96 protein-coding genes, 5 tRNA genes and 4 pseudogenes (2 of these 105 running past the window's edge) are annotated in these 115343 nt (G+C 36.4%); 67 read left to right on the forward strand and 38 right to left on the reverse strand.

Annotated features, from left to right (window positions below):
- From ACFILO_RS01740 to ACFILO_RS01760, 5 genes are all read left to right on the forward strand, one after another.
- Positions 1 to 239 carry the end of an ABC transporter substrate-binding protein gene (locus tag ACFILO_RS01740; protein ID WP_375632502.1) on the forward strand. 1378 nt of this gene lie to the left of the window's left edge, so only the last 239 of its 1617 coding nucleotides appear in the window; its start codon lies beyond the left edge, outside the window; its stop codon occupies positions 237 to 239.
- Positions 240 to 349: 110 nt separating this feature from the next.
- The gene (locus ACFILO_RS01745; protein WP_375613823.1) at positions 350 to 1423 is read left to right on the forward strand and encodes an ABC transporter permease; all 1074 of its coding nucleotides are present in this window, start codon (positions 350 to 352) and stop codon (positions 1421 to 1423) included.
- Positions 1424 to 1425: 2 nt separating this feature from the next.
- Positions 1426 to 2355, forward strand: a complete 930-nt coding sequence (locus ACFILO_RS01750) for an ABC transporter permease (RefSeq protein ID WP_375632501.1) — start codon at positions 1426 to 1428, stop codon at positions 2353 to 2355.
- A complete protein-coding gene (locus ACFILO_RS01755; protein WP_273790733.1) occupies positions 2348 to 3232 on the forward strand; it encodes an ABC transporter ATP-binding protein in 885 nt (294 codons plus the stop codon). The genes ACFILO_RS01750 and ACFILO_RS01755 overlap by 8 nt, the downstream gene beginning before the upstream one ends.
- Positions 3219 to 4001: an ABC transporter ATP-binding protein gene (locus ACFILO_RS01760; RefSeq protein ID WP_375652957.1), complete on the forward strand. Its 783-nt coding sequence runs from the start codon at positions 3219 to 3221 to the stop codon at positions 3999 to 4001. The genes ACFILO_RS01755 and ACFILO_RS01760 overlap by 14 nt, the downstream gene beginning before the upstream one ends.
- Positions 4002 to 4659: 658 nt before the next feature.
- Here the strand turns inward: ACFILO_RS01760 and ACFILO_RS01765 are convergent.
- The 3 genes from ACFILO_RS01765 to ACFILO_RS01775 all read right to left on the reverse strand — a co-directional run bounded on the left by ACFILO_RS01765 (position 4660) and on the right by ACFILO_RS01775 (position 9200).
- The gene (locus ACFILO_RS01765) at positions 4660 to 4824 is read right to left on the reverse strand and encodes a hypothetical protein (RefSeq protein ID WP_375655423.1); all 165 of its coding nucleotides are present in this window, start codon (positions 4822 to 4824) and stop codon (positions 4660 to 4662) included.
- Positions 4802 to 5389 carry an autotransporter outer membrane beta-barrel domain-containing protein gene (locus tag ACFILO_RS01770; protein WP_375677744.1) on the reverse strand — a complete coding sequence of 196 codons (588 nt, stop codon included), beginning with the start codon at positions 5387 to 5389 and terminating at the stop codon, positions 4802 to 4804. Before ACFILO_RS01770 ends, ACFILO_RS01765 begins: the two co-directional genes overlap by 23 nt.
- 124 nt (positions 5390 to 5513) lie before the next feature.
- A complete protein-coding gene (locus ACFILO_RS01775; RefSeq protein ID WP_375677745.1) occupies positions 5514 to 9200 on the reverse strand; it encodes a right-handed parallel beta-helix repeat-containing protein in 3687 nt (1228 codons plus the stop codon).
- Positions 9201 to 9990: 790 nt separating this feature from the next.
- Here ACFILO_RS01775 and ACFILO_RS01780 point away from each other — a divergent pair.
- From ACFILO_RS01780 to ACFILO_RS01805, 6 genes are all read left to right on the forward strand, one after another.
- Positions 9991 to 10152: a hypothetical protein gene (locus ACFILO_RS01780; RefSeq protein WP_375677746.1), complete on the forward strand. Its 162-nt coding sequence runs from the start codon at positions 9991 to 9993 to the stop codon at positions 10150 to 10152.
- 90 nt (positions 10153 to 10242) lie between these two features.
- On the forward strand, positions 10243 to 10713 hold the full coding sequence (locus ACFILO_RS01785; RefSeq protein WP_375677747.1) for a hypothetical protein: 471 nt from the start codon (positions 10243 to 10245) through the stop codon (positions 10711 to 10713).
- Between the two features lie 13 nt (positions 10714 to 10726).
- On the forward strand, positions 10727 to 11188 hold the full coding sequence (locus ACFILO_RS01790; protein WP_375677748.1) for a phage tail protein: 462 nt from the start codon (positions 10727 to 10729) through the stop codon (positions 11186 to 11188).
- Positions 11185 to 11439, forward strand: a complete 255-nt coding sequence (locus tag ACFILO_RS01795) for a tail protein X (RefSeq protein ID WP_375677749.1) — start codon at positions 11185 to 11187, stop codon at positions 11437 to 11439. The genes ACFILO_RS01790 and ACFILO_RS01795 overlap by 4 nt, the downstream gene beginning before the upstream one ends.
- Positions 11439 to 12461, forward strand: a complete 1023-nt coding sequence (locus ACFILO_RS01800) for a phage late control D family protein (protein ID WP_375677771.1) — start codon at positions 11439 to 11441, stop codon at positions 12459 to 12461. Before ACFILO_RS01795 ends, ACFILO_RS01800 begins: the two co-directional genes overlap by 1 nt.
- A complete protein-coding gene (locus ACFILO_RS01805; RefSeq protein ID WP_375677750.1) occupies positions 12418 to 13881 on the forward strand; it encodes a replicative DNA helicase in 1464 nt (487 codons plus the stop codon). Before ACFILO_RS01800 ends, ACFILO_RS01805 begins: the two co-directional genes overlap by 44 nt.
- A 238-nt stretch (positions 13882 to 14119) precedes the next feature.
- Here ACFILO_RS01805 and ACFILO_RS01810 read toward each other — a convergent pair.
- The 5 genes from ACFILO_RS01810 to ACFILO_RS01830 form a co-directional block, all read right to left on the reverse strand.
- Positions 14120 to 14209, reverse strand: a tRNA-Ser gene (locus ACFILO_RS01810).
- A gap of 849 nt (positions 14210 to 15058) precedes the next feature.
- Positions 15059 to 15134, reverse strand: a tRNA-Thr gene (locus ACFILO_RS01815).
- A 196-nt stretch (positions 15135 to 15330) separates the two neighbouring features.
- On the reverse strand, positions 15331 to 16689 hold the full coding sequence (gene accC / locus ACFILO_RS01820; protein WP_375613402.1) for an acetyl-CoA carboxylase biotin carboxylase subunit: 1359 nt from the start codon (positions 16687 to 16689) through the stop codon (positions 15331 to 15333).
- A 14-nt stretch (positions 16690 to 16703) separates the two neighbouring features.
- Positions 16704 to 17201 carry an acetyl-CoA carboxylase biotin carboxyl carrier protein gene (gene accB, locus ACFILO_RS01825; protein WP_375613403.1) on the reverse strand — a complete coding sequence of 166 codons (498 nt, stop codon included), beginning with the start codon at positions 17199 to 17201 and terminating at the stop codon, positions 16704 to 16706.
- Between the two features lie 242 nt (positions 17202 to 17443).
- On the reverse strand, positions 17444 to 18316 hold the full coding sequence (locus tag ACFILO_RS01830; RefSeq protein WP_375632206.1) for a DsbA family protein: 873 nt from the start codon (positions 18314 to 18316) through the stop codon (positions 17444 to 17446).
- Positions 18317 to 18661: 345 nt separating this feature from the next.
- Here ACFILO_RS01830 and glpD point away from each other — a divergent pair, with 345 nt between their 5' ends.
- From glpD to cobT, 3 genes are all read left to right on the forward strand, one after another.
- Entirely contained in the window at positions 18662 to 20191 is a 1530-nt protein-coding gene (glpD, locus tag ACFILO_RS01835) for a glycerol-3-phosphate dehydrogenase (protein WP_375621286.1), read from the forward strand.
- Positions 20192 to 20889: 698 nt separating this feature from the next.
- A complete protein-coding gene (gene dusA / locus ACFILO_RS01840; protein WP_375632207.1) occupies positions 20890 to 21870 on the forward strand; it encodes a tRNA dihydrouridine(20/20a) synthase DusA in 981 nt (326 codons plus the stop codon).
- A gap of 399 nt (positions 21871 to 22269) precedes the next feature.
- A complete protein-coding gene (gene cobT, locus ACFILO_RS01845) occupies positions 22270 to 23277 on the forward strand; it encodes a nicotinate-nucleotide--dimethylbenzimidazole phosphoribosyltransferase (RefSeq protein WP_375652653.1) in 1008 nt (335 codons plus the stop codon).
- Between the two features lie 26 nt (positions 23278 to 23303).
- Here the strand turns inward: cobT and ACFILO_RS01850 are convergent, their stop codons facing one another.
- The 7 genes from ACFILO_RS01850 to topA all read right to left on the reverse strand — a co-directional run bounded on the left by ACFILO_RS01850 (position 23304) and on the right by topA (position 31926).
- Positions 23304 to 23795, reverse strand: a complete 492-nt coding sequence (locus tag ACFILO_RS01850) for an Lrp/AsnC family transcriptional regulator (RefSeq protein WP_015856433.1) — start codon at positions 23793 to 23795, stop codon at positions 23304 to 23306.
- Positions 23796 to 23816: 21 nt separating this feature from the next.
- Positions 23817 to 24446 (reverse strand): uracil-DNA glycosylase family protein, encoded by a 630-nt coding sequence (locus tag ACFILO_RS01855; protein WP_375613408.1) that lies wholly within the window; start codon positions 24444 to 24446, stop codon positions 23817 to 23819.
- Positions 24447 to 24473: 27 nt separating this feature from the next.
- The gene (locus tag ACFILO_RS01860) at positions 24474 to 25037 is read right to left on the reverse strand and encodes a thermonuclease family protein (RefSeq protein WP_375628149.1); all 564 of its coding nucleotides are present in this window, start codon (positions 25035 to 25037) and stop codon (positions 24474 to 24476) included.
- A 327-nt stretch (positions 25038 to 25364) separates the two neighbouring features.
- On the reverse strand, positions 25365 to 25532 hold the full coding sequence (gene rpmG / locus ACFILO_RS01865) for a 50S ribosomal protein L33 (protein WP_004864083.1): 168 nt from the start codon (positions 25530 to 25532) through the stop codon (positions 25365 to 25367).
- A 102-nt stretch (positions 25533 to 25634) separates the two neighbouring features.
- A complete protein-coding gene (locus tag ACFILO_RS01870) occupies positions 25635 to 26807 on the reverse strand; it encodes an MFS transporter (protein ID WP_375628148.1) in 1173 nt (390 codons plus the stop codon).
- Positions 26808 to 27072: 265 nt separating this feature from the next.
- Complete coding sequence (rnr, locus tag ACFILO_RS01875; RefSeq protein WP_375652646.1) at positions 27073 to 29349, reverse strand: ribonuclease R; 2277 nt, start codon at positions 29347 to 29349, stop codon at positions 27073 to 27075.
- A gap of 3 nt (positions 29350 to 29352) precedes the next feature.
- Positions 29353 to 31926 carry a type I DNA topoisomerase gene (topA, locus tag ACFILO_RS01880; protein ID WP_375677751.1) on the reverse strand — a complete coding sequence of 858 codons (2574 nt, stop codon included), beginning with the start codon at positions 31924 to 31926 and terminating at the stop codon, positions 29353 to 29355.
- 264 nt (positions 31927 to 32190) lie between these two features.
- On the opposite strand from topA, the gene ACFILO_RS01885 reads away from it, so the two are divergent.
- A complete protein-coding gene (locus ACFILO_RS01885) occupies positions 32191 to 32397 on the forward strand; it encodes a hypothetical protein (RefSeq protein ID WP_005773510.1) in 207 nt (68 codons plus the stop codon).
- Here the strand turns inward: ACFILO_RS01885 and dprA are convergent.
- The 4 genes from dprA to ACFILO_RS01905 are packed head-to-tail and all read right to left on the reverse strand — an operon-like array spanning position 32327 to position 36423.
- Positions 32327 to 33559: a DNA-processing protein DprA gene (gene dprA / locus ACFILO_RS01890; protein ID WP_375621280.1), complete on the reverse strand. Its 1233-nt coding sequence runs from the start codon at positions 33557 to 33559 to the stop codon at positions 32327 to 32329. The genes ACFILO_RS01885 and dprA overlap by 71 nt on opposite strands.
- Complete coding sequence (gene plsY, locus ACFILO_RS01895; protein WP_273791019.1) at positions 33516 to 34148, reverse strand: glycerol-3-phosphate 1-O-acyltransferase PlsY; 633 nt, start codon at positions 34146 to 34148, stop codon at positions 33516 to 33518. Before plsY ends, dprA begins: the two co-directional genes overlap by 44 nt.
- Before the next feature lie 11 nt (positions 34149 to 34159).
- Complete coding sequence (locus tag ACFILO_RS01900; RefSeq protein WP_375632215.1) at positions 34160 to 35461, reverse strand: dihydroorotase; 1302 nt, start codon at positions 35459 to 35461, stop codon at positions 34160 to 34162.
- Entirely contained in the window at positions 35458 to 36423 is a 966-nt protein-coding gene (locus tag ACFILO_RS01905; RefSeq protein ID WP_375632216.1) for an aspartate carbamoyltransferase catalytic subunit, read from the reverse strand. Before ACFILO_RS01905 ends, ACFILO_RS01900 begins: the two co-directional genes overlap by 4 nt.
- Before the next feature lie 125 nt (positions 36424 to 36548).
- Here ACFILO_RS01905 and ACFILO_RS01910 point away from each other — a divergent pair, with 125 nt between their 5' ends.
- The gene (locus tag ACFILO_RS01910) at positions 36549 to 38168 is read left to right on the forward strand and encodes an acyl-CoA dehydrogenase family protein (protein ID WP_375632217.1); all 1620 of its coding nucleotides are present in this window, start codon (positions 36549 to 36551) and stop codon (positions 38166 to 38168) included.
- Here ACFILO_RS01910 and ruvX read toward each other — a convergent pair.
- Positions 38153 to 38632: a Holliday junction resolvase RuvX gene (gene ruvX / locus ACFILO_RS01915; RefSeq protein WP_375611932.1), complete on the reverse strand. Its 480-nt coding sequence runs from the start codon at positions 38630 to 38632 to the stop codon at positions 38153 to 38155. The two genes, ACFILO_RS01910 and ruvX, sit on opposite strands and share 16 nt — an antisense overlap.
- Positions 38633 to 38780: 148 nt before the next feature.
- On the opposite strand from ruvX, the gene gatC reads away from it, so the two are divergent.
- Positions 38781 to 39068: an Asp-tRNA(Asn)/Glu-tRNA(Gln) amidotransferase subunit GatC gene (gene gatC / locus ACFILO_RS01920; protein ID WP_375606898.1), complete on the forward strand. Its 288-nt coding sequence runs from the start codon at positions 38781 to 38783 to the stop codon at positions 39066 to 39068.
- A 31-nt stretch (positions 39069 to 39099) separates the two neighbouring features.
- Positions 39100 to 40584: an Asp-tRNA(Asn)/Glu-tRNA(Gln) amidotransferase subunit GatA gene (gatA, locus tag ACFILO_RS01925; protein ID WP_375677752.1), complete on the forward strand. Its 1485-nt coding sequence runs from the start codon at positions 39100 to 39102 to the stop codon at positions 40582 to 40584.
- Between the two features lie 96 nt (positions 40585 to 40680).
- Here gatA and ACFILO_RS01930 read toward each other — a convergent pair whose 3' ends face one another.
- The 5 genes from ACFILO_RS01930 to ACFILO_RS01950 all read right to left on the reverse strand — a co-directional run bounded on the left by ACFILO_RS01930 (position 40681) and on the right by ACFILO_RS01950 (position 45537).
- Complete coding sequence (locus ACFILO_RS01930; protein ID WP_375677753.1) at positions 40681 to 41391, reverse strand: ABC transporter ATP-binding protein; 711 nt, start codon at positions 41389 to 41391, stop codon at positions 40681 to 40683.
- Entirely contained in the window at positions 41378 to 42160 is a 783-nt protein-coding gene (locus tag ACFILO_RS01935) for an ABC transporter ATP-binding protein (RefSeq protein ID WP_375611930.1), read from the reverse strand. Before ACFILO_RS01935 ends, ACFILO_RS01930 begins: the two co-directional genes overlap by 14 nt.
- Positions 42157 to 43215: a branched-chain amino acid ABC transporter permease gene (locus ACFILO_RS01940; protein ID WP_375677754.1), complete on the reverse strand. Its 1059-nt coding sequence runs from the start codon at positions 43213 to 43215 to the stop codon at positions 42157 to 42159. The genes ACFILO_RS01935 and ACFILO_RS01940 overlap by 4 nt, the downstream gene beginning before the upstream one ends.
- Positions 43215 to 44291 carry a branched-chain amino acid ABC transporter permease gene (locus tag ACFILO_RS01945; RefSeq protein ID WP_375611928.1) on the reverse strand — a complete coding sequence of 359 codons (1077 nt, stop codon included), beginning with the start codon at positions 44289 to 44291 and terminating at the stop codon, positions 43215 to 43217. The genes ACFILO_RS01940 and ACFILO_RS01945 overlap by 1 nt, the downstream gene beginning before the upstream one ends.
- A 112-nt stretch (positions 44292 to 44403) precedes the next feature.
- A complete protein-coding gene (locus ACFILO_RS01950) occupies positions 44404 to 45537 on the reverse strand; it encodes an ABC transporter substrate-binding protein (RefSeq protein ID WP_273791030.1) in 1134 nt (377 codons plus the stop codon).
- Between the two features lie 323 nt (positions 45538 to 45860).
- On the opposite strand from ACFILO_RS01950, the gene ACFILO_RS01955 reads away from it, so the two are divergent.
- The 4 genes from ACFILO_RS01955 (at position 45861) to ACFILO_RS01970 (ending at position 48802) form a co-directional block, all read left to right on the forward strand.
- Positions 45861 to 46436 (forward strand): cold-shock protein, encoded by a 576-nt coding sequence (locus ACFILO_RS01955; protein ID WP_273791031.1) that lies wholly within the window; start codon positions 45861 to 45863, stop codon positions 46434 to 46436.
- A gap of 250 nt (positions 46437 to 46686) precedes the next feature.
- Entirely contained in the window at positions 46687 to 47199 is a 513-nt protein-coding gene (locus tag ACFILO_RS01960) for a DUF192 domain-containing protein (RefSeq protein ID WP_375613417.1), read from the forward strand.
- Positions 47196 to 47969, forward strand: a complete 774-nt coding sequence (locus ACFILO_RS01965; RefSeq protein ID WP_375613418.1) for an alpha/beta fold hydrolase — start codon at positions 47196 to 47198, stop codon at positions 47967 to 47969. Before ACFILO_RS01960 ends, ACFILO_RS01965 begins: the two co-directional genes overlap by 4 nt.
- Positions 47970 to 48589: 620 nt before the next feature.
- The gene (locus ACFILO_RS01970) at positions 48590 to 48802 is read left to right on the forward strand and encodes a DUF3126 family protein (protein ID WP_375638411.1); all 213 of its coding nucleotides are present in this window, start codon (positions 48590 to 48592) and stop codon (positions 48800 to 48802) included.
- A gap of 44 nt (positions 48803 to 48846) precedes the next feature.
- Here ACFILO_RS01970 and radC read toward each other — a convergent pair whose 3' ends face one another.
- From radC to sfsA, 3 genes are read right to left on the reverse strand one after another with little or no spacing between them, the layout of a single operon-like run.
- Positions 48847 to 49641: a DNA repair protein RadC gene (gene radC / locus ACFILO_RS01975; protein ID WP_375613419.1), complete on the reverse strand. Its 795-nt coding sequence runs from the start codon at positions 49639 to 49641 to the stop codon at positions 48847 to 48849.
- 17 nt (positions 49642 to 49658) lie between these two features.
- Positions 49659 to 50489 (reverse strand): type I methionyl aminopeptidase, encoded by an 831-nt coding sequence (gene map / locus ACFILO_RS01980; RefSeq protein WP_375611923.1) that lies wholly within the window; start codon positions 50487 to 50489, stop codon positions 49659 to 49661.
- On the reverse strand, positions 50482 to 51198 hold the full coding sequence (gene sfsA / locus ACFILO_RS01985; protein ID WP_375611922.1) for a DNA/RNA nuclease SfsA: 717 nt from the start codon (positions 51196 to 51198) through the stop codon (positions 50482 to 50484). Before sfsA ends, map begins: the two co-directional genes overlap by 8 nt.
- A 302-nt stretch (positions 51199 to 51500) precedes the next feature.
- On the opposite strand from sfsA, the gene ACFILO_RS01990 reads away from it, so the two are divergent.
- The 4 genes from ACFILO_RS01990 to ttcA all read left to right on the forward strand — a co-directional run bounded on the left by ACFILO_RS01990 (position 51501) and on the right by ttcA (position 55089).
- Entirely contained in the window at positions 51501 to 52331 is an 831-nt protein-coding gene (locus ACFILO_RS01990; RefSeq protein WP_375632222.1) for an RNA methyltransferase, read from the forward strand.
- Positions 52331 to 53158 (forward strand): glutamate racemase, encoded by an 828-nt coding sequence (gene murI / locus ACFILO_RS01995; RefSeq protein WP_375611921.1) that lies wholly within the window; start codon positions 52331 to 52333, stop codon positions 53156 to 53158. Before ACFILO_RS01990 ends, murI begins: the two co-directional genes overlap by 1 nt.
- A gap of 170 nt (positions 53159 to 53328) precedes the next feature.
- The gene (gene rpsD, locus ACFILO_RS02000; protein ID WP_273722651.1) at positions 53329 to 53946 is read left to right on the forward strand and encodes a 30S ribosomal protein S4; all 618 of its coding nucleotides are present in this window, start codon (positions 53329 to 53331) and stop codon (positions 53944 to 53946) included.
- 267 nt (positions 53947 to 54213) lie between these two features.
- On the forward strand, positions 54214 to 55089 hold the full coding sequence (ttcA, locus tag ACFILO_RS02005) for a tRNA 2-thiocytidine(32) synthetase TtcA (protein ID WP_375628128.1): 876 nt from the start codon (positions 54214 to 54216) through the stop codon (positions 55087 to 55089).
- Between the two features lie 534 nt (positions 55090 to 55623).
- On the opposite strand, the gene rimO is transcribed toward ttcA, so the two are convergent.
- Positions 55624 to 56937: a 30S ribosomal protein S12 methylthiotransferase RimO gene (rimO, locus tag ACFILO_RS02010; protein ID WP_375629851.1), complete on the reverse strand. Its 1314-nt coding sequence runs from the start codon at positions 56935 to 56937 to the stop codon at positions 55624 to 55626.
- 460 nt (positions 56938 to 57397) lie between these two features.
- Positions 57398 to 58102 (reverse strand): transcriptional repressor LexA, encoded by a 705-nt coding sequence (gene lexA / locus ACFILO_RS02015; RefSeq protein WP_375634102.1) that lies wholly within the window; start codon positions 58100 to 58102, stop codon positions 57398 to 57400.
- A 1211-nt stretch (positions 58103 to 59313) separates the two neighbouring features.
- Here lexA and ACFILO_RS02020 point away from each other — a divergent pair.
- Both ACFILO_RS02020 and ACFILO_RS02025 read left to right on the forward strand, forming a co-directional pair.
- A tRNA-Lys gene (locus ACFILO_RS02020) sits at positions 59314 to 59389 on the forward strand.
- A 540-nt stretch (positions 59390 to 59929) separates the two neighbouring features.
- Positions 59930 to 60829, forward strand: coding sequence for a septal ring lytic transglycosylase RlpA family protein (locus tag ACFILO_RS02025; RefSeq protein ID WP_375610370.1), 900 nt, complete (start codon positions 59930 to 59932; stop codon positions 60827 to 60829).
- 533 nt (positions 60830 to 61362) lie between these two features.
- Here the strand turns inward: ACFILO_RS02025 and ACFILO_RS02030 are convergent.
- Complete coding sequence (locus tag ACFILO_RS02030) at positions 61363 to 61524, reverse strand: DUF4102 domain-containing protein (protein WP_375668367.1); 162 nt, start codon at positions 61522 to 61524, stop codon at positions 61363 to 61365.
- An 871-nt stretch (positions 61525 to 62395) separates the two neighbouring features.
- Between ACFILO_RS02030 and ACFILO_RS02035 the strand changes: the two genes are divergently transcribed.
- From ACFILO_RS02035 to ACFILO_RS02050, 4 genes are read left to right on the forward strand one after another with little or no spacing between them, the layout of a single operon-like run.
- Positions 62396 to 63574: a radical SAM protein gene (locus ACFILO_RS02035; protein WP_375677755.1), complete on the forward strand. Its 1179-nt coding sequence runs from the start codon at positions 62396 to 62398 to the stop codon at positions 63572 to 63574.
- On the forward strand, positions 63567 to 65351 hold the full coding sequence (locus tag ACFILO_RS02040; protein WP_375677756.1) for an MFS transporter: 1785 nt from the start codon (positions 63567 to 63569) through the stop codon (positions 65349 to 65351). The genes ACFILO_RS02035 and ACFILO_RS02040 overlap by 8 nt, the downstream gene beginning before the upstream one ends.
- Positions 65341 to 65913, forward strand: a complete 573-nt coding sequence (locus tag ACFILO_RS02045; RefSeq protein WP_375677757.1) for a hypothetical protein — start codon at positions 65341 to 65343, stop codon at positions 65911 to 65913. Before ACFILO_RS02040 ends, ACFILO_RS02045 begins: the two co-directional genes overlap by 11 nt.
- Positions 65882 to 66781: a hypothetical protein gene (locus tag ACFILO_RS02050; protein WP_375677758.1), complete on the forward strand. Its 900-nt coding sequence runs from the start codon at positions 65882 to 65884 to the stop codon at positions 66779 to 66781. The genes ACFILO_RS02045 and ACFILO_RS02050 overlap by 32 nt, the downstream gene beginning before the upstream one ends.
- Positions 66782 to 67822: 1041 nt before the next feature.
- Here the strand turns inward: ACFILO_RS02050 and ACFILO_RS02055 are convergent.
- Positions 67823 to 68599 (reverse strand): annotated as a pseudogene (locus ACFILO_RS02055) (DUF3987 domain-containing protein); the annotation flags it as partial.
- 11 nt (positions 68600 to 68610) lie between these two features.
- Between ACFILO_RS02055 and ACFILO_RS02060 the strand changes: the two are divergent.
- From ACFILO_RS02060 to ACFILO_RS02070, 3 genes and pseudogenes are all read left to right on the forward strand, one after another.
- The gene (locus ACFILO_RS02060) at positions 68611 to 68865 is read left to right on the forward strand and encodes a hypothetical protein (protein ID WP_375668365.1); all 255 of its coding nucleotides are present in this window, start codon (positions 68611 to 68613) and stop codon (positions 68863 to 68865) included.
- A gap of 132 nt (positions 68866 to 68997) precedes the next feature.
- Positions 68998 to 69327 (forward strand): hypothetical protein, encoded by a 330-nt coding sequence (locus ACFILO_RS02065; protein ID WP_375677759.1) that lies wholly within the window; start codon positions 68998 to 69000, stop codon positions 69325 to 69327.
- Positions 69328 to 69390: 63 nt separating this feature from the next.
- Positions 69391 to 69543 (forward strand): annotated as a pseudogene (locus tag ACFILO_RS02070) (lysozyme); the annotation flags it as partial.
- Here ACFILO_RS02070 and ACFILO_RS02075 read toward each other — a convergent pair.
- A complete protein-coding gene (locus tag ACFILO_RS02075) occupies positions 69513 to 70331 on the reverse strand; it encodes an ATP-binding protein (protein WP_375677760.1) in 819 nt (272 codons plus the stop codon). The pseudogene ACFILO_RS02070 and the gene ACFILO_RS02075 sit on opposite strands and share 31 nt — an antisense overlap.
- 216 nt (positions 70332 to 70547) lie before the next feature.
- Between ACFILO_RS02075 and ACFILO_RS02080 the strand changes: the two are divergent.
- Positions 70548 to 70950: pseudogene (locus ACFILO_RS02080) on the forward strand (helix-turn-helix domain-containing protein).
- 99 nt (positions 70951 to 71049) lie between these two features.
- Here the strand turns inward: ACFILO_RS02080 and ACFILO_RS02085 are convergent.
- Positions 71050 to 71125: transfer RNA gene (locus ACFILO_RS02085), tRNA-Val, on the reverse strand.
- Between the two features lie 173 nt (positions 71126 to 71298).
- Here ACFILO_RS02085 and ACFILO_RS02090 point away from each other — a divergent pair.
- The 24 genes and pseudogenes from ACFILO_RS02090 (at position 71299) to ACFILO_RS02205 (ending at position 99450) form a co-directional block, all read left to right on the forward strand.
- Positions 71299 to 71375: transfer RNA gene (locus tag ACFILO_RS02090), tRNA-Asp, on the forward strand.
- Between the two features lie 297 nt (positions 71376 to 71672).
- Complete coding sequence (locus tag ACFILO_RS02095; protein ID WP_005773599.1) at positions 71673 to 72038, forward strand: NADH-quinone oxidoreductase subunit A; 366 nt, start codon at positions 71673 to 71675, stop codon at positions 72036 to 72038.
- The gene (locus tag ACFILO_RS02100) at positions 72029 to 72610 is read left to right on the forward strand and encodes a NuoB/complex I 20 kDa subunit family protein (RefSeq protein ID WP_375606831.1); all 582 of its coding nucleotides are present in this window, start codon (positions 72029 to 72031) and stop codon (positions 72608 to 72610) included. Before ACFILO_RS02095 ends, ACFILO_RS02100 begins: the two co-directional genes overlap by 10 nt.
- A 14-nt stretch (positions 72611 to 72624) precedes the next feature.
- The gene (locus ACFILO_RS02105) at positions 72625 to 73236 is read left to right on the forward strand and encodes an NADH-quinone oxidoreductase subunit C (RefSeq protein WP_375613458.1); all 612 of its coding nucleotides are present in this window, start codon (positions 72625 to 72627) and stop codon (positions 73234 to 73236) included.
- A 121-nt stretch (positions 73237 to 73357) separates the two neighbouring features.
- Positions 73358 to 74548 (forward strand): NADH-quinone oxidoreductase subunit D, encoded by a 1191-nt coding sequence (locus tag ACFILO_RS02110; RefSeq protein WP_375613457.1) that lies wholly within the window; start codon positions 73358 to 73360, stop codon positions 74546 to 74548.
- Positions 74548 to 75238: pseudogene (gene nuoE / locus ACFILO_RS02115) on the forward strand (NADH-quinone oxidoreductase subunit NuoE). Before ACFILO_RS02110 ends, nuoE begins: the two are co-directional and overlap by 1 nt.
- 129 nt (positions 75239 to 75367) lie before the next feature.
- A complete protein-coding gene (gene nuoF, locus ACFILO_RS02120) occupies positions 75368 to 76672 on the forward strand; it encodes an NADH-quinone oxidoreductase subunit NuoF (protein WP_375632252.1) in 1305 nt (434 codons plus the stop codon).
- A gap of 68 nt (positions 76673 to 76740) precedes the next feature.
- Positions 76741 to 78810: an NADH-quinone oxidoreductase subunit NuoG gene (gene nuoG / locus ACFILO_RS02125; RefSeq protein ID WP_375677761.1), complete on the forward strand. Its 2070-nt coding sequence runs from the start codon at positions 76741 to 76743 to the stop codon at positions 78808 to 78810.
- Positions 78811 to 78832: 22 nt separating this feature from the next.
- Positions 78833 to 79879, forward strand: a complete 1047-nt coding sequence (gene nuoH, locus ACFILO_RS02130; protein ID WP_375632259.1) for an NADH-quinone oxidoreductase subunit NuoH — start codon at positions 78833 to 78835, stop codon at positions 79877 to 79879.
- Between the two features lie 14 nt (positions 79880 to 79893).
- Complete coding sequence (nuoI, locus tag ACFILO_RS02135; protein ID WP_273723184.1) at positions 79894 to 80385, forward strand: NADH-quinone oxidoreductase subunit NuoI; 492 nt, start codon at positions 79894 to 79896, stop codon at positions 80383 to 80385.
- A gap of 94 nt (positions 80386 to 80479) precedes the next feature.
- Positions 80480 to 81100 carry an NADH-quinone oxidoreductase subunit J gene (locus ACFILO_RS02140; protein WP_375677762.1) on the forward strand — a complete coding sequence of 207 codons (621 nt, stop codon included), beginning with the start codon at positions 80480 to 80482 and terminating at the stop codon, positions 81098 to 81100.
- 14 nt (positions 81101 to 81114) lie between these two features.
- The gene (gene nuoK / locus ACFILO_RS02145) at positions 81115 to 81423 is read left to right on the forward strand and encodes an NADH-quinone oxidoreductase subunit NuoK (protein WP_273791275.1); all 309 of its coding nucleotides are present in this window, start codon (positions 81115 to 81117) and stop codon (positions 81421 to 81423) included.
- 6 nt (positions 81424 to 81429) lie between these two features.
- The gene (gene nuoL, locus ACFILO_RS02150; protein ID WP_375677763.1) at positions 81430 to 83394 is read left to right on the forward strand and encodes an NADH-quinone oxidoreductase subunit L; all 1965 of its coding nucleotides are present in this window, start codon (positions 81430 to 81432) and stop codon (positions 83392 to 83394) included.
- Positions 83394 to 84863: an NADH-quinone oxidoreductase subunit M gene (locus ACFILO_RS02155; RefSeq protein WP_273791287.1), complete on the forward strand. Its 1470-nt coding sequence runs from the start codon at positions 83394 to 83396 to the stop codon at positions 84861 to 84863. Before nuoL ends, ACFILO_RS02155 begins: the two co-directional genes overlap by 1 nt.
- 17 nt (positions 84864 to 84880) lie before the next feature.
- Entirely contained in the window at positions 84881 to 86335 is a 1455-nt protein-coding gene (gene nuoN / locus ACFILO_RS02160; RefSeq protein ID WP_375638390.1) for an NADH-quinone oxidoreductase subunit NuoN, read from the forward strand.
- Positions 86335 to 87144 carry a biotin--[acetyl-CoA-carboxylase] ligase gene (locus ACFILO_RS02165; protein ID WP_375677764.1) on the forward strand — a complete coding sequence of 270 codons (810 nt, stop codon included), beginning with the start codon at positions 86335 to 86337 and terminating at the stop codon, positions 87142 to 87144. The genes nuoN and ACFILO_RS02165 overlap by 1 nt, the downstream gene beginning before the upstream one ends.
- A gap of 45 nt (positions 87145 to 87189) precedes the next feature.
- Positions 87190 to 88866 (forward strand): ribonuclease J, encoded by a 1677-nt coding sequence (locus tag ACFILO_RS02170; RefSeq protein ID WP_375677765.1) that lies wholly within the window; start codon positions 87190 to 87192, stop codon positions 88864 to 88866.
- A 203-nt stretch (positions 88867 to 89069) separates the two neighbouring features.
- Positions 89070 to 90395 (forward strand): proline--tRNA ligase, encoded by a 1326-nt coding sequence (gene proS / locus ACFILO_RS02175; RefSeq protein WP_375613449.1) that lies wholly within the window; start codon positions 89070 to 89072, stop codon positions 90393 to 90395.
- A gap of 11 nt (positions 90396 to 90406) precedes the next feature.
- Positions 90407 to 91675 (forward strand): lipoprotein-releasing ABC transporter permease subunit, encoded by a 1269-nt coding sequence (locus tag ACFILO_RS02180; RefSeq protein WP_273791270.1) that lies wholly within the window; start codon positions 90407 to 90409, stop codon positions 91673 to 91675.
- Entirely contained in the window at positions 91675 to 92355 is a 681-nt protein-coding gene (locus ACFILO_RS02185) for an ABC transporter ATP-binding protein (protein WP_273791269.1), read from the forward strand. The genes ACFILO_RS02180 and ACFILO_RS02185 overlap by 1 nt, the downstream gene beginning before the upstream one ends.
- A gap of 65 nt (positions 92356 to 92420) precedes the next feature.
- Positions 92421 to 92708: a succinate dehydrogenase assembly factor 2 gene (locus ACFILO_RS02190; RefSeq protein WP_273791268.1), complete on the forward strand. Its 288-nt coding sequence runs from the start codon at positions 92421 to 92423 to the stop codon at positions 92706 to 92708.
- A 5-nt stretch (positions 92709 to 92713) separates the two neighbouring features.
- Entirely contained in the window at positions 92714 to 96202 is a 3489-nt protein-coding gene (gene mfd, locus ACFILO_RS02195; protein WP_375677766.1) for a transcription-repair coupling factor, read from the forward strand.
- A gap of 281 nt (positions 96203 to 96483) precedes the next feature.
- Positions 96484 to 97284 (forward strand): hypothetical protein, encoded by an 801-nt coding sequence (locus tag ACFILO_RS02200; RefSeq protein WP_375677767.1) that lies wholly within the window; start codon positions 96484 to 96486, stop codon positions 97282 to 97284.
- Between the two features lie 1554 nt (positions 97285 to 98838).
- On the forward strand, positions 98839 to 99450 hold the full coding sequence (locus ACFILO_RS02205; RefSeq protein WP_273791265.1) for an invasion associated locus B family protein: 612 nt from the start codon (positions 98839 to 98841) through the stop codon (positions 99448 to 99450).
- Between the two features lie 88 nt (positions 99451 to 99538).
- Here the strand turns inward: ACFILO_RS02205 and ACFILO_RS02210 are convergent, their stop codons facing one another.
- Positions 99539 to 102169 (reverse strand): ribonuclease E/G, encoded by a 2631-nt coding sequence (locus tag ACFILO_RS02210; RefSeq protein WP_375672024.1) that lies wholly within the window; start codon positions 102167 to 102169, stop codon positions 99539 to 99541.
- A 587-nt stretch (positions 102170 to 102756) separates the two neighbouring features.
- On the opposite strand from ACFILO_RS02210, the gene ACFILO_RS02215 reads away from it, so the two are divergent.
- The 3 genes from ACFILO_RS02215 (at position 102757) to prfB (ending at position 107919) form a co-directional block, all read left to right on the forward strand.
- Positions 102757 to 103986: an N-acetylmuramoyl-L-alanine amidase gene (locus ACFILO_RS02215; RefSeq protein ID WP_375628086.1), complete on the forward strand. Its 1230-nt coding sequence runs from the start codon at positions 102757 to 102759 to the stop codon at positions 103984 to 103986.
- Positions 103987 to 104154: 168 nt separating this feature from the next.
- The gene (locus ACFILO_RS02220) at positions 104155 to 106620 is read left to right on the forward strand and encodes a penicillin-binding protein 1A (RefSeq protein ID WP_375613444.1); all 2466 of its coding nucleotides are present in this window, start codon (positions 104155 to 104157) and stop codon (positions 106618 to 106620) included.
- Between the two features lie 170 nt (positions 106621 to 106790).
- Positions 106791 to 107919 (forward strand): peptide chain release factor 2 gene (prfB, locus tag ACFILO_RS02225; RefSeq protein WP_375652594.1). Its coding sequence is split into 2 segments (ribosomal slippage): positions 106791 to 106859 and positions 106861 to 107919, totalling 1128 coding nucleotides; the frame shifts between segments, so codons are not numbered across the junction.
- 338 nt (positions 107920 to 108257) lie between these two features.
- Here the strand turns inward: prfB and ACFILO_RS02230 are convergent.
- From ACFILO_RS02230 to ACFILO_RS02240, 3 genes are all read right to left on the reverse strand, one after another.
- Positions 108258 to 108743 (reverse strand): peroxiredoxin, encoded by a 486-nt coding sequence (locus tag ACFILO_RS02230; RefSeq protein ID WP_375628092.1) that lies wholly within the window; start codon positions 108741 to 108743, stop codon positions 108258 to 108260.
- A gap of 190 nt (positions 108744 to 108933) precedes the next feature.
- Positions 108934 to 110187, reverse strand: a complete 1254-nt coding sequence (tyrS, locus tag ACFILO_RS02235; RefSeq protein ID WP_375677768.1) for a tyrosine--tRNA ligase — start codon at positions 110185 to 110187, stop codon at positions 108934 to 108936.
- Positions 110188 to 110509: 322 nt separating this feature from the next.
- Positions 110510 to 111190: an alpha/beta hydrolase gene (locus tag ACFILO_RS02240; RefSeq protein WP_375613441.1), complete on the reverse strand. Its 681-nt coding sequence runs from the start codon at positions 111188 to 111190 to the stop codon at positions 110510 to 110512.
- A gap of 160 nt (positions 111191 to 111350) precedes the next feature.
- Between ACFILO_RS02240 and ACFILO_RS02245 the strand changes: the two genes are divergently transcribed.
- The 4 genes from ACFILO_RS02245 to sufD form a co-directional block, all read left to right on the forward strand.
- On the forward strand, positions 111351 to 112526 hold the full coding sequence (locus tag ACFILO_RS02245; RefSeq protein WP_375629814.1) for a cysteine desulfurase family protein: 1176 nt from the start codon (positions 111351 to 111353) through the stop codon (positions 112524 to 112526).
- A 139-nt stretch (positions 112527 to 112665) separates the two neighbouring features.
- Complete coding sequence (gene sufB, locus ACFILO_RS02250) at positions 112666 to 114177, forward strand: Fe-S cluster assembly protein SufB (protein ID WP_375613439.1); 1512 nt, start codon at positions 112666 to 112668, stop codon at positions 114175 to 114177.
- Positions 114178 to 114336: 159 nt separating this feature from the next.
- On the forward strand, positions 114337 to 115092 hold the full coding sequence (gene sufC / locus ACFILO_RS02255) for a Fe-S cluster assembly ATPase SufC (protein ID WP_375618156.1): 756 nt from the start codon (positions 114337 to 114339) through the stop codon (positions 115090 to 115092).
- Between the two features lie 11 nt (positions 115093 to 115103).
- On the forward strand, positions 115104 to 115343 hold the 5' portion of the coding sequence (gene sufD, locus ACFILO_RS02260; protein WP_375629817.1) for a Fe-S cluster assembly protein SufD. The gene runs 1023 nt beyond the window's last position; 240 of the gene's 1263 nt are visible here — the first part of the coding sequence; its start codon is at positions 115104 to 115106; its stop codon lies beyond the right edge, outside the window.

The raw sequence follows: 115343 nt of genomic DNA on the forward strand, positions 1-115343 counted from the left end.
ATTTAGCTTGGCGCGCTGGGTATTATGATGAAAATATTAATAACATGGTGATGGATGCTTTGTTTGAGAAAGACCCCAATAAGCGTATCATGCAATATCGTACTTTACAGCATTATGTGCTAGAGCATGGTCCTATGGTTTATTTATTTCAGACATATTATACCGTTGGTATGGGGCCTGATGTCAAAAAATGGATTTGGAACAGTTATAGACTTTATTACAATGAAGCAGAAAAATAAAAAGAAGCATGTTATAGAAAAGGATTGTAGAACATGCTTAATAAGAGATTGTTTTGTTATATAAAAAAGTATTTGCTTTATGTTTTGTCGCTACAGAGGGGATTTTTATAATGGTTTTGCCACTTTCAGAGACTGAAAGAGCTGTATCAGAAAAGCAGAAAAAATTATTTTTATGGGATTTTTTATGCAAAGGATTGAAACTTCTTATTTCAGTTTTTATCACATTGCTTGGGTTGGTGACGATCACTTTTTTTCTTGGTCATCTTCTTCCTCTAGATCCGGTTCTGTCTATTCTTGGTGATAATATCAGTCAGGAAGCTTATGATGCAATGTATTATAAGCTGGGTCTTGATAAGCCGTTGATTGTCCAATATTGGAAGTATCTTCATAATGTATTTTTGTTTGACTTTGGAGATGCTTTAACTTCTGGGCGACCTGTTCTAGCCGATATTATGCGTGTATTTCCTGCAACATTAGAGCTTGCAACCGTTGCTATTGTTATTGGCACAAGTCTTGGAATTCCATTTGGTGTTTTTGCAGCAATGTATCGCGATTCATTTATTGATTATGTTGTCCGTGTTTTTACACTTGTAAGTTATTCTACTCCAACATTTTGGCTCGGATTAATGGCGTTGTTAATATTTTACGCCAAGCTTGGCTGGGTTGGTGGCCCAGGACGACTTGATTTTCTTTATGAATATTCTTTTGAACCAAAAACAGGATTTTTCCTTTGGGATACTGCAAGCCAAGGACAATGGGAGGCTTTTGGTAATGTTTTTAGTCACGTTATTATGCCAGCTTTGATCTTGGCTTTCGGTGCTATGGCTTATATTAGCCGTATGACTCGTGGGTTTATGATTGAGCAGCTTAATCAGGAATATATCATTACTGCACGTGTAAAGGGATTATCGTGGGCGCGAACCGTTTGGGGGCATGCCTTTCGAAATGCTGCTGTTCAAATTATTACCGTTGTTGCACTTTCTTATGCTTTTTTATTAGAAGGGGCTGTTTTAACGGAGACAGTTTTTGCTTGGCCTGGTTTTGGACATTACTTGACAAATGCTCTTTTAGCCGGAGATATGAATGCAGTTGTAGGATGTACTTTACTTGTAGGATTTATCTTTGTCGCCATTAATTTATTTTCTGATTTGCTTTATCGCATTTTTGATCCAAGGACACGTTGAATATGACAGTAAGTAATCATCATAAATCGCAATCATCATCTTCTTTGGGTAGTTGGTTAAACGATCCTGTTCCAAACTCCATAATTCAAGCGAACATACAAAGAATTTATCACGCACTGGCTAAGTTTTTTCATAACTTTTCGGCTGTATTCGGTCTGCTTATTATTTGTATTATTATCATATGTGCATTTTTTGCTCCTTGGATTGCTACGCATGATTTTCTTAGCAATGATCTGGGGCATCGGTTGCAGCCACCCTCTATGGCGCATTATTTTGGAACAGATGAATTGGGACGTGATATTTTTAGTCGCCTTATTTTTGGTTCCCGTATTACTCTTTATGTTGTTTTTCTTACAACAGTTATTGTAGGTCCAATAGGGCTTATTGTTGGAACTGTATCTGGTTATATGGGCGGATGGGTTGATACTGTGCTCATGCGCATTGTCGATATTTTTCTTGCTTTTCCAGGTTTGATTTTAGCTCTTGCATTTTCAGCCGCATTGGGACCAGGGATTGAAAATGCTTCTATTGCAATTTCAATTGCAGCATGGCCACCAATTGCACGTTTAGCACGTGCTGAGACTTTGACAATACGTTCTTCTGATTATGTTTCTGTAGTTCGCCTGCAAGGGGCCTCTGCTTGGCGAATTATTTTGTTTCATGTTGCGCCCATGTGTATTCCTTCAGTGATTGTACGATTAACTTTGGATATGTCTGGAATTATTTTAACGGCTGCTGGTCTTGGTTTTTTAGGGTTGGGAGCTCAACTTCCAAGTCCTGAATGGGGTGCGATGCTTTCTTCAGGGCGGGAATTTATGATGACAAATTGGTGGTTGGCGGCAATACCAGGCTGTGCAATATTATTTGCAAGTCTTGCTTTCAACCTTTTAGGTGATGGTCTTCGTGATGTATTGGATCCACGCAATGGGTAATAAATTATTAGAAGTAGAAGATTTACGTATTTCTTTTCCTACAACGCGCGGCATTTCAGAAGTTGTGCGTGGTGTTAGTTTTTCTGTTGGAAAAGAAAAAATTGGAATTGTTGGTGAATCCGGATCTGGAAAATCGATGACTGGGCGCGCAATACTAAGGTTGAGTCCAAAAGCAGCCATTGTTAAAGCTAAAAAAATGCGCTTTGAGGATGTTGATTTATTGGCCGCAAGTGAACCTCAGATGCGAAAAATCCGTGGGAAACGTATTTCAATGATTTTACAGGATCCCAAATATTCACTTAATCCATTAATACGGATCGGGGAACAGATTATGGAGGCTTACCGTATTCATTACCGTGTTTCAAAAGCTGAAGCGAGGGAGCGCACCATATCTATGTTAGAATCTGTTCATATTCGTGATCCTGAACATGTGATGCGTCTCTTTCCTCATGAAATATCTGGGGGGATGGGGCAGCGCGTGATGATTGCAATGATGCTCATTCCAAAACCTGATTTAATTATTGCTGATGAGCCAACATCTGCACTTGATATTACGGTCAGGCGACAAGTTTTATCTGTATTAGATGAACTTGTGACAAAATCTGGAACGGGACTTATTTTCATTAGTCATGATTTAAATATGATTGCTGATTTTTGTGATCGTATTTTGGTGATGTATGCGGGCCGTGTCTTAGAAGAGTTGCCTGCTTCTGATTTGTCTCACGCTTGTCATCCTTATACAAAGGCGTTGCTCGCGAGTTTGCCACGGCTTGATAATCCAGTTGATATTTTGGCTGTTCCTGAGCGTGATCCTGATTGGTTGTATAATCCTACGATTGTTAATGGCGTTGAGGAGGTTCCTCATGACAAATTGTGAGAATATTATTGATATTTCTAATTTATCTGTAACTTTTGGGCACAGGCATAAGGCAGTAACAGTTGTTAAAAATGTTAATTTTCATATTAAGCGTGGTGAAGCTTATGGTTTGATTGGTGAATCCGGATGTGGAAAGTCAACTATTTTGAATACATTGGTGGGGCTTATTCCAGATTATAGTGGAAAATTCCTTTTTGCTGGACAAGAAGTTGAAAAGAAAAGAAGTAAGGATTTTTTACGCTGTATTCAAATGGTTTTTCAAGATCCTTATGCTTCGCTGCATCCAAGAAAAATGGTCCATACGGTTCTTTCTGAATCGCTCAAAATCCATGGAATGGATAATCAAAGAGAGCGGGTGGAGGATGCTTTAGATTCCGTTGGTTTAGATTCTTCATTTCTTTATCGTTATCCTCATGAGTTGTCTGGAGGGCAGCGTCAGCGTATTGCTCTTGCACGTGCTTTAATTATTGAGCCAGAGGTGTTGTTGCTTGATGAGCCAACGTCTGCATTGGATGTGTCGGTACAGGCTGAAATTTTAAACTTGTTGAAATCACTGCGCGTGAGAAAAAAGCTTACTTATTTAATGGTATCCCATGATCTTGCTGTTGTTGCACATATTTGTGAACGTGTTGGAATTATGCATAAAGGGATTATTCTTGAAGAGCTTAGCAATGATGAATTGCGTAATCTACATGCGCAACACGATTATACAAAGGAGTTTTTTGAAGCAAGTATAGAGCCTATTGTCCATAGAGAGCAAAGAGCATGATCAATTTTACAGAAGAGAAAATGCAATTTTATTTGTTTTGAAGTTTCTGGAGATGTTTGGCGGCATTGTTAAGAGGGAAGGGGATAATAGGATTTTTTCAGTATGAATTTTCTGGGCAGTGTTTGAGCTGTAATATTTTAAATCCTATTAGAACTTCCATTTTGAAATATATGAGTGACTTATAACATACATCCCTTTGTTTGATATTATTGCATTATTTTTTACTTATCATTTTATGTTCAAAAGTTTTATTTTGGGATTTTAAGCATTAAATTCGTGAGAAATAACAAAAGATAGTAATGTTGTATTTTCTAGAAAAGCTTCTCATTATTTTACAATATCATTTTGTTTTTGGTTGTTCTCTTTTTTACAGTTTTATTCTTTATAAAAAGAATTTTTTGTAAAAAACATCCAATGGTCAATGACTGTCTTCAAATATTTCGCTGTTCTCTATTTAAAAAAGCGCTTAAAAACAGCTTATAATAAACCAAAAAGGCAGCAATATGCTGCCTTTTTGTTAAATTGAATAGGCTATTTTTACAGTCTTGATTTAAAACTGATAGAGTATTCCTCCTGAAAAGCTTGTACCACTTATACCAGTTTTTTGAAGCTTTTGTTGATAGCTGACATCACCATGAAGGGAGAGGTTAGCGGACAATTATGCACTAATACCAAGCCCACCTTCAACGGAACTTCCCGAGGGGTCACATTTATAATACTTATCAATATGGAATGTCTGATCATCACCAAAGGTTTTGATTAAGTTTACTTTTCCATAGAAAGACATAGGACGACTGTTTTCAGTGGCAATGGTTTTTGTCAAACGTCCACCAACACGGGATTATCCATTGAGAAGGATTTTGCATCTTAATGGTCAGATTATCAGCATCTTTAATGGTATCAAACATCAAATGTTGATAGGCAAGCTGTGCCTGCGGTTCGAATGTTACGCCTTGGATACCTGTTGCAAATTGTTTGCTAACAGTTGTGGAGATCGTCAACATTTTTGCATTTTTCAATTTTGTGGTTGTACTAATGAGGGCATTGGTGATCTTTCTCTTTAGGAATCCATAGGATAAACAGCGTATCAAGATAGAAACCACTGTCACGCTGTTTACTGCCATAGGCGGTGAGTGAAATGACCATTTATTCAATATGCTCTTACTTGCTGTCTTGCATATTCTTTGGAGTGCAAAGAGAGTTGTCCATAGGTTTCTATAAGACCAAAATGTGTTGTAGATATTTTTCCCTTCTAGCGCGACAAAGTTAACACCTCCTTGTAGAGCAGCATAACGAAGATGAGCACTGCTATAACCATATCTACTAGAAGTACTACTTATCAAAAAATAAGCTTCCTGTTTTTCCATAGGTATATAAGAAAAAGCCATTCCGTTTGTCTTATTCTTTCCTTAAGACAAATGTCGCATATTGGTTAACAGTTGCATTTTGCTTAGCCATATTGGTCAATCCAGCGTACAAGAGAGCATTGGGGCTTGATCAAATAGTTTGTATTTATGGCACGATGGTTTTTACTTTTGAGTCGCTATCAAGCAGTACTGGTTGTAAGCGAAAATCCCAGAAATTTTTATTTTCTCCTAAAAGGTTTTGTTCAGCATTTGTTTTACTGTGGTTTGATTTTGGTCCATAAGCTTTCAGTATATATTTATAAGGTGAACCACTTATTGTGATATAGTCCTGTGCAAGTTTGAAAGAGTTTTGATTTACTTTCCCAAAAACTTGAATGAGTGAAAGACCACGTGCACTGGTAAGAGCAGAAGCGTCTGCTTTAATATTGTTCTTTTCTAAATGTCCAGTGATATAAACCAGTGTAGTACCTGAAACATCACCGTGAATCAGAAGATGGTCAGCTTTTTGTTTGTTTATGGCAGCACTATCACTCCATTCGACGTTGAAATGAATTTCTGCTTTTCCTGTAGCATTGTAGACTTTTTTAGTATTTGGTCTGCCAGATCCTATGTGCAACGTGTGATAATGATTTTCAGTTGGCTCTTCAAAAACAATAGAGCTGTTATTGATGTTAAGGACAGAAATATCAGAACGTGATCTTTGAGCAATATCAAGCAGTTTTTTGTTCTGGCTTTTTTTATTTGTGCTTGTTTTCAATGTCCATTTCGTATTGTTTTGCAAATCAAAGACTGTTTTGAATTTTTTTTCGGTGCTCACTTTGCCGTCTAAGATAGAGTGATCGGCATTTAGTGTAAAAGTGAAATCATTTTTTTTCGTTGAAGCTTCGGTTACTAATAAAACATTGGCACGGATTTCTGAATTTTTGAGATTGGCTTTACCAATTGATTCATTTGCATTAATTCCAGTACCATTTTTAATGTAAAGTTTTGTATTGGTTAAATTGATTTCAGATGTTTTATTGTTCTTAGATTTTTCAAATGCTATACCTCTATCTTCTGCTGTGGCAGAAACATTTGTTACATCAATATGTCCATTATTATTTACAACAAATGCACTATTTTCGGCAATTATTGTTCCTCCACTCATTTTGATTGTGCTGCCATTTTCTGAATAAAGTCCGATCTCAGCATTTTTAATCGTTGTATGGCCATATAATTCAACTAAACTGCCAACATCTTGGCTTTCCGCACCGAATCCGTTACTATCTGCGGTTATTAAAGTAACATTCGTGGCTTTAATATGTCCACCGTTTCCGGCAAATAATGCAGTAGTTTTACCTTGTACTGTTCCTCCCGTTATGGTGATGGTGGATTTTGAATCTTTTGCATAGAGCCCACTGTCATCAGATGATGTAATTTGAGCATTGTCAGTTAAAGTAATAGTGCTGCCGTTTATGGCAGATACTGCTGCACCTTTTGCGTTAAATGATCCTCCAGAAACTGTTATTTGAGAACCATTATCTGAAATTATGCTATTGATTGCTTGCGGAATGGTTACATTTTCTAAAGTAATGGCACTTCTTCTTGCAATTATTGCATTGATTAGTAGTGCATTGTCCTTACGATTTAATATCGTTACATCTTTCAGTTTGTTATTGCTCTTGTTTTTTAACAAGTGAACGCCTGCTTCGGAAGCAGTAATGGTTCCTCCGATCATTTTGATTGTGCTATCGTTTTGCGCATCAATTCCGATTTTAACGTCACTGATCGTTGTATTGCCAAGCAATTCAATCACACTGTTAGAGCCAGAGGCAGCTGCACCAGCAGCTACACCACTGCCATTATTAGTTGCTTTTAAAGCAACATTTGTAACCGTAATATGGCCACCTATGTCTGCTTCTAAGGCTGTATATTTTCCTGTCACGTTTCCTGTTGTCATTGTAATTGTGGATTTTGAGTCTCGTGCATAGAGGCCTGCTTCATCATGTGACGTAATTTGAGCATTGTCCGTTAAGGTGATACTGCTACCGTTTTGAGCACATATTGTTGCATAGCTTGAATCAAATGATCCTCCAGAGATTGTTATGTTAGAACGATTATTTGCAATTACGCTGTTGCCTGTTTGAGTCACTTTTACATTTTTTAAAGTGAGACCACTTTCTTTCTCTAGAAGAATTCCTTTGCCTGAATTTTTATCTTTACCGGTTGATATTATTACATTTTCTAGTTTACTTTCGGCGCTCTTACTGTTCACGAAGCCAACACCAGTTTTAGAAGTTGTAATAGTCCCCCCAATCATTTTAATTACGCCACCGTTACTTGCCACAAGCCCAACACCAGCATTCTTAATCGTTGTATTGCCATATAATTCAATCATACTATTAGCGCTATTGACTCCTGCGCCTATTATAGGAACATCAGTGACCTTGCCCCCATGTTCATTTGTTGTTAGAGCAACATCCGTGACCTTAATATGTCCACCGTTTTCTGCGACCAACGCTAATTCTCCGGTTACTGTTCCTCCCGTCATTGTGATGGTAGAATGTAAACCATTTGTGTAGAGTCCTTTGCTATTCGATGATGTTGATGTAACTTGAACGTTACCTTTTTTATTGCTGGTTAAAGTAATGTTGCTGCCGTTTCCAGCGTATACCCCTACGTTTTTGCCCTCAAATAATCCTCCAGAAACCGTTACTTTAGAATGATTATTTGCAACTATGCCACTTTTTGCCTGCGTAACTGTTACATTTTCTAAAGTGACGTTGCTTTCCTTGTCGGCACCTATTCCTGTGATTTTAGGCTCTTTATGGTTACTGCCCGATATTTTCACATTTTCTAGCTTGTTTCCATTGCTCTTACTATTATAGAAACCAGCGCCGGTTGCAGAAGCTGTAATGGTCCCTCCGATCATTTTAATCATTCCACTGTTTTGTGCATGAAGACCGATTACAGCATTCTTAATTGTTGTATTCCCATGCAATTCAATCACGCTGTTCGGACCGCCGGCGACAACTGTTCCGATTTTATCATTCGTCGCAGTTAACGCAACATCCATGACCTTGATATGTCCACCGTTTTCTGCAACCAACGCCATTTTTTCTGTGATTACGCTTCCTCCCGTCATTTCGATTGTGGTTTCTGAATCTGTTGCATGGAGTCCAGTGCCATGAGATGATGTAGTTTGAACATTATTGGTTAGAGTTACGCGACTGCCATTGTAAGCAGATATTGCTGCCTTTGTGGCATCAAATGATCCTCCCAATATCGTGATTTCAGATTTATTATTTGCTGTAACGCTATTCGTTGCCTTAGTCACTTTTACATTTTCTAAAGTGACTTCACTGTCTTTGTCTGCAAATATTGCAAAAGTTAGTGGAGCTTTGCCTTTGCCACTTGATATTATTATATCTTTTAGCTTGTTTTCAGCATTCTTACTATTCAAGAATTTAGCGCCAGTGTTGGAAACTGTGATAGTTCCCCCGGTCATTTTCAGTGTAGCACCATCCTTTGCTTCAAGACCGAAGAAAATGCTAGAACCAGTTCCTTTAATGGTTGTACCATCCAGTAATTCAATCGCAGTGTTAGAACCTTCAGCTGTTATAGCGTGCGCATTTGTGCCTATGTTGGTGTTTGTTTTTTTGTTTCCGATTATCGTCAAATGCTTGCCGATAATTTGACCACCTTTTTTTGCGTGAATAATTTCGTAGGTTTCGTTGGAAACTTCTTTTTTATTTTCTGAAATTTCAAGATTTTTAGCTTGTGCATTAAGATTGATACCAGAAAGTACAACTGCCACAATTGCTGTGCAGGATAGAAAAAATTTTTTAGGCATCAGTCTACTCCTTTTAAAGCCCCCAACATTCATTTTCCCGCTAACTTCGTAAGCAGAAGTGAAAATAGATATTGCTTTTATTTTAATAACAAAGCAATTTAATATTTTGTTTTGCTTTTTTTGTCAAAATTAAAGTTGTATTTATGTTTAATTATGTAATATTAAATTTATTTCATAATGTATTTTTATCTAATCATATTTTAAAAATAATTTTTTTATTATTGATATATTATTTTATATCAATATTCATTTATTTTAATATTTATTAATGTATAATTAAACAAGTACAGTTATATAAAATAAATTAAAAAATATAATATAAATAAGAATAGTAGTGTTTTTAATATTGTACAGTTTCAAAAAAAATGAGAGATTTTATATTTTTAAAGTTAATAAATAACAAATATTTTTGTGTGTAATTTACTTTATAATTTATATTTTATATTGAGTGGAAAAAGGTGAAATTAGAGTGGATATGTGATAATTGATTGTTCTTACCTACATTATGTATCGAATGAGTTTTTGACAGCAAAAATGAGAGAAGGCTTTAATAGAGCGTTGAGGGTTCTTTGAGTGCTCAGTGTCTTCTTTGAACGAATGAAATATAAAAATATACAGAATCCGCTGATAAGCCACAATTTCCGAAAGGCTACATACTATACAAAACTCCGTTGGATGTAGTTTGAAATTAGGTTTTGTACTAAGTGGGAAGAGGTGAGATTAGTTAGAAATACGTGATAATTTATTGTTTTTATGGTTATTTTTTACCATTAAATGCGCGTTTTGTAAAATGGCATGGGGCAAGGACCATCCCGTTTTAACAAGCGCCATTATCAAAACCATTGCCGCCCTGATGGCTTTTAACATTGCTCTACGTGTGTTGCGCTTTACCATGACTGGCGCACACGTCTTGGTTTATTTTGGTGCCGATACCACCACCATCACCAAATGAAAAAACATCATTGCTGCTGCTTTTGATCTCTCTTCCCATTGGCAAAAGTTCAAACAAGGACTTTCCTCTGTTGTCGAGTGGTTTGGCAATTTGTGGGAGGGTGTTAAACAAAGCTTTTCCAACTTTTGGCAATGGTTGAAGAGTTTTTTTACACAGGAAAAGCTCTCGGAGAGTGCCAAGGCTGGTATGGAACAAGCGGGCGAAGATCTGGCTAATTCGATTGTCGATGGCTTTATGTCGTCTATCTCACAATTGATGGATTTTTGTAAATCTTTGCCTAGCCGCATTAAGGGGTGGATTGGTTCCATTGATGTAAGAGAGTTTTTGCCAAGTTTTTTGGGGGGTAAAACAGCCATTCAACCGATTGCACAATTTGCGGGGGCGGGGCATGCCAATTACTCTGTGAGAGAACAAAGAGACAAAGACCGTTCCCCCATCACACACAATCAAAATGTCACGGTACATGTTAATGGTGCCCGTGAACCCATGGCCACTGGTCGTGCGGTTGCCCATGCTTTGCAACGGGCACGTGCCAATGCGCTGCATGGGGGAACAGAATGAGGGGAGGGAGGCTATGAGAGATCCTTTGCTGATGTTAGGTCCACATCAATTTTATGTGGATTGGCTGAATTTCCAATCCTTTGAAGAAGAGTTTTCTGCCTCATGGGTTTGTATGGAGCGTTTTGGCAAGGCACCCAGTTTGCAATTTACCGGCTATGGCAATGATGCAAAAACCATTCATGGGGTTTGGTTTCCAGAAGAGTTTGGTGACCGTGTAGCCATTGATGCCATCACTACAACTATCCGAAGAGCAAAGCCGGTCCAGATGCTTCGTTGGATCAATGATACGACCTATAGTGTCCTTCTCCATGGACCCGTAGTAATCACCACGATCAATAAAGACCACGACTATATCAGTCGCTCTGGTCAATCCCAGCGCATCCGCTATTCCATTACGCTCTTGCCCTTTTTTAATGGCGGAAAACCACAAGGACAATACCAGGTGGGACAATACCAAGTGGGACAAACTCTATGAAGATACCAGAAAAGCATGTTGTTGTAGAGCTAGAGGATATGAGCCTCGATCTCCTTTGCTTTCACCATGTCATGGCAGTGTTCAGAGACCGCATCCAAGTTGGGGCACTAAACGGTTATTTAGAAGCCACACTGGAAGCTAATCCAGAGATTGCCAAATATGGTGTGTTTTTACCACGGGGCTTAAAGGTCATTCTGCCTGAATTTGTGTTGTCTAATCCCCAAAGCATGGTGAAGCGGTTATGGGATTAATGCGTACACACCCTTTTATTGTGGTCAAGGTGGGAGACAAACCTGTTCATGAGGTTTTTTACCAGCGTCTTTTAACCGCAACTATCACGGATCATGCCGGTAATGAAGCCGATACATTTGAAGCAGAGTTTGACGATAGTGGCAATGATTTAGAGGTTCCCTCCAGTAAAAGTGCGCTACAGGTGATCTTTGGTTATGAGAACAGCATCAGTGCATTTATGGGGTGTTTTGTTGTGGAGTCAGTGGTCAGTTGTGGGGGCAGTGATGGAGAGATCTTGCGCCTTTGTGGCAAAAGTGCCTCGATGCGTAAAGAGCTCAAAGAACAGGTGAGTGAGCATTTTGATCACAAAACTGTTGGTGAGATTGTTGAGACACTCGCCAAACGCCATGGCTATCAAGCAAAGGTCAGTCCCCAGTTCACTCAACAAAATTTGCCTTATGTGATTCGCACAGATCAATCGGCTGTTGATTTTTTAACCCGCCTTGCCGATCGCATGCGGGCACGTTTTTTGATCAAGGACAATAAGTTTTTATTTTTAAGCGGGGACAATTTACCAGCACTCGAACTTCATAAGCATGACTGTTCTAACTGGGAATTCACGTTAGAGCCACGTACGCAATATGGCACTATTGAAGCTTCTTATTTTGATCGCTCAAAAGGGCAGCAATGCCAAGTCAAGCATCAGACAGGGTTTAGCGGTCCCGTGCGGCGTTTGCGGACTTGTTACACTTGTGAGGAGGAAGCACGAGCTGCTGCTGCTTCCGAGTCGGACATGTTGTGTCGTGCTGTGGGCAGTGGTTCTTTGACTCTTGCGGGGCGACCAGAAATCATGGCCGACCAACCTCTTTTATTGCAAGGGTTTCGTGGGCAAATCAATGGGCCATGGAAAGCTTCCACTGTCACCCACTGCTATGAGAAACAAAGCGGATACACCACAGAAATTACACTCGAAGCACCAGACAAGGGAAAAGAAAGCAATGAGAACATCAAACATGCTAAAAACAGAAAATCCAAGAGATAATTTTGCTTCTTCTTTTCGTCAACTTCCCCATAATATTGAAGCGGAACAGGCATTACTTGGAGCAATCCTGATTAATAATAATGCACTCGATCGCGTTTCAGACTTTCTCAAAGCAGAACATTTTTTTGAAACGCTACACCAAAAGATCTTTGAGATTGTCTTACAAATTATTCAAAAGGGTCATCTTGCAAACCCCATTACAATCAAGCCCTATATCCAAATGGAAGAAAAAGTTGGAGATATTACTGTATACCAGTATGTTGTTCGCTTAGCCACAGAGGCAGTCACTATTATTAACACTGAAGATTATGGACGCGTCATTTACGATCTTTTTATCCGCCGGTCTTTGATTAATCTTGGCAATGAAGTTGCCAATACAGCTTTTGATGCGCCTCTGGAGTTCACACCTTCCCAACAAATTGAAACGATTGAAAATCAATTATTTGAGTTAGCCGAAAAAGGCAAATATGGGGGCGGGTTTGAAAACTTTAATACAGCCATTGCAAAAGCACTTAACATGGCAAGCGCTGCAAAAAAGCGTTCTTCAAAACTCTCAGGGATAGCTACCCATATCAAAACCCTTGATGAAAAAATGGGAGGATTACAAGCATCTGACTTAATTATCCTTGCAGGGCGCCCTGGTATGGGGAAAACCTCTCTGGCGACCAATATTGCTTTTAATATTGCCAATGCTTGCAAGCGTCATGATAACAGCCAAGCCAATGAAGGGGGTATTGTTGGTTTCTTCTCACTTGAAATGTCATCCGAACAGCTTGCAACTCGCATTATCTCAGAACAAATAAAGGTTTCTTCTTCTGATATGCGTCGTGGTAATATCTCAGAAGAGCAATTTACCAACATCATTTACGCAATGCGTTCCTTACAAACAATCCCTCTTTATATTGATCAAACAGGTGGTGTATCCCTTGCACAATTGTCCGCCCGTGCAAGGCGTCTCAAACGACAACATGGTCTAGATGTCTTGATTATCGATTATATCCAACTCATGACAAGTGGTTCAAAGCGTTCATTAGAAAATCGCGTTCAAGAAATTACAGCCATTACCACCGGATTAAAAGCACTTGCAAAAGAACTCAATATTCCCATCATTGCTCTGTCACAACTTTCGCGCCAAGTTGAAAACCGAACCGATAAACGTCCGCAACTCTCTGATTTACGTGAATCTGGTTCAATCGAGCAAGATGCCGACATTGTTCTGTTCGTTTATCGTGAAGAATATTATCTCAAAAATGAAGAACCAAAAGAAGGCACTGCTGAGTATAGCAAATGGCAAGAGGCAATGGAGCAAGCCAAGGGTAAAGCCGAGGTTATTATAGCAAAACAACGCCATGGTCCGACAGGAATCGTTCCCCTTGCCTTTCAACCCGACTTTACATGCTTTAGTGATTTGGAAAAATAGGAGCAGAAAAACGCGTTAAAGGGAGCTTTAAATACCCTTTGAAAGGCATTTGAAGACCCTTTGAGAACATCTTTAAAACTCTTTGAGAAAAAATAAATTGGTACAAAACCTAGTGGCAAAATATACAAAACCCGCTGGCAAGCTACACCGCTGGCAAGCTACAACAAAACCCGCTGGCAAGCTACACTGGCAAGCTACATACAAAACCCGCTGGCAAGCTACAACCATAAAAGTGCTGTGGCGGAGGGGGTGGGATTCGAACCCACGGTACAGTCTCCTGCACGCCGGTTTTCAAGACCGGTGCCTTAAACCGCTCGGCCACCCCTCCAAACTAGATATGCTTTCTGACAAATTTCTTGTAAAAGGTCAATCATTTTAATACGCATTTTAAAGCGTTCTTTGTAAAACTATTTAAGTTTCAATTAAAATAATTCTTCATAAGTTAATTCTTTGAGTGTGTTATCTAAGAGTTTTATTTTTTTACATGATAGTTTTTCCTGTTTAAAAATTTTTTACAAAGCAATATTTTTTTAAGTTCTAACAATCGTTTTCGTAATAATAAGAAATGTTTAGTTGAAAATGTTTGATAAATTATATTAAATTCCGGTCGTGTATTTTTGAATTATTTTACCTTTCCAGATATTTATTTTATTTAGATCGTTCATATTGGCGAAAAGAAAATGTTATTACTCTGACAGTTTATGAGAGATAAATTTGTAAGAATGACATATATATTCAAGGAAAGTTTTTATTGAGTTTAAATTAAGTACAATTCAATAAGAAAGCTCTTTAAAAGATTTTAATTTTTTAAATAAAAATATTCAGATATTTAGTGCATCTAAAAAGTACCTTGGAGGGAAGGGCTGATTTACACTATTTGAATAAAACGTTATGTAAGATTTGCATCGACAGTTTAAAATCTCTTCCAGATATAACTGAAAATTAGGTTCTATAGTGCTTTTTCTTTGGGATAAGCAAAAAGTTAATTTGAATGGAAGAAAAGATTATTGAATGCTTAGATCAATAGATAGTTTGTTAAGGTATTGCATAGTTTTTCAAGAATAGAACTTAAAAACGCTAAATTATGCAGAGGCAAAAAGCATAAACTTTAACAGACAAGGTTAAAGCCGATTCATTCACAAGTATATGTAAAATAAAAAATTTATTTACAAAAAAATGGTGCCCCCAGAGAGACTCGAACTCCCGACCCCCTGATTACAAATCAGGTGCTCTACCAACTGAGCTATAAGGGCGTAACCATGTAGGAGGTAGCACAAACTAACAAAAAGGAAAACAGAAAATTATTAAATTTTATACATATTAAAAGAAAACTATATAAAAAATAACCAATTTATTTCCTTTTTTCCACTTTTTACAGCAAGGTTGGAACTATCCTTATGTTGATATCTTATAGAATCTTTTATAAGAATGCACCGTTTTGCTATCGAATTACGAATCTGAAGACTTTGATTGATGAGCAAGGTAATTTTCTAGCCAGTGAATATTATAATTACCATCAGCAACATCTTGATTATTAATAAGATCGCGAAAAAGAGGCAGTGTAGTTTTTATCCCATCGACGACAAATTCATCTAAAGCACGCCGTAAACGCATCATACATTCTAAACGGGTACGTCCATGAACAATCAGCTTTCCAATCATGCTATCATAGTAAGGAGGAATACGGTAACCTGAATAAGCGCCTGAATCAACACGAATCCCTAAACCTCCAGGTGTATGAAAATGTGTAATGGTTCCAGGTGATGGCGTAAAGTTAATGGGATCTTCTGCATTAATACGGCATTCAATGGCATGACCAGAAAAACAGACTTCATCTTGTGTTACTGAAAGTTTACAGCCTGATGCAATATGGATTTGTTCGTGGACTAAATCTATACCTGTAATTGCTTCAGTTACAGGATGCTCGACTTGTAAACGTGTATTCATTTCAATAAAATAAAATTCGCCATTTTCATAAAGAAATTCAATAGTACCAGCTCCACGATATCCAAGTTGGGCACAGGCATTTGCAACAATATTTCCAATTTTTTTCCGTTCAGTTTCATTAAGTGCAGGTGACGTAGCTTCTTCCCATACTTTTTGATGCCGTCGTTGAAGTGAACAATCGCGTTCTCCTAAATGAATAGCATTTCCCGCACCATCACCGATGACTTGAATTTCAATATGACGGGGTTTTTCTAAATATTTTTCTATGTAAACAGCGTCATCACCAAAAGCAGCTTTCGCTTCTGAACGCGTTGTTTTGAGAGCTATAGAAAATTCTTGTTCAGAATGAACGACTTTCATACCACGTCCGCCACCACCGGCAGAAGCTTTTATAATAACTGGATAACCAATTTCACGAGCAGTGCGTAAAGCATCTGATTCTTCAGTGACTGCTCCATCTGAACCTGGAACTACAGGAATACCAAGTTTTTTGGCGGTTTTCTTTGCTTCGATTTTATCGCCCATGATGCGGATATGAGTAGCTGTTGGACCGATGAATGTAATATCATGGGCTTCTAGAACATCTGCAAATTTTGCATTTTCAGAAAGAAAGCCATAACCTGGATGAACAGCATCCGCTCCTGTAATTTCACAAGCAGCAATAATTTGCTGAATACTCAAATAAGAATCACGAGCGGGAGGAGGGCCAATACAAACACTTTCGTCAGCAAGACGAACATGCATTGCATCTGCATCAGCGGTAGAGTGAACAGCCACGGTTTTTATGCCAAGTTCTTTACATGCACGTAAAACGCGAAGAGCAATTTCTCCTCGATTAGCAATGAGGATTTTTCGAATCATGGTTGCCCCTCGCTTTATTCAACAATAATAAGTGGTTCACCAAATTCAACAGGTTGACCATCTTTGACAAGAACAGTGGTTACCGTACCGGAGCGCGGTGATGAAATTTGATTCATTGTTTTCATGGCTTCAATAATAAGTAATGTCTCCCCTTCAGAAACATTTTGTCCTACTTCTACAAAAGGCTGTGCGCCTGGTGAGGGTGCAAGATAAGCTGTTCCAACCATTGGAGAGGTTATTGTGTTTTTTGATTTATCTTCTTGGATAGATTGTATAGGAGATTCAGCTGTTGGAACTGGAGAAGATGTTACAGAAAAAGTAGGAGTAGAAACAGGGGCATAGATTGCTTGCTCAGAAGAAGTTAAGGTATTTTGGCGTGAGACACAAATACGAAGCTCCCCTTGTTCAACTTCAATGTTCGTTAAATTTGTATCATTCAAAATTTCAGCAAGATCACGAATAATTTTCGTATCAATTGCGGTTTTTGCCGAATCCATTTTTTTTGTTGCCATTTTATTTCTAACTCCTTGATCAATGAAGATCGTCATTATCTCATTTTATGACCGAATATCTCTAGATTAGGGATGACATCTTTTGAGGCTTTAAAGATTTTTATTTCCTTTAAATCATTATACTTTGCAATTTAAAACTTGTATCTGCTTTACGTAAAATTGCACTTATAAGCCTGTTATCAAAAAAGAGAAAGCATAAAATTACCTCATTTACAGTATTCTTCCTAAAACGGATCAGGTATTCACTGTGTATTATCTATCGCTTGTTTTAGAATATCTTGTCTGGCTGCGCCGATGAATATTTTATCACCAATGATGTAAGAAGGTGTTCCCGTAATATGAAGTGCAGAGGCAATTTGAATGTTTTCTTTAAAAGCATTTTGCAGAGTGGGATCTTTTATTGCATTATGTAGTTTTTTTTCATCTGCTCCTAATGAAACAGCTACTTTAATAGCTTTAGCTTCATTTGCACGACCCTGATACATTAAAAGCGTTTTGTGAAACTGAGGATATTTCTCTGGAAATTGTTTTCGAAATGCGTAGGCAACAGTATGGGCTGCCATAGAATCAGAGCTTAAAATTGGTAAGTCCTTGATAATAACCTTTAAATCTGGATATTCTTTTATCAAGTCTTCTATATTTGAATAGGAAATTTTACAATAACCACAGTTGTAATCAAAAAAATTGACAAGCACTCTTTTACCATTTGGGTTTCCCAAAACAGCGTCATGAGGAGAATGAAAAATCTCTTTTTCTAATGAATGAATGACAGAAGTTTGTTTTTGGCTTTCGTATTCATTCTGTTTTTCCAGCTTATCTTGAAGAATAAGCTGCATTTCAATCATAATTTCTGGATGAGTAAGAAGATACTCTCTGACGATTTGTTGAATATGATGAGAATCAGTATGTGGTATCATTTTTTCTTTAAGCTTAGATAAAAAGCTAGAATCTTCCAAAAGTTGTGATTTAAGCTTTTCTAAGCTTAAATCATTTGCTGTTTTTGAGTGTGATGTTGCGTTTGATAAAGAAGGTAAAAAGATTAAAATACTCGACATAACTATGACTAAAATTTTTGAAAAAAGTGTTATTTTCGAGTTTTGAGAGTGATAATTCATTTGTATACCTTCACATTTTTTAGGGTGTCATTGAGTGAACTATATGAAAAGCGCTATCTATGTGCAATGAAGCATTTAGTTATAGTGTATCTTTAAGAATGAGAAAAAACATCAATTTTTCTCTAAAAAGATTTCATATGATAAACCTTGGCTTGGTAAGGATTATGTTTTGTAAAAGATAAAAAAATTCTCTTTAATTTGTCAAATGTTGTTTTGATGTATAAGGGTATCAAAAGCTTTTTGTGCGTGTTTATTTTAGGAAAAAGTACGTTGATAATACAATGAAGAACATTTGTATTATTTTTTCCTGTTGCTTTATTGAGTACTGAGAAACAAAATTAAATAATGAAAAGTGAAATTATGAAAACCACAACACATTATGATCTGTTTATCATTGGAGGAGGGATAAACGGCTGTGGATTGGCAAGAGATGCAGCAGGACGCGGATTTAAAGTGGGATTGGCTGAAATGAACGATCTTGCATCTGGGACCTCAAGTGCGTCAACAAAGCTTATTCATGGTGGGCTTCGTTATCTTGAACACTATGAGTTCAAACTTGTTCGTGAAGCATTGAAAGAACGCGAGATTATTTTACGTATGGCTCCACATATTGTGCGTCCTTTGCGTTTTCTCCTTCCTTATCATAAAGAATTGCGCCCTGCTTGGATGTTGCGTTTTGGACTTTTTATTTATGATTATTTAGGGAATTGGAATCAGAAATTGTGGCGCAGTAAAACGATTAATTTTTCACAAAAATTTTGCTCTACACTGAAGAAAGAATATCAGAGAGGTTTTGAATATTCTGATGCAAGAGTAGATGATGCGCGTTTAGTTATTGGCAATGCTCGTGATGCAGAAAAGTGGGGAGCTGATATAAAAGTACGAACAGAAGTTCTCTCTTTAAAAAAAGAAGACAATAAATGGCGTATCTTTCTTCAAGACAAGTTAAGTAGCAAAGAATATAGTGTCACAGCTTCTTATGTCGCGAATATGACAGGTCCTTGGATTGATCATGTTTTAGCAAGCATATTAGATTGTAAAGAACATCCACCAGTACGGCTTGTTAGAGGTTCTCATATTTTGGTTCCCAAGCTTTATACTCATGATCGTGCTTATATTTTTCAAAATGGTGATGGGCGTATTATATTTGCTATTCCGTATCAAGAAGAGTTTACCTTACTTGGAACAACAGATTGTAATTATCAAGGAGATCCGGCTGACGTTCATATTACTGATACAGAAATTGATTATATTTGTGCAGCAGCCAGTGAATATTTCATACAACCAGTGTTGCCTGAAACGATTGTCTGGTCTTACTCGGGAGTTCGTCCACTCTATGATGATGGAGCTTCAAAAGCACAAGAAATTACGCGCGATTATGTTTTAAAAGAAATGGGAACAGGAACGACACCAAAGATACTTAATCTTTATGGTGGAAAGATTACAACTTATCGTAAGTTGGCTGAAGATGCGATGAAATTTGTTGAAAAAGAGCTTGGTAAAAAGGGAGCATCATGGACGGCTAAGGCAGTACTTCCAGGGGGTGATTTTCCCTATAACAAATTAGATACAATCGAAAATAGGATTGCTCTTTTAATGCCAGATTTAGATGCTTTTACACATCGCAGGCTTGCACGCTCCTACGGTACGGAAGCATTGGTGATCTTTGCACATGGTAAGGCAAATAAAGGAAAAAATTTTGGACATGGGCTTTATGAAGTAGAAGTAAAATGGTTGATGGAAAAAGAATGGGCTAAAGTATGTGAAGATGTGTTATGGCGTCGTTCAAAACTGGGGCTCCTATTTAATGAACAAGAGGTTGATACTCTTTCTTCCTATATGCAAAGCCAACAAGAGATTGAACAACGTTTATGATCATTTCATTTTACAGATTGTATCTGCAATATTGTAAAATATTTTCCTTCGAGAGATACTGATATTAGTTATAGATATTAAAAAGGCAATGGTTGTCTATACCCTGATTTTAGTTTTTTTTGCAAGAATCACAAAATGGCAAAATTAGATAGAATATTTAAGATGAAATTTGTCTATCTTATAAAGTGAAATCTAAGAATATTACCAAAAAGAACTCATTGATAAAAAATAATTTATAATTAGATTCGTGTGAAATAAGGGTTTTTCCTTCTTTAAGAGAAGATAAAAGCTACTTTCTGTATCGTTTATTTACACAATGAGTTAAAAAAATCTAAAGAAAATTAAATCGATCATGAAAAATTCTATAATGTGTTAGTTTAGCATTTATTATCTTAAACGCTGTACTAAATCATGTAAGGGAAGAGGCTTGAAGAGCGTAAGAAGAACTTATAAATGAGTTTTTTATATTATAGTAAAAATCTTCTTTTTTCATGTTTATATACCTGAACACTAATCTATGAGAAATGCGATATTGTGTTGTGGCATGATTGATTGTAGTAAACCTTGATATCAATTGAAAATAATGAGCTGTTATTATACTCATGATAGTATAAGAGAATAAAATTTTCCGTAAACTAAAAGTAAGTATTTTTTTATGTATAAAGAGAGAGCTATAGGGACATGAGAGTAATACCCTCATGATATTTTACAACCTTCCATCGCCTATAAAATTTGCAGTAGCACCAATGTTGGACTGGACAGACCGACATTGCAGATTTTTTTATCGTCTTTTAACGAAAAAAGCTCTCCTTTATACGGAAATGATGGTAGCAGATGCTGTCATTCATGGTGTTCGTGAACAATTGTTGGCTTTTAGCGACAAAGAATGTCCAGTTGCATTACAATTAGGGGGCGCAGATCCGAAAAAGTTAGCAGAAGCTGCACGAATTGCTGAGGATTTTGGCTACAACGAAATAAATCTCAATGTTGGTTGCCCATCAAATCGTGTTCAAGCAGGTGTCTTTGGAGCTTGTTTGATGCTACATCCAGACATTGTGGCAAATGCCGTAGAAGCGATGAAACGAGAGGTTACTATACCTGTAACTGTCAAATGTCGGATTGGAGTGGACGAACAAGATGAAGAGTTAGCGTTAGATCTTTTGGCTAATCAGGTTTGGAATGCTGGATGTGATGCGCTCTGGATACATGCACGCAAGGCATGGCTACAAGGATTGAGTCCGAAAGAAAATCGCAATATTCCGCCCCTTAATTATGAAAGGGTTTACAAATTAAAACGTCTATATTCTCATAAATTCATTGGGATAAATGGTGGAATTAAATCGATTGATGAGATCAAAGAACACTTAACTTTCTGTGATGCTGTCATGGTTGGTCGCCAAGTTTATCATGATCCAACTTTGTTAAAACATATTGATTTTGAACTCTATGGTGAGTCGCAGAATAGTCTAAGTGAGAGTGATCTTATTGAGGTTATGTGTGATTATGCGGCTCGACATATTGCATCGGGGGGGCGGCTTTCTCATGTGACGCGTCACATGATTGGTTTATTTCATGGGCGGGGTGGGGCACGTCGATGGCGGCAAATACTATCAAATGATGCGACAAAACCAAACGCAGATATATGTACTTTAAAAGAAGCTTTTTATGCTCTCATTTAATAACAGTCAGACAATTAACATATATTAAAGTTGAGATCCTTTGCGTTTTGATTTCTTTGCGATAATTTTGATCCCTTCAATTTTATAAGTTTTTGAAAGTTTATAACTTTTATTATGAATAAGAATGTTAGAATTTATATATTAAACGGCATGCTGATTATGCCTATTAAATAAAAAATAGTTTAAGGGTATCACTGTAAAGGTAGTCATAAGATATTAATAACATTTTGAATCTTGCACGTTTGTTATTGGGGTAGAAAATAGAATATAGAATATAGAAATTATTGCCTTCATAGTATTTAACTTTTTTAAAGCACTGTTAAAAAAACAATAAATTATTTATATCCTGTATATATGACGTGATTTTCATAAATATTGTAGATTTTAAAAGGTATCCTTATGATCGCTAGTCCATTTGATGATTTTCGTGCTTTGCTTACAAATTTACCTGTTGCTGATGAGTTTTCTATAATTTTGGCAAAAAAACGGCAAAAAAACTTAACAAAAGAGCAAGGAACATTGGGAAAACTAGGAGATATTGCTGTTTGGTATGCGGGGTGGAGGGGTACAGAAAAACCTATCGTAACGCGACCTTTGGTTGCTATTTTTTCTGGAAACCATGGTATTGTAGAGGAGAATATTACACCATTTCCACAATCTATGACACAAAAAATGGTAGAAAATTTTGCATCTGGTGGAGCTGCTATCAATCAAATTTGTATTGCTTATGATCTTGGATTAAAAATTTTTGATTTAGCATTGGAATATCCAACAATGAATATTACGAAGGATGCCGCAATGGATGAGCGGAGTGCGGCTGCTACAATGGCATTTGGAATGGAATCCATTGCGGGTGGAACAGATCTTTTATGTATTGGAGAAATGGGAATTGGAAACACAGCAATAGCTTCAGCTTTATGCTTAGCATTGTTTGGAGGGGAAGTGGAAGAATGGACAGGAAATGCTATGGAATCAGAAGGTGATTTTTATCAGCGTAAAATTGCAGCGGTTAAGACAGCTATTTCTTTGCACAAGGATTATTTCAATGATCCTTTTGAGATAATGCGTCGCTTAGGAGGACGTGAGATTGCTGCTATGGTTGGTGCTATTTTAGCAGCAAGAATAGAAAAAATACCCGTTATTTTAGATGGTTTTGTGGCAACAGTAGCTGCAGCGGTTCTTTATAAAATGCATCCAAAAGCTCTTGATCATACCCTTGTTGGACATGTTTCTTCTGAGACAGCTCATCGTAAACTTTTAAAAAAAATTGGCAAAGAACCACTTCTAGATTTGGGGATGCGTCTTGGTGAAGGGACAGGAGCAGCTATGGCAGCTGGTATCGTCAAAGCCGCTGTTTTAACACATGCACAAATGGCAGTTTTGGAACAAGAAAGTTTGAATGCCTAAAAGATCATGAGACGGATATAAAAATCTTAAGAGTTTTGTTCATGCGTCTTGTCGTGTAATTTAATATAATTAAGTGGAAGTTCCGTTGTATATTTAATCTGTTCCATTGCGAAAGAAGATGAGACATCACGGATATCAATTTTAGAAATTAATTTTTTATAAAAAAGATCATAAGCTTCAATGTTGGGCACAACAACACGCAATAAATAGTCAATATCTCCACTCATTCGATAAAATTCAATGACTTCACGGAATTCTTGCACAATTTTTGAAAAACGCTTAAACCATTCATGACTATGTGTATTTGTGCGAATAGACACAAAAACAGTGACGTGTGCGTTTACTTTTTCTGGAGAAAGAACAGCAACACGACGCTGAATGACGCCATCTTCTTCAAGTTTTTGAATTCTACGCCAGCAAGGAGTGGTCGAAAGTCCCACTTTTTTAGCAATATCAGCAACAGAAAGTGTCGCATTTTCTTGCAAAAGATGTAAAATTTTTCGGTCAAGACGATCCATATTTTTTCTCAATATTTTAATTTATAAAAATTTACGCACTAAACAACGCAGATATACAATAAGCTCATCGTTAAACCATGGGTTTTTCTGTAACCAAGAAGTATTTCGCCATGACGGATGAGGCAACGGCATAACATTATAGCCTCGAGGTTGAGGAATGGAAAGAATATTTCTCCAATCACCAACAGTTGCAGAAACGGTTTTATGTTTTAATTCTGTAATGTGCCACTTTTGCGCATAACTGCCAATAGCAAGAACAAGCTTTATTTGAGGCATTGCCTGAAATATCTTTTCATGCCATATTTCTCGACATTCACGTCTTGGTGGTAAATCAGCTTTATTTTTGTCATAACCTGGAAAACAAAATCCCATAGGAACAATAGCAAAGAGAGATTTATTATAAAATTCTTCTTTCGTGACACCCAGCCAATTACGCAATTTTTCACCAGAGCGATCATTAAAAGGGATAGACGTTTCATGGACACGCAACCCTGGTGCTTGGCCTGCAATTGCAATCGAAGCAGTATCGGATAAATAAACGACAGGGTTTGGTTCATGAGGAAGAGGAGGAAAATAATGGGGTTGTTGGACGCAAACACGACAGGAATAGATCTCTTTTTCAAGTTTGATAATTGGGCTACATTGTTTCATTAGTAAATAAAATTAAAAAATATTTTTTTATTCTGTGCGAGGATTTGCTTTGCGCCATTCTTTTGGTCGTTGAAAACTTGATGCCCATATTCCTTTCTTTTTCTTTCTAGCTTCTTGCTCTTCTTTGGGGTATTCATAATAATTTACAGCCCAACCATTATGTACAAGTGTTGCGTTGATATTGCTAACTTGTTTTGTTTTACATGTTGCAAGAATACGGCGATATTTATCTGTTTTTTTCCAGTGACATGTAACAGTTTGATTTTTTAATAGTTGTTCTAAATATTTTTTTGCCTCAAGCCCACAAGGGTAGCGCGCTTCCTTTTTTCCACAAAATTGGTGGAGTTCAGGAGCATCAATTCCAGCTAGTCGAATCTTAATTGAAGAAATCATAATGGTATCGCCATCAATGATTAATGCATTTCCTTCAACAGAGTTTTGAGAAGAAAATTTTTCTTTTTGAGGCAACCGCTGAGTTTTCTTAAAATAAGTTGACATAATGATAAGAATGCTAGCAGCGACAAAAATACTGAAACCGATTACTTTTAGATTAAAGCTTCTTAGATTAAAATGAGAAAAAGATTTTTTCATGAAATAAAGAAACTGCTAACATTATTATAACTCTATTTTAGTATTGTTTATAATTCACCCGAGAAACTTTATTCATATGACGAAACAATGTCTCGTTTTAATGACAAAATTTTCGTTAGATATCACAATAATCAAATACTCATGCAGAATATATGTAAGCAACTTAAATAATAATTCAACTTATCCAAATCCGTACAAAAACAAATTTTAAAGTAAACTTTTTAAACTTAAGGAAATAAAAAATAGCCCTCAAAAAATAACTTTGAAGAGCAATACTCCCACATTTCTTTTGGAGTATAAAATCTATCAATTCAATGATAATTTTATTTATTTAATTTTTGTTTCTTTAAATTCAACGTGCTTTTTTACAACTGGATCATATTTACGCTTGCTCATTTTATCTGTCATTGTACGGCTGTTTTTCTTTGTTACATAGAAAAAACCAGTATCTGCAGTTGATAAAAGCTTGATCTTAATGGTTGCTGCTTTAGCCATAATGTAAATACCCTATTTATACTGAAAAAATATTATTGCTGTCAAAACTTATTTCCGACATCATCAGATTTTCCGGCAACACTACGGATGTTCTCAAAAAAGTCAAGAGCTGATTAATTTTCTCATAAGTTGGACAAACACCAAAATGACATATAAACCGAAAAAAACAGCCATGGCTATTGAAAAACCAAAGGGTTTAAAGATATCCATGGATTTTCCGATAAAGGTCGGTCCGATGAGCATACCAATTCCATAACAAAAAATAAAAGCAGAATTAGCAGCAGCAAGCTCTTGCCCCTTGAGACGGGCTCCTAAATGTGCAAGACTAATTGTATAAAGGCTCGCTGATACACCACCCAGAAAAAACAAATCAAGCATCAGAATCCATGGATATTGAAGAATCCATGGTACTATAAAAGTTCCTATAAAACCTAAAATAGCGCAACTCATCAGCGGGTAGCGTCGATCTTTGGCGTAGTCGCTTATAATGCTGATAGGAATTAAGAGGAAAATATTCCCAAGTGCAAGGGTTGCCATAAAATGTGCTGCTTCATTCTCATTATAACCAATGGATAAACTAAAGGGTATTATAAGAGTTAATACGCCCATTTGAATGGCTCCGTAAACAAGGACCGCCATCATTGCACTTGGAACGTGAAAAAGATAACGAAAAAATGGCATATATTGATTTTTTTGAAATTCTGGACTTAATTTCCAAGCGGTAAGAATTGGTATAGTAGCAAGTATAATAAGGCTATATCCAACAGCAAAAGGAATAAATCCTTGTGTTCCCACTTTTGCTAGCAGCGTTAGACCTATTATAAACCCTAATCCTAAGACAATAGCATAAATAGAAAGGATCAAACCGCGTTTTTTTGGGGGAGCATAACTGTTGATCCAAAACTCTGACAGGATAAACATAACTGTCATGCTGAAATGTAATATAAACTTTAAAATAAACCAAACCCATATGGGATCAAAAAAATAGAATCCTAAAAAACTTAAAGATCCTATCGCCATCATAAGCAATATTGTTTGAGCGATTCCTAAGTATAAGGCAATTCGAGACGTAAAAATAGCTGCAATAATTGTGGCGATTCCACCAACTGTTCCACTATAGCCGATTGTACTGTTGGAAAGTCCTTTCTCTGCCATAAGAAGAGAGACAAGTTGTGTTCCCATTGCCAATGCTGTTCCAACAGTGCCAATGGTTGCAATAGCGGCAATAATTGCACGCAAAGAATTATTTTGAGAGTCAAAAGGTTTTTTTTTCATGAGAATGGCTTAAGGTACTCTTGTTTATTTAAACAATGAAAAGATGAGCTGAAATGAAAGGGAGCCAAAACTATCCTTTGCAGTTTCTCTCATTTTCTAAGTATAAAAAACTGCAAGATTTTTATATGGTTATTATAGACTTAACAATAAAATTTATCCTCTTGTATACTAAAGAAATAAGATTGTATATATAAATATTATATAATATAAGTCATTTCTTAAATTGAATTTATTATTCATATATATTCAATGGAGGGCAAGAAGATTAATTTTTTCTTTTCCCATAAAAAGTATACTTTTGTTTTTTTAATTTGTTTTTATGGTAGGATGTCGGTGAAAATTTTATTGGACGAGGTTTTGTTAACAGTTCAAAGCATAAAGCGCCAGCAAAAGGTTGTACCGTTATAAGTTTTACTTCTACAACATCACTGAGCTGATAGCCTTTATGGCTACGCTGTCCTACAAGAACATGTTGTGCTTCATCAAAATGATAATAATCATTTTTAAGTGTAGAAATATGGACAAAACCATCTGTATTGAGTTTATCAAGTGAGATAAAAAGACCTGCTTTTGTAACTCCGGAAATGCGGCCTGTAAAAATACGACCGATTTTATTCGTTAAATAGTGAGCAACAAGCCGATCAATCGTTTCTCTTTCAGCCATCATTGCACGGCGTTCGTATAAAGAAACTTGCGTAGCAATTTCTGCAAGATTTTGTTCTTGTGTATCTGTTAATTGATCATTTCCTAATTTGAGAGCTTTAATGAGTGCTCGATGAATAATGAGATCAGCATAACGACGGATTGGTGATGTAAAATGTGTATAGTTCTGCAAATTTAAACCAAAATGGCCACTATTTTTAGGGTTGTACTCTGCTTGTGATTGTGAACGCAAAATAACTTGATTGACTAGTTCTTGTTGTTGAGTATGAGCGACCTTTTCTAAAATTCTATTAAGGCGCGCTGAGGTAAGTTCGCTTCCGCGGGAGAGTGGTATCCCCAAACTTTGAAGAAAGCTCCGAAGTATTTCTTGCTTAGCAAGAGAAGGTTTTTCATGAATACGATAAATGAGCGGCTGGTGATGTTGTTTTAATGTTTCAGAAGCTGCAATATTAGCTTGTATCATAAACTCTTCAATTAAACGATGCGCTTCTAGTTGTGGTTCACTCACAACATCTTTTATGCATCCATTTTGATCAAGAATAATCTTTTTTTCTGCAATTTCTAATTCTAGTGGTTGGCGACGATTTCGCGCAGCTTTAAGGCATGCATAGGCTTCCCATAAGGGGTGCAAAATGCTCTCAAAAAGAGGGGTTATTTTTTCATTTATATTACCTTCAATTGCCAATTGTACTTCTTGATAAGAAAGTTTGGCTCTTACACGAATCATAGTACGATGAAAACTATGTTTTCGTTTATTACCGTTTGCATCAAAAATCATACGAACGGCTAAAGCTGGTCTTTCTTTTCCTTCACGCAGAGAACATAAATCATGAGAAAGGCGTTCAGGTAACATTGGCACAACGGTATCGGGAAAATAAACAGAATTTCCACGTTTCAATGCTTCTTTATCTAAAGCACTTCCTGTTTTGATATAATAAGAAACATCTGCAATGGCTACAATAATAATCCAACCATCATTATTTGCTGGATCCTTATCCTTGGTTGCATAAACTGCATCATCATGGTCTTTTGCATCTGGTGGATCAATTGTAATAAAGGGTAATTGTCGCCAATCTTCACGATTATCCATATTGGCAGCTTTGATATGTTTGGCTTGCTCAAGAACACTTTCAGGAAAAATATAAGGAATTCCTTTCGAAAGAAGCGCTATCATTGAGAGTGTTTTCTCACTCTTAATGTGCCCTAAAACATTCTTTATTTTTGCGCTCTTTAATCCGTAACCAGTATTTTTTTTTATTTCGACTTCAACGAGATCACCAATTTGAATCTTCATTTCTGGAGACATTTCAACAATGAGTTCATTGGTTTTGCGGTCTATAGGATCAAGGCGCCATTGATTATTTTCCAATTTTCGTACAATAGCAAATGCGCTTTTGGGAGATACATCAATTTTACGAATAATTCGTCCCGTATAAGGATGGCTTGAGCTTTCAGAATTTTTATTTCGAAAAACTTTTACAAGAATATGATCTCCAACACCAATATTACTTCCTGTTATGTGATGAAAAGAGTGTATTTCAATATTGGGCTTTGGAGAATCTCCCCATTCAAGAGGTTGTGCAATAAAACCTCCATCTTTATCACGTCCACTAATTTTTACTAAAGAAACAGGGGGTAATTTTCCTTTGTTTATTGCTCTTTTGTGGTGTTTAGATATGAGATTTTGATCCTTTAACTCACGTAACATATCTCTAAGCCAGATACGAGAATCGCCTTTTAAGTTAAAAGCTTTAGCGATTTCTCGTTTACTTGAGTGGTTAGGATTCTCAATTATAAAGGAAAGGATTGCTTCCTTATTGGGAAAAGTTTTCCCCTTGAATGAAGAGAGATATTTTATGTTTTTTTCACCTTTAGCCAAAATTTATGTCTCTTTTATTTTTGCTTTTGTTTTAGAAGAAGCTCTTTTTGAAGTTGTTTTTTTACTCGATGCTTTAGCCGATATAAGTTCTAGTGCCTCTGGAAGTGTTACACTAATGGGATCTTTATCTTTTGGCAATGTTGCATTAATTTTACCCCAATTGACATAAGGACCATAACGCCCGTTGCGCACGGTAATGGTTCCTCCTTCGGGATGCTCTCCTAATGTTGCCAATGCTTCAGGTGTTGTTCTGCTTTGCCTGGTTTTGTTTTCTTGTTGTTCTGCTAATACTGTAACAGCACGATTGATACCAATATCAAAAACTTCATCTGCATGAAGAAGGCGCGCAGATTTTCCGTTATGGCTAAGATAGGGACCATATCGTCCAATCGTAGCCGTGATTGTTTTTCCGGTTTCAGGATGAATGCCAATTTCACGGGGAAGGGATAGTAAAGCCAAGGCTTTATCAAGGGTTACATTTTCTGCCTGCCATTCTTTTGGTAATCCTGCACGCTTAACTTCTTTGCTTTCACCAAGTTGAATATAGGGACCAAACCGGCCATTACGAAGAGAGATCTCTTTTCCTGTTTCAGGGTCAATACCAAGTATAACAGGTTCATCATTGCGTACAGCTTCATTCTCTTCTCCAGTATCTGTACCAAGTTGGTGTGTGTATTTACATTCGGGATAATTGGAACAGCCAACAAAAGCACCATAACGCCCAAGTTTTAATGATAATTGACCATTTTTACAAAGAGGACAGGAACGCACATCACTTCCATCTTCGCGTTCAGGAAAGGCGAGAGGTGCTAATGTTACATTTAAAGCATCAAGAACATTGGTTATACGGAGTTCTTGGATATTGCTAATAGATGCATTAAATCCATCCCAAAAATCTCGCAATACGTCTTTCCAAGAAAGTTTGCCGTCAGAGATAAGATCCAGCTTTTCTTCAAGATCTGCTGTGAAACCATATTCTACATAGCGATTAAAAAAATTTTCAAGAAAGGCCGTAACAATACGTCCCTTGGCATCGGGAATAAGCTTTCGTTTATCAATGACAATATATCCACGGTCACACAATGTCGCCAATGTGGATGCATAAGTTGAAGGACGACCAATTCCTAACTCCTCAAGCTTTTTAATTAATGAAGCTTCAGAATAACGAGAAGGGGGTTCTGTGGTATGTTGTACAGATTCAACTTTTTCTTTTGTAAGTGCTTCACCAGTGTTTATTTGTGGTAAACGTGTTGTTTCATTTTCTTCATTATTTTCTTCGTCTCGTTGATCCGTGTAGACGGAAATAAAGCCATCAAAGCGAATAACAGATCCTGTTGCCCGTAGATTTGCACAGTTTTCTCCTGTCTGTGCTTCAATTTCAACAGTTGTACGTTCAATTTCAGCAGAGCGCATTTGGCTGGCAATGGCACGCTTCCATATCAGATCATAGAGCTTTGCTTGATCGCTATCGAGAAAATTACGGACTTGACTAGGATTGCGTTGAAAATCTGTTGGGCGGATCGCTTCATGTGCTTCCTGTGCATTTTTTGCCTTTGTTGAATAAAAACGTGGCTTTTCAGGAATATAGTCTTTTCCGAAAGTTTCATGAATAACTTTTCGTGCTGAATCAATAGCCTCTGGTGCTATCTGCACACCATCGGTACGCATATAAGTAATAAGCCCTGCCGTTTCACCATTAATTTCAATGCCTTCATAAAGCTTTTGGGCAATTTGCATAGTGCGAGAAGCTGAAAAACCTAGTTTTGAAGAAGCTGCTTGTTGTAGTGTAGAGGTTGTAAATGGAGGAAAAGGATTTCTCTTTGTAGGTTTTGCTTCAACACTGAGTGTATGATATTGAGCTTTCTCCAGCATAAAGCGAATTTGGTCTGCTTGTTCTTGAGATTGAATATCAAGCTTGCCTATTTTTCTTTGATTAAACATTGTCAATCTTGCTTGGAAACTATCATTTCGGATGGTTTTTAACTGTGTTGTAATGGACCAATAATCTTCTTTGATAAAATGTTCTATTTCTGATTCACGATCACAAATAATACGCAAAGCAACCGATTGAACGCGTCCTGCTGAACGCGCACCAGGGAGTTTACGCCATAAAACAGGTGAAAGTGTAAAACCAACGAGATAATCGAGAGCACGACGTGCAAGATAAGCATCGACAAGGGATGTATCAATATCACGTGGATTATTCATAGCATCAAGCACAGACTTTTTGGTGATGGCATTGAAGACAACTCTTTTAATAGGTTTATCTTTTAAAACTTTTTTTTGACGAAGAACATCCAGAATATGCCATGAAATAGCTTCCCCTTCACGATCAGGGTCTGTTGCTAATATAAGGCTATCAGCTTCTTTAACGGCTTTTGCTATTTCATTTAAACGTTTAGCGGCAGCAGAATCTATATCCCATTTCATAGAAAAATCTTGATCCGGTAAAACAGAACCATCTTTTGCAGGCAAATCACGAACATGTCCAAATGATGCGACAACTTTGTATTGAGACCCAAGATATTTATTAATTGTTTTTGCTTTTGCTGGAGATTCAACGATAACGATATTCATAATTTTACCCAAATATTGAAATAAAAATTTTTTTATAAACGCCTTTTACGCGAATAGCTAATGCCAATTGCTTAAGAGCACATAAAAAAATATTAGCCATATAAAAAACATGAATATTGTACAACTTATGATTGTCATTATTAGAGTACACCCTATATAGAATTACACGATTTATTTTCCACTGTTATTACAAAAACATACGGCGAAATACTAAGATAACGTCTATTGAGAGGTAGGAGGGGAAATGCTCAAGGATAGAGGATTATGTTTATAAATCATTTAAAAGTTATCCAATATATTACAGACATGTCAAAGCAAATGAATCAGATGGCGCGTCAGGCGCACAGTCCGCTTTTAGCATTGCTTTTGGATATGGTTGCCAAAGAAGGGCAAAGCATTATTAATAGTGCTGAGGCTCTTGGGGAAGATCAAGATTCGACAATGACACACAACCACCAGAGTGTCGAATAAGCTTTCCAGCAAGCTCGAGTTCTACCAACAAGAGGTAGAGAGTTGGGAGTGAAATACCTGAGTGGATACTGAGTGTGTCTAAGTCGATTGGCGTTGTTGAAAGAGCGGAGAGAACTGCTGCACGTGCTGCATCATCATCTGCTAAAGAGAGATCGCTGTTTTTTTCATCTGCTAAATTAAAATTCTCCTTTTCAAGTTGTAAGGAGGATGGTTCCTCAAAAAAATTGAGTTGCGAATTTGGAAGCGGTGAAATTAATGGCGTAAGTGTTTCTATAATGTCAGAAGGATGTGTGGTGAGTAGAGCACCGTCTTTGATAAGATTGTTTGTACCAACAGATCTTGGATCAAGTGGAGAACCGGGAATGGCAAAAATTAGCCGTCCCATTTCAGCTGCTTGACGTGCGGTAATTAAGGACCCTGAGCGCAGGGCTGCCTCTACAACCAAGAGACCAAGTGATAGAGCTGCAATAATACGGTTTCTTCTTGGAAAATCGATAGCACGCGGCTTCCAAGAAATGGGCATTTCGCTGATGATGGCTCCACCGTTGGCAATAATATCTTCATGCAACTTTTTATTTTCAGGAGGATAGATATGATCAATTCCTCCCGCCATGACTGCAACAGTTCCTGTTTTTAAACTTGCTTGATGCGCAACGCTATCAATTCCACGAGCGAGCCCAGAAATTGTTACAAAGTCTGCTTCTCCGAGAAAACGCGCAAATTGAGCTGTAAGCTTTTTTCCCGCAGCTGAAGCATTTCGAGAACCTATAATTCCAATAGAAGTTTTTTGAAAAATTGAAACATTACCTTTGATAGCAATAAGCGGCGGGGGGGCTTCTGTAACCTTAAGAAAAGCTGGATAATCTGGTTCGCCCATACCAATAAACCGGACACCTAATCTTTCAGCTTCTTGCATTTCTTTTTCTGCATCTTCTAAGCTTGCTATTTTTATAGATACAGAACCACCACCTTTTCTACTAAGCTCTGGCAGCGCTGCCAGAGCATTTTCTGCTGTTTTATAATGATCAATGAGATTGCGAAAACTAACAGCTCCAATATTTTCACTGCGCAATAACCGTAACCAGCTTAGACGTTGACGATCAGTAAGCAGGATTCCTTTATTTATCTCCGTGTTGCGTACCAATCTTACTTTCTTCCCCAATTAATAATCTACTGATATTTGCAGAATGTTTTATAAACACAAATACGCTCATCACAATCAGCATACAATAGAAATAAGAAGCGGAAAAATAAAAAACAAATATCGGTGTGATCGTAACAGCAATAAGCGCAGATAATGAAGAATAACGCATGAGAAGAAAAATCGCACTCCATACAATAATAAAAATAATTGCTGCGGGCCAATAGATTCCTAAACAGACCCCTAGATAGGTAGCAACACCTTTGCCACCTTTAAATTTAAGCCATACGGGGAAAAGATGTCCTAAGAAAGTAAAAAAACCCGCTAGAGAAACAAGTATACTATTGTCTAGCGGATTACTAAAAAACTTTATAATCAAAACAACGATAGTTCCTTTTAACATATCACAAAGAAGTGTTAGAGCAGCAAGCTTTTTATTTCCTGTTCGTAAAACATTTGTTGCTCCAATATTGCCGGAACCGATTGTTCTTATATCACCAATTTTGAACAATCTCGTAAAAAGAAGACCAAATGGAATCGAGCCAATGAGATAAGATATGAGGAAAATAAACCATGGAGTGGACTGAAAAAATATTTCTGCTTCATTCATTAAGAATCTCATTAAATTTGTTGATCAAGTTTAAAAACGTTTTTCCCTTTCACAAAGGTCTGGAGCACGCGTCCTTGAAAACGTGCATTCTCAAAAGGGGTATTTTTTGAACGTGAATAGAGCTTCTCTTTCGAAACAACCCATGGTTCTTCAAGATCAACCACAATAAGGTCTGCATGAGCCCCTTTTTTGAGTGTTCCTGCATTGAGTCCAAAGAGCTTTGCAGGCGCCGTTGACAAAAGTTCCGTTATCCGTAGAAGAGATAGGCTCTCATTATGATAAAGACGTAAGGCTGCGCTCAATAAGGTCTCCATACCAATAGCGCCAATTGCCGCGTCATTAAATGGTAAATGTTTTGTGTCGATACTCTGAGGATCATGAGAAGAGACAATAACATCTATAATCCCATCCTTTATTGCTTCAATCATTGCTACACGGTCTTCTTCTGTACGCAATGGGGGCATTAAGCGAAAAGAAGTGCGATATTGTCCAATGTCATTTTCATTGAAAGATAAATGATTAATAGATACACCCGCTGAAATTTTCTCACTGCGTTTTTTACCTAAACGAAGTGCATCAGCAGAGAGTGCTGTCGATATTTGAGCGGCATGATAGCGTGTTTGCGTTAATGCTGCTAAACGTAGATCTCTTTCAAGTGGGATAACTTCTGCTTCGCGAGGGATGCCAGAAAGACCAAGCCAACTGGCAAGCAGTCCTTCATTCATCACACCTTGCCCTGTAAGATCTTTATCTTGCGTTTCATGCATCAATGGAACATCAAAATCACGTGCATAAGTCATTGCACGCCGTATAACAGATGAATTTTGAAGTGTTTTTTTTCCTTCACTAAAGGCAACGGCTCCAGCATCTTTGAGCAAACCAAATTCGGTTATTTCTTGTCCGTTGAAACCTTGTGTGATTGAAGCAACGGGATAAATATTGACCAATGACATTTCCTGTGCTGTATGCGTAATAAATTTAACGAGTGCTACATTATCAATAACTGGATGCGTGTTTGGCATCATAAGAAAGGAAGTAATACCACCTGCTGCGGCCGCGTAACTTGCTGATGTAATTGTTTCACAATGTTCATTCCCTAATTCTCCAACAAAAACGCGCGCATCAACAAGTCCAGGGAGAATTGCTTTGTTTTGTGCGTTAATAACTTCTGCTTCTTCAGGAAACCCCTGATTCAGAGCTTCTTTTCCAGCGGCTATAATTCGTCCATTTTCAACAATAACTGTACCAATTTCATCGATTGCGCGCGAAGGATCAATAATACGAGCATTTTGAAAAACAATTGGTTTTATCATTTTTTTTCTCCACTGATCTTTGCGCGTGAATCTAATAAAGCCTCCATGACAGCCATACGCACTGCAATTCCCATTTCTACTTGTGTATGAATCATACTTTGTGGTCCATCTGCTATGTCGGATGCAATCTCTACACCACGGTTTAATGGGCCAGGATGCAGAATAATAGAATCATTTTTGGCATAGGCTAAATTTTCTTTATGTAAGCCAAAATAATGGAAATATTCACGCGTAGAGGGAATAAAAGAGCCTGTCATCCGTTCATGCTGTAAGCGCAACATCATGATAACGTCAGCATTTTTAAGACCTTCTTTCATCGTGTTAAAAACCTCAACACTCATATGAGCGATTTCTGCGGGTAAGAGTGTTGAGGGAGCAACAGCACGAACACGAGCACCCAAAGCATTGAGACACAGGATATTGGAACGGGCAACACGTGAGTGTAAGATATCTCCGCAAATCGCAACAGTTAATCCTTCAATACGACCTTTTGCCCTTTTAATGGTTAGAGCATCTAATAAAGCTTGGGTTGGATGTTCATGAGCACCATCACCTGCATTAATAACACAACAATCAACTTTTTGTGCTAATAAAGCTGCCGCTCCTGCACTGTTATGGCGAAAAACCAGTATATCTGGCTTCATCGCATTGAGAGTTATAGCTGTATCAAGTAATGTTTCTCCTTTTTTTACAGATGAGTTGCCGATCGCAAGACTCATCACGTGTGCACCTAGCCTTTTACCCGCTAATTCAAAAGAAGATTGTGTTCGCGTAGAGGCTTCAAAAAAGAGATTAATTTGAGTCCGTCCATGCAAAGTAGATTTTATTTTATCAATTTTGTTAGAAAGGATAATATTTGCTTCTGCACGATCAAGCAATGTATTAAGATCTTGTACACTCAGATCTTTAATAGCTAAAAGATGTTGATGAGGGAAAAGTGGGAAAAAATTATCTTGCATCATAGCATTCTTCTTTATCTCTCTCTAAACAGGTTAAACAAGCATTTGTTTGAATATGATAAATGTTTCTTAACTCTAAAAAGACAAATAGTCTATGATATGAATGATTTGAATGTAGGAATATACCTATGAGTGCTGTATCTGCGCAAAATACTCGTCGAAAAAATACATTTCTTAGCGATACGCTTATGTTTCGTATTGCTTCTACTTTGCCTAAGTTTTTGTTAGCAAGTTTTGAAGAAATAGGGGATTTTGCCGCGAGTCGAGAAGCATGGAAACTTTCTTGCTTAGCGAATCATTATAAGCCTTTACTATGCTATAATGATGAATGGGGCCAACCAACAGAAAGATTAGAGATCCATTCTTCCTATCAAGCTCTTCAACAATATTCTAGACAAGCAGGTTTGGTTACCTCGCTTTGGGAAAATACGAGCTCAGAAAATGGAGTACGCTATCAAGCTCGTGCGATTCGTTTAGCTTTATCTGCTGGTTTAGAAACAGGACATTTGAATGAAGTTATCATAACGAGTGCAGCTATTGCTGTTTTAATTAGTGATATTGAGCTCTTCAAAAAATGGCAAAATGTACTTTTATCACGCCAATATGATTCCTCATCAAAGCCTATTCATCATAAAAAGGCTGCTTCTCTAACTTGTGCATTTGACGATATTGAAAAATACGCTTTCAATTTTCCAAGTGTTAAGAAAATTTCTTTCGATGAAAGTATGGAACGTGATCTATATCGTTTAAATGTTGTAAAAACCAACGTTATTAATCCTACCGCTGACGGATATCTTGTTAGTGCAGATTTAGATGGTCATTTAAGTTGTTTTTTTATTCCACGCATACAAGAAAATGGCGCATTAAATGGATCTATATCGATTCGTCATTTAATTCAGCGATCTGGAGAACTTTTAACACCAGAGGGGGTTGTCGACTTCCAAGGCAGTTATGGCTGGCTTTTGGGAAATGCTGGAGAAGGGCTTAAAGTTATTAAAGATATCGAGACGATGATGCGTTTCGATCAATCTGTCATATCGGCAGGTGTTTTACGAGCGGCTCTTCAATTTGGTATGGATTTTTTCCGGAAAAAAATGCCCAATCAGCCGTTACCTCCACTGACAGAACGTATTTTTGCAGATATTGCATTAGATATAGCTGCCTCACAAGCATTGGTTTTGCGTTTAGCGAGAGCATTTGACAATGCAGCAAATGACCGTTCTGAAGCGGCTTTTGCCCGCATTATGACACCTATTATTGCTTATCATGTAAGTCAATTGGTTGTGCCTATTGTTGGTGAAATTATTGCACAACTTGGTATTGAAAGTTTTATAGAGAATAATCCATTATCACAAATGTTGCATAATGGGCCTGCGCGAATTGTGAGAAATAGTTCTGCTAATCAATTGGTAAAGGATGCCATTCTTATTGCTGAAAAAGCACCGGGATTGTTTCAGAAATTGTTGGAAAAAATTGCTCTTGATATTGGACCAGCGGGACCCCGAGCAATTGAAATTATTAAGTCAGCAGGTGATATGGCATCAGCAAATGAAGGTGCAGGAAGATTTTTTGTTGAACAAGTAGCTTATGCAGCAGCAGCAGCAGCATTACGTTCTACAGACATAGAACATGTTGCGAATGCCTATATGGAAAGCCGCCTTGGGGGACAATGGAGATCTTCTTACGGGATGCTCATTGCACGATATAATGCAGGGCATTTGCTCAATGTTCTCTATCCTTCCATATGATGAAAGTTTTGAATTCTATTGAGAGCACCTTGCAATATAAAAGCGGCGGCTGCCGAATCAATACGGCTTGCTCTTTTAGCGCGCGATACATTCATTTCTAAAAGAGACCGTTCCGCAGCAATTGTTGATAAACGTTCGTCCCAAAAAACAAATGGAATTTTTGTATAAGCTTTCATATTGCTCACAAAAGCTCTGGTTGCTTGAACACGAGAGCCACTGCTTCCATTCATGTTAAGAGGTAAGCCAATGATAATAACGCCTACATTTTCACGGTCAAAAATTTTAATAAGTGTGTAAGCATCTTCTGTAAATTTTTTTCGCTGTAGTACAGGACGCGGATTTGAGACAGTCAGCCCCATATCAGAAATCGCAATTCCGATAGTTTTTGTCCCTAAATCTAAGCCTGCTATTGTTTGTCTAGGCAAAAGATGTTTTATAACTTCATCTATATTAATAACAGTCATAAAGGTATAATACGTTTTTTAATGTTTCAGATCTATAGTTATATTCTTTATTCATGTTATCTAATATTCTTGCACTTACAAGTGCAGCCTTGTATAGCCAGAATAAAGATCAAATAAATAAACAAAAAAGCAGAAAGGCGTAAAGAGTATGTCTGTTGATCAAGAGACAGTCAAGCGGATAGCACATTTAGCAAGGATTGCCCTCCACGATGATGAGATAGAACCTGTGACAAAAAAATTCAATGCTATTTTAGGTTTTGTAGAGCAATTGAATGAAGTTGATGTCAGTGGAGTTGAGCCATTAACATCTGTGATGCCGATGACTCTACGAATGCGTGAAGATAGTGTTACAGATGGCGATAAAGCAGCAGATATTGTAGCCAATGCCCCTGTTACAGAAGAAAATTTTTTTCTTGTCTCAAAAATTGTTGAGTAACTTTTTATATTTTTGAAATTTGAGAACCAATATGACTGATTTAACAACTCTCACAATTGCGCAAGCTCGTGATGCTCTAACAAAGAAAAATCTCAAAGCAACAGAATTAACGGAAGCTTATTTACAAGCAATAGAGTTGGCGAATCCAACTTTGAATGCTTATGTAACAATAACAGCAGAACAGGCAATGAAAATGGCTGCTGAATCAGACAGTCGCTTAGCGAAAGGGCAGGGAGGGCTTTTGGAAGGAATTCCCTTGGGGATTAAAGATCTTTTTGCAACCTATGGTGTTCATACTCAAGCCTGTTCAAATATCCTTGATGGTTTTAAACCGCACTATGAATCAACTGTCACGGCTAATTTATGGCAAGATGGTGCTGTGATGTTAGGAAAACTTAATATGGATGAGTTTGCTATGGGCTCATCCAACGAAACATCATATTATGGTCCCGTTATTAGTCCATGGAGAAAAAAAGGCTCAAATGAAAAACTCGTACCCGGTGGTTCTTCGGGGGGATCCGCAGCCGCTGTTGCTGCACAAATTTGTGCTGGTGCAACTGCAACCGATACAGGTGGCTCAATACGTCAACCAGCAGCTTTTACTGGAACTGTGGGAATAAAGCCAACTTATGGACGTTGTTCGCGATGGGGCGTTGTCGCGTTTGCTTCATCTCTTGATCAAGCTGGACCTGTTGCTAGAGATGTTCGTGATTGTGCTATCTTACTCAGATCAATGGCCTCTTTTGATGAAAAAGATTCTACTTCCGTCAATTTACCAGTTCCTGATTATGAAAGTTATCTTGGTCAATCAATCAAAGGAATGAAAATCGGTATTCCAAAAGAATATCATGTGGATGGAATGTCTCCAGAAATTATTGAGCTTTGGCAAAAAGGAATAAATTGGTTAAAAGAAGCAGGTGCTGAGATTAAAGATATTTCTTTGCCCCATACAAAATATGCTCTACCTTCTTATTACATTATAGCTCCTGCAGAAGCCTCTTCTAATTTAGCGCGTTATGATGGTGTGCGTTTTGGTTTGCGCATGCCTGGGAAAGACATCATTGAGATGTATGAAAATACGCGTTCTGTTGGTTTTGGTGATGAAGTCAAGCGGCGTATTTTGGTGGGGACTTATGTCCTTTCATCTGGTTATTATGATGCCTGTTATCTAAGAGCTCAAAAAGTAAGAACACTCGTAAAACGTGATTTTGATCAATGTTTTGCTTCAGGCATTGATGCTATTTTGACACCAGCAACACCAACATCTGCTTTTGGTATTGCTGATGAAAAAATAAAAACTGATGCTGTAGCAATGTATCTTAATGATATTTTTACGGTACCAGTCAATATGGCTGGTTTACCAGGAATTTCTGTTCCTGCTGGTCTGTCATCAAATGGTTTACCTCTAGGATTGCAATTGATTGGTAAACCTTTTTCTGAAGAAGTCATTTTTCAGATAGCGCATATTATTGAACAAGAAGCAGGAATATTCAGTGCAGAAAAATGGTGGATGTAATAGTCAAAATTCACAAAGGAGCATTTCTCATCCTTAATGAGAAATGCTTTTTTTAAAGGTGGAGGGAATGAGCTCTATTTCCTTAATTCGTAGTCTTTATCCACCAAGATAGGCTTCTTTAACACGCGAATCAGAGAGCATAGTTTTTCCTTCACCGTGAAATAAAATATCTCCTACCTCTAAAATATAAGCATAGTCAGCTATGGAAAGTGCAGCAAATGCATTTTGTTCAATAAGAAGAACAGTTTTTCCCATATCATTAATTTTTCGAATAATAGAAAAAATTTCTCGAACGAGAAGTGGTGCTAACCCCAACGAGGGTTCATCTAATATGACCATATCAGGATTGCTCATGAGTGCACGGCCCACAGCAACCATCTGTTGTTCACCACCTGACATTGTTCCTCCCAACTGTTTTGCTCTTTCACGTAGGCGCGGAAAAAGGTCAAATATCCATTCAATATCACGGGAAATTCCCTGCTTATCGTGACGAATATAAGCACCTAGATGAAGATTCTCTAAAACAGTGAGATGGGGCATGATACGTCGTCCTTCAGGACTTAGAGCAATCCCTAATCGCAAAATCTCTTCTGGTGATTTTTTAATAATAGATTTGCCATTATAGGTAATTTCTCCATAAACAGAGCGATTAAGTCCTGTAATAGAACGTACAATACTGCTTTTTCCTGCACCATTGGCTCCAATTAAAGTGACAATACTGCCCCGCTTTATGGACATAGAAAGATTTTGGACAGCTTTAATGGCGCCATAATGAACGTAAAGATTTTTTATTTTAAGAATATCCATAAACATCTCCGCCAAGATAAGCTTCAATAACTTTAGGGTTATTACGAATTTCATCTGGTGTACCACTGGCAATGCAACAGCCATATTCCATAACCAAAATATGTTGGCAAAGCCCCATAACCACTTTCATATCGTGCTCAATAAGAAGAATTGTAAGATCAAAGTCTTTTTGCACTTTTGCTATGAATTTTCTAAGATCTTCACTTTCTTGTGGATTCATGCCAGCAACAGGTTCATCAAGAAGAAGCAATTTGGGCTTTGTGGCTAACGCACGTGCAATTTCTAGACGTCGTTGCACACCATAAGGTAAAGCTGTTGCCGATTGATTGGCAAGATGATCAAGTTGTAGCTGTTCAAGGAGCTCCAAGGAATTTTTATAAACTTCCTTCTTTTCTTTTATTGCTTTTGAAAAAAAGAGAGCTGAAGAAAACCAAGGATATTTTTGTCGAACATGCGCTCCTACCATAACATTCTGCAAAACCGTTAACCCTGAGAAAAGACGAATATTTTGAAATGTTCTGGCAATATGGCTTCTACAGATAATATAAGGAGACGCTCCAGAAATTTTTTTCTCATCAAAAAGAATGATGCCGCTTGTAGGAGCATAAAATCCAGAAATCATATTGAAAACTGTTGTTTTTCCAGCACCATTGGGACCAATTAATCCAGTAATACTTCCTCGTTTAATTGCCATATTAACATTATTTACAGCAACTAATCCGCCAAAACGCATTACAATATTATTGAGTGAAAGGATATTGTCGTTCATAGCTTTCCCTCAGTATTAGAAAGCTTTTTGCGTGTCAAAAAGCTATAAATTCCATTCCATGAAAATTCTCGTTGTCCCATTAACCCTTTTCTCCAAAACAAGATAATTACCAGCAATAAAAGAGAAAAAACAACCATACGAAGCCCTGGGGTTTCTGGAATATGTATAAAACCTAAGTAAAATGGACTTTCAATGATACGAAGCCATTCAAGCATGACTGTAATAATAATGCTGCCAATAATGCTCCCTGTAATTGAACCGAGACCACCAGCAACAACAATCATTAAAATATTAAAAGTCAGAAGAAAATTAAACATTTTTGGATCAATGGTTGAAATAAGAGCCGCCATTAATGCGCCACCTATACCTGCAAAAAATGCTCCAACAGTAAAGGAAAAACTACGGTAGAAAAAAGCATTAATTCCCATAGTTTTCGCAGCTATTTCATCATCACGGATAGCACGTAATACGTTACCAGTATTGCTTTGCAGTAAGAGGACAATAAAGAGAACTGTAAATGCTAGCCAACCATAGTTCCACCATAATGTTGCATTTTGAGGTATTCCTTTGATTCCCAAAGAGCCATTTGTGAGCGATGTTGCGTTCGTAATGACAATGCGAATAATTTCCGCAAAACCTAATGTTGCAATTCCAAGATAATCGCCACCAAGACGCAATATTGGTAAAGCAATTAATAAACCTACAACAGCAGCACACAAACCACTTACGACAACAGCGATAAAAAAAGGTAACTGCAAATGATATAATGGTTCAGCAATAGGCTCAAGAATCCACATCATTTCTTTTTGTTCAGGGGAAAGAAGTAAAATTGCGCAAACATAAGCACCAATAGCCATAAATCCAGCATGTCCAAGAGAAAACATACCTGTGAAACCGTAAATCAAATTAAGCGAAATTGCCAATATCGCATTAATAGCAATCAGATTGATGATACGAAGCGTATAGTCATTAAAATGGCTATCAGCATAAAATAAAAAACCTATGAGAACTAAAACACTTATACACGATAAAACAGTTGTCGCTGACTTTGCCATTAGATTTTCTCCTGATTTCTTTTACCCATTAATCCTGTGGGCAATATCAATAGAATCAGAATCAATAAAATGAAAGCGAAGGCATCTCGATATCCAGATAGCGCGGGGAAAAATGCGATAATCATAATTTCAATAAACCCTAATAACAATCCTCCCAACATTGCTCCTGGTATCGAACCAATACCTCCGATAACAGCAGCAATAAATGCTTTGAGACCAGGAAGAACACCCATATAAGGCTGAATTTGAGGATAACGTAAAGACCACATAATGCCTGCTATGGCGGCAAGAGCTGAGCCTATTCCAAATGTAAACGCAATAACTTTATTGACAGACACACCCATCAAACGTGTTGTTTCAATATCATGGGAGATTGCGCGCATAGCAAGACCCGGTTTTGTTTTATGGATAATCCATAATAGTAATAAAATAAGAATTAATGACACAAAGGGAACGATCAGAGACATGGGAGCAATTCTGATGATACCATCTGCTCCTGATCCTAGATGCCATAAAAATGGTGTTACAAGAAAGTCTGGCTGTTGTACACCTTTCGGAACACCACTAAAGAGTACAGTAGCAAGATTTTCAATAAAAAAAGAAACACCAATTGCACCGATAAGTGCCGAAATACGCGGAGCATGGCGTAGAGGTTTATAAGCAAATTGATCAACAGCAACACCCACAGCACTTGTAATAAAAATGGAAAAACAAAGAGCTAAAACCCAAATCGGTGTAAAGTCTTGCGGGGAAATTTTAAAATAATAAACAAATCCTAGCGCAAGAATTAAAAAAGCAGCAATCCAATAAATTGGAGGACGCCTTTTAAAGCCTATAAAGACCGAATAATAAACAAGAGCAGCAAGGAACAAAAGAAGAAAAGCTGCCCAAGCAGGCATAAAGCCAATTGTGGAAAAGAAAACAAAATATGCTCCCAGCATAAAGATATCACCGTGAGCAAAATTAATGAGTCTCAGTATACCGTAGACCATGGTGTAGCCAATAGCAATAAGCCCATAAAGAGATCCCAATGCCAGTGCATTAAAAAAGTACTGGATGAACATTTCAGTGCTCATCTCTCATCCTTCCACATTTGTTAATTTACATAGGACAATAAGAAATTTCTAAATTTGGTTGAGAAAAAAATCCTCAACCAATTCTTGCATTTTAGTAAGTAAAACTTTTTAATTAAAAAGCAGGTTTAACTTCTTCTAAATAAACACGTTTTCCATCCTGTATTTTAATGATACCAATAGGAATTTTAGGGTTATGATTTTCATCCATTGACATATCCCCAAAGGGGGTAGGAAAATCTTTTAATTGGCTAAGTGCGATAGTAATTTTTTCACGATCAGTGCTACCAGCATTTTCAATAGCCTTCATGAACATCATATAACTCGTGTATCCCAAAACAGAATTGATATTTGGCTCTTTGTCTGGGTAAGCTTTTTTCCATTCTTTTGTGAATTCTTGCGCAGCTACTGACATATTTGGCATATCCTCACTATAGGGAAGTGTCGTATGTAAGAAACCTTCTGCAGCTTTTCCTGCAATCGTAATGGTTTCTGGATTATCCATAGCATCTCCACCCATAATTTGAAACTTAGCCCCTAATTCTCGTGCTTGTTTCATGATGATAGCACCTTCAGAAAAGTAAGATGGAATGAATAAGATATCAGGTTTCTGGGCGATAATTTGCGTGAGAACAGCTGAAAAGTCCTGATCCCCAGAATTATAATTTAAATTTGAGATAACTTCACCACCTAATTTTTTGAAAGCACGCGTAAAATAACTTGCAAGACCAATAGCATAATCGCTTGAAATATCTTTAAGGATAGCAGCCTTTTTTGCGTGTAAAGTTTGGCTTACATAAGTTGCGATTCCTACTCCTTGATAGGAATCAATAAAGCAAGCACGAAAGTAATATTTTTTACCCTGTGTAACAAGGGGACTTGTTGAGGACGTTGCAATGGTTGGAGTCTTTGCCTTTTCAGATATTTCACCACCTGCTAACGAAAGTGAAGAACCATAGCTACCAATGATTCCACTCACTTTTTCACTTGCTGTTAAACGCATAACAGCATTAGCCGCTTCTACTTTATCAGATTTATTATCAATAATAACAAGTTCCACTTTACGTCCTAAAATTTCTGGAACTTTTTTATGGGCTAATTCTATACCTCTAATTTCAAGCTGACCTCCAAATGCATTTTGACCACTTAATGGAAGATAAACACCAATCTTAATAGGTTCACTCGCATAAACATTTGCTGTAAATGCCATAAATGCTGCGATTATCGTAAGGATTTTCTTCAATTGCATTGCGCATTTTCCTTAATTGAATTGTCGTTTTTTCACCTTATATTGAACTTCTTCATCATGCAAGTTACACATTAATCAAAATATCATTATGTAAAAAAACTTTTATATGACCTCTTTTGTAGGGCACTCCTTGTAAGGTATGTAAAGTGTACAATCAAATAGTTTTATAAATATTCATGTTGATATTCTCTGACATTAACATAGAAGATACGACAATGTGGGGAAATCTTATCTTGGGGCTTGCGTGTTGATACAAGAGCAATGTTTACTTAAACCTAGAGAATCAATATCGTACAATTTACAAGCTACAGGATCACGTTATTATGACGAGTAAGGATGCATTAAAGGATTGTTCCCCATCTGAGGATAGTATAGGTGCTTGTGGGGAGATTATCGAAATCAGTGGTGTCATTAAGTGGTTTGATGGTAGTAAGGGGTATGGATTTATTGTACCTGATTTACCTCATTTTCCAGATATATTATTGCATGTTACGGTAATGCGAAGGGATGGGTTTCAAACAGCTTTAGAGGGAGCTAAAGTCATTTGTGCTGTGGAAAAAACTGAACGAGGGTTAAAGTGCGTTCAGGTGAAATCCATAGATTGTTCTTCAGCAATTCATCCATCAGAAGTTCCTGCCCGTACCCATGTTGTTGTTACTCCAGAAAGTGGACTAGAACGAGCAATTGTTAAATGGTTTAATCGTGACAAAGGATACGGTTTTCTTAGCCGAGGGCAAGGAACAGAAGATATTTTTATTCATATGGAAACATTGCGCCGTTTTGGTTTAGCAGAGCTTCGTTCCGGCCAAGTTGTTCTTGTACGTTTTGGTAAAGGAGAAAAAGGTTTAATGACAGCAGAGATTTATCCGGACATAGGCATTCCTTTAGCTACGCATTGAATTTCACGAGTGAAATCAGTGTGTTTTCTATATTTTTAAAGATGGTTATTCCGTAAATTGCTATAGAGGTAGATTTTTAAAGAAAATATGGCTCTCGTTAATCCATAAACCAAATGAAGAAAATTTCGCATATTACGTTGAAAAAAACTAGAAAATAACAAGGAAGCAATCCTCTTTTTTTTGACTTTTAAACTCTGGTACTTTTTATTTTAGAAACAAAATTTAAAATTTTTCTGTGGTGGAGACAAGAATGTTAAAGCCTTTTAAAAAGGGGTATATTGTTTTATTGGTGATGCTTTTTATGTTAGATATGCGTGTTGTTGTAGCAAAGGAGCCCATAGAGATTCCTGTGCATCCGATTCCTTTAGAAATACATACAAAGCAAGGTCCGGTTTTTTATAAGGTAGAGATTGCTTTTACGCCATCTCAAGCGGCAGCTGGTTTAATGTATCGAACTGATTTTCCACGCGATCGTGCAATGCTCTTTAAGCAGCTAAAAAGTTATCCATCGGGAGATGAGCAGAAAATTTTTATGTGGATGGCAAATACGCCTTTACCTTTAGATATGATTTTCTTAAACTCTGAGGGAATTATTGTATCGATTATTGAAAATACTTCTCCATTTTCAACAAATACCATTTCATCAGAAGTTCCTGCAGCTTTTGCACTTGAAATTAATGCTGGTGAAGTTTCTGAAAAACAGATACAAAAAGGACAACGTGTTATTCATCCTGTACTTTGTGGAAAGTGCAATAAAAAATGACCGCTGAAGATATTCGTTTTTTTGAATATAATGGTTTGCGATTTGCTTATCGAGAAGAAGGACAAGGCGCTCCTGTTTTGTTGATCCATGGTTTTGGATCTTCTGCACGGGTGAATTGGTATGCAACAGGTTGGTTTCGTATTCTCACGGAAGCAGGATATCGTGTTATTGCTCTTGATAATCGTGGTCACGGAGATTCAGTTAAAAGTTATGATCCTATCTTTTATACACCTCAAGCTATGGCTGGCGACGCAGTAAAGTTACTGCAGCATTTAGAGTTATCTAAAGCCCATGTTATGGGATATTCTATGGGGGCTCGTATTAGTGCTTTCATGGCTCTTTTGCATCCAACATATGTACACAGTGTTATTTTTGGTGGTTTAGGTATTGGTATGGTGACGGGAGCAGGAAATTGGGAGCCCGTTGCTGAGGCCCTTTTAGCAGAAGATATTTCCACTATTACCAATACGCGCGGTTTAATGTTCCGTAAATTTGCAGATCAAACGAAAAGCGATAGGCGTGCTCTTGCTGCTTGTATCATTACATCAAAACAGGAGTTAACGGCGTCTGAAGTTTACAAAATCAAACAACCAGCACTTGTTGCCGTTGGTTCATTAGATGAAATTGGCGGTGATGCAGAGCCATTGGCAGCCTTGTTGCCTTGTGGTGAAGCTTTATCAATTCCTGATCGAGATCATATGCTTGCTGTAGGCGATAAAGTTTATAAAAAAGGCGTTATCGATTTTCTTTCTCGTTATCCTATAAAATAAGAACTCTTCATAGCTTTTAGAATTTACAGAAATACCCAATATTTTTATTTCGTATAAATTGAAAAAAGCTTATTAAAAAATCTTTCTGTTATGACGTAAGTTTTTATAAAAAATGAAAAGAAAAATAAACTCTTATTAGCTTATTTTGTATATTTTCCAGAGAGGTAATTATTCTAAGATTAGATAATTATACTTTAAAGGTTATTAAAAAGAATTATTTTCGAATGATGTAATAAATATTTTTTGCTAAAAAATGTAGTTTTAAATAAAAAAATATTTTTATTTGTATTTTTTATAAAATAAACAAAATTATAAATTATTGATCAATTTATTCTTACGAATATGCATTTTAAATACAGATGCTAAAATTGGAGATAAAGTAAAATTATTAAAAATATACAGTTTTTTTTTGCCATTTTTTAATCTATACGGGTATATTTAATAATGATAGACTCCTTTTGTAAACGTTCTTTATGAATGTATAAAGAACGTTGTGAATATATGTAATATTAAGTAAATATTCAGATTATGCTTTTTTACTGACTTTACAGAATCATAAGAGTGTCTTATTTGCACGACACGCAATTATTTTAATCGTTTCAAAAAAACAGGAGAGCATAGTGAATGCTGATGAAATAAAAAAACTTGATAATTATTTTAAAAATATATTCCAAAACTCAGCATTGCAAGTCAGAGCACGGCCTAAAAAGAGTGATTCTTGTGAGGTTTATATAGGAGATGAGTTTTTAGGCATTATCTATCGAGATGAAGATGAAGATGAGCTCTCCTATAATTTCTCAATGGCTATATTAGATATTGATTTAGAAAATTGATTCGTTATTCATAGTTGAATGAAGTCTTTTTTATCCCATAAGATTTATATAAGTTTTAACGCTTTAAAACTCGTATGGTTATTTCGTGCAATAATAAGATGGTCATGGATAATAATGCCTAATGCATTTGCTGCATCTTTTAATCTATATGTCATTGTTATATCTGCATTAGAGGGGGTGGAATCGCCAGAAGGGTGATTGTGGACTAAGATAAGTCCTGATGCGGATAACTCTAAAGCTCGAGAAATAACTTCACGAGGATAAACAGGGGTATGATCAATGGTTCCAGTTTGTTGCACCTCATCAGCAAGTAAGCCGTTTTTCTTATCAAGAAACAAAATACGAAACTGTTCACGTGTTTCGTGAGCCATAACAGCTTTACAATACGCTAACACTTTATCCCATGATGAAAAAATATCGCGCTTAAACAATTGCGCACGAGCAAGACGTCCAGCAACATCTGAAATAATTTTTAAATCAACTGCAGTGGCGGGACCACATCCTGGAATTTCTTGAAGTCGGTGAATATCCGCTCCCAACACATCAGCTAATGAACCAAAACGCGCTATCAAATTTTTAGCTATGGGTTTTGTGTTTGCACGGGGTATTGTGCGAAAAAGCAATAATTCAAGATATTCATAATCTTCAATTGCATTTCCTTTTGACTTTAAATAGCGCTTCCGAAGACGTTCACGATGGCCTTGATAATGTTTATGAAGCTGTGCGTTTTTCTGAGGCTCTTCACTTTTTCTTTCTGATACTGGGGTGAGTGGAGAACTCGATGTTAATGCAAAGTGATTACTTTGAGTATCTTCCTTTTGATTTAATTTTTTAGCCATAACATCTCTACATTGCGTTAGGTATGGGAATTTGGAATATAAAAAATATTTTTAGGAGATTGTGTAAATATTTCATACCCTTCATTTGTAACACCAATTGTATGTTCATATTGTGCTGTCAGAGAGCGGTCACGGGTAACAGCAGTCCAACCGTCAGATAAAATCTTAACTTGTGGTTTACCAAGGTTAATCATAGGCTCAATTGTAAACATCATACCTTGTTTTAATTCAACTCCTTCTCCAGGATTTCCATAATGGAGAATATTGGGAGCATCATGAAAAAGCTGGCCGATACCATGTCCGCAAAAATCTCTCACAATTGAACAGCGTTCAGATTCTGCATACTGTTGAATGGCTGCCCCAATATCACCTGTCGTTGCTCCAGGCTTAACGACAGCGATTCCTTGCATAAGACTTTCATAGGTTATTTTTAGCAAGCGTTCTGCGGCACGCCTAATTTTTCCAACAGGATACATTCGGCTTGAATCCCCATGCCAACCATCAAGGATAAAGGTTACATCAACATTTACAATATCACCTTCTTGCAAAGGTCTTTTATTGGGAATGCCATGGCAGACAACGTGATTGATAGATGTACAGCATGAATGGCTGTATCCATGATAATTTAGATCAGCAGGAAGTGCTCCTCGCTTAGCTCCAAAAATAAATACAAAATCATCTATTTCTTGCGTAGTAACGCCCGGCTTAATAATATCTGTAAGCGCATCAAGGCATTCTGCAGCAATACGACCAACTTCACGCATTTTAGCAAAAGCATAATCATCGAAAATGCGGATTTTTCCATTAAATTTTAAAGGGATTTTATTATATTCGATATACTCAGTCATTGTTTCTTCTATTTTCTATTTTTACTCTCTGAATCGGAAAAATGCCTTCTACACTTACATGACACTTTACAGCATAACATTCTACTCCTGATTTTAATGCTAAATCAAACTTACGTCCATAGAGTGGATCAAGATCATGACAAATTGTAAAAGCTGAGCAATCTTCTCGTTGAATAATATAAAGCATAGCAGCTCGTTTTCCTTGTTGTACAACTCCTATGAGCTCATCAAGGTGACGTGCACCACGTTTTGTTTCGCTATCAGGAAATTCTGCTAATCCTTTCTGACGAATAAAATGAACATTTTTGACTTCTAGGTAACAATCAGGAAGAATGTCATCACGTAAAAGAAAGTCAATTCGTGATTGTGTCCCATAGCGTTGTTCTTTTAAAATTGTTTTATATCCATTTAATTCTGGTAGTAATCCGTTTTGAATTGCTTCTAACGCAAGTTTATTGGGTAAAGAAGTATTAATACCAACCAAAGTATTATCGGCTTCAATAATTTCTAATTGATAGGCATATTTTCGTTTGATGTTGTTATGATAAGAAAGCCAAATATTGGTGTTGAAAGCTGTTAATCCAAGCATTGATCCTGTATTAGGTACAGACACGGTGAGGACATGCTGATCATCTTGTTGAACATCCGCAAGGAAACGTTTATAACGACGGATAAGCTTTGCAGGAAAAAGTTTGGGAATAAAGTGCATATCCCTTTTTTAGGATTTATGATTTCATAATTCAACTGAGATTATGATTTATAGGGGCTGTTCCCTATTAAAAAAGATAAAATTGATGTAAAAAACGCTACGATATCTTATATAAATTGTTATAAATTCCATCGTTCACTTTAATGGCTTTTAAAATTTATTATTAGGTTTAGAAACTATTATCTTTGAATGAAAAGATAGATTATCTATAATTTATTATTAAACAGCATTAGAGTATTGTGAAAAAGGTTTCGTAAAAATAGTGGAGAGGGAGATAGTTTAAGTGAAACTAGGTAAAATTGATGGCAGGAACGAATAGGAATCGTGAAAATTTAACAAATGGTCCCATTATTATTTTAGTTGAACCGCAGCTTCCTGAAAACATTGGTATGGTCGCAAGGGCAATGGCAAATTTTGGGCTTTCTAAGCTTCGATTAGTCAATCCTCGAGAGATGTTTCCAAATGAAAAAGCTAGAGCTGCTGCGAGTAAAGCTGATCATGTCATTAACAATGCTGTGATTTTTAACACATTGCGTGATTCAATTGCAGATTTACACTATGTTTTTGCCACAACAGCACGTGAAAGATGTGGATTTAAAACTGTAAAAAGTGCTGTCGAAGCAGCAAGCGTATTACGTCAGCGTGAAAGTATCGGACATAAGACTGGGATTGTCTTTGGAAGAGAGAGATGGGGACTAGAAAATGATGAAATCAGCCTTGTTGATGAAATTATTACTTTTCCAGTTAATCCTGCTTTTGCGTCACTTAATATTGCGCAAGCGGTTCTTTTAATGTCTTACGAATGGATGAAAGCTGGTTTAGAGAATGTCAGCGATACGGCATTTCGTGCAGCAGAGATGGAACCTGCAAATAAAACAATATTCCATGGTTTTTTATCTCAGTTAGAAGAGGCTTTGAATATCCGTGGGTATTTTAGACCACCAGAACGTAAAGAAGTAATGCTTGCAAATTTGCGCTCTGTTTTTACGCGCGCTAACTTTAGTGAACCTGAGGTTCGTTTATTGCGAGGCATTATATCTTCTTTGGATCATTTTTCGCCACAATATCCACGGGGGAGTAGAGCACCGGAAGAGCGTGATCGTAAAAAAATTAAAAATAAGTGTGAAAATTAATGGATGAACGACCTGTTCTTTTTTTTGATAGCGGTATTGGTGGTTTAACAGTGTTCAGGGAAGCGCGTATTCTTATCCCTGACATGCAATTTATCTATGTTGCTGATGATGCAGGATTTCCTTATGGAAATTGGAAAGAAAATATTTTGAAAGAGCGTATTTTGAAGATTTTTACAAATCTTTTAACACGTTACAATCCAGCTTTATGTGTGATTGCTTGCAACACTGTTTCTACACTGATGATAGCAGATTTACGACAGAATTTTCCTCATGTCCCTTTTGTAGGAACGGTTCCTGCAATTAAATCAGCTGCTGAACAAACAAAATCTGGTTTTATTTCCGTATTAGCGACTCCTGGAACAGTTAAACGTGCTTATACAAATGAATTAATTAACTCTTTTGCTGGACAGTGTCATGTTCAGCTTGTGGGAAGTAAAAAGCTGGCTGGACTTGCTGAAGATTATTTACGGGGAAAATCTATCGATTCAGAAGAGTTAAGAAAAGAAATCCTGCCATGTTTTGTGGAAAAAAATGGACAATATACGGATGTTATTGTTTTAGCCTGCACACATTATCCTTTTTTGATTAATTTCTTTCGTGAACATGCTTTATGGTCCGTTGAGTGGATTGATCCGGCGAAAGCGATCGCCAAACATATCAGATCTTTATTACCATTGTCGGGAAAGATACACCATCAATATATAAAGAAATATCAAGATTTTGCGTTGTTGACATCAAAAAATATCACTTCTTTAACAGAGAATTTGTTTAAAGGATTTGGCTTAAAACTCATGAAAGGAGTTGACTTTGGGTTACGAGACCAATAATGATGATCTAGCTATTTTTTCAAGAAAATAGCATTAATTGACGTGTCCCGTGGATAACTTTGCATATTGATATGTTAAGGTATTCTGTCAGTCTTTAGTATTTAAAGGCAGAGGAGGGCGCGTTTCCTTGGGGTCTTAAGATCTCGTGTTTTATTTTATAAGGAAATGCGATGAGTAAACGCGAAACAACAAAGTATAAAATTGACCGTCGTATGGGAGAAAATATTTGGGGGCGTCCAAAATCTCCTGTCAATCGTCGTGATTATGGTCCAGGTCAGCATGGACAGCGTCGTAAAGGAAAACTTTCTGACTATGGGGTTCAGTTGCGCGCTAAACAGAAATTGAAAGGGTTTTATGGAGATATTTCAGAAAAACAATTTCATAAAACCTATGAAGAAGCAGCTCGTCGACGGGGCGATACTGGTGAAAATCTTATCGGTCTGTTAGAATCACGTTTGGATGCTGTTGTTTATCGTGCAAAATTCGTACCTACGATTTTTGCTTCTCGCCAATTTATCAATCACGGTCATGTTAATGTCAATGGGCGGCGCACAAACATTCAATCTTATCGTTGTAAACCAGGTGATGTTATTGAGGTTCGGGAAAAATCGAAACAACTTGTTTTAGTGTTAGAATCAGTGCAATTGGCAGAACGTGATGTCCCTGATTATATTGAAGCAGATCATAAACAGATGAAAGCAACCTTTACACGTATTCCTGCTTTTGCAGATGTTCCTTATGCTGTGCAAATGGAACCTAATCTGGTTGTTGAATTTTATTCTCGATAATTTTTCTGTAAGAGAAATTGTTTCTCTCTTCTATTATGATAACTTCAAAATATTGTGTTATTCTTACAATATTTGAAGTTAATAAGTTCTTTTTGTAAATGGTTCTATATTAAGTTTATTGCTATGTTTTATAGTCATAAATTTGTATAGTTCCATTTCTTTTTTGTGTATCTAATTTATAAATTCAAAAAACATAAATGTAAGCTTGCTTTAATATTTGTTTTTATCTTTGCAAAACGAGCCGTTTATTGTGCAGGATATGGTATTATGAATGATGTTTCAGTTGAATATCAGGCAATAGAAGAAAACAAAGGGAGAGATGATCCTTTAATAAGCGAAGCAGATAATTGTCATCCAATGTTTCGTGTTGCTCCTTCAAGCGTAGAATTTAATAAATTGCGCAAACGACTTTTACGTCATATGCGACAAGCTTTGGATGATTTTTCTATGCTCTCTACAGGGAAAAAATGGCTTGTTGCTTTATCGGGTGGAAAAGACTCTTATGGTTTATTAGCGCTTCTTTTAGACTTAAAGTGGCGAGGTCTTTTATCCGTTGAAATTCTAGCCTGTAATCTTGATCAAGGGCACCCAGGATTTCCTAAGCATATTCTTCCAGACTTTTTAAGTTCTTATAAAATTCCATATCGTATTGAATATCAGGATACTTATTCCATTGTTACAGATAAATTGGCAGAGTCGCAGACATATTGTTCACTTTGTTCTCGATTACGACGTGGTAATCTCTATCGTATTGCACGTGAAGAGGGATGTTCTGCATTAGTTTTAGGTCATCATCGTGATGATGTTTTAGAAACATTTTTTATGAATTTGTTTCACGGTGGCCGATTAGCTGCCATGCCTGGAAAACTTAAAAATGATGAAGGAGATCTTTTTGTATTACGTCCTCTTGTTTATGCTGCTGAGGAAGATATGGAAAAATTTTCTCAAGAAATGCAATTTCCAATTATTCCTTGTAATCTTTGCGGTAGTCAAGATGGATTACAACGTAATGCAATGAAAGAAATGCTGAAAAATATAGAAAGACAAATGCCAGGACGTAAAGATACGATGATTCGCGCTTTAACAAATGTACGCCCAAGTCATTTGCTTGATAAGAAATTCTTTGATTTTAAAACGTGTTAATAAAAATTAGATATTTTAAAAATAAGTTTAAAGAGTTTAAGATAAGAGACTTATTTATAATGATAATTTATTTTTTTTCATTTAAATATCGTCAGATTGTTTTGTTTCAAATTCTCTTATATTGCAACCATAAAAAACATCCGTTTGCATATCACAAAGGAAATTCTTGTGTGCATAAAACACTCTTGAAAAAAGTTTCCTTTCACTAACCAATGACTGTCGTAATATGAAAAATGGGAAAATAGTACGGTTGTCGATTTGCTCTTTTGTTAATTAAAAATGGTGAGCCTTGTGTGGATTTTATTCTTTTTCGCCGCCGTCACCGCCATTTAAAGCTCATTTAAGGCATTAAATTAAGAGAATATATAACTGCTTGGTATTTTGGGAGTGTATAGCAAACATTCAGAGTAAGGATTGCTCGTAAATTCTCATGAAGTAAGTCACATGATCGGTTCTTGTTATGAAAAGTCGCTTTTTTATAAACCAATGCTGATAGAAATCTTCATCATTGAGGACAGGGAAGGAGTTAAATTTTTAAACTGCTATACCATAAAGGTCATAGGCATCCGATTGTTCGATTTTAACGGTGACAAATTCACCAACACGCAGTGGGCGTCGTGATGATATATGGACAACACCATCTATTTCTGGAGCATCGTACTGACTACGTCCTTTGGCAACTTTTCCTTGACTTTCATCGATAAGCACTCGGAGTCTTTTTCCAATTTTTTTCTTTAAAAGATGTGTAGAAATTTGTTGTTGTTTTGCCATAAAACGATGCCAGCGGTTTTCTTTCACCTCTTCAGGAATATTTTCTAATCCCAAATCATTTGCGGCAGCTCCTTTTACTTCTTCATATTTAAAGCACCCCGCGCGTTCAATTTTTGCTTCTTCTAGCCATTCTAGAAGTATATTAAAATCTTCATTCGTTTCACCAGGAAAACCAACGATAAATGTTGATCGCAAAGTAAGATCTGGACATATTTTCCGCCATTTTTCAATTCTACGGTTTGTTTTTTCCATAAGTGCGGGACGCTTCATGTGACGCAAAACAGTTGGTGATGCATGCTGAAAAGGTATATCCAGATAAGGAAGAATTTTTTTTGCAGCCATAAGTTCGATAACTTCATCAACATGGGGATAAGGATAAACGTAATGCATACGTACCCAAATACCCATATCGCCTAGTTCGCGACAAAGATCAAAGAATTTAGTTTTGATTGTACGATCTTTCCAAGAATTTTCGAGATATTTAAGATCAACACCATAAGCACTCGTATCCTGTGAAATAACCAAAAGTTCTTTTACACCCGCTTGCACGAGTTTTTCAGCTTCACGAAGAACATCGCTGATGGGACGTGAAGTGAGATCACCACGCAAAGTAGGGATGATACAAAAACTACACCGATTAGAGCATCCTTCAGAAATCTTTAAGTAGGCGTAATGGCGAGGTGTTAAACGAATACCTTGGGGAGGAACTAAATCAAGAAAAGGATCATGAACAGGAGGAATTGCTGTATGAACAGCTTCTATAACGCTTTCATAAGCTTGCGGTTTTGTAATAGCCAATACATTAGGATATGTTTGGCGAATAGCATCAGGATCAGCACCAAGACACCCTGTTACAATAACTTTTCCATTTTTTTTAAGAGCTTCATCAATATTGGCTAATGATTCTCTCCTTGCCGAGTCAAGAAAACCACAGGTATTCACAATAACGACATCAGCTCCTTGATGTTGACGTGAAATCTCATACCCTTCAGAGCGAAGGCGTGTAATAATTCGCTCAGAATCTACGAGTGCTTTTGGGCATCCGAGGGAGACAAAACTAATACGAGGTGCTACCATGATGATCCTACAATTACTATGAATGATTGAGTTACGCTTTTATTAATTTAAAAATAATGTTCTTTATTTTTATACCTATGCAATACAATCTGTTACAAAGTTATTTGATTTTTTTCTACAAAATTTTATGTGTTTTTATGCATGCATACAATTTTGTCTTATTATATCGTAAAATTCCGTTATTGAGGATGATGATATAAGACAGCTTCCTTCAAAGCATTTAAGTTCTTTTCAAAGAACGTGGTGAATATTTTAAAACTTACTTGTCAAGCCTTGCATTAAGTGAAGAACATGGAGGGAAGGGAAAGTGAAACCCGCTCGATAAGGATCTGGATTGTTTATAAACCGAATTGGGGCCATCCTTTGACTGTGGAGAAGAAGTCAATTGCGTGTGGCACAATAAAAAAATACTCAACAGCTTCTTACTGCGATATCTATCGCGTACTATAAGGTTTATTTTTTAATATTTGCGAATAAGACCGGTAAGTTTGCCTTGTATTTCTACACGCTCGGATTCGTATGTCCGTACTTCATAATGAGGATTTGCGGCTTCTAATGCAATAGAAGCTCCTTTGCGTCGATAACGTTTTAATGTGGCTTCTTTTTTATCAATAAACGCAACAATAATTTCACCTGTTATTGCTGTATTTTGACGTTTCACAATGATCGTATCTTTATCAAGGATACCAGCCTCCATCATAGAATCATCTTTAACTTCTAATGCGTAGTGCTCACCTGTATTAACCATATCGAGTGGAAGAGAAAGGCTGTTTATTTGTTGCAGTATAGCAGAGGCGGGTACGCTCGCAGAAATACGTCCCATAATAGGAATGGTGATATTTTTTTTTTCTTCTTCATCAAAGGGACTCAAGCTTTTTGATATTTCCCTTTTCTTTCTTTCTATCATACTGGGAGAAATTTTACGTGCTAAAGAAAGGTTAAATGTTATTTTCTCAGGAAGTCGAATCACCTCCACAGCACGAGCACGATTGGGCAAGCGACGTATAAAACCTCGTTGTTCTAAGGCTATAATGAGCTTATGAATACCAGACTTTGAAGAAAGTTCTAATGCATTTTTCATTTCTTCAAAAGAAGGAGGAACACCAGTTTCTTTTATATGGTTATGAATAAACAAGAGTAGCTCATACTGTTTACATGTTAGCATTCAACATTCCAATCAAAATAATAAAAATTAGTAAAGTAAAAATACATGTATATATAACACTTTTACAATTTTTTATCGCCAAATCAAAATTATTTTCTTTGTTTTGATCTTATCGTTTAATAAATCAATATGTTTATTTATAGATATATTTAAATTATTATTTATATACTGTATATCTACATTAATATTAAATAATGTATAAATATACTTTATAGTTCTGACTGAATTATCCAACACTAAATTTTGTGACTAGTATTATCCTTTTCTTCTAAAAATATATCTACGTATTTTGTAATTTTTGATATAAAAAAGTTAATTAGAAGGCATTCTATATATTCAAAACACTTAAAATAATTTTGCATACTGCATATTATTTCTGCTTTTTTATTCTTAGTAAAATTATCTACAGCTCTAATAGTGAGCATAATTTATAGTCATTCGGGATATTTTCAATGAGACTAAATTTTTTCTTCATATCTACTTGATTCTATAGGATAAATTGGCTTTCATTATATATTCATTATACATGAATAAAAATCATACTCTCAAAGCCATTGTTGCTCATTGTTCCATTTTCAAGTCTAACGTGTCAACCGCTATATACTATTTTCATGAACCCTAATGTTGCGATAATTTTTGGTTATTGAAAGGAGGCATAAAAGGTATTTTCATTTCTTTTTTATAGTTTTATTCTCTCGCTTATATCGGTCAAGAAAATGCTTTTTATTGTTTCAATATAAAAAAGATTTGAAATGAGAAAAACTTACAGTATTTGAGAATTTTCACTCAAGTAAAAAAATAATAAATTATTATAAATCAATATATTATCTTATAAAGCTGTATTCATATTTGAAAATTGAACACTAAAATATAAAGATATAAAAATAATATTATAATAAAAGGTATTTTTTCTTCTCTACCCATTATGCTCAACAACCCATGTGAGGGGAAGGAGGTATTTCTCATAATTTTAACGCTTCGAATCTATGCAATATTTTGCAGTGAAATTTTTCCTTTATTGAAACTTCAAAAAGAAGATTAAAGAGTACTTATACAATGATGAAGTAAAGGGGCGAAAACGGAAAATTATTGATAACTGAAGAAAATAATAATATTTTTTTCCAAAAGGTGTTGACCAAATGGAAAGTCAACCGTATGTTCCCTTCACTTTCTGCAAACTAGATAGTATGCAAACTAGATAGCTTGTGTGAGAGCGCGTAGCTCAGCTGGTAGAGCAACTGACTTTTAATCAGTAGGTCCAGGGTTCGAATCCCTGCGCGCTCACCAAATTTAAGTAATATCAATAGGCTATAAAAAATTTAAGAATCTTTTTTGTTTTGATTCTTTTTGAAGTTTTTATCGATTCTATAGTCTGTCATTTTCTATCAGCTGTTTTTGGAATAGAGCGGTGCTATGCTGTCTCCATTTTCAACAAACTTACGGATAGGGTTGTACCTGCGTTGGCAGCACATGCGGTTTCTAATTTTCTCAATCCATAGGTGGTTTTTTAATACCCACTGCATTACATGATTCGCAAAACAGTTGCTAAAATCACCACTTATTCACACTTATATTATGAAATGAATTTTCTATAAGATGTTGATTTGTTTAAATTTTAATCTTTTTAACATCTACTATAGTACATTTATTTTGTATGAAAACCATAAAAAGGTTAACAATACGTTAATTTCTTGATAGAAGGGGCCAATTCAAGAGTGGTGTATGCGCGAGGGGAATCATTTAAAAACGTAAATTCTTCCGTTGCGTACAAAAAGCGTGACGTGGTTTTTACAAGTAGTACTTAACAGAAATAAGTGGACTGAATAGATGCCTTCAAATAGAAAAAAGAAAATTACTTTTATGATTAAACCAACACTTCAATTGTTTTCTATGATCGTCATTTCTCAGTCACTGGTATCTTGTTGCGCAAGCCAAACTATGAATTTTTCAATAAAAGATTCCTATCATAATAAACCAATTAACGTAAACACTTCTGTACTACCTCAACAAGTATCCAATAAGAAGAATCAATCGGAAGAAAAAAAGCGTGGACGAGCGATTGTTGGTAAACCTTATCAAATAAAAGGAAAGTGGTATTATCCTCAAAGTGATCCAACTTATAAACGTGTTGGCGAAGCATCATGGTATGGTTCAGATTTTCATGGACGTTTAACTGCCAACGGTGAAATTTATGACATGAATCTTTTGACTGCTGCTCATCCTACAATGCCTTTACCTAGCTATGCTCGTGTTACTAATTTGAAAAATGGGTCTTCAATCGTTGTTAGAGTGAATGATCGCGGACCTTTTATGAAAGACAGAATCATTGATTTATCAAGGCAAGCTGCGGCAATATTGGGGTATGTAGATAGGGGGGTCGCAGATGTTAAAGTAGAATATATTGCTGAAGCACCTGTTGGCTATTATGATGCTGCATATTTAATGTCCTCTTATACTCCTGGAAATGCTGCCCCATATTCATTAGCGTCGGAAAATGTTGCGAAAAAAAGAGAAACTGTTTTGTTAAAAGAGCAGCGCAATACAAGGAACAAAAAAGAATTAGCTAAAGCAGCTGCTGTTGAACAAGAACAACGTAATAAAACTGTTGCAGTTAAATTGCCAGAAATTGGTCCTATCATGGTTGATAAGCCGATACCATTCGATCAAGTTGCTTCTATAAATAAGCTAAACAAAAAAACAAAGGTTAATTGGCTACAACTGTTTTAAGAAAAAATGCATTGATTTTTTATCTATATAATTTTCTAGTAAAAAAGGTAAGAAATTACGGATTTAGTGTAGGATTTTTATCTTAAAGCGCTTTGTCCTTTTCAAAAAGCGTGGTTGGGTTCTATTATTATAAATTCAGTACGGCCTTTCCACTCCATTGCTGGTCTATTCGTCGTTATTATGATATTGCTTGCTTAATAAAGCGTGTACTTTTCTTGCTGTAATAGCTTTTGCTAGACGAAGGTAAATTATTGTGTCAGTCTGTTTGTGTAATCTCTAAAACAACTTGGACAATCGATTTGAGAGGAATAAAAAGCTTAACAAGTAAAAAAATATTTTCTTTTGATTCGGCCTTGCATCTTTCTAAAGTATCTACGGTAATATCTTATGAAAAGATTATGCATTATCTCATGCTTTTGTTTATCATGTTCTTTAATGGAGTAAGTTCCCTCACGAAAAACAGAGCGTCTCAAACAAAATACACTTACATTGCCAATTCATGGACTTATTTAAAAGAGACATACTTTAACACGCTACAAGCCTATTTTACGACAGCCCCTGTGAATGGTATAACGATAAAGCCATTGAGCACCACCATCTTTATGCTTATGAAGAAGCAAGCCGGCACCATCATTATATTTGCCAGCCCCCAATGTCGCGACAGCCCTTGCATTAAGACGGTTCATAAGAGCCATTTTTAATCTTATACAAATTTTATCCACATACTCATCCCGCTTGTTATGTGCAAGCGAGTGGTTTTGATTGATTCAACATAAACAGGTTTGGAATGAGAGAATCTTGCGTTATTCGAGGGTCTAATTCAATATGAATAACGCTAGATTATCATTATAAATCAATATGATTGTATCTTTAATAAGAAATAAAAGTTTGTATTTTGGCGTCGAGTAGAACCTCTTTTAAAGGTAATTTCACCGCAAGTAGTAGTTCACAAAATTACAATTAAAACAGAAAAATAATTGAAAAATTTTTCTTCTGAGAAGCTGATTTACGCAACAACTATTCTTTATTTCAGCCCCAAAAAAACTTTTTAAAATTACTTGATAAAGCAGAGCATTGCATATTTCTTATTGCGATTGAAGTGAAATAGCCATTGAAATCAGGAATAACACTTTTTGAATGAACTTAATAATTAAAATGGAAATTAGCTGAGCACAAGAGTTTTTCGATTTATACCGGTATAGGCTAATTTGTTTTCCAAACTGAATATTGCGTAATACAGTTAAATTGACTTTACAATTATAAAGTTGTAGAATTTTAGACTTTTTATAAAATACTAATTGTCTTGAATATAAATAAAGTACATAATAACAATATGAGGGGGATATTATGTCATATAAAAAAACCGCAGGTGATTGGCACTGTGAATAGTGCAACTTTAACTTGTTATAAACCATTGGTGTGAGATAGAAAAAAATAAAAAAGCAGGATAAGGGCGGTGCAGCGCCCTTATCCATTGTATTATTGAGAAACAATTTAGGAGGGGAAATGTTTCGTATTAATCTCGACGAGAATAGCATAACTAGATTAAATGATTTTTAGACTATTGTGCTTAATGATTCAGCTATAATTTTAATTGATTCAGCTTTTTTACAGAATCAGAAAATTGAAACTGTTGCGGCAAAGCTTAATGTAGAGACAGAGATTTTAGCATCAGATTTTTCAATCTTGTTAAGAGAACTAGAAAAGAATGGTTTTCTTTTAAAAAAGGAAAACTTGATTAGTGCGTCAGATTCGATTTTTGATCTTAAAAAATTATGGGCACCTGTAACACCTATTATACATATTATCCAGAATTGCAATAGCCCTTGTATCATGTGCGATTGCTGGAAGATTAAGGAAAAAAATTGGCATACTCCAGAAAGTTTAATACCCTTATTTAGAATGTTGAAAGAAAAAGGAGCTGCCTCAGTGATGCTTTCTGGGGGAGAACCTTTAGTGCATCCGAGGCTTAAAGATATTTTATTAACGTTGAATGAACTAGGTCTGCCTGTTGAATTAAATACCAATGGCATCTTATTGCATAAAAATTTATGGATTTCACAGTATGACATAAAAGAAATTGTTGTTTCTATGGATTCGACTAGTGTCCAAGGATATTATGATATACGGGGGGCGAATAAATTTGATCGCGTGTGGAAAAACATTGAAACAGTTAAGAATCTTCAACCTCTGCAAAGTATAGGAATAAGAGCGACAGTTACTAAAGAGATTCTAGAAAATATTATTAATTTTATCGATTTTTGTATAAGCAAAGATGTCGATTATATCGGATTCAACCCGCTCGATACGTCGTCATTTTGTTTTTCTAGAAACAATAATACAAAGGATCGATCTAAGGCTTTAAGCAACAAAATTCTTCCGCCAAACGCCTCACTTTTTCATTTGAGAGATGAATTATCAAGGAAAGAATCCCCCCTCCAGATTTATATAGATAAAAAGTTCCAAGAAAGGAAAATCTCATGGACGTCACAAAATTTTGTAAATTGTATTAATTATTACTTAGGAGAAAATTCTGCGTACGTTTCGTCGCCGTTAATGTGTTTATTTCCATTTTCATCCTTGGTATTGGACTATAATGGAGATTTAAAAAATTGCTTTTATTCAGAAGCTTTTGGGAATCTACAAAATTATGAGGCAATAGATTGGTCTGCTCAAAGCGTTTTAAAATCTTTGAAAGAATCTGGCGCATGTAGCGGATGTCGTGGGAAGGTGTTTTGTGGATAAGGTTAAGCAATTTAAGATTTATAGTGTTAGCAAGTCTACTGCTCTAGTGGTTGCTGTTTTACCACTTTTTTTGTCGGAAAAATTGCATTTGTCGCAAGCGGATATTGTTTTAATCGGTAGTTATTTTTTATTGCTTCCTTTGATCTTAGAAGTCCCCTTGGGTTTATTATCAGATGTTTATGGAAGTAAGCGCGTTATTTATACTGGGCTGTTTTTCTTTCTTTGCGGTTTTTTAGCTCTTTTTATGAATTATGCATATTTTGCTTACGCCACTTATTTGTTGTGTATCACATTAGCGTCCGCTTGTTTCTCAGGTGCGGAAGATAGTTTACTCTTTTCTGTAGTACCAAAGCATCGCACACTGTTTTCCGTTAAGTCCGAAGTGGCTGCTGTTACCTATAGTGTGACAACGGTACTTATTTTTTTAGGGGGAATACTTTATTATGTGCATCCTGCATTGCCTGTAATTTTTCAAATCCTTTCATTAATTTTTGCTATTTTTATGTTTTCAAAACTGACGAAGGGATTAGATAGTTTTCATATCAACGCTCATCCGAGTATTTTCACAGTTATGTGCGCCAGCCGTAAAGAAGTCAAAAACCCTTATCGCTTCACTCTTATTTTTTTAAGTGCAGTTTCAGCTTTTGCTATTTTGGTTAATAATCGAACTGTTTCTATCGCATTTTCTGATTTTTTGCCATTTCAACCTGCTATTTTGGTTTCGATTATTTTTATCATTGGGAATTTTTTTTCAGCAAGTTCCAATATATTGTTTCAGAAGTATTTTTCAAAGTTTCAAAATCCTATTTTTCCCGTCTTAATGATTGGTTGTATGGTAACCATTGCTTTTTTTCTCATGTCATTTCAAATCATTGCGGCTCTTATATTAGGATTTTTACTGCTATGTGTTTTTAAATCTGCTTATCGATCTTATCTGTCGTCTCTTCTTATAAATTCACTGATTGATCCCAAAGCTATCGCGACTGTTTTATCATTTACAGCCATTATTACAGCTGTTGTATCCTTTGCATTCAGTTTTTTATACGGTCATGTTTTTTCAACATTCTGGCAAGCTAATTTGTGGTTGGCAGTGATTATGGCTGTGATTTTTGGGGTGTCTGCTTTAATTATTTTTGTCAGAAAACAAGAAATCATTTGGTTACAGCCTGAAAATGCACAATCGTCAAAACAACATTTCTTGAAACGCAAGCATCAAGAGTTTTGCTATGGGCAAATTTATCCGGAAGCATCGTGCATTAATGAAAACATCAAGGATGGCTCTTTTCGACAAAGTCTCTATCCTGCACCAAATTTGATAACACTTTGCGATGAAATAGTCGAATGGGAGTTTATCCGGGGTACTGTATTGAGCCAAATGGATTTGCTACATCAAAAGGCGATTATTGATCAAATCAATAAGATCTTTCAAGATCGATTAAGCAAGAATATAATCTTATCACATGGAGATTTACATCCTGATAATATCATTGTTACTTCTGATAGTTCTTTTATGGTAGTGGATTGGGATTTATGTCAAGAAGCCAGTCCGGAATTGGATATCTTAACATTTTTCACCAGTCCAAGATTATCTCTCAATTTAGAAGAACGGATAGACTATATTTCTCATTTGCTGTCTATATCAAAGGATGAAGCTTTACCAATGATAAAAGCGTTTGTGGCTAAAAAAATTTCTGATCTTTCTCTATACCAAAATATTTTCATGAAACAATTAGTATTGGATTATATGAACTTGAATAAGAAATTTCATGGGCGATAATATTGTAATTTGTAATGAAAATTGCAGTGCGGGCTGCAATCATTGTCCGTATTCGATGGAATATATGGTGAGAGATGACGCGTTGCCTGAATCTTTATATACAATAAATGACATAAAATCTGATTTTATTATTCTTTCTGGTGGAGAGCCTTTTGAGCTCGATTATGATTTACTTCATAAATATACTTGTATGTGTCTCATTTGCAAAAAATATTTTCGGATTGCAACAGGGGGGCACATCTATATTCAACCATATTTGAAGCTATTAAAGAGTAATCCGTTCTTTTTAGGGATACAAATAGGCACAGATGTTATTTCAGAGATAAGAAATCTAGACAGTAAAAAATATAAACAAACGTGGGTGCGTAACATAGAATGTATGAAAAAAGATAGCGTACCATATAGTGTGACGATTACTTTATCGGAGAGATTCGATTTGGCAGAAGTGTTAGCTCTAATACGTATCGCTACTCCCGAGTTCATTTCAGTTAAATATGATACGGGATTTTTTTCTGGCTGTGAAATAAAATATGGATATACGCATCAGAGTTTACACCAATAAATATAAACTATCGGATTCTTTTCACAGTTCTTCTGGTGTGTTAGTTGAAAAAACAGAACTGATAATTTTATTTACTGCTCAGGATAAAGTTATTTCGCCCTTTGCTATGGAGTTGCCATTGTCACCTAGTCACGGAGAAATGCCGGACGATTTTATAAAATCTGTAAATGAAAGATCAATAAATCAAAGTAAACACTTTTCAAATTCTTTAAGCTATTTCTTTGGGTTGGAAGTTTTTTTTAAAAAAGTTGAAATGGCTAAAATTATTAATTCTGGATTAATAAAATCTATTAAAACGATAGGAATAGGTGCAATTATTGATGATGAGATACGTAATTACGATTTGATAAAATTGAAATCATCGAATCAGTATTTGGATGATACAATTGCAATTGTTAATGAAAACAAAAATGTAAAATTTATTATTGATTTCAATGCAAGTATTAATTTTGAGCAGTGGAATTATTTTATTGATAGGATAGATAAGAATAATTTGTTTGGAATAGAACAGCCTGTGAAATTTCCTTCAAAAATTCCAGATTTGGGTTTCTTAAATATCGCTGATGAGACATTCGTGAAATGTGGTTATGAAAAAATTCACGAATATGGCTATAATGCTTTTGTCTATAAGCCATTTGCAAGTAATATTAAAGAATTATATAAGTGTTTTGAGAATAAAAATAACTACGTTGGTATGGTTGGAAGTAATGTTTCAGGCCCTTTAGATTGTAGTTTTTGTAACATCATAAATCATTATATGCCTACCAAATTAGCAGGAAATCGTGCAAGTAATTTTGAAGCGCATCCGTTAAATAATAAAACTGAGGATTTAATGAGAATTCGAGAAAAAAAGATATCTCATCTCTGATGAATTGTTTATTTATCTTGATAAATTTTGCCAAAAGGTATCGGATTTGTATTTTGATATGAATAAATTAAAAGAAATTGCTACAAATATATAGTATTTCCCACTCTGAAGCAGCTATGTTTCGTGAATAGATATAGGACATACCGATGGAAGAACGATATGGTGCTTGTCTCATGTATCGGGATCTTATATACTAAAAGTGTCAAAGATGGTGGCAAAATTGGCTTTGATTTTTTTGATATTAGCAGTAATTTAAGCAGCAACTTGCCTTTTTTATTCAAGATTTTTGATGAGAAAGGATTATAGGTATTTCAGTTTGATGTAACTCAAAATAAGCGAACGGTATTTTTAAGCTTGATGTTTATTATAAAGCTGAGCTCAACCCCAATCAAAACAGTATGGCAGGTGGACTTATTATCTTACTTAAAAGGGGCTAGCTAAGAAGCATACGCTTGTTATTATATCGAATGTTCTCAATTTGCATTCGATTAAACTTACAAATCAAGATGGCTTTTATTCTAATATCATCAATACTGGGCTTTATAGATTAAACATTCAAGTCCAATAGTTCGCAGAACAAATGAGCCATGCATCCAAAATGCCAATTACGAGTAATATAAATCCAGATGATATTGTAGCTGATATTCACGTAATACCATCAATACTCCCAAATAACTCCTATTATCGTAAGTTTTTCTTTTCTCTTGAGATCATCACCAACGTCATAAAAATATATTTTACCATGCTGTTGCACGTTTGGATTTTTTACAAAAATAGAAATTTCCATAGAGTAGCTCAAGATCCTAAACAAAAATATTAAAATATAATGTTTTTTATTTTTTATTATTTAAAAAATAACATAAACATTGGAATAACTCTCCAAAAGCAACAAAACTCTTTGTAAGAAGAACTCTGATCATTTTCTTTGAAAAAAGAGCAATGAAGAGAATATCACTAAAAAGAGCTTTGAGCGATTGGCTTGAAAAACTCTCAAAAGAGATTTCTCTATTGTGTGGTCCTATGATTTTTCACCAAGGTGGGCTATTCATAGCGTTTTGTAGGCCGACCGCCTTTTGGGTTTTGTCTTCATAAATTTCACGAAGATAGTCGTAACAGCATAAAAGCTCTAAAGTTTGTTGAATAATTCCTTTATCCTTTAAAAGCTTCCAATCACGCTTATAAACATCTCGTGCAGGTAAAACCATCTGGTAAATGATCACAAGGCTCTACAATGAGTTTTGCATGACTTAACAAATAGGGTGATCAACACAATGTCATAGTGAGTGAAGGCAGGCCTATTTCAAAACGCCCCCCCTCACTCAATTCAAAAATCAAAGCAAGGGTTGGTATGGTTTTATTCATTTTTAAAAGATGCGCTTGTAAACTTGATGAGAAATGACCTCCTTTGATTGTTCTTTGAAAATTTTCCCACCATACACGAAACATTTCTTGAGCTTCAGCAGAAAAGCGTATGGTAATAGGGTGTTTTGGTGATCCTAAAGGTTTATCATAAAGAGAACGAAAGACTTCTTGATAGCTTTCCCATGCCTCTTGTTTAGGAGGTCTATCAACCCATAACCGCTCTTGTCGTTCATCGGGCCACACCAGCATTTGAAATCGTTGCAATAAGCCGTCATTATTTGTTCCATGGTGCATTGCTTGAATAATGGCAATAATCCGTGAAGGTTGAATGCCCCTAATCATAGATAAAGTGACATAAGGGATAAAAATGGTTCCACGTCCTATACGGTCATAAGTAAATTGATCATCTTCATTAAAAGCTTCCAAATAAAAAGCACAGTCTGATTGATACTCCTTTTAAGAAGGCTTTGCTCAATAATACAGAATTTACCTCTGCGATGTATGGAAGCAATGAAGGTGGTGGGATTCAAGGCAAAAAAGCACCTTCACCAAAACATTCTGGAGGTCATAAGAATACGGCAAATATACGGATGATTTCGCATATCGGTTGTGAAGATGGTTGCGGTTATGTTTGGCAATTTGTGAGAGATGTTTGTTTCATGCAAACGGTAACTGGAACCTCACCAAATGTACAGTTTAAAAAAGATATGTATGCATTGTGAGCTGGTGGAGACTGGTCTGATACTACGAATATCAATCCACATCTGCGTGCAGTCATTATACGGAATGCCATTTATGAATCGGCTGGCGCCCGTGGCTGTAGTTATCCACGGCATTTTGTTTAGGAGGGGTAGATGATAGATTATCCAGAGCATTTAAATAGCAAGCAAGATTATCTGAACATGCTTTCCTTTGATAAGGCTGAAACCGTAAGGAGGCTAGGGAATCTTTTAGCAACACGTTTTTATTGGGTCTTTGTTAAAGAGCTTGGAGAGGGAGAAGAGGAGATTGAAGATGACACGCATAAGGTTTGTCTAACAACAACCATGCCGTTTGATTTAAATGGTGATTTTGTAGAAAAGCGTTGTCAGTACGAATTACAGGAAAGCGAATATGCACCGCTCTTTCAACTTGGCTTTCGTGTTGAAGAAGTCGAGCAGCTGATCAAAGAGCATAGCCAATAGAGATCATAAGAAAACATTTTTATCCAGCCCCACTTTTGTGGGGCTTTTTTTATGGAGCGTCAGATGAGAAAGATATCGAAAGAAGGATTAGAGCTTATCAAACAATGGGAAGGTTTGCGTTTAGAGGCATATAGAGACACGGCATGTGTCTGGACGATTGGTTATGGTCACACCAGCAATGCGGGTCACCCCCTTGTCAAAAAAGGCATAACAGTACGATTATTAGCACAATAGTAAGCCTCTACTTTAGTCTTAGAATTTGTGTTATCTTCAAAATAATAAGAAAGGCTGAAGGGAATATTTGAAAGACCGATTTTGAGAGTTTTATATTCTAAGTAAGGTAAATCTTGCGTATTGATTGTTCTTTTCTCTAAGCTTTCTACATCTTCTAAATTTTTTACATCCCTTAAGTTATTTACATCTTCTAAATTTTCTACATTATGTACATAAAAGTTAATTTGGATATTTTCATCTTTCTTTAAAAAAAGTAAAGGAAGAAGATGATAGTAAATTTCATTATGAACTAAGTTTATATCTAACACATTTTGTTTATAAGGCCCTTCAAAAGATAAATGTGTATTCCACCATTTATCTTTTTCGCCATTTTCTTTTTTAAAAGAATCTTGTGTAAACTGTGGAGTGAAATTCAGTGAAATTTGAGCATGATGTTCATCTTTGCTAAAACTAATGATTTTAACTTCTTCGAATATTTTCAAGTAAGTAATACGTCCAACCCCTTTACATCCTTCTTGAATTTTATAATCACTTTTATAAGTAGAGAAAGATTTGATATTCTCTTTTGTAAATCCATCTCCATTATCGAAAACACTTATAGAAAAAATTGGTTGATTCTCCCACAAATCTGCATTGCCATAAAGTTGGAATAAAATATCAATTTTTGTTGCATGAGCTTGTATAGAGTTAACGATAGATTCCTTAAGAACTGTAACGATATTCGTTTCTGAAGAAAGATCGCGGATTATAGCATTAAGATTGACAAGCATAAGTACACCAATATATTTTATTTATATATCTCGTTGTAATATTTAAATTTTATAATGATATTAAACACACTATTCCTGATGAAAAGTTAATAATTTCTCACCATAAGAGATATTGTATATGCTTGATAACGGTTTTTGTATAGAGGTATTGGACAAGATCTCCACACACTAAAAATAAAGACTAACCAAAATTTGAAAAACTTTATTAGAATCAGAATAAAATACTTATTCTTTCTAAAGGATTTTTCAAATGTTACCCCCTTTGGTAAAACTTTACGCAAACTTCGTATTGTTCGCTCAGAACGCCTCTATAGATATGGCTAAGAAATTAGACATATCTGTATCATTTTTATCTTCTGTAGAAATTGGCAAAAAATCTGTTCCTGTAGGACTGTAGGAAAAGATAATTGAACTCTATGATTTAGATCAAGAGAAGGCTTTACTCTTAAGAAAAGAAGCTTATGTTTGACGCAAAAGTTTTACAATCAAGACTTCTGATCCGTTGAGGCATGAAGCTGTTGGTGAGTTTGTTAGAAATTTAGAGAATTTTTCACAACAAAACTTAGCAGAATTAAAAGACGTTCTTGAGAAAGTTTGCAAAAAAAGAGGCGTCCTATAGAGATAGGTTGAAAAATCCTATTCCCCTAACTTTATTAAGGCATCCCTCGCAGCAAAAAAGATATGAATTTCAAAAACTTAATAGGAATATAAAGCTATATGGTGGGCGATGAGAGACTCGAACTCCCGACATCCTCGGTGTAAACGAGGCGCTCTACCAGCTGAGCTAATCGCCCAATGCAATGATCAGCAATTGAATGGAGACTATTTAAGGAAGAATTTTTCTAAACGCAAGAATAAAGATGGGATTTGATAATTTTTTTTTAAAATGCAGAATCCTTCTTGACATAAACGCATGAACCCCTTACACGACCGCTTGTACCAAATTAAATTGGTTCGAAAAAAATGCGCGGGTGTAGCTCAGTTGGTTAGAGTGCTGGCCTGTCACGCCGGAGGTCGCGGGTTCGAGCCCCGTCACTCGCGCCATTTCGTGATTCCTTATGAAATTTCCTTTTTAAAATATCCATATGCTATGAGTAATGTGGTGGAGTGTTTGATTGGGAATAGATATGTTTTTTCTTTCTTTTTATATGGTTTATAAGAATAGGGCTTGCGTCTTTCTTTGCTCTGCGTTACCTATGCCGATAAGAAAAGTATCGCTCTGTATGCCTTAGAAGCAGTATGAATAGAGTTAATAGAGCGATTGTTAAATTTGTCTGTTTGGTCTCGCAATATTGAATCATTGTGTTAAACTCAGGCATTTCGTTACGATGGAAGAGGGTTATGGCTTATTTATTGAGCTCTTATTTGCCAGTCTTGATTTTCATTATTGTGTCAGCGGTTATTGCTGGAGTTTTGTTGATTACACCTTACATTGTAGCATATCGTTCCCCCGATCCTGAAAAATTATCGGCTTATGAATGTGGGTTTAATTCATTTAGTGATGCACGCATGAAGTTTGATATTCGTTTCTATTTGGTATCAATTTTATTTATTATTTTTGATCTTGAAGTTGCATTTCTTTTTCCTTGGGCTGTTTCATTCGAATCAATAGGTATGTTTGGCTTTTGGTCGATGATTGTGTTTTTAGCGATTTTGACTATTGGATTTATATATGAATGGAAAAAAGGAGCCCTTGAATGGAATTAAGATCTAATAATTCAACGATTGAGGCTCCAAAACCAAAAGGAATCATTGATCCAAATACTGGTGGGCTGATAGGATCTGACGATAAGTTTTTTCGTGATATCAATGCTGAATTATCAGATAAGGGTTTTTTAGTTACCTCGGCAGATGCTTTGATTACTTGGGCACGTACCGGTTCTTTAATGTGGATGAGTTTTGGTTTGGCTTGTTGTGCTATCGAAATGATGCAATGCTCAATGCCTCATTATGATAATGAGCGTTTTGGATATGCACCACGAGCTTCACCCCGCCAGTCAGATGTGATGGTGGTGGCAGGTACTCTGACAAATAAGATGGCTCCTGCTTTAAGAAAAGTGTACGATCAGATGCCAGAGCCACGTTATGTGATTTCTATGGGATCATGTGCAAACGGTGGGGGATATTATCATTATTCCTATTCAGTAGTGCGGGGATGTGATCGTATCGTGCCTGTCGATATATATGTCCCAGGGTGTCCACCTACAGCAGAGGCATTATTATACGGCATATTGTTGCTACAGAAAAAAATCCGTCGTACCGGATCCATAGAGCGATAGAGAGTTTTCTTGTCATGGTGGATGAAACATTGGTTGAGCTTGCTGCTTATTTGGAAAACAAATTAAAAAATAAGCTTGAAGAGACTGTTCTTGCTTTTGGTGAATTGACCATTGTGGCACGTCTTGATGCAATTATCGATGTCTTAATGTTTGTTCGTGATGATTCTCGCTGTCAATTTATTAATCTTACAGACATTAGTGGTGTGGATTATCCTTCTCGCGATAAGCGCTTTGATGTTTCTTACCAATTGTTATCTCCTCGTGAGAATTTACGCTTACGTGTAAAAGTTCGTACAGATGAAAATACTCCTGTTGCTTCAGCTTGTACGGTTTATCCTGGCGCAGAGTGGTATGAACGTGAAACGTATGATATGTATGGGATTTTATTTTCAGGACATCCGGATTTGAGACGGATTTTAACAGATTATGGGTTTGAAGGATATCCTTTACGCAAAGACTTTCCTGTGACAGGATTTGTTGAATGCCGTTATGATAATGAAGCAAAGAGGGTGATTTATGAGCCTGTTGTTTTGCGCCAAGAGATGCGTAATTTTGATTTTCTTTCTCCTTGGGAAGGAGGACAGTATACTTTGCCATGTGATGGGAAAGCAGATGAAAAAAAATAATATTGGTTTTGATAAGGCATTATATTAGGGTACTGTATTTCTTAAATAATTAAATATTTTTTAGCGTGATAGATTTTTTTGATATTTGATATGAAGTTTTTTAAAAAGCAAGGGGTTGATTGTGGCTGAGGTCAATGTTCGAAACTTTAATATCAATTTTGGTCCGCAGCATCCTGCCGCGCATGGGGTTTTGCGCATGGTTCTGGAGCTGGACGGTGAAGTTGTTGAGCGTGTAGATCCACATATTGGGTTGTTGCATCGCGGTACTGAAAAATTAATGGAAACAAAGACTTATCTCCAAGCTGGTCCTTATCTAGATCGTTTGGATTATGTTGCTCCTATGAATCAGGAACATGCTTTTGTTCTTGCTATTGAAAAGTTATTAGATATAAAAGTTCCTAAAAGAGGGCAATTAATACGTGTTTTGTTTTCTGAAATTGGGCGTATTCTTAATCATTTGCTTAATGTAACGACACAGGCAATGGATGTTGGTGCTTTAACACCACCGCTTTGGGGATTTGAGCAACGTGAAAGATTGATGATTTTTTATGAGCGTGCCTGTGGTGCTCGTCTTCATGCAAATTATTTTCGTCCTGGTGGCGTGCATCAAGATTTACCAGAATCTTTAGTTGAGGATATTGGTGATTTTATTGATCCATTTCTTGTTTCTCTCGGAAAACTTGACGCGCTTGTGACCCCAAATCGGATTTTTAAGCAGCGTAATGTGGATATTGGCGTTGTAAGTATTGATGAAGCTTGGGCACGCGGTTTTTCTGGGGTTATGATTCGTGGAGCTGGTGTTCCATGGGATTTGCGTAAAAGTCAGCCTTATGAATGTTACGATGAAATGGAATTCGATATTCCTATAGGTAAAAATAGCGATTGTTATGATCGCTATCTTATTCGTATGGAAGAAATGCGTCAATCAGCGAAAATTATGCGCCAATGTGTGGAACGTTTACTGAGTACTGAAAAAAATGGACCAGTTTCGAGCTTGGATCGCAAAATTGTACCACCGACGCGGAGTGAAATGAAAAGCTCGATGGAAGCACTGATTCATCACTTTAAACTCTATACGGAAGGTTTTCATACACCTCCTGGAGAAGTATATGTTGCTGTGGAAGCTCCGAAGGGTGAGTTTGGTGTTTATCTTGTTTCTGATGGAACCAATAAGCCTTATCGTGTCAAGTTGCGTGCTCCTGGGTTTGCTCATCTCCAAGCTATGGATTTTTTAACCAGAGGTCATATGTTAGCAGATGCTACAGCTATTTTGGGTTCGATTGATATTGTTTTTGGGGAGGTTGATCGCTAATGTCCGTACGCCGTCTTGCAGATGATGTTTATCAGCCCGCTGAGTTTTCTTTTACAAAAGAAAATCAGATATGGGTAAAAAATACCATAAAAAAATATCCTGCAGGGCGTCAGCAGTCTGCTGTAATTCCATTATTAATGCGTGCTCAAGAGCAAGATGGTTGGGTGACACGTGCTGCGATTGAGCATATTGCTCAGATTCTTTCCATGGCTTATATCCGTGTCTTAGAAGTTGCTACTTTTTATACTCAGTTTCAGCTTAAGCCTGTTGGAACAAAAGCGCATATTCAAGTTTGTGGTACAACGCCTTGTATGTTACGTGGTTCTGATGAATTGATTAAAGTTTGTCAGAAAAAAATTCATCATGAACCTTTTGCGACCAATCAGGATGGAACCTTATCATGGGAAGAGGTGGAGTGTCTTGGTGCTTGTGTGAATGCTCCGATGGTTATGATTTTTAAAGATACTTATGAAGATCTTACAGCTGAACGCCTTGAAGAAATTATTGATGCATTTGAAGCAGGTAAGGGTTCTGAGATAGCGGTTGGTCCGCAAAATAGTCGTAAATCGTCGGAACCGATTAGTGGTTTAACTTCTCTTATTGATGATGAGAAAGAAAAAAAGATCTCTCAAGTCTTCACCAAAAAAGGATAAGGAAAGAATTGGGAACATAATTAAGTATTTTTCTTGAGAAAATATTTTATTATTCTACCCATGACGGCAACATTTAACGAAAAGTAAGAAGTCTTGAAAAGATATTTAAAAACTGCATTTGAGGAAAAGCGGAAAATGCTATGGGTAATAGAAAAAAAGGTGGGGTATGCTAACTGATAAAGATCGTATCTTCACCAATATTTATGGTTTAAAAGACAAATCATTAAAGGCTGCGATGTTGCGTGGGCATTGGAATGGTCTGAAAGAAATGATTGACAAAGGTCGTGATTGGATCATTGATGAAGTGAAGGCATCGGGTTTACGCGGTCGTGGTGGTGCTGGTTTTCCTACTGGAATGAAGTGGTCCTTTATGCCAAAGCAGAATGATGGGCGTCCTCATTATTTGGTTGTCAATGCCGATGAATCTGAACCTGGAACTTGTAAAGACCGTGATATTTTACGTCATGACCCCCACACTTTGATTGAAGGATGTGCAATCGCTACTTTTGCTATGGGAGCCAATGTTGCTTTTATTTATATTCGTGGTGAATATATTCGTGAACGTGAAGCGCTTCAAGCTGCCGTTGATGAATGCTATGATGCGGGTTTACTTGGCAAAAAAACGAAATATGGGCATGCTTGTGATATTGTTATTCATCATGGAGCGGGTGCTTATATTTGTGGTGAAGAAACAGCTCTTCTTGAAAGTCTTGAGGGAAAAAAGGGACAACCTCGGCTTAAACCACCATTTCCTGCCAATATGGGGATTTATGGCTGTCCAACAACAGTAAATAATGTAGAGTCTATCGCCGTTGTTCCAACGATTTTGCGGCGGGGTGCTTCGTGGTTTTCATCAATCGGACGAGCAAATAATGTTGGAACGAAATTATTTATGGTTTCAGGGCATGTTAATGCACCTTGTACATTTGAAGACGCTCTTGGTGTTTCATTCCGTGAATTAATTGAAAAACATACGGGTGGTGTTCGTGGTGGATGGAATAATCTTTTAGCAGTTATTCCAGGGGGGGCTTCTTGTCCAGTCGTTCGTGGTGAGGATATGATCGATGCGATCATGGATTTTGATGGGATGCGAGATGTCGGGTCTTCTTTTGGCACAGGGGGAATGATTGTTATGGATAAATCAACCGATATTATCAAGGCAATTTGGCGTATAGCTGCTTTTTTCAAGCACGAGAGTTGTGGTCAGTGTACACCGTGTCGTGAGGGGACGGGATGGATGATGCGTCTTTTAGGGCGTATGGTTGAGGGAAGAGCGCAAAAACGCGAGATTGATCTTTTGTTTGAAGTGTCTAAACAGGTTGAAGGACACACTATTTGTGCGCTTGGTGATGCTGCCGCATGGCCTGTACAGGGGTTGATACGTAATTTTCGTCCGGAAATCGAGCGTAGAATTGATGAATACACGCGAAATGTAGTCCAAAGCAAAAATATTGCTTTAGAAGCGGTTTAATAAAGGATTTTGTTTTAAGAGCAACCGAATGCAAATTTTAAGTGGGTTATCCGCAGGTTGGATGGGTGATGATAAATATCAAAGTTGATGGCAAAGAGATTGAAGTTCCTGATTACTACACGTTGCTTCAGGCTGCTGAGGCGGCTGGGGCAGAAATTCCACGTTTTTGTTTTCATGAATCTTTGTCAATTGCTGGAAATTGTCGTATGTGTTTAGTTGAGGTTAAGGGTGGTCCACCAAAACCTCAGGCTTCTTGTGCTATGGGGGTTCGTGATTTACGATTAGGACCTAACGGTGAGGCACCTGAGATTTTTACCAATACACCGATGGTAAAAAAAGCACGTGAAGGTGTTATGGAATTTCTTCTCATTAATCATCCTTTGGATTGTCCAGTGTGTGATCAAGGGGGAGAGTGTGATCTTCAAGATCAAGCAATGCTTTATGGACGAGATTGTTCTCGTTATACAGAAAATAAACGTGCTGTAGAAGATAAATATATTGGACCTCTTGTCAAAACTGTTATGACACGGTGTATTCATTGTACACGGTGTGTTCGTTTTACAACGGAAGTTGCAGGTATTTCTGAGCTTGGTTTGATCGGTCGTGGTGAAGATGCTGAAATTACGACGTATCTTGAAAAAGCTATGACATCTGAATTACAGGGAAATGTTATTGATCTTTGTCCAGTGGGAGCTCTAACTTCAAAACCTTATGCGTTTCATGCCCGTCCGTGGGAATTGGTAAAAACGGAATCGATTGATGTGATGGATGCGCTTGGTAGTGCTATCCGTATTGATAGCCGCGGCCGTGAAGTTATGCGGATTATGCCGCGTACGAATGAAGATGTAAATGAGGAATGGATCTCTGATAAAACGCGTTTTATTTGGGATGGATTACGGACTCAGCGGCTTGATAAGCCATATGTACGCAAAGATGGAAAGCTTCAACCTGTCAGTTGGACAGAAGCTTTTGCAAAAATTAAAATGGTAATCTCTAAAATTTTTCCAGAAAAAATTGGAGCCATTGCGGGGGATCTTGCTTCTGTTGAAGAAATGTATGCCCTTAAAGCATTATTGAGTTCTTTGGGCTCAGCGCTTTTTGATTGTCGTCAAAGAGGGGGGGCTTTATCGCCAGAGTTTGGGCGCTCGAGTTATATTTTTAATCCTACAATTGTAGGTATTGAACAGGCTGATGCACTGCTTATTGTGGGATCTAATCCACGTCATGAAGCAGCTGTTTTAAATGCGCGTATTTTAAAGCGCCAACGGATGGGCAATTTTCCTATTGCATTAATTGGAGAGAAAGTCGATTTACGTTATCCTTATTCTTACCTTGGATCTGGGAGTGATACATTAACGACACTTATTCGTGGAGAGGATGTTTTTTTTAATGTCTTAAAAGAAGCGAAGAGGCCCCTTATTCTTATCGGAGAGGGAGCGGTTTCAGGAAGTGAAGGTTTATCTGTTTTAAAAAGTCTTGCTAAATTAGCTGATAATATAGGTGCTCTTAGTGAGACATGGAATGGGTTTGGGGTTCTTCATAATGCAGCATCGATTGTTGGAGGGTTGGACATAGGCTTTACTTCTAAGCTTGGGGTTGCAAATATACTTAAAACCTGTGAAGTTCTATTTTTGCTTGGTGCTGATGAAGTAGAATTAGCCAATACAAAAGCTTTTACAGTTTATATTGGGAGCCATGGTGATAATGGTGCACATGCTGCTGACGTTATTTTGCCTGCATCTGCTTACACTGAAAAATCAGGGCTTTATGTGAATACAGAAGGACGTGTTCAAATGACAAATCGGGCTGGTTTTGCTCCAGGTGAAGCAAAAGAAGATTGGGCTATTTTGCGTGCTTTATCGGATATTTTAGGACAAAAGCTCCCTTTTGATTCTCTTTCTCAATTAAGGCAATGCTTGTTTAATGATTATCCACACCTTTGTGCTGTTGATGATATAGTGCCTTCTGATATAAGTGGTCTTAAGGCGCTTGGTTCAAAAATGGTTTCTCTCGAGAGTCAAGCATTTACTTCTATGGTTAAAGATTTTTATTTAACAAATCCGATAGCACGTGCTTCTGCTGTTATGGCTGAATGTTCATCTCTTGCAAAAAACCGTGCTACACAAACAGTAAAGTAAGGGCAAAGGAAAAGGAATAATGATGTATGATTTCTTTATGACTTGGCTGTTGCCATTACTCATTATAATCGGAAAAACACTTCTTCTTTTGGTCGTTCTTTTGGTCTTAGTTGCTTATCTTCTTTATGCAGATAGAAAAATTTGGGCAGCGGTACAATTGCGTCGTGGACCAAACGTTGTTGGACCATGGGGTTTGTTACAGTCTTTTGCAGATTTAATTAAATTTGTTGTTAAGGAGCCTATTATCCCTGCAGGTGCAAATAAGGGTGTTTTTCTTTTGGCTCCTTTTGTTTCAGCGACACTTGCTTTATCAACTTGGGCTGTTATTCCTGTCAATGAGGGTTGGGAGATTGCAAAGATTAATGTTGGCTTGCTTTATATTTTAGCCATTTCATCTCTTGAAGTTTATGGTGTTATTATGGGGGGATGGGCATCAAATTCAAAATATCCTTTCTTAGGAGCTCTTCGTTCGGCGGCACAAATGGTTTCTTATGAAGTTTCCATTGGTTTTGTGCTTGTGACTGTCATTTTAATAAGTGGTTCGTTAGATCTCACAACAATTGTTTTTAAACAAACGCACGGGCTTGGTACAACTCTTGGTCTTCCTTTTAACAGTTTTCTCGATTGGAATTGGTTGGTCCTTTTTCCAATGTTTATTATATTTTTTATTTCTGCGCTTGCAGAGACAAATCGTCCTCCATTCGATTTGGTGGAAGCAGAATCTGAACTTGTTGCTGGTCATATGGTAGAATATTCTTCAACGCCTTACATGCTCTTCTTTCTAGGTGAATATGTTGCGATTGTTTTAATGTGCGCATTAACAACCATTCTATTTTTAGGCGGTTGGCTGCCTCCCTTAGATGTTTGGTGGCTTAATTGGGTTCCTGGTATCATTTGGTTTGTTTTAAAAGTCTGTTTTGTATTTTTTTGGTTTGCTATGGTTAAAGCATTTGTTCCACGTTATCGCTATGATCAGCTCATGCGGCTTGGTTGGAAGGTTTTTCTTCCTCTCTCACTAGCAATGGTTGTGATAACTGCTGCTTTTTTAAAGTTTACGGATTTCGTTTAAGAGGAGATTTTACGATGTCAGGTTTTATTCAGGCGGCAAAGTCACTTCTTCTATTGGAATTTGTGAGTGCTTTTTTCTTAGCTATGCGTCAATTTTTTTCACCAAAACCCACGATTAATTATCCTTATGAAAAAGGTTTTGTATCTCAGCGTTTTCGTGGTGAGCATGCATTGCGTCGCTATCCAAATGGTGAAGAACGGTGTATTGCTTGTAAATTATGTGAAGCGATTTGTCCTGCTCAAGCGATTACAATTGAAGCTGGGCCACGGCGCAATGATGGTACACGTAGAACTGTCCGTTATGATATAGACATGGTTAAATGTATCTACTGTGGTTTTTGTCAAGAAGCCTGTCCGGTTGAGGCTATTGTCGAAGGTCCAAATTTTGAGTTTGCGACGGAAACACGTGAAGAACTTTATTATGATAAAGAAAAACTTTTATTGAATGGAGATCGCTGGGAGCGAGAAATTGCTCGAAATATATTGATGGATGCGCCTTATCGTTAAGTGTATCGTTAAATGAGGTGTCGGATATTTTTCCGATAAATTGTAATCTGGTATGAAGTTTATACCAATTGTTTGAATAATTAAGGAGAAGCCTATGCTAACAGATCTAGCGGCGGCATTTTTCTATTTGTTTGCTTTTATTATGCTAACAAGTGCAGTTATTGTTATTACAGCACGCAATCCAGTGCATTCTGTTTTGTTTTTAATCCTCGCATTTTTTAATGCAGCAGCTTTGTTTTTACTTGCAGGAGCAGAGTTTTTAGGGCTTATTCTGCTTGTTGTGTATGTTGGAGCTGTCGCTGTTTTATTTTTATTTGTCGTTATGATGCTTGACGTTGATTTTGCTGAGTTAAAGAGTGGAACTCTTCGGTATGCTCCTATTGGAGCTCTTATTGGTGTTATTATCGCTGTAGAATTGATTGTTGTTTTTATGAGTAGCTATTTTTCTCCAGTCTTGAGAACGCATGTTACGCAACCAATGCCAGATTTAGCGCAGCGAACAAATACACAAGCATTAGGTGATATTCTCTATACGGATTATGTTTTCTATTTTCAAATTGCTGGAATGATTTTATTGGTTGCAATGATTGGAGCTATTGTTTTAACACTTCGTCATAAATTAGGAGTAAAGCGGCAATCTATTGCGGAGCAAGTTTCTAGAACGGTAGACAGTGCCATTGAAATCAAACAAGTTGAATCAGGCAAAGGTATGTAAGGGGGGCTATGCAGATGTATATTGATATTACACATTATCTCACTGTTTCTGCTTTGATGTTTACAATTGGTATTGCTGGAATTTTTCTCAACAGAAAAAATGTGATTATTATCTTGATGTCCATTGAGCTTATATTGCTTTCAGTTAATCTCAATTTTGTTGCATTTTCAGCATTTCTTCATGATCTCGTTGGTCAGGTATTCGCTTTATTTGTCTTAACCGTAGCAGCTGCTGAAGCTGCCATTGGTTTAGCAATTCTGGTCGTTTTTTTCCGTAATCGTGGTTCCATTGCGGTTGAAGATGTTAATGTAATGAAAGGCTAACCAGTGATGTATTATACGATTGTCTTTCTTCCGCTTTTGGGTTTTTTAATTGCTGCACTAGGTGGAAAAACGATAGGAGATCGTGCGAGTGAATTGATAACATGTAGCTTTATGGTTGTTGTTGCCATATTATCGTGGATAGCATTTTTCAGTACTGCACTTGGTCATATTCCAGCGATTGATGTATTGGTATTACATTGGATGACTGTTGGTGACTTAAGCTTTAATTGGGCTTTACATGTTGATGCATTAACAGCTGTCATGCTTATTGTTGTGAATAGTGTTTCGGCATTGGTGCATATTTATTCAATTGGTTATATGCACCATGACCCTTCAAGGTCTCGTTTTTTTTCTTATCTTTCTTTGTTTACATTTATGATGCTTATGTTGGTCACATCCAATAATTTGATTCAGATGTTTTTTGGATGGGAAGGTGTCGGACTTGCTTCTTATTTACTCATTGGTTTTTGGTTTCAGCGCGATTCTGCTAATAAGGCCGCAATGAAAGCTTTTGTAGTTAACCGTGTTGGAGACTTTGGTTTTCTCTTAGGAATCTTTAGTATTTTTGTTTTGTTCCAATCGGTTGATTTTGCCTCTATTTTTGCAAAAGCTGCCGACAAGAGCTTTATACAAAATATGACATTTTTAGATTGGCAATTTGGTGGGCAGACGGCAATTACCATTACATGTCTTTTATTATTTATTGGTGCGATGGGAAAATCCGCACAATTTCTTTTACATACTTGGCTGCCTGATGCAATGGAAGGGCCAACCCCTGTATCAGCGCTTATTCATGCCGCTACAATGGTAACGGCTGGTGTTTTTATGATTGCGCGTATGTCGCCAATTTTTGAACTTTCTTCAACTGCTTTGACCGTGATTATTATTGTTGGTGCAACAACAGCGTTTTTTGCAGCAACTGTGGGGTTGGTGCAGAATGATATTAAGCGTGTTATTGCTTATTCTACATGCTCTCAACTTGGTTATATGTTTGTGGCATTAGGTGTTGGAGCTTATGGCGCTGCTGTCTTTCATCTTTTTACGCATGCTTTTTTTAAAGCCTTATTGTTTCTTGGTGCAGGTTCTGTGATTCATGCTGTATCTGATGAACAAGATATGCGAAAAATGGGTGGGTTACGCAAACATATAAAGGTCACCTATTGGATGATGATGGTCGGGACCATTGCCTTGACCGGAGTTGGAATTCCAGGAACACTTTTCGGGACTGCAGGTTTTTTCTCAAAAGATGCGATTATAGAGTCTGCTTTTGCATCTCATAATATTGCTTCAGGATATGCTTTTTATCTTCTTGTTTTTGCTGCCTTTTTAACAAGTTTCTATTCATGGCGACTTATCTTTATGACATTCCATGGTAAACCACGGGCAACAGTTGATGTGATGCATCATGTTCATGAATCGCCTCCAGTTATGTTGATTCCACTCTTTCTTTTATCTATTGGAGCAATATTTTCTGGTGTCGTTTTCCAACCTTACTTTTTTGGTGACTTGTATAATGCTTTTTGGAAGGGAGCATTGTTTACAAGCAGCCATAATCATATTCTTCATGATGCTCACCATGTTTTTAATTGGGTAAAATGGTCGCCTTTTATAGCAATGATTCTTGGGTTTATGTTGGCTTATTTATTTTATATTGTGGCTCCCTCTCTTCCCAAGAAAATGGCGCGTATTATGCCAGGAGTGTATCACTTTCTTTACCAAAAGTGGTATTTCGATCAATTATATAACTTTTTATTTGTTCGTCCTACCTTTAGAATTGGTTCTTTTCTTTGGAAAGTGGGAGACGGTAAGATTATTGATGGTCTAGGTCCCAATGGTATTGCAGCGCGTGTTGTTGATATTACAAATAGAGTTGTTCGAATGCAAACAGGCTATCTTTACCACTATGCATTTGCAATGCTTATCGGCGTTGCATTGCTCATTACATGGATGATGATCGGGGGCGTAAACTAATGACCGATTGGCCTATTCTTTCTACGGTTACATTTTTGCCGCTTGTTGGTGTTCTTCTGATTTTGTTTATCAAAGATGATAGTGAAGTAGCACGCCATAATATACGTAATGTCGCATTTTTTACGACTCTATTTGTTTTTATTATTTCTTTAATTATTTGGATAGGATTTGATTCTAGCAACCAAAATTTTCAAATGGTTGAAAAATCCAGTTGGTTAGGGGGTGGTATTAGCTATCATATGGGGGTCGATGGTATTTCTATTCTTTTTGTTGTTCTCTCGGCTTTTCTTTTGCCTTTCTGTATTTTAGCAAGTTGGGAGAATGTTAAAGAGAGATTAAAAGCCTATATGATTGCGTTTCTTCTTCTAGAAGTTGCGATTATTGGTGTTTTTTGTGCTCTTGATGCAATGCTATTCTATGTTTTTTTTGAAGGCAGCCTCATTCCAATGTTTATCATTATAGGTGTATGGGGAGGAGCACGTCGTGTTTATGCAAGTATAAAGTTTTTCTTATATACTTTACTTGGTTCAGTGCTTATGCTGGTTGCTCTTATGGTTATGTATTGGGAGGCTGGGACACTTGATATACCAACTTTACTCAATTATCAGTTTCCTGCTCATATGCAAATATGGTTATGGCTTGCATTTTTTGCTTCTTTCGCAGTTAAAATGCCAATGTGGCCAGTTCATACATGGCTCCCTGATGCTCACGTAGAAGCACCGACAGCGGGTTCTGTTATTTTAGCTGGTGTCTTACTTAAATTAGGTGGGTATGGTTTTCTTCGTTTTTCTTTGCCTATGTTTCCTATCGCTTCAGCAGATTTTGCGCCTTTTGTTTTCACATTATCGCTTATCGCTATTATTTATACATCACTGGTTGCACTTGTTCAAAGTGACATCAAAAAACTTATTGCATATTCCTCAATAGCGCATATGGGATATGTAACGATGGGTATTTTTGCTGCGAATGAACAGGGGATACAAGGGGCTATTTATCAGATGCTATCCCATGGAATTGTTTCAGCAGCATTGTTTCTTTGTGTTGGGGTTATCTATGATCGCTTGCATACACGTGAAATTTCAGCGTTTGGTGGTTTAGTGAATAATATGCCTAAATATGCTGTTGTTTTCTTAATTTTCACTATGGCAAATGTTGGTTTGCCTGGAAGCTCAGGATTTTTGGGTGAATTTTTAACCTTAATAGGTGTTTTTCAAGTAAATAAATTGGTTGTTGTTTTAGCAACAACAGGTGTTATCTTATCGGCAGCCTATGCCCTTTATCTTTATCGGCGTGTGGTTTTTGGTTCCTTGGATAAAGAGAATTTAAAAGTATTAATAGATCTTTCTTTAAGAGAAAAATTCCTCCTTTATCCAATGGTTATTCTTACAATATTCTTTGGTATCTATCCAACGCCTATTCTTAAGGCAACGGCGTTTTCCGTAGAAACCCTCATCAATAAACTGCACTAGATAAGGGAAGAATGCACATGCAAACTGAAATAATAGCGCAATTAGTCTTAATTCTTCCAGAGCTTTTAATTGCATTAGGAGCTGTCGTGCTGCTTATGATTGGTGTTTATTCCAATACACGTGCTTCTTTAACAGTGACAGGTTTAGCTATGGCACTTCTTGTGGCAACCATTATTATTCTTATAGTTTTTCCGAAAAATGGTTCATTTCAAACCAATGCGCTCGTTATCGATTCCTTTAGTCGTTATATGAAAATTTTAATGCTTATTGGTGCACTCTTTTCTCTTATCATGTCTGTTGGTTTTGCCAATGCACAAAAGTTTAATATATTTGAGTTTCCAGTACTTGTTCTTTTAGCAACCCTTGGAATGATGTTTATGATTTCAGCGGGTAATATGCTGTCGCTTTATATGGGGTTAGAGCTGCAATCTTTAGCTTTATATGTTTTAGCAGCGATTAATCGTAATAATGTAAAATCTTCTGAAGCCGGTATAAAATACTTTGTTTTAGGAGCATTATCTTCAGGGTTGCTTCTTTATGGTATTTCTTTGCTTTATGGTTTTACCGGTCAAATTGGTTTTCACGAAATTGCTCTTGCTTTAAAGGGCAAAAATGTACAATTGGGGGTCATTTTTGGAATTGTCTTTATTTTAGCTGGTTTGGCTTTCAAAATTTCTGCTGTTCCGTTTCATATGTGGACACCTGATGTTTATGAAGGAGCGCCCACACCGATTACAGCATTTTTTGCTGGTGCCCCTAAAGTTGCTGCAATGGCTTTAATCATCCGTATTATTGTGGTGACCTTTATTCCCCTAGGGCGTGTTGATAACGTGATGCCTGCATGGCAACAAATTTTGGTGTTCATGGCGATTACATCAATGATACTGGGTGCTTTTGCTGCAATCGGTCAGAATAATATTAAGCGCTTAATGGCTTATTCGTCGATCAGTCATATGGGTTATGCACTTGTTGGTTTATCTGCTGGAGATATGCTTGGGATAAAAAGCGTTATCCTTTATATGACTATTTATCTTGGAATGACGCTTGGTTCATTTGCCTTTATTCTTGGAATGCGCTCTCAGAATGGAAATGTTGAAAATATTTATGATCTTTCAGGGTTAGCAAAGACGAATCCGTTTATGGCTGTTGTGATGACAATACAGCTTTTTTCTTTAGCAAGCATACCTCCTATGGCTGGTTTTTTTGGAAAGTGGTATACATTTTCTGCTGCTGTCCACGCTGGACTTACGCCACTTGCTGTCGTTGGGATGATAGCGTCTGTCGTTGGGGCTTTTTACTATTTGAGAGTCATTAAAATTATGTGGTTTGATGATGCAAAAGCGCATTTTGTTGCTTTATCGAAAGAGCTTCAATTTTGTCTTGGTCTTTCTGTATTCTTTATTTTATTTTACGCGCTTTTTGGAGTTTGGTTCGCTGAGCTAGCAGAAAAAGCAGCAACAGCATTGTTTTAATGAATATGGTTTATACTTTATCAGATTTTGCACAAAAACAGGGATACACTGTTGAAGCGTACGATAGTGTTGATTCAACAAATCTCATTGCGCAACGAAAAGCGCAAACTGGTCATCAAGGTAATCTTTGGATTGTTGCACAAGAACAATCACAGGGAAGAGCAAGAAGAGGGAGGACTTGGTCTAGTCCAAAAGGGAACCTTTATTCTAGTCTTTTATTAATTGATGATATTGTTCATCAAACTGCGGCTCAACTTGGTTTTGTTGCTGGAGTAAGTGTGGCAGAGGCAATAAAACAATTGATAAAAGAGGAAAAGCAGACAAACAATATTGTGAGCTTAAAATGGCCAAACGATATTTTGCTCAGAGGAGAAAAAAGCTCTGGAGTTTTGCTTGAGATTTTAAAATTGTCATCACAACAATATGCCTTGGTTATTGGTATTGGAATAAATGTGAAATATAATTATGAAGATGCACCCTATTCCACTTCAAGCTTAAAGAATATCGGTTTGCGTATTGATGCAGAACAATTATTTACGGTTTTGACGGAGTGTTTTTCTAAAAATTACCTTCTTTGGAAACAGCCAAAAGGATGTGAAATAATCCGAAAAAAATGGCTTTTATATTCCGCTCATCTTGGGAAACATGTCAAAGTGGTGAATGATGAAAAAGTCATTGAGGGTATTTTTGATGGTCTTGATAGTGATTTTAACTGCATCATAAAGCAAAAAGACGGTCAGACAGCCATTATAACAGCTGGGGATGTTCATTTTGGTTTGGCTGATTCTGTTAATGCAGGCCGTTATTGAAAAATTATTTTATCATCAAATACCTTAATGATTTGGGAGATGTTTATGGTTGCAGCCAATAGATGTGAATTTGTTTTTTTACCTCTGGGAGGTGTAGGTGAAATAGGGATGAATTTAGCTGCTTACGGATTTGGTCCCCAATATCTTCGTGAATGGCTGCTGGTTGATATGGGGATTAGTTTTGCTGGTTCTGAATTACCAGGTGTCGATCTTGTTTTGCCTGATATTCGTTTTCTAGAAAGTGAAAAACACAATATACGGGGTCTTGTTTTAACACATGCACATGAAGATCATTATGGGGCCGTTCTTGATTTATGTCCAAAGTTACAAGTGCCGATTTACTGTACGCCTTTTACGGCAGGATTATTGGAAACTAAAAAACAATTAGATTTTGAATCTCAAAAAATTTTACTCAATATTTTTCAAGCTGGTGATTGTTTTCAGGTAGGTTCCTTTGCTGTAGAGGCTATAGCCGTTAACCATTCAATACCAGAATCTGTATCTTTAGCAATTACAACTTCTTTGGGGACTGTGATTCATACTGGTGATTGGAAAATTGATCATACCCCTTCACTCGGGGCTGTAACTGATGAAAAAAGATTTCGTGCTTTAGGCAAAAAAGGTATTTTAGCATTACTTTGTGATTCTACAAATGCATGTCGGGATGGTATATCTCCTTCAGAACAGCAAGTTCAAGCCAGTCTTTCAGAGATTATTTCTAAAGCTGAAGGGCGCGTTGCGATAGCAACTTTTTCTTCTAATATTGGTCGGATACGTTCTATTGCTCTTGCAGCTGAAGCTGCTGGACGTAAGGTGCTTGTCATTGGGCGTTCCCTTAAGCGAAGTATTATGGTTGCACAAGAGCTTGGTTATATGAATGGTTTAGCACCATTTGTAACGGAAGATGATTATGGCTACATCTCGCGAAAAGATCTTGTTTTAATTGTCACAGGGAGCCAAGGTGAGCCATGTGCTGCTTTGGCTAAACTGTCACGTGATGGAATGAAAAATATTGCACTTTCCACTGGTGATACCGTTATTTATTCATCACGAAGTATTCCAGGAAACGAAAAAGCGATTATTGAGGTACAAAATCGTTTCATTGATTTGGGTATTAAAATTATTACGAATGAAGATGCACTTGTTCATGTTTCAGGTCATCCCCGTCGTTCAGAACTTTTACAGATGTATGATTGGATAAAGCCACAAATACTTGTCCCTGTACATGGGGAAGCAATGCATCTTAAGGCTCAGGCAACTTTAGCACGTCAAGCGGGTATTAAAACTGTTATGGATATCAGAAATGGCCATATGTTACGTCTTGCACCAGAGCCTGTAGAAGTTATTGATCAAGTTCCTGTTGGCCGCATCTATAAGGATGGTTGCCTAATTGGAGATGAAGATGAATTAGGGATTCGTGAACGCCGCAAACTAAGTTATGCTGGTCATGTTACTATTTCTCTCCATATAAATAGTAAGCATGAATTATTAGGGGATATAGGTCTAACAACATTCGGGTTACCTGAAAGTAATGGAAAGGGGGAAAGTTTAAAAGATATTCTTTTAAATATCGTAGAAAATACAGTTTATAATATCCCACGCATGAAACAGAAAAATAATGAACTTATTCGAGAGGCAACACGACGTGCAGTAAGAGCGGCTGTTCATGAAATTTGGCAAAAAAAACCTATCTGTACAGTTTTTTTACATCGGTCAAAATAAAAGAACTTTCCTATTACGTTATTTAAAAAGAGAAGAGCATTTTTATTTTATTGCTAAATAAGAAAAATAGAGAATAAAGCACAATAAATTTTTAAATGATAAGATCGTTATATTTGCAAGTATTCAGAATGCGGCTATAGATGAATAGAGGGTGTGATAAATTGTTCCGATATGATAGATCTGATTAGGAGTTAATTATTTCAATGCGTCTTTCTCAATATTTCCTTCCACTTTTAAAAGAGAATCCTAAAGAAGCAGAAATTGTTTCTCATCGCTTCATGTTGCGCGCTGGAATGATTCGACAACAAACATCAGGGATTTATTCTTGGCTTCCTTTGGGAAAAAAAGTGCTTGATAAAGTTTGTAAAATTATTCGTGAAGAGCAAGAACGTGCGGGTGCAATAGAAATATTGATGCCTACAATTCAGTCTGCTGATCTTTGGCGTGAAAGCGGTCGTTATGATGATTATGGTTTGGAAATGCTCCGCATTAAAGATCGTCAAAAGCGTGATTTACTTTATGGTCCAACCAATGAAGAGATGGTAACAGATATTTTTCGCTCTTATGTTCGTTCTTATAAAGATCTTCCGCTTAATTTATATCATATTCAATGGAAATTTCGTGATGAAATTCGTCCACGTTTTGGTGTGATGCGAGCACGAGAATTTTTAATGAAAGATGCTTATTCTTTTGATCTTGATTATGAAGGCTCTGAAACATCTTATAATCGTATGTTTGTTGCTTATTTACGCACTTTTTCTCGCCTTGGCTTAAAAGCAATTCCTATGCGTGCAGATACAGGTCCAATAGGGGGGGAACTCAGTCATGAATTTATCATTTTGGCTGAAACAGGAGAGAGTGCTATCTTCTGTGATAAACAATTTCTTGAACTTACCGTTCCTGATAGTTCAATCGATTTTAGTGATAAAGCTGTTTTAGATGATATTGTTAAGCAATGGACATTTTTTTATGCAGCAACGGAAGAAATGCATAATGAAGAGGAGTGGGCTAAAGTTTCTGATCATAATCGTCTTTCAGCGCGTGGTATTGAAGTAGGGCATATTTTCCACTTTGGTACTAAATATTCTGCTCCAATGGGAGCAAAAGTTATGGGACAAGATGGAAAAGAGTATGTGGTCTCTATGGGATCTTATGGTATTGGGCCTTCGCGTCTTGTTGCGGCCGCTATTGAGGCTTCTCATGATGAAAATGGTATTATTTGGCCAAAGTCGATGGCACCGTTTGATTTTGGGATTATCAATATGAAGCCCGATGATGAAAAATGCACACAGGCATGTGAGTTTCTCTATCAGGGATTAAAGAAGGTTGGTTTTGATCCGTTATTAGATGATAGAAATGAACGCCCTGGATCAAAATTTGCAACAATGGATTTGATTGGTTTGCCAACACAAATCATTGTTGGTCCTAACAGTATTGCACAAAATGAAGTTGAAATTAAAGATCGAAAAACAGGAATAAAAAAATCTCTAAAGGTTGAAGATGTGCTCAGCCAACTTTCTATAATTTAATAGGAAATATTATGAAGAGGCTGAAAAACAAATGCTTTTCATCTTATGAGTGGATGATCGCTTTTCGTTATATGATTCCCAATAAAAAACATGTCGTTGCATCTGTTATTTCAATTATTTCTCTTATTGGGATTATGTTGGGCGTATTTGCTCTGGTTGTTGTTATGGCGGTGATGAATGGCTTTCGTACAGAACTTCTCAATCGTATTCTTGGTATGAATGGGCATCTTATTATTCAAACAGTTGATTCTGGTTTTTCTGATTATAAGACTCTTATTTCTTCTTTAGAAACTACAAATGGTGTGAAGTTTGCTTTACCTGTTATTGAAGGTCAAGCGCTTGTTCAAGGTGAAGTTCAAGGTGGCTCTGGCGCGTTAGTTCGTGGTATGCGCAAACAAGATCTAGAAAAGCTTAAAACAGTCTCTCAAAACATTAAATTAGGGTCGATTTCTCGGTTTGATCAAGAAGAAGGTGTTGCAATTGGAAGTGGCTTAGCAGAAAAATTAGGACTGACAGTTGGAAGAGATATTCGTATTATTACTCCAGATGGTGATGAGACTCCTTTTGGCGTTACCCCACGTGTGAAAGCTTATAAAGTCGTTGCTATTTTTGAAGTTGGTATGTCTGAATATGATTCAATATTTATCTTTATGCCTCTCCATGAAGCACAAATGTTTTTTAATTTGGGAGATAAGGTTCAGTCTTTGGAATTATTTCTAAATGATCCTGATGCTGTTGATCAAATAAAACCTGTTGTAGAAAAAGCAGTTGAACAACAGGTCTATTTAATTGATTGGCGTACACGCAATCAGGCTTTTTTTTCAGCCTTACAGATTGAACGAAATGTTATGTTTTTCATTCTTTCTCTGATCGTTCTTGTTGCTGCTTTAAATATTATTTCAGGGCTGATTATGCTTGTAAAAGATAAAAGTCATGATATTGCAATTTTACGCACGATGGGGGCTCAACAGAGTGCGATTTTGCGTATATTTATCATTACAGGAATGATGATTGGTTTTATTGGAACTATATTGGGTTTAGTTTTAGGTGTTATCGCGACCGCGAATATTAATCATATCCAAGATTTTATATCTTGGTTATTTAATGTCGACGTTTTTAATCCTCAACTTTATTTTTTAACAAAATTGCCTGCACAAATTGAGTGGAAACAGACCATCTTGGTTGCTATGATGGCTTTATTCTTGTCGTTTCTTGCTGCTCTCATTCCGGCATGGCGTGCTGCTAAGCTAGATCCCGTACAAGCTTTGAGGTATGAATAATGACAGCTATTTTAGAGCTTGTAGAGATTGAAAGACACTTTTTCGAGAGTCATAAGCCACTCATTGTTTTAGATAAAGCGAATTTTATTCTTAATCGTGGAGAGCTTGTCGCACTTGTTGCACCATCTGGTGCTGGAAAATCAACACTTCTTCATATTGCTGGATTATTAGAAAAACCAACAGCTGGTGATGTGATGTTACGGGGTGTTTCTTGTGCAAAGCGCTCTGATAGTGAGCGAACAGCTATAAGACGAAATGATATTGGTTTTGTTTATCAATTTCATCATTTACTTCCAGAGTTTACGGCGTTAGAAAATGTCATGATACCCCAAATGATAGCAGGATTAAAAAAATCTATAGCAGAAGATCGTGCGCGCAAATTATTGACGTATCTGCGTGTTTCTCATCGTGCGAACCATCGTCCCTCAGAGTTATCGGGAGGAGAACAACAACGTGTTGCTATTGCACGTGCAGTAGCAAATGGCCCTTCGGTTCTTTTGGCTGATGAACCTACAGGAAATCTTGATCCAGTAACTTCAGCTTATGTCTTTCAAGCTTTATCTATCCTTGTTCGTCAGTCTGGTCTTTCTGCTCTTATTGCAACACATAATTACGCTTTGGCTAAGCAAATGCATCGTCGAATTACACTTAAAGAACAAAAGATTATAGAACTTCCTTAAAGCAAGGTAAAAATTTTATACGACTAATTGAATAGTTTATATTACTTTATTCAAGGAGATTTTTTATGACAGTTTTTGTCGTTGACAAAAATCAATTAGATGCTCGTCGTCGTCGATTGATTTTTCGTGCATGGCATCGCGGTATTCGTGAAATGGATCTCATTTTTGGACATTATGTCGATGCTCATATTACTGGGATGAATGATAGAACGCTCTCTGAGCTTGAGTATATTATGTCTTTTGATGATCGTGATTTACTCACATGGATTACTGGAGAAATTTTGCCCCCCTCTGAAGTTGATAGTCCACTTTTCCGTGATATTGCCAATTATCGTACTTGCTTAAGTTATTAATCCCGATGCCTATATTTAAAAAAATTGTTATTCCCAAAAATAATTCTGTTCGTATGATTTTAGATAGCGTTACTGATGGATTTGAAGCCTTTGCGCTTGCTAAATTAAGTTCAGAAATTGCACAAGGTAAACCGCTCATCTATGTTGTCCGTGACGGAACAAAAATTGCGCATTTACAACAAGTTTTAAATTTTATTGAACCCAATTTACCCGTACTTCAATTTCCTGCATGGGATTGTTTGCCTTATGATCGCGTATCACCAGGAATTGCTGTTATGGCACGTCGACTATCAACATTGGCACACATAGCAAATTTACGGAAAGATCCATATTCTGCAATTATATTAACAACAGCAAATGCAATTATGCAAAAGTTGCCTCCTCGTGAAATGATAGAAGCTCAGCTTATTCACGCACGTGTTGGCCAGCGCAATAACATGGGAAATCTTATTCAATTTCTAGAAACCAATGGTTTTGAACGCGTTACGGTTGTCCGTGATGTTGGTGAGTTTGCTGTAAGAGGAGGAATACTTGATATCTTTTCTCCGATGGATGTTGAACCTTTACGCCTTGATTTTTTTGGAGATACCCTAGAAAGTATCCGCGTATTTGATCCAGAAAGTCAAAGGACAACAGGCCAAAAAACTGAACTTTTATTACAGGCAATGAGTGAGGTTGTTCTTACACCAGAACGCATCAGTCGTTTTAAAAGCAATTATACCCGTACATTTGGTGTGTCACAAAAAAATAACATGCTTTATGAAGCAATTTCTCAAGGTCGGCGTTTTGCCGGTATGGAACATTGGCTTCCATTTTTTTATGAAAACCTTGATAGCTTTTTTGATCATTGTGGCAACTTACCGATAGTTTTTGAGCATCTCATAGAAGAAGTCTTCATTGAGCGCTATCGTCTTATTGAAGACTATTATAATGCGCGCAAAGAGCGCGAAAGTGATGAAAAAAATTCTACTTCTTATCATCCAATAGATCCTAGTCTTTTTTATTTAACGCCAGAGCGTGTTTTGGAAGGTGCGCAACAATCTTCACAGCGTATTGATTTTTCTCCTTTTAATGTTCCACAAAGTTTGGAACAAACTGTTATTCACACCAATGTTAAACAAGGATATGATTTTGTAAAAGAGCGTAATGCGCAGGAAAAAAATGTTTTTTCAAGTGTTATTGATCATATCGCATCTTTACGCACTGCTGGTAAAAAAGTGCTTTTAGCGTGTTGGAGTGAAGGATCTCTCAATCGTTTGTTACAAGTTCTCGATGAGCATGGATTGAAAAAAATAGATGTTGCAAAATCTTTGCAAACTGTCAAAGCAACACCTCGGGATCGCATATTAGCAGCTGTTATCATGATAGAACATGGTTTTGTGGCTGAAGATTTGGCTATTATAGCAGAGCAAGATATCCTTGGCGATCGTTTTATAAGATCGCCAAAGCGGCGTAAGAATAATACAAATTTTATTTCTGAAATTTCTGCTTTAAATTCTGGTGATATTATTGTGCATATCGACCACGGTATTGGCCAATTTGTTGGTCTTAAAACCATCAGAACCACTGGAATTTTACGAGACTGCCTTGAAATTAGATATGCTGGAGGTGATTTACTCTTTTTACCTGTTGAAAATATTGAGCTTCTCTCACGTTATGGCTCAGAAGGAACAGAGGTAACTTTAGATAAGTTAGGAGGTGTTGCTTGGCAAGCACGTAAAGCTCGGCTTAAAAAACATTTATTGGAAATGGCAGGGCAATTAATCCGTATAGCTGCAGAGCGTATGACTCGTGCTGCGCCTGCTTTACTTCCACCAATTGGACCATTTGATGAGTTTGTTGCTTGCTTTCCCTATGAAGAAACGGAAGATCAAATGAATGCAATTGATGCTGTTTTGGACGATCTAGCCTCAGGCAAGCCGATGGATCGCTTGATATGCGGTGATGTTGGTTTTGGAAAAACTGAAGTAGCCATTCGAAGTGCTTTTGTTGCAGCATTAAATGGATATCAGGTTGCTGTTGTTGTACCGACAACTTTGCTTTCACGTCAACATTACAAAACATTTATTTCGCGTTTTCAAGGATTACCGGTTAAAATTGGACATGCTTCGAGGCTTGTAAAAGCGAAAGAACTTGCACGAGTAAAAAAAGGTGTTTCAGATGGTACAATCGATATTGTCATTGGAACCCATGCATTATTAAGTGGTGCAGTTAATTTTTTACGGTTAGGTCTTCTTATCATTGATGAGGAACAGCATTTTGGTGTCAAACACAAAGAGCGTTTAAAAGAGCTTAAAAGTGATATTCATGTTCTCACACTTTCAGCAACTCCCATACCACGCACTTTAGGGTTAGCTTTATCGGGTGTACGTGAACTTTCATTGATAACAACCCCCCCCATTGATAGAATGGCGGTTCGTACTTTTATTTCACCCTTTGATGCACTTGTTATACGAGAGACCCTGCTTCGAGAATATTATCGTGGTGGACAAAGTTTCTATGTTTGTCCTCGTATTTCTGATCTGGCTTTTGTAGAAGAATATCTCAAAACACATGTGCCAGAACTGAAATTCGTTGTGGCTCATGGACAAATGCCGGCTGGACAACTTGATGATATCATGAATGCATTTTATGATGGACAATATGATGTGCTGCTCTCAACAACCATTATTGAATCAGGTCTTGATATTCCAACAGCCAATACCCTAATTGTGCATCGTGCTGAGATGTTTGGTCTTTCTGCCCTTTATCAGTTACGTGGTAGGGTAGGACGTTCAAAACAACGTGCGTATGCTCTCTTTACATTTCCTGCTGGTAAAGTTTTAACAACTGCTGCTGATCGCCGTCTTAAAGTGTTACAATCTCTTGACACCTTAGGGGCCGGTTTTCAATTGGCAAGCCATGACATGGATATCCGCGGTTCAGGCAATTTTTTAGGTGAAGAGCAATCGGGGCATATCAAAGAAGTTGGATTTGAACTCTATCAAAAAATGCTTGAAGAAGCTGTTGCTGAATTAAAAGATGGAGAGCTAAATGAAGATAAGCAATGGTCACCTCAAATTTCCCTTGGTACAACAGTGATGATACCAGAAAGTTTCGTGCCTGACTTATCATTACGTATGGGACTTTATCGTCGTTTAACAGAACTTGATGGTTTAGAACAAATTGATGAATTTGCAGCGGAGTTAATTGATCGCTTTGGTCCTTTGCCCCTTGAGGTTCAACATCTTCTTAAAGTCTTTCATATTAAAACATTGTGTCGAAAAGCACATGTAGAGAAATTAGATGTTGGACCAAAGGGGATTGTCATACAGTTTCGTAATAACTATTTCGCAAATAGTGTTGCTCTTGTTCAGTGGGTGGGAAAACAAGGTTCAATGGCAAAAATTCGACCAGATCAAAGTATTGCTCTTATTCGTGATTGGTCCTCAGCGGATGAAAGGCTTGTTGGAGCAGCGAATATTATGACACAGCTTGTCGAAATGGCAGAATAACATTCTGTTTAAAAAATTTCTTTATTGTTTCAGAACTGTTACTCATTTTTATAAAATCATTCTGAATAAAATTTAAGTTTATAATAAAGAGCCATTATATATTTATTTTGTTTTTATTATATACGTATTGATACAATGAAGGAAATAGATTAGACGGTTTAACCGCATTAAATAGCACTTTCAATATAATAAGCTAATAAGCTCCTGTAAATTTTTTAGAAAGAATTTAGGTAAAGATAGCATGCTTTCTTCATTACAAAAGTGTCTAACTATCGTTTTTTTTGTTACTCACTTTAATATATGGCGTAAAAAACGCTTATGCTGAGTTATCTTCTGATGAACAATACCAACATTTAAAAAACAAAAGAAAGAATATTAAAGAGAGCATACAATTTATTGAAGAAAGTATATCTCATTTGGATATTTGGAAAAAAAATATTTCTAAAGCAGAATACTATGAGCGTTTACAGGAACGGAATAAGTTATATAAAAAACTGAAAACTCTGAAGGATGAATATTATAATCTTGGTTCGAAATTACAGGATCTAGCTGAAAAAAAACAAAAAATTATCTCTAGAATACATATAGCGAGAGAGTATGAAGTAGGGGAGTATGAAGAAAAGTTGATTAAAGCAAAAGATTATTTAAAAAAAACTCAAACGTTTAATGAATGGGGAATGAATGAGAAAAGTGGAGGTGATGATGAGATAATGAAAAATTATCTCATATTTATTATTGCTTGCAATACGTTAGCGGATATATTGCAAAGTGATATAGGTGCTATTTTGCGCAAAGATTTTGATTGGAAAGATAAAGATTTTAGTTGGGCTAAAGGCGCAAATAATTCAATAAGTCCTAGTTTAGTCAGGGATATTAAAGAATTATTAACAGATGGCTCTTATAGTTATGAAAAACAAATATTTGACGATATAAAAAATAGTCTTACAGAAGATAATTGGTTTGTAAAAAGTGCACCTAAGCTTTGTAATACCATTAAAGAAGTACATAATATAATGCTTCCAAACAAGAAAAAGAATATTATAGATCGTATACGTTTTCATGTTGAAGAATTATTCAATTAAAAATTTACTCATATAAATACAGAGAAATTAATATTATATACTAAATAATAGTTAAAATATATTTTAATTTTTTGTTTTTAATTATTATTTATAATAAAGTAATTTTATGCACATAAGATATTATCTATTGTTCTTATCATATAAGATTTAATATATTATTAAATAATAAAATCATATATCTTTTTTATGTTTTCTTTTTATGCATAATTTTTTGTGCTTGTAGTTTTTTATTTTTATCTGTTTAATTATTTTAATGACGATACATCTCATATCATAAATCTTGTTTCATTAATACGATAAGAGAAATATTTTATAGTTCTAAGTTGTGTTATATAGAGAAACAAAATGATATTTTTAATTCATTTTTTTCTTAAAACTTAAATCATTAACGATTTATATCTTTGATATTGTGAAAGATGAAAAGAATTTATCATTTTAGTAGATTCTTTATTTAAGAAATAACTTAAAATAAATTGATAAAAGCTACATTTTTTATTCACGTTATAAAGCTGAGAGATGATATTTGTACAGAGATGCAATAATAGATGTATAATATATGAGCATAAATTTATTATGGCTTTGGGCACGTGAGATGATTCATAGGGGGGGTCCTTTGTTCAGTAGTTTTATCTATAAAACTAACTCCGCTTGTGATGTACAAGTGGATAAATTTTATTGATTCAATATAAGAGAGGTTTGCGCTATTAGGATCTTTCATACAATATAGAAATAGAAAAAAGATAAATTATTATTATAAATTAATATGTTATTATATTTTAAGAAAGTTTATTATAAATAAAATATTTTCAGCAGTTATAGATTTTCTCCCTAAGAAAATGTGTTGTTTAATTAAGAAAAAAGCACTTCTTTAGTAGCGTATTTTTAAACTAAACTGTTTAGTTAAACGCTATGGAATATAAAATTTTTATTACAAAAGCGTATCACCATTATTTTGTAAACAAGGGCAGAAAATTGTTCATTAGCAAAAAGCTCTCTTACAATTATGCAGAAATTTTAGACAATCAGTGGTTTTAATTCATTAAATGTTTCAATAATATCGTAGATGATTTTGTTTTTGTGTATCACACGAGGCACATAAGGAAAACAGTAAAATTTATCTGATATTTTGGAGCTTCATGCATTACAACACCTGTTGCTAAGGTTCTATAAGCTTAACATGAAGAGTAATAAATGTAAAAATTTTAATTAGTAAATTTTTTAGAGTAGTATCAGAGTTTATTTTAATTAATATTGCAATATTGATTCGTTTGTGTAATCTTAGTTTAAATGCACAGAGGTGTTTTATGGATAGATTGCATCAAATACCAATGTGATGAAGAGGGGAAATGATATGAGTGTATAAAAATTAGAATGGCTCGTCGTATTTTTTCTCTAAATTTGACTTTTTTTTTTATATTGAAGTAATTTTTTTATATTGAAGTAAAAATAGTAAAATTAATTGTTATTTCATTATAATTTAATAAATTAAGTTGGAATTATATTTAATATTTTTTTGAAGTTACTTAAGAGCGCGTTGAAAGGATTAACTTAATCATGTCGCATAAAAATGTTTATTCTGCTGTTTCAGTATTAGTTGGAGCCGCTGCCCTTTTTCTTATAGCTGGTATTTCTGCAAATGCGCAAACTTTATCACAAGGTTGGTACAAAGTTTGCAGTAAGCAGCATGATGTTGATATTTGTAATACAATGAATACTGTATTATCGAATACGGGACAACCTTTAACGGCTTTTAATCTTGTTGAAATAAAAGGGAAGCAAAATGAGAAACGTATAGGTATTCAAGTACCTACAGGTCGTTTTTTGCCAGAAGGTGTTCACATTAAAATTGGTGACGAGTTCTCTAAAAAAATTCCTTATATTATTTGTAATGGACCAAGTTGTATTGCTAATGATGTCTTAGATGATAAGCTTATAGCAGCTATGAAAAGTGGTACAAAAATGGTTGTAACCACAGTTAATTTTCGTGGTTCAGCTAATCCTATTGAATTTTCTCTTAATGGGTTTACAGCAGCCTATACCGGTCCTGGTATGGAGGAAAAAGATTTCCAACAAGAACAAATAAAGCTGCAGCAAGCTATTCAATCAAAGCAAAAAGAAATTGAAGAGCGTATGCGGGCTGAGCAAGAAAAAGCGAAACAAAAGTAATAAAACCACACCATAAAAGTTGGTCAAAACGTTTTCTATAATTGTTTATTTGAACCGCCACAGTTTTCTGTGGCGGTTTTTTTAATCCTTAATTTTTCGAAAGAATTCTGCGTTTCCACCAACCAATACGTTCAGTTTTGGAAGAATCATTAGGCGTTGATGAAATAACAACGGGTTGATTAATTGTTTCTTCAATTTGGGAAGGAGAGGTTTCGATAACTTTCTCCATCTCGATTACAGTTTCTTGCTCTAATATTTTTTGTATTTGCGTTGTCTCTTTAGAAGATGATTTTTTACGTGTTCCACGTGTTGATTTTTTACTCTTTTCAAGAGCTTTATCTTCTACCTCATGAATAGCTTTGTCTGCTTTTTTTGTTTTAGTTTTACGCACCGGACTGGTTGTAGGTTTTTCTTCAAGAGATTTTTGTTCTGCAATATTTTGATCATTCTCTAAAGAAAGTTGATTTTCTACTACTTTTGAAGAACGTGTTTTACGTTTTTTAGGTTTAATACTTGTATCATTTTTTTCAGATTCACTCTGTTGTTGTATATCTAGAGCTTGTGTATTATTTTTTGTTTCTTCAAGTTCAAAAGATTTAACAGGTGAAACACGACGTTTGCGATGCGCTGCTTTAATTTCTGCTAAAGCTTGCTTAGCAAAATCTCCTACTGGTTCTGCATAAGGAACGCGAATCTGATGAAAATTATTATCTTGATTGCGTCGACCACCACGACGTCCTCGACGACGTCCTCGACGATAAGAATCATCATTTAAGGTATCTTCTTTTTTATGAACGTTGGAGAGAGAATGATCAGTAATTTCACCGTGACGATTTTTGCGCCGACGCTTTTGGTTTGTTTCAATGGGAGAAGGATTTTCAATAGATTCACTTTTTATGAAAACAGAATCTTCAATTTCTTGCTTATTGTCATCTTCCAATGAAGATTGAGAAATTCTCTCTGCTATTGAGCCTTTAGAAATAACAAGATGTTGTGTTCCAATACTATCATCTGCTTCAATACTAATATTAAGTTTAAAGCGAGCTTCTAAATTAACAAGAATATTGCGTTTATGATTTAATACATAAAGCGCTGTTGCTACGGGGGTGCGCACGATAATATTATGTTGCGAATTATGAAGAAGATATTCTTCAATTGAGCGCATGACATGTAACGCAATTGATGATTCAGAACGTATATTTCCTGTTCCTGCGCAATGTGGGCAGGGCTGTGTCGTACTTTCTAAAACCGATATGCGAATACGTTGACGACTCATTTCTAAAAGGCCGAAGTGTGAAATATGACCTACTTGAATACGAGCACGATCGTTTTTTAAACAATCTTTTAATTTTTTTTCGACCAGCTTCACATTGCGTTCTTCAAGCATATCAATAAAATCAATCACAATTAAACCAGCAAGGTCACGCAAGCGTAATTGACGCGCTACTTCTTCAGCAGCTTCAAGGTTAGTTTGTAAGGCTGTCTTTTCGACAGAGAATTCTTTCGTAGAGCGGCCAGAATTTACGTCAATAGCAACAAGTGCTTCTGTTTGATTAATAACAAGATAACCACCAGATTTTAAAGAAACCTGTGGTTGCAACATTTTATCAAGTTGAATTTCAATATTATTTCTTGCAAAAATGGGCGTAGGATCACGGTAAGGTTGCACAACTTTTGCATGACTTGGCATGAGCATACGCATAAAGTCTTTCGCTTCACGATATCCTTGGTCTCCAGAGACAAGAATTTCACTAATGTTCTTATTATAAAGATCTCGTATAGAACGCTTGATGAGATTGCTTTCTTCATGGACAAGGCATGGTGCCGTTGACTCGAGTGTCAAAGTGCGAATAGTATCCCATAACCGCATAAGATATTCATAATCACGTTTAATTTCAGCTTTTGTTCTATTGGCACCAGCGGTTCGTAAGATAACGCCCATACCTTTTGGAACGGCTAATTCTTTTACGATTTCTTTAAGACGCTTACGGTCTTGTACGTTCGTAATTTTTCGTGAAATACCACCACCACGTGCTGTGTTGGGCATTAGAACAGAGTAACGACCAGCTAGAGATAGATATGTTGTAAGGGCAGCACCTTTATTACCACGCTCTTCTTTGATAACTTGTACCAACAAAATTTGACGTCGTTTAATGACTTCTTGAATTTTATACTGGCGCCCTTGTTTTCTTTGATAAATCGGGAGCTCTTCACGGATGTCCTCAGCACCGACCATTTCAATCTCATCATAAGAGATATTGGCATTTAATGCTTCTTCTGTATTATCAATTATTATCGCTTCAGATGTGATATCATTTTCAATATCGGCTGCTATAACATTGTTTTTTTCACTTTTTTTTGTTCTTCTGGAGCGTTTTTTATTTTTAGTTGCTTCTTCCGTAAAGGTATCTACAGAATTTTCTCCTACAGCTTCTTTTTCTTCTTCTTCAAGAAGAGCAAGGCGATCAGCAATAGGAATTTGATAATAATCAGGATGAATTTCAGAAAATGTTAAAAAACCATGTCGGTTTCCACCATATTCAACAAAAGCCGCTTGGAGAGACGGTTCTACACGCGTAATACGTGCGAGATAAATATTCCCCTTGAGCTGTTTTCTATGTTCTGATTCAAAATCAAGTTCTTCAATTTTGTTGCCGTGAACAACAACAACACGTGTTTCCTCCGGATGGGAGGCATCTATAAGCATTTTGTTTGACATAAGTTAATATCCTGAAGGCGACATGCACAATTTTATTCAAACGAATGCCATAACTATTCGTAAACATAAAAGGCTGTCTGCCATAAAAGGGAGGTACCAGAAAAACAGGACGAAACACCACGTGCAAAGGCATGACTGCATTTACACCATTTCTCATCATTATTTCCATCTGTTTTTTATGACTCATATTTTCTTAAAAGTCTCCGGTAAAATAATCTTTAAAACAGTTCGGATATCCGAACCAACGAATCTTAAGTAATGCAATCCTAATGTTACAACATAGAAATTTTTCATCCATAAAAAAGTCTCAACGCATAATAGACAAAAAACTTCTAAAGACAACTTAATATGAGTTACAGATAATTTAGATGACTATTATCAGCTAGGAAGCATAAATATTCTTTTATGTTGATATCATGCGTTTGGCAAGTAACAATGTAAATCATGTATAATTATAATATCTTTATGACCTTAATTTCGTTTTGAGGTGTTTATTTAGCTTTTATTGAAAAATAGATAATAAATTGGTGTATCGTTTTATGTAACCAAGATAAATTATTACAAAGGTAATGTAGAGTATTTTGCTTATGATAAGAGTTTTTTTTACCAAAAAGCTGAAAACAGCTTATGGGGATGTTATTGTGCTCGTCACATACTTTTTATTATCTTTTTTGCTACTCCAAACTAGTGTTCAAGCCGCAGATCCTCTGAGACTTATTAATTTTCGAACCATTGGTGATAGTATTCATACGCGTATTATTGCGGTTTTTAATTCAAAACCAAATGTTCGTTTACAGATTTTTGACAGGCCCGCACGTTTGGTTATCAATTTACCTACAATTGACTTTTCGATGCAAAATACGCCTTTAAAGAAACGGAATACATTATCCGTTATGCTTTCAGATGTGCGTTATGCTTTCTCTGACATACAGACTTCACGCATTATTTTGACAAGTAAAACGGCTTTTGTGGTTGAAAAAAATGTCGTAAAAAAATTAAATAATGGTTTATGGCAGTTGCTGATTGATATTCGTAAAAGTACACAAGAAAAATTTGATGAGATATTAAAAAAACAGCAAAGAAGCAATTTTGATACAAAAACACAGTTAATGCCAGCATATAATTTCCGTGTTGTTCTTGATCCTGGTCATGGTGGTATTGATGGCGGTGCACGGGGTGTTACTGGAATTTTAGAAAAAGATGTGACTTTAGACTTTGCGCGTGCATTGCGAGACGAATTACAAAAGGATTCTCATATTACCGTTGCTTTAACACGAGATTCCAATATTTTTTTAAGACTAAGTGAAAGAGTTAAAAAAGCGCAAGAGTTTGATGCTGATCTTTTTATATCTATTCACGCAGATACGATTGATCTACATTCTCTTCGCGGTGCCACAGTGTATACCATATCAGATAAAGCCTCTGATGCCATTGCAAAATCTTTAGCTGAAAATGAAAATAAAGTTGATTTGCTTGATGGTTTGCCTGCAGATGAAACGCTCGAAGTTACAGATATTTTGATGGATCTTACACGACGTGAAACACATACATTTTCGGTTAATTTTGCAAATAGTGTTATTTCAAGTTTATCAAAGAATCATATTAACTTGATTAATAACCCACATCGGTATGCTAATTTTCAAGTTTTAAGAGCTTCAGATATACCCTCAGTCTTGATAGAGATAGGTTATTTATCCAATAAAGAGGATGAAAAGTTATTAAATGATCCTCATTGGAGAAAACAAATGGCAGCCTCTATTGCTCATTCTATTCGTCAATTTGCTGATTATAGGCAGAAAATGATACAGCCTCTTTAAATTTATGAGAAAATAGAGTATCAATATGGGCTTCTAGTGTACCCTGGTATAAATAAAAGATAGAAAACAATTTCTCTTGATCTCAATCTTGTGGTGATATCCACTTGGTGTGTTTGAAGTAACGTATTTTTTCTTTAATTAATTCTTAAGAAAGCGATAGCCGTTTTTATGATGATTTTTTTAAGATATCTTCTTCGTTTTTTTATTGCTATTGGACTTTATGGTGCAATAACGTGGGGTGTTATGACCAGTGGTCAAGCAAATGCACTCCCTGATTATGAAGTTCTTTCACTTTATGAGCCGCCGGTAATGACCCGTGTCCATGCTTCTGATGGCCGTCTTATGGCAGAGTTTGCAACAAAACATCGCCTCTATTTACCGATTCAATCAATACCAAAGCTTGTTATAAATGCTTTCATTTCAGCTGAAGACAAAAACTTTTATCATCATTTTGGTTTAGATCCTGAAGGACTTTCTCGAGCTTTGATCAATAATATTCGTAATATTGGTTCTGGAAGACGTCCAGAGGGTGCATCAACTATAACGCAACAAGTCGCTAAAAACTTCCTTTTAAGTTCAGAAACAACGTTAGAACGTAAATTTAAGGAAGCTATTTTAGCAATGCGTATTGAGAAAACTTATTCAAAAGATCATATTCTCGAACTTTATCTCAATGAAATTTATCTGGGTCGTGGCACTTATGGCATAGCTGCTGCTTCATTGACCTATTTCAATAAATCCGTCAATGACCTGACGCTAGAACAATGTGCTTATTTGGCTGCTCTTCCAAAAGGACCAGCAAATTATGATCCATTTAAGAATACACAGCGTGCTATTGATCGGCGTAATTGGGTTATAGACCGGATGATTGCAAATGGATATGTAACGCGTGAACAAGGTGAAAAAGCGAAAGCTAAACCTTTAGGAGCGACAATACGTGGGAGTGATAGCTATGTTTTTGCGGCTGATTATTTTACTGAAGAAGTACGGCGTCGTTTAATACATCGCTATGGGGCTAAAACACTTTATGAAGGTGGGCTTTCCATTCGTACAACGCTTGATCCGCATTTACAACTTATTGCGCGACGTGCTTTGCACGATGGATTAATTAGATTTGATCATGCGCAAGGATGGCGTGGAGCTTATGCGCATATTGATGAGAAAGGTGATTGGGGGACAGAACTTGCAGATATCACAGGGCTAAGTGATGTTCCTGAATGGCGTTTAGCTGTTGTTCTTTCTACTAATCCCAACAAAGTAGAGATTGGTTTACAGCCACAGCGCGAAGCTTCAGGTATATTATCAAAAAAACGGGAAATTGCTGTTTTATCTGAAGCTGATTCAAAATGGGCACTCCATGTTGTAAAAGAGAATGGTTATCGAAAAACTGTTCAGAGCTTATCTCATGTTCTGCAAGTTGGGGATGTCATTTTTGTTGAAAAACTATCCAATACAAACAACACTTATCGTTTACAACAAATTCCAAAGGTTGAAGGTGCAATTGTTGCTATGGAACCTCATACAGGGCGCGTTCTTGCTATGGTGGGAGGATTTTCTTTTGCAGCATCTGAATTCAATCGTGCAACCCAAGCTTACCGCCAACCGGGGTCTGCTTTTAAGCCTTTTGTTTATGCAGCAGCTCTTGATAACGGATATACACCAGCATCCGTTGTTTTAGATGGCCCCATTGAAGTTCGTCAATATAATGGTGAAGTTTGGCAACCCAAAAATTATGGGGGTACCTTTGCAGGACCTTCAACGTTGCGTTATGGTATTGAGCGTTCTCGTAATCTTATGACAATACGGCTTGCCAATGATATGGGAATGCCTCTTGTCGCTGAATATGCAGAACGCTTTGGGATCGTAGATAAATTGCAGCCTTATCTTCCCATGGCTTTAGGGGCTGGCGAAACAACAGTATTACGAATGGTTACAGCTTATTCCGTTATTGCCAATGGCGGACGCTCTATTAAACCTTCTCTGATAGACAGAATTCAAGATCGTTATGGGAAGACAATTTATCGTCATGATGATCGTATTTGCGAAAATTGTAATACGAATTCATGGAATAATCAAAGTGAACCCACATTGATTGATGAGCGAGATCAAGTTCTTGACCCTATGACGGCTTATCAAATTACATCGATGATGGAAGGGGTTGTTCAGCGTGGTACTGCGGCACGTTTACGTTATCTTAATCGACATATTGCTGCTAAAACAGGAACAACCAATGACTCTAAGGATGTCTGGTTTATGGGATTTACTCCTGACATTGTCGTTGGTATTTTTGTCGGTTATGATCAACCAGCTCCGTTAGGATATAATGGAACAGGAAGTTCATTAGCTGCACCTATTTTTGGTGATTTTATGGCAGATGCTCTTAAAGGGAAGCCAGATGTTCCCTTTAAGATGCCAAAAGGTATGATTTTAATGCCAATTAATCGGAAAACAGGAATGCTTGCCGAAAGAGGAGATCAAGATGTCATTATAGAAGCATTTAAACCAGGGACTGGGCCTGCTGATATATATCAAGTTATTGGGAGTACAAATTCTTTTCAAGAAGGTGTTCCTGCAGTAACGACTTCTCCACAAGTCAACAAAGCACTTGAAAGTGGGACAGGTGGGCTGTATTAATCGACAAAATCTCCTTTTGCCATGAGTCATGGTTTTTATCTCTTTTTTACAATGTCGGTTCTATAAATAGAGTGATAGAACTGTACCATTTTCTGATAGCAGCTATTAAATTTGTATAAAATGCTAAGAGATACAAACAAAAAGAGTTTTTAAAAATACGGTGTTAAATTATGCGAGCAGAAATAGAAACATTAGTTGATGAAATCCAGAAAGCAATACAATTGCTAAGGGGGCATCTTTGACTGGGATCAATCACTAAAGCGTCTTGAATATCTTAATCAAAAAGCGGAAGATCCATCATTATGGGATGATGCACAACGAGCACAGGATATGATGCGTGAGCGTCAACGTCTTGATAATTCAATCAATGGTCTTTTATCATTTACAAAAACACTTGAAGAATGCATTGAGCTTATTGCGATGGGCGAAGAAGAAAGTGATGTGGAAATTATCGCTGATGCAGAAAGATCAATACGTAATCTTAAAAATGAGATAGATAAAAGGCAAATTGACGTACTTCTTTCAGGAGAGGCAGATCCGAATGATACCTATTTAGAAGTTCATGCTGGAGCAGGGGGAACAGAAAGCCAAGATTGGGCTTCTATGCTCTTACGTATGTATATGCGATGGGCTGAACAGCATGAAATGAAGGTTGAGATTTTAGAAATTCATGATGGAGAAGAGGCAGGAATAAAGTCAGCGACTATTCTTGTAAAAGGGCATAATGCTTATGGAATGTTAAAAACAGAATCAGGTGTTCATCGCTTAGTGCGGATTTCTCCATTTGATTCGAATGCAAAGCGCCATACCTCTTTTGCGAGCATTTGGGTTTATCCAGTTATTGATGACAATATTGAAGTTGATGTTTCAGAGGCAGATGTGCGTATTGATACATATCGTGCATCTGGAGCAGGGGGACAACATGTTAACACGACAGATTCTGCTGTTCGCATCACACATATAAAAACGGGTATTGTTGTTCAATGTCAAACAGAGCGTTCTCAACATAAAAATCGCGCTACGGCTTGGTCGATGTTGCGTGCACGGCTTTATGAAGAAGAGCTTAAAAAAAGAGAAGAAGAAACCAATGCTGCTGAATCTTCTAAAACAGAAATTGGATGGGGGCATCAAATTAGATCTTATGTTCTTCAACCCTATCAGCTTGTCAAAGATTTGCGTACAGGAATTGAAAATACGGATCCACAATCCGTACTTAATGGTAATTTAGATGCATTTATAGAGGCAGCACTCGCACGGCGTATTTATGGACAAGACAAAGAAATTGAGGATATTCGTTAATTATATATCCTTCCTTCAAGCCATGTAGATTTTTTCTTAAGCTGTTCGTTTCATGGATGCTGTGATGTTATATAGCCTTTGATACTTTAAAGGTTTAAAGGGGGATTTTCTTGTTCCTTTCTTCAACTTTTTCTCACACGCTAATTCTGCTTATGATATTGCAAGTGATAGGAAGAATCTGAAATCAGAAAATTTTGCGATATTCGGGGGACTAATATAAATGTAAAACAATTCATTATCCTTATAAATCAATATATTGTAAAAATTGAATCCGTTGAAAAACTAAAATCAATTAGGGAGAATAACTTTTGCTTTTGAAGGTAAATCAAACACTCAATTTACAAGTTACCATTATGATATAAAAGTGTTGCAGTAGCTAAAACATTTTCAGCATGCCCAGATACGCTTACTTTGCGCCATTCTTCTGCTATTATTCCATTTGCATCAATTAAAAAAGTGCTCCGTTCAACTCCCATATATTTGCGTCCATACATGCTTTTCTCAACCCAAACACCATAAGCTTCGAGGGTCGTTTTTTCTTCATCAGAAACCAAGATGACATCAAGTTCATGTTTTATTTTAAATTTATCATGTTTTTTTACATTATCTGGAGAGATTCCAATAACAGAAACACCGATTTCATCAAATTTCATCTTTAATTTTGTGAAATCAAGTGCTTCACTTGTGCAACCACTGGTGTCATCTTTTGGATAAAAATATAAAACAACAGGCTTTCCTTTAAAGTCAGAAAGACACACTGTCTCTCCTCCATCGCGCGGCAAAGTAAAATCAGGAGCAAGAGCACCTTTCATTGGTCTTGTCATTGTTTTCATCTTTCTTTTTTGTGTAACAGGTATAAAATATCAGAGTACACAGAAGAAAAGAACTATTCAACTCTCTAGAATTTTATCGTTTTGAAGAGACTTTTATTTCCCTAACAAAATTTGCCCTATCACAACGATTGAATTGAAAGAACAAGCTCGACGTGAACAACATAAACAAAACAGCAAAAGATTATACTGGTTTCATCACAACATGTTTTTTCTTACCAAAAGAAAGTTTAATGGTTCCTTCTGCACTGACATCCCCTTCAATAATAAGATGTGTTTCATCCTCAATAATTTGATCATTTACACGGACACCTCCACCTTGAACGTGTCGGCGTGCCTCTCTATTAGATCTAGCGAGTCCTGCTTGTACTAAAAGAGTGAGCAATCCAACACCTTTTTTTAATTCTGAGGCATTAATTTCAACAGTTGGAAGATTTTCTCCCAGAGTTTTTTCTTCAAACGTCTTGCGAGCCGTTTCTGCTGCTGCATCAGCAAGAACACGTCCATGCAACATTGCTGTAATTTCTGTTGCAAGAATTTTTTTTGCTTCGTTAATTTCAGTTCCTTGTAATAGAGAAAGTTTAAGAATCTCATCCATCGGCAATGGAGTATAGAGCTTTAGAAATCGTGTTACATCAGCATCTTCTGTATTGCGCCAGTATTGCCAAAATTGATAAGGTGAAAGTTTATCCGCATTTAGCCATACAGCCCCATTCAATGATTTACCCATTTTGGCACCGGAAGAGGTTGTCAGCAATGGTGATGTTAACGCATATAATTGCGGTGTTCCTAAACGATGTCCTAATTCGATTCCGTTAATAATGTTGCCCCACTGATCAGAGCCCCCCATTTGCATACGCAACCCATAACGTTTATAAAGTTCAACAAAGTCATAAGCTTGCAGAATCATATAATTAAACTCTAAGAATGACAAAGAGTGCTCACGCTCAAGTCTGAGTCTGACAGAATCAAATGACAACATACGGTTGACAGAAAAATGCTTTCCTACATCACGCAAAAATTCTAAGTAGTTTAAATTGCATAACCATTCAGCATTATTCACAATACAAGCATCGGTTTCTCGGTCACCGAATGTCAAATAGTTAGCAAATACCTTTTTAATCCCATCAATATTTGCAGCAATATCATCTTGTGTCAGAAGGCGTCGTGCTTCGTCTTTGAAAGAAGGATCACCAATCAATCCGGTTCCTCCACCCATTAAAGCAATGGGGCGATGACCCGTTTTTTGTAACCAATAAAGCATCATAATCTGAAGAAGACTTCCAGCATGTAAACTCGATGCTGTTGGATCAAATCCAGTATAAGCGCTTACAGTTTCTTTTGAAAAAAGATCATCTAAGCCTTTTTCATCTGAAATTTGGTGGATAAAACCACGTTCGCTCATAATGTGTAAAAAATCAGATTTAAAGGCAAACACAGATTTAATTTCCTAATTTAAGAGTGCATTTATTGTATATAATAGGCGATTATATAACGAATTATTAATGCGTTATCTATCATAACTGACGCACACCTCACAAGAGAAAGAGACATATTGGTAGTATAAAGATAATAATACAGGTATTATTTCCTTTTTACGCTAAAAAAGAAACTTCTTAGTAATAGAAAAAAGGTGTTCTGTTATTCTCATTTCTATCCTGAAATAAAATTTAGAAAAATTTTAAATGCAGACTAAAAAAATTACTTTGTTATGATCAGAGACGATTTTTGCTAATTTTTTATAAATCTATCGTATTTTCCTAAGTTAGTGAAAGTATTTCAGGAGGAGGAGCGAGAAGTTCATTGGAGATATGGTTATCCAAATAGTGGGCACATCGTTCAATAAGTTTTTCATGACATCCACTGAAAAAGTGATTAGCCTCTTCCAATATTTCTTGTGTAATGATGATACCTTTTTGTGTTTTTAATTTATCGACAAGTATTTGAACATCTTTTGGAGGGGCAACTTTATCGATACCGCCATGAATGATAAGTCCAGAAGAGGGACAAGGTGCAAGAAATGAAAAGTCATAAACATTAGGCTGAGGGGCAACTGAGATAAATCCCTCAATTTCCGGTCGGCGCATTAAAAGCTGCATACCAATCCATGCTCCAAATGAGTATCCTGCTACCCAACAATTTTTAGAGTCTGGATGTTGTGTTTGAACCCAATCGAGAGCAGCAGCAGCATCTGAAAGTTCTCCTATTCCATAATCAAATTCACCCTGACTACGACCAATACCACGAAAGTTAAAACGTAAAGTTGTAAAGCCACGTTGTTGGAACATATAAAAAAGGTCATAGACAATTTTATGATTCATAGTTCCACCAAATTGGGGATGAGGATGCAAGATGATCGCAATGGGTGCATTTTTTTGTTGTGAAGGTTGATAACGCCCTTCGAGCCGACCCGCAGGACCGTTAAAAATAATTTCTGGCATAAAATGCTCCTTAATGCAATAAAAGGCTCTCTTTGACCCTGGTCGACTTTTACCATAGAATCTCTTAAATAATTATTAGATATTCTTTTTTTAGTGCACTTTTCAAGAAAATTGCGCTATTTTTTTAATCAATTCATAAGATTAATGATTGCGATGTAAAATGGTTATAAAACGCCGATATTTTGATCATAACGCAACAACACCACTCAAAAAAGTGGCACGGATAGCGTTACTGGAATCTTTAGAGATATTTGGTAATCCATCATCGGTTCATAAGGAAGGGCGTGCCGCTAAAACTTTGTTGCAAAAGGCCCGTCGGCAAATCGCTGAAAATCTTAAAACAGATCCAGATCACGTGGTATTTACCTCTGGTGCGAGTGAAGCCGCAATGACTTTGTTAACACCTTTTTACAATATGGGGAAAGCAAAAGTTAAATTTTCTCATCTTTACCTTGGAGCGACTGAACATCCCTCTGTTGCAGAGGGAGGACGTTTTTCTAAAGAATTGATAAGCGTCATTGATGTTGATCAAGATGGGCTCATACAACAAGATAAATTAACATCACTCTTAACGGTTCACGATAAAACAAAAGGTTTACCTCTTGTTGCTATTCAAGCTGCAAATAGTGAAACGGGTGTTATTCAACCGTTAACAGAAATCGCCGCTATTGTTCGGGATTTAGGAGGCACTCTTATAGTTGATTTGACACAATATGTAGATAAAAATTTTGTGGATATTCATCAGCTAGGAGGAGACTTTTTTATACTGTCTGCACATAAAGTTGGCGGTCCTAAAGGAATCGGTGCTTTTGTTTCATGTGGTAATCTTCTCATGCCACACCCTCTTATTATTGGGGGAGGACAAGAAAAAGGTCTCCGTGGAGGAACAGAAGCATTGCCCCTTATTGCTGCTTTTGGGGCAGCAATGACTGATTGCTTCACACAGGAGGAAATAAAACAGTTAATATATTTACGCAATAAATTAGAAGCTGGACTACAAAAAATAAGTAAAAATGTTGAGATTTTTGGCAAAAGAGTTCAACGTTTGCCAAATACAACTTACTTTACCGTGAAAAATATAAAAGCTGAAACGATGCAAATTGCTTTTGATTTAGAAGGGTTTTCTTTATCATCCGGCTCTGCCTGTTCTTCGGGAAAAGTAAAACAAAGCAAAGTGTTGGAGGCAATGGGGTATCATGTTCCAAATGGTGCCATTCGCATTTCGCTAGGACGTGGCACAACTTCTGAAGATATCGATGATTTTCTGTCGTTTTTTTCTCAAATTATAAGCAGGAAAAAAGGGGAAGATTTATCATCAGAAAGTTATAAAAATTAGAATTATTTTAAAAATAAAATAAGTTTGATTGAAATTTTTGCACTTTACCTATAGCCTAGGAGATAACTTGCTTACTTTAATCTTGTAAAAAACAAGACTTTAGTTACCGGTTTTTGACGCCAAAAAATGGAGAAAATTTATGCCGGCAGTACAAGAAACGATACGCCAAGTACGTGAAATAGATGTTGACCAATATAAATATGGTTTTGAAACCAATATTGAAACCGATAAAGCTCCAAAAGGCTTAAATGAGGATATTATCAAATTTATTTCCGCTAAAAAAAATGAGCCTGAATGGATGCTAACATGGCGCTTAAAAGCTTACCGCCGTTGGCTGACAATGCAAGAGCCTCATTGGGCGCGTCTTGAATATCCTAAAATTGATTTTCAGGAGCTTTATTATTATGCTGCTCCAAAAAATCATACAGGACCAAAATCTTTGGATGAAGTGGATCCTGAGTTATTAGCAACGTACGAAAAACTTGGCATTCCCCTTAAAGAACAAGAGATTTTGGCAGGAGTAAGAAAACAGTCTGATCCCTCCACTTTTGATGACAGTATGTCTGTATCGGGGCAGGTGGCTGTTGATGCAGTCTTTGATTCTGTTTCTGTTGTAACAACATTCAAAAAAGAGCTGGCACGTGCTGGTGTGATTTTTTGTTCTATTTCAGAGGCGATTATTGAACATTCTGAGCTTATTAAAGAATATTTAGGAACAGTTGTACCTATAAGTGATAATTATTATGCGGCCTTAAATGCAGCTGTCTTTACAGATGGTTCATTTGTTTATATTCCTAAAGGGGTTCGTTGTCCTATGGAGCTTTCAACTTATTTTAGGATTAATGAACGCAACACTGGCCAATTTGAACGAACATTGATTATCGCCGCTGAAGATTCCTATGTTTCTTATCTTGAAGGGTGTACAGCACCCCAACGTGATGAAAACCAACTTCATGCTGCTGTTGTTGAGCTTATTGCCCTTGAAAATGCAGAGATTAAATATTCTACAGTACAAAACTGGTATCCTGGCGATAAAGATGGAAAGGGCGGTATTTATAATTTTGTGACGAAGCGTGGAGATTGTCGAGGTGATAGCTCTAAAATTTCATGGACACAAGTTGAGACTGGTTCTGCGATTACTTGGAAATATCCATCCTGCTTACTCCGTGGTAATAATGCGCGTGGAGAATTTTATTCTATTGCCGTTGCAAACGGTTATCAACAAATTGATTCCGGTACAAAAATGATTCATTTGGGAAAAAATACTTCCAGTCGTATTATTTCCAAAGGTATTTCTGCAGGTTTTTCAAATAACACGTATCGAGGACAAGTCACAGCGCATCGAAAAGCACAAAATGCGCGTAACTTTACGCAATGTGATAGTTTGTTAATCGGGAATGATTGTGGTGCGCATACAGTTCCTTATATTGAAGCAAAAAATGCAACAGCTCAGTTTGAACATGAAGCCACAACATCAAAAATTTCTGATGACCAACTTTTTTATGTTATGCAAAGAGGAATTCCCGAAGAAGAAGCTATCGCATTAATTGTAAATGGTTTTGTAAAAGAGGTCATTCAAAAACTTCCCATGGAATTTGCTGTCGAAGCACAAAAGCTTATTAGTATTAGCCTTGAAGGTAGTGTTGGATAATTTTATTTAATGAGATAAATAGAAGACTTTATGTAAAAAGGCTGTAACGGTAGCACATAATGCTAAAAATGACCTCTATGGTAATTACAAAAGTAGATGGATGCTAAGGTAAAATAATACGCATTGATATCTGAAAAACAGCCAAAACAGGATTAAATTATGTTAGAGATCAAAAATTTGCACGCCCGTATTGCTGAAACCGATACAGAAATTATTCGTGGTTTAAACTTGACAGTTCAAGATGGAGAAGTTGCCGCTATCATGGGACAAAATGGAGCCGGAAAATCAACTTTATCTTATTTGCTTGCTGGTCGTGATGATTATGAAATAACAGAAGGAGATATTCTCTATAATGGACAATCACTTTTAGAAATGGATCCAGCAGAACGTGCTGCATATGGTGTTTTTCTTGCATTTCAATATCCAATGGAAATACCAGGGGTAGCAACAATGGAATTTTTAAAAGTTGCGATGAATTCTCAACGCAAAGCGCGAGGTGACGAAGAACTTAAAATTCCTGAATTTATAAAATGTGTTAAAGAAGTTTCAGCCAAACTTGAAATAGATATGGATATGCTAAAGCGTCCATTAAATGTAGGTTTTTCAGGTGGAGAAAAAAAACGCGCTGAAATTTTACAAATGGCACTTCTTGAACCTACACTTTGCATTTTAGATGAAACGGATTCTGGTTTAGATATTGATGCACTAAAAATTGTTGCAGATGGTGTTAATAAACTTCGGGATTCAAAACGTTCATTTTTGGTGATTACCCATTATCAACGGCTGCTTAATTATATTATTCCTGATACGGTACATGTTCTTTATAAAGGACAAATTATCAAAAGCGGTGATAAATCCTTAGCGCTTTATTTAGAGCAAAATGGGTATGCTGATCTTATTAGGGAAGCGGTTTGAGGTTATTAAATATGAATGCACAGCAAAACTTGTTAGCGGTTGAAGAAAATATACTCAGTAATTTCAATCAGTATGTAAACCACTTACCTGGTGATAAAGCTGTACAGGAAATCCGCAAGAAAACTATTGAGCAGTTTCAAATGACACGGCTTCCTTCCCGTAAAATCGAAAGTTGGCATTATACCAATCTGCGTACCTTACTGAAGTCTATTAGCAATTTTTCAAAAGCTCAAGACAATCAATTGGTTGAT

Source organism: Bartonella sp. AP72JLCBS (assembly GCF_042195705.1).
Taxonomy (GTDB): Bacteria; Pseudomonadota; Alphaproteobacteria; order Rhizobiales; family Rhizobiaceae; genus Bartonella.

Bases quoted from the DNA above. Each gene is read 5' to 3' on its own strand.
- ACFILO_RS01745 (WP_375613823.1), top strand. From the start codon at position 350: ATGGTTTTGCCACTTTCAGAGACTGAAAGAGCTGTATCAGAAAAGCAG.
- ACFILO_RS01750 (WP_375632501.1), top strand. From the start codon at position 1,426: ATGACAGTAAGTAATCATCATAAATCGCAATCATCATCTTCTTTGGGT.
- ACFILO_RS01755 (WP_273790733.1), top strand. From the start codon at position 2,348: ATGGGTAATAAATTATTAGAAGTAGAAGATTTACGTATTTCTTTTCCT.
- ACFILO_RS01760 (WP_375652957.1), top strand. From the start codon at position 3,219: ATGACAAATTGTGAGAATATTATTGATATTTCTAATTTATCTGTAACT.
- ACFILO_RS01770 (WP_375677744.1), bottom strand. From the start codon at position 5,389: ATGGCTTTTTCTTATATACCTATGGAAAAACAGGAAGCTTATTTTTTG.
- ACFILO_RS01775 (WP_375677745.1), bottom strand. From the start codon at position 9,200: ATGCCTAAAAAATTTTTTCTATCCTGCACAGCAATTGTGGCAGTTGTA.
- ACFILO_RS01780 (WP_375677746.1), top strand. From the start codon at position 9,991: ATGGCATGGGGCAAGGACCATCCCGTTTTAACAAGCGCCATTATCAAA.
- ACFILO_RS01790 (WP_375677748.1), top strand. From the start codon at position 10,727: ATGAGAGATCCTTTGCTGATGTTAGGTCCACATCAATTTTATGTGGAT.
- ACFILO_RS01795 (WP_375677749.1), top strand. From the start codon at position 11,185: ATGAAGATACCAGAAAAGCATGTTGTTGTAGAGCTAGAGGATATGAGC.
- ACFILO_RS01800 (WP_375677771.1), top strand. From the start codon at position 11,439: ATGCGTACACACCCTTTTATTGTGGTCAAGGTGGGAGACAAACCTGTT.
- ACFILO_RS01805 (WP_375677750.1), top strand. From the start codon at position 12,418: ATGAGAACATCAAACATGCTAAAAACAGAAAATCCAAGAGATAATTTT.
- accC (WP_375613402.1), bottom strand. From the start codon at position 16,689: ATGATTCGAAAAATCCTCATTGCTAATCGAGGAGAAATTGCTCTTCGC.
- accB (WP_375613403.1), bottom strand. From the start codon at position 17,201: ATGGCAACAAAAAAAATGGATTCGGCAAAAACCGCAATTGATACGAAA.
- ACFILO_RS01830 (WP_375632206.1), bottom strand. From the start codon at position 18,316: ATGAATTATCACTCTCAAAACTCGAAAATAACACTTTTTTCAAAAATT.
- glpD (WP_375621286.1), top strand. From the start codon at position 18,662: ATGAAAAGTGAAATTATGAAAACCACAACACATTATGATCTGTTTATC.
- dusA (WP_375632207.1), top strand. From the start codon at position 20,890: ATGATATTTTACAACCTTCCATCGCCTATAAAATTTGCAGTAGCACCA.
- cobT (WP_375652653.1), top strand. From the start codon at position 22,270: ATGATCGCTAGTCCATTTGATGATTTTCGTGCTTTGCTTACAAATTTA.
- ACFILO_RS01850 (WP_015856433.1), bottom strand. From the start codon at position 23,795: ATGGATCGTCTTGACCGAAAAATTTTACATCTTTTGCAAGAAAATGCG.
- ACFILO_RS01855 (WP_375613408.1), bottom strand. From the start codon at position 24,446: ATGAAACAATGTAGCCCAATTATCAAACTTGAAAAAGAGATCTATTCC.
- ACFILO_RS01860 (WP_375628149.1), bottom strand. From the start codon at position 25,037: ATGAAAAAATCTTTTTCTCATTTTAATCTAAGAAGCTTTAATCTAAAA.
- rpmG (WP_004864083.1), bottom strand. From the start codon at position 25,532: ATGGCTAAAGCAGCAACCATTAAGATCAAGCTTTTATCAACTGCAGAT.
- ACFILO_RS01870 (WP_375628148.1), bottom strand. From the start codon at position 26,807: ATGAAAAAAAAACCTTTTGACTCTCAAAATAATTCTTTGCGTGCAATT.
- topA (WP_375677751.1), bottom strand. From the start codon at position 31,926: ATGAATATCGTTATCGTTGAATCTCCAGCAAAAGCAAAAACAATTAAT.
- ACFILO_RS01885 (WP_005773510.1), top strand. From the start codon at position 32,191: ATGTTTATAAATCATTTAAAAGTTATCCAATATATTACAGACATGTCA.
- plsY (WP_273791019.1), bottom strand. From the start codon at position 34,148: ATGAATGAAGCAGAAATATTTTTTCAGTCCACTCCATGGTTTATTTTC.
- ACFILO_RS01900 (WP_375632215.1), bottom strand. From the start codon at position 35,461: ATGATAAAACCAATTGTTTTTCAAAATGCTCGTATTATTGATCCTTCG.
- ACFILO_RS01905 (WP_375632216.1), bottom strand. From the start codon at position 36,423: ATGATGCAAGATAATTTTTTCCCACTTTTCCCTCATCAACATCTTTTA.
- ACFILO_RS01910 (WP_375632217.1), top strand. From the start codon at position 36,549: ATGAGTGCTGTATCTGCGCAAAATACTCGTCGAAAAAATACATTTCTT.
- ruvX (WP_375611932.1), bottom strand. From the start codon at position 38,632: ATGACTGTTATTAATATAGATGAAGTTATAAAACATCTTTTGCCTAGA.
- gatC (WP_375606898.1), top strand. From the start codon at position 38,781: ATGTCTGTTGATCAAGAGACAGTCAAGCGGATAGCACATTTAGCAAGG.
- gatA (WP_375677752.1), top strand. From the start codon at position 39,100: ATGACTGATTTAACAACTCTCACAATTGCGCAAGCTCGTGATGCTCTA.
- ACFILO_RS01930 (WP_375677753.1), bottom strand. From the start codon at position 41,391: ATGGATATTCTTAAAATAAAAAATCTTTACGTTCATTATGGCGCCATT.
- ACFILO_RS01935 (WP_375611930.1), bottom strand. From the start codon at position 42,160: ATGAACGACAATATCCTTTCACTCAATAATATTGTAATGCGTTTTGGC.
- ACFILO_RS01940 (WP_375677754.1), bottom strand. From the start codon at position 43,215: ATGGCAAAGTCAGCGACAACTGTTTTATCGTGTATAAGTGTTTTAGTT.
- ACFILO_RS01945 (WP_375611928.1), bottom strand. From the start codon at position 44,291: ATGAGCACTGAAATGTTCATCCAGTACTTTTTTAATGCACTGGCATTG.
- ACFILO_RS01950 (WP_273791030.1), bottom strand. From the start codon at position 45,537: ATGCAATTGAAGAAAATCCTTACGATAATCGCAGCATTTATGGCATTT.
- ACFILO_RS01955 (WP_273791031.1), top strand. From the start codon at position 45,861: ATGACGAGTAAGGATGCATTAAAGGATTGTTCCCCATCTGAGGATAGT.
- ACFILO_RS01960 (WP_375613417.1), top strand. From the start codon at position 46,687: ATGTTAAAGCCTTTTAAAAAGGGGTATATTGTTTTATTGGTGATGCTT.
- ACFILO_RS01965 (WP_375613418.1), top strand. From the start codon at position 47,196: ATGACCGCTGAAGATATTCGTTTTTTTGAATATAATGGTTTGCGATTT.
- radC (WP_375613419.1), bottom strand. From the start codon at position 49,641: ATGGCTAAAAAATTAAATCAAAAGGAAGATACTCAAAGTAATCACTTT.
- map (WP_375611923.1), bottom strand. From the start codon at position 50,489: ATGACTGAGTATATCGAATATAATAAAATCCCTTTAAAATTTAATGGA.
- sfsA (WP_375611922.1), bottom strand. From the start codon at position 51,198: ATGCACTTTATTCCCAAACTTTTTCCTGCAAAGCTTATCCGTCGTTAT.
- ACFILO_RS01990 (WP_375632222.1), top strand. From the start codon at position 51,501: ATGGCAGGAACGAATAGGAATCGTGAAAATTTAACAAATGGTCCCATT.
- murI (WP_375611921.1), top strand. From the start codon at position 52,331: ATGGATGAACGACCTGTTCTTTTTTTTGATAGCGGTATTGGTGGTTTA.
- rpsD (WP_273722651.1), top strand. From the start codon at position 53,329: ATGAGTAAACGCGAAACAACAAAGTATAAAATTGACCGTCGTATGGGA.
- ttcA (WP_375628128.1), top strand. From the start codon at position 54,214: ATGAATGATGTTTCAGTTGAATATCAGGCAATAGAAGAAAACAAAGGG.
- rimO (WP_375629851.1), bottom strand. From the start codon at position 56,937: ATGGTAGCACCTCGTATTAGTTTTGTCTCCCTCGGATGCCCAAAAGCA.
- lexA (WP_375634102.1), bottom strand. From the start codon at position 58,102: ATGCTAACATGTAAACAGTATGAGCTACTCTTGTTTATTCATAACCAT.
- ACFILO_RS02025 (WP_375610370.1), top strand. From the start codon at position 59,930: ATGCCTTCAAATAGAAAAAAGAAAATTACTTTTATGATTAAACCAACA.
- ACFILO_RS02030 (WP_375668367.1), bottom strand. From the start codon at position 61,524: ATGGCTCTTATGAACCGTCTTAATGCAAGGGCTGTCGCGACATTGGGG.
- ACFILO_RS02045 (WP_375677757.1), top strand. From the start codon at position 65,341: ATGGGCGATAATATTGTAATTTGTAATGAAAATTGCAGTGCGGGCTGC.
- ACFILO_RS02050 (WP_375677758.1), top strand. From the start codon at position 65,882: ATGGATATACGCATCAGAGTTTACACCAATAAATATAAACTATCGGAT.
- ACFILO_RS02065 (WP_375677759.1), top strand. From the start codon at position 68,998: ATGATAGATTATCCAGAGCATTTAAATAGCAAGCAAGATTATCTGAAC.
- ACFILO_RS02075 (WP_375677760.1), bottom strand. From the start codon at position 70,331: ATGCTTGTCAATCTTAATGCTATAATCCGCGATCTTTCTTCAGAAACG.
- ACFILO_RS02095 (WP_005773599.1), top strand. From the start codon at position 71,673: ATGGCTTATTTATTGAGCTCTTATTTGCCAGTCTTGATTTTCATTATT.
- ACFILO_RS02100 (WP_375606831.1), top strand. From the start codon at position 72,029: ATGGAATTAAGATCTAATAATTCAACGATTGAGGCTCCAAAACCAAAA.
- ACFILO_RS02105 (WP_375613458.1), top strand. From the start codon at position 72,625: ATGGTGGATGAAACATTGGTTGAGCTTGCTGCTTATTTGGAAAACAAA.
- nuoF (WP_375632252.1), top strand. From the start codon at position 75,368: ATGCTAACTGATAAAGATCGTATCTTCACCAATATTTATGGTTTAAAA.
- nuoG (WP_375677761.1), top strand. From the start codon at position 76,741: ATGATAAATATCAAAGTTGATGGCAAAGAGATTGAAGTTCCTGATTAC.
- nuoH (WP_375632259.1), top strand. From the start codon at position 78,833: ATGTATGATTTCTTTATGACTTGGCTGTTGCCATTACTCATTATAATC.
- nuoI (WP_273723184.1), top strand. From the start codon at position 79,894: ATGTCAGGTTTTATTCAGGCGGCAAAGTCACTTCTTCTATTGGAATTT.
- ACFILO_RS02140 (WP_375677762.1), top strand. From the start codon at position 80,480: ATGCTAACAGATCTAGCGGCGGCATTTTTCTATTTGTTTGCTTTTATT.
- nuoK (WP_273791275.1), top strand. From the start codon at position 81,115: ATGTATATTGATATTACACATTATCTCACTGTTTCTGCTTTGATGTTT.
- nuoL (WP_375677763.1), top strand. From the start codon at position 81,430: ATGTATTATACGATTGTCTTTCTTCCGCTTTTGGGTTTTTTAATTGCT.
- ACFILO_RS02155 (WP_273791287.1), top strand. From the start codon at position 83,394: ATGACCGATTGGCCTATTCTTTCTACGGTTACATTTTTGCCGCTTGTT.
- nuoN (WP_375638390.1), top strand. From the start codon at position 84,881: ATGCAAACTGAAATAATAGCGCAATTAGTCTTAATTCTTCCAGAGCTT.
- ACFILO_RS02165 (WP_375677764.1), top strand. From the start codon at position 86,335: ATGAATATGGTTTATACTTTATCAGATTTTGCACAAAAACAGGGATAC.
- ACFILO_RS02170 (WP_375677765.1), top strand. From the start codon at position 87,190: ATGGTTGCAGCCAATAGATGTGAATTTGTTTTTTTACCTCTGGGAGGT.
- proS (WP_375613449.1), top strand. From the start codon at position 89,070: ATGCGTCTTTCTCAATATTTCCTTCCACTTTTAAAAGAGAATCCTAAA.
- ACFILO_RS02180 (WP_273791270.1), top strand. From the start codon at position 90,407: ATGAAGAGGCTGAAAAACAAATGCTTTTCATCTTATGAGTGGATGATC.
- ACFILO_RS02185 (WP_273791269.1), top strand. From the start codon at position 91,675: ATGACAGCTATTTTAGAGCTTGTAGAGATTGAAAGACACTTTTTCGAG.
- ACFILO_RS02190 (WP_273791268.1), top strand. From the start codon at position 92,421: ATGACAGTTTTTGTCGTTGACAAAAATCAATTAGATGCTCGTCGTCGT.
- mfd (WP_375677766.1), top strand. From the start codon at position 92,714: ATGCCTATATTTAAAAAAATTGTTATTCCCAAAAATAATTCTGTTCGT.
- ACFILO_RS02205 (WP_273791265.1), top strand. From the start codon at position 98,839: ATGTCGCATAAAAATGTTTATTCTGCTGTTTCAGTATTAGTTGGAGCC.
- ACFILO_RS02210 (WP_375672024.1), bottom strand. From the start codon at position 102,169: ATGTCAAACAAAATGCTTATAGATGCCTCCCATCCGGAGGAAACACGT.
- ACFILO_RS02215 (WP_375628086.1), top strand. From the start codon at position 102,757: ATGATAAGAGTTTTTTTTACCAAAAAGCTGAAAACAGCTTATGGGGAT.
- ACFILO_RS02220 (WP_375613444.1), top strand. From the start codon at position 104,155: ATGATGATTTTTTTAAGATATCTTCTTCGTTTTTTTATTGCTATTGGA.
- ACFILO_RS02230 (WP_375628092.1), bottom strand. From the start codon at position 108,743: ATGACAAGACCAATGAAAGGTGCTCTTGCTCCTGATTTTACTTTGCCG.
- ACFILO_RS02240 (WP_375613441.1), bottom strand. From the start codon at position 111,190: ATGCCAGAAATTATTTTTAACGGTCCTGCGGGTCGGCTCGAAGGGCGT.
- ACFILO_RS02245 (WP_375629814.1), top strand. From the start codon at position 111,351: ATGGTTATAAAACGCCGATATTTTGATCATAACGCAACAACACCACTC.
- sufB (WP_375613439.1), top strand. From the start codon at position 112,666: ATGCCGGCAGTACAAGAAACGATACGCCAAGTACGTGAAATAGATGTT.
- sufC (WP_375618156.1), top strand. From the start codon at position 114,337: ATGTTAGAGATCAAAAATTTGCACGCCCGTATTGCTGAAACCGATACA.